At 67.1% G+C, this 114,675-nt stretch carries 100 protein-coding genes (2 of these 100 only partly in view); 60 read left to right on the forward strand and 40 right to left on the reverse strand.

Translation table 11 applies throughout. The features are described from left to right. The 3 genes from C0R46_RS10205 to C0R46_RS10215 all read left to right on the forward strand — a co-directional run. Positions 1–217: the 3' end of a PIN domain-containing protein gene (locus tag C0R46_RS10205; RefSeq protein ID WP_102959512.1), read on the forward strand. It extends 353 nt beyond the left edge of the window; the window shows 217 of its 570 coding nt (coding positions 354–570); its start codon lies beyond the left edge, outside the window; the stop codon is at positions 215–217. Then, positions 214–879: a PAQR family membrane homeostasis protein TrhA gene (gene trhA, locus C0R46_RS10210; RefSeq protein WP_245413515.1), complete on the forward strand. Its 666-nt coding sequence runs from the start codon at positions 214–216 to the stop codon at positions 877–879. Before C0R46_RS10205 ends, trhA begins: the two co-directional genes overlap by 4 nt. A 106-nt stretch (positions 880–985) precedes the next feature. Then, on the forward strand, positions 986–3,160 hold the full coding sequence (locus C0R46_RS10215; protein WP_102959513.1) for a malate synthase G: 2,175 nt from the start codon (positions 986–988) through the stop codon (positions 3,158–3,160). Positions 3,161–3,263: 103 nt separating this feature from the next. Here the strand turns inward: C0R46_RS10215 and C0R46_RS10220 are convergent, their stop codons facing one another. Next, positions 3,264–4,874, reverse strand: a complete 1,611-nt coding sequence (locus C0R46_RS10220; RefSeq protein ID WP_102959514.1) for a TadE/TadG family type IV pilus assembly protein — start codon at positions 4,872–4,874, stop codon at positions 3,264–3,266. Between the two features lie 92 nt (positions 4,875–4,966). On the opposite strand from C0R46_RS10220, the gene C0R46_RS10225 reads away from it, so the two are divergent. Next, complete coding sequence (locus tag C0R46_RS10225) at positions 4,967–5,644, forward strand: ceramidase domain-containing protein (RefSeq protein WP_102959515.1); 678 nt, start codon at positions 4,967–4,969, stop codon at positions 5,642–5,644. A gap of 98 nt (positions 5,645–5,742) precedes the next feature. Here the strand turns inward: C0R46_RS10225 and C0R46_RS10230 are convergent, their stop codons facing one another. Further along, complete coding sequence (locus C0R46_RS10230) at positions 5,743–6,546, reverse strand: L,D-transpeptidase (protein ID WP_102959765.1); 804 nt, start codon at positions 6,544–6,546, stop codon at positions 5,743–5,745. A gap of 247 nt (positions 6,547–6,793) precedes the next feature. Between C0R46_RS10230 and cueR the strand changes: the two genes are divergently transcribed. The 3 genes from cueR to C0R46_RS10245 all read left to right on the forward strand — a co-directional run bounded on the left by cueR (position 6,794) and on the right by C0R46_RS10245 (position 8,301). Beyond that, positions 6,794–7,192 (forward strand): Cu(I)-responsive transcriptional regulator, encoded by a 399-nt coding sequence (gene cueR / locus C0R46_RS10235; RefSeq protein WP_102959766.1) that lies wholly within the window; start codon positions 6,794–6,796, stop codon positions 7,190–7,192. 82 nt (positions 7,193–7,274) lie between these two features. Further along, positions 7,275–7,775: an MmcB family DNA repair protein gene (locus C0R46_RS10240; protein ID WP_102959516.1), complete on the forward strand. Its 501-nt coding sequence runs from the start codon at positions 7,275–7,277 to the stop codon at positions 7,773–7,775. 73 nt (positions 7,776–7,848) lie between these two features. Beyond that, complete coding sequence (locus C0R46_RS10245; RefSeq protein ID WP_157944615.1) at positions 7,849–8,301, forward strand: hypothetical protein; 453 nt, start codon at positions 7,849–7,851, stop codon at positions 8,299–8,301. 58 nt (positions 8,302–8,359) lie between these two features. Here C0R46_RS10245 and C0R46_RS10250 read toward each other — a convergent pair whose 3' ends face one another. From C0R46_RS10250 to C0R46_RS10275, 6 genes are all read right to left on the reverse strand, one after another. Beyond that, positions 8,360–8,938 (reverse strand): ActR/PrrA/RegA family redox response regulator transcription factor, encoded by a 579-nt coding sequence (locus C0R46_RS10250; RefSeq protein ID WP_102959518.1) that lies wholly within the window; start codon positions 8,936–8,938, stop codon positions 8,360–8,362. 185 nt (positions 8,939–9,123) lie between these two features. After that, a complete protein-coding gene (locus tag C0R46_RS10255) occupies positions 9,124–10,476 on the reverse strand; it encodes an ActS/PrrB/RegB family redox-sensitive histidine kinase (RefSeq protein ID WP_102959519.1) in 1,353 nt (450 codons plus the stop codon). A 110-nt stretch (positions 10,477–10,586) separates the two neighbouring features. Beyond that, positions 10,587–13,088 carry an ATP-dependent helicase HrpB gene (gene hrpB / locus C0R46_RS10260; RefSeq protein ID WP_102959520.1) on the reverse strand — a complete coding sequence of 834 codons (2,502 nt, stop codon included), beginning with the start codon at positions 13,086–13,088 and terminating at the stop codon, positions 10,587–10,589. After that, entirely contained in the window at positions 13,085–13,729 is a 645-nt protein-coding gene (locus C0R46_RS10265) for an ATP-binding cassette domain-containing protein (protein ID WP_102959521.1), read from the reverse strand. The genes hrpB and C0R46_RS10265 overlap by 4 nt, the downstream gene beginning before the upstream one ends. Further along, a complete protein-coding gene (locus C0R46_RS10270) occupies positions 13,729–15,480 on the reverse strand; it encodes an ABC transporter permease (RefSeq protein ID WP_342586504.1) in 1,752 nt (583 codons plus the stop codon). The genes C0R46_RS10265 and C0R46_RS10270 overlap by 1 nt, the downstream gene beginning before the upstream one ends. Before the next feature lie 11 nt (positions 15,481–15,491). After that, a complete protein-coding gene (locus C0R46_RS10275) occupies positions 15,492–16,721 on the reverse strand; it encodes an ABC transporter substrate-binding protein (protein WP_102959523.1) in 1,230 nt (409 codons plus the stop codon). A 199-nt stretch (positions 16,722–16,920) separates the two neighbouring features. Between C0R46_RS10275 and C0R46_RS10280 the strand changes: the two genes are divergently transcribed. Next, positions 16,921–17,676, forward strand: coding sequence for an SDR family NAD(P)-dependent oxidoreductase (locus C0R46_RS10280; RefSeq protein WP_102959524.1), 756 nt, complete (start codon positions 16,921–16,923; stop codon positions 17,674–17,676). Positions 17,677–17,789: 113 nt separating this feature from the next. On the opposite strand, the gene C0R46_RS10285 is transcribed toward C0R46_RS10280, so the two are convergent. The 6 genes from C0R46_RS10285 to dnaK form a co-directional block, all read right to left on the reverse strand. Then, positions 17,790–18,392: an HdeD family acid-resistance protein gene (locus tag C0R46_RS10285; protein ID WP_102959525.1), complete on the reverse strand. Its 603-nt coding sequence runs from the start codon at positions 18,390–18,392 to the stop codon at positions 17,790–17,792. 57 nt (positions 18,393–18,449) lie between these two features. Further along, positions 18,450–18,899, reverse strand: coding sequence for a type 1 periplasmic-binding domain-containing protein (locus C0R46_RS10290; protein WP_102959526.1), 450 nt, complete (start codon positions 18,897–18,899; stop codon positions 18,450–18,452). A 275-nt stretch (positions 18,900–19,174) separates the two neighbouring features. Further along, positions 19,175–19,759, reverse strand: a complete 585-nt coding sequence (locus tag C0R46_RS10295) for an NADPH-dependent FMN reductase (protein ID WP_102959527.1) — start codon at positions 19,757–19,759, stop codon at positions 19,175–19,177. Beyond that, positions 19,756–20,382 (reverse strand): class I SAM-dependent methyltransferase, encoded by a 627-nt coding sequence (locus C0R46_RS10300; RefSeq protein WP_245413516.1) that lies wholly within the window; start codon positions 20,380–20,382, stop codon positions 19,756–19,758. Before C0R46_RS10300 ends, C0R46_RS10295 begins: the two co-directional genes overlap by 4 nt. Positions 20,383–20,594: 212 nt before the next feature. Further along, positions 20,595–21,740, reverse strand: a complete 1,146-nt coding sequence (gene dnaJ, locus C0R46_RS10305; protein ID WP_102959767.1) for a molecular chaperone DnaJ — start codon at positions 21,738–21,740, stop codon at positions 20,595–20,597. Between the two features lie 308 nt (positions 21,741–22,048). After that, a complete protein-coding gene (gene dnaK, locus C0R46_RS10310) occupies positions 22,049–23,971 on the reverse strand; it encodes a molecular chaperone DnaK (protein ID WP_102959529.1) in 1,923 nt (640 codons plus the stop codon). 405 nt (positions 23,972–24,376) lie between these two features. On the opposite strand from dnaK, the gene C0R46_RS10315 reads away from it, so the two are divergent. From C0R46_RS10315 to C0R46_RS10325, 3 genes are read left to right on the forward strand one after another with little or no spacing between them, the layout of a single operon-like run. Further along, entirely contained in the window at positions 24,377–25,264 is an 888-nt protein-coding gene (locus C0R46_RS10315) for a hypothetical protein (protein ID WP_102959530.1), read from the forward strand. Next, positions 25,254–25,664, forward strand: a complete 411-nt coding sequence (locus tag C0R46_RS10320) for a phage holin family protein (RefSeq protein WP_102959531.1) — start codon at positions 25,254–25,256, stop codon at positions 25,662–25,664. Before C0R46_RS10315 ends, C0R46_RS10320 begins: the two co-directional genes overlap by 11 nt. Next, positions 25,661–27,223, forward strand: a complete 1,563-nt coding sequence (locus tag C0R46_RS10325) for a DUF3618 domain-containing protein (protein ID WP_102959532.1) — start codon at positions 25,661–25,663, stop codon at positions 27,221–27,223. Before C0R46_RS10320 ends, C0R46_RS10325 begins: the two co-directional genes overlap by 4 nt. A 477-nt stretch (positions 27,224–27,700) precedes the next feature. On the opposite strand, the gene C0R46_RS10330 is transcribed toward C0R46_RS10325, so the two are convergent. The 5 genes from C0R46_RS10330 to C0R46_RS10355 form a co-directional block, all read right to left on the reverse strand. Then, positions 27,701–30,013 carry a transglycosylase domain-containing protein gene (locus C0R46_RS10330; RefSeq protein WP_102959533.1) on the reverse strand — a complete coding sequence of 771 codons (2,313 nt, stop codon included), beginning with the start codon at positions 30,011–30,013 and terminating at the stop codon, positions 27,701–27,703. Positions 30,014–30,324: 311 nt separating this feature from the next. Beyond that, the gene (locus C0R46_RS10340; RefSeq protein WP_102959535.1) at positions 30,325–31,143 is read right to left on the reverse strand and encodes an alpha/beta fold hydrolase; all 819 of its coding nucleotides are present in this window, start codon (positions 31,141–31,143) and stop codon (positions 30,325–30,327) included. A 124-nt stretch (positions 31,144–31,267) separates the two neighbouring features. Further along, positions 31,268–32,077 carry a MipA/OmpV family protein gene (locus C0R46_RS10345; protein ID WP_245413517.1) on the reverse strand — a complete coding sequence of 270 codons (810 nt, stop codon included), beginning with the start codon at positions 32,075–32,077 and terminating at the stop codon, positions 31,268–31,270. Between the two features lie 355 nt (positions 32,078–32,432). Continuing rightward, positions 32,433–33,830: a dipeptidase gene (locus C0R46_RS10350; protein WP_102959536.1), complete on the reverse strand. Its 1,398-nt coding sequence runs from the start codon at positions 33,828–33,830 to the stop codon at positions 32,433–32,435. 212 nt (positions 33,831–34,042) lie between these two features. Then, positions 34,043–34,414, reverse strand: coding sequence for a hypothetical protein (locus C0R46_RS10355; protein ID WP_102959537.1), 372 nt, complete (start codon positions 34,412–34,414; stop codon positions 34,043–34,045). Positions 34,415–35,160: 746 nt separating this feature from the next. Here C0R46_RS10355 and polA point away from each other — a divergent pair. From polA to C0R46_RS10420, 13 genes are all read left to right on the forward strand, one after another. Continuing rightward, positions 35,161–38,106, forward strand: a complete 2,946-nt coding sequence (gene polA / locus C0R46_RS10360; RefSeq protein ID WP_102959538.1) for a DNA polymerase I — start codon at positions 35,161–35,163, stop codon at positions 38,104–38,106. Positions 38,107–38,253: 147 nt separating this feature from the next. Continuing rightward, the gene (locus tag C0R46_RS10365; RefSeq protein ID WP_102959539.1) at positions 38,254–39,381 is read left to right on the forward strand and encodes a PAS domain-containing protein; all 1,128 of its coding nucleotides are present in this window, start codon (positions 38,254–38,256) and stop codon (positions 39,379–39,381) included. A gap of 57 nt (positions 39,382–39,438) precedes the next feature. Next, the gene (pyrF, locus tag C0R46_RS10370) at positions 39,439–40,143 is read left to right on the forward strand and encodes an orotidine-5'-phosphate decarboxylase (RefSeq protein WP_102959769.1); all 705 of its coding nucleotides are present in this window, start codon (positions 39,439–39,441) and stop codon (positions 40,141–40,143) included. A 183-nt stretch (positions 40,144–40,326) separates the two neighbouring features. Next, entirely contained in the window at positions 40,327–42,150 is a 1,824-nt protein-coding gene (locus tag C0R46_RS10375) for a polyhydroxyalkanoate depolymerase (RefSeq protein WP_102959540.1), read from the forward strand. Positions 42,151–42,290: 140 nt separating this feature from the next. Further along, the gene (locus C0R46_RS10380; protein WP_102959541.1) at positions 42,291–42,719 is read left to right on the forward strand and encodes a DUF2852 domain-containing protein; all 429 of its coding nucleotides are present in this window, start codon (positions 42,291–42,293) and stop codon (positions 42,717–42,719) included. A gap of 127 nt (positions 42,720–42,846) precedes the next feature. Further along, positions 42,847–43,602 (forward strand): M48 family metallopeptidase, encoded by a 756-nt coding sequence (locus C0R46_RS10385; protein WP_102959542.1) that lies wholly within the window; start codon positions 42,847–42,849, stop codon positions 43,600–43,602. Positions 43,603–43,648: 46 nt separating this feature from the next. Beyond that, on the forward strand, positions 43,649–44,248 hold the full coding sequence (locus tag C0R46_RS10390; protein ID WP_102959543.1) for a hypothetical protein: 600 nt from the start codon (positions 43,649–43,651) through the stop codon (positions 44,246–44,248). Then, the gene (locus C0R46_RS10395; RefSeq protein ID WP_102959544.1) at positions 44,248–44,952 is read left to right on the forward strand and encodes a phosphoribosylanthranilate isomerase; all 705 of its coding nucleotides are present in this window, start codon (positions 44,248–44,250) and stop codon (positions 44,950–44,952) included. Before C0R46_RS10390 ends, C0R46_RS10395 begins: the two co-directional genes overlap by 1 nt. Further along, positions 44,949–46,172: a tryptophan synthase subunit beta gene (gene trpB / locus C0R46_RS10400; protein WP_102959545.1), complete on the forward strand. Its 1,224-nt coding sequence runs from the start codon at positions 44,949–44,951 to the stop codon at positions 46,170–46,172. Before C0R46_RS10395 ends, trpB begins: the two co-directional genes overlap by 4 nt. Positions 46,173–46,198: 26 nt before the next feature. Further along, positions 46,199–46,564 (forward strand): divalent-cation tolerance protein CutA, encoded by a 366-nt coding sequence (gene cutA, locus C0R46_RS10405; protein WP_102959546.1) that lies wholly within the window; start codon positions 46,199–46,201, stop codon positions 46,562–46,564. Continuing rightward, positions 46,561–47,397: a tryptophan synthase subunit alpha gene (gene trpA / locus C0R46_RS10410; protein WP_102959547.1), complete on the forward strand. Its 837-nt coding sequence runs from the start codon at positions 46,561–46,563 to the stop codon at positions 47,395–47,397. Before cutA ends, trpA begins: the two co-directional genes overlap by 4 nt. Before the next feature lie 122 nt (positions 47,398–47,519). Further along, positions 47,520–48,449 (forward strand): acetyl-CoA carboxylase, carboxyltransferase subunit beta, encoded by a 930-nt coding sequence (gene accD, locus C0R46_RS10415; protein ID WP_102959770.1) that lies wholly within the window; start codon positions 47,520–47,522, stop codon positions 48,447–48,449. A 34-nt stretch (positions 48,450–48,483) separates the two neighbouring features. Beyond that, a complete protein-coding gene (locus C0R46_RS10420) occupies positions 48,484–49,812 on the forward strand; it encodes a bifunctional folylpolyglutamate synthase/dihydrofolate synthase (protein ID WP_102959548.1) in 1,329 nt (442 codons plus the stop codon). Positions 49,813–49,903: 91 nt separating this feature from the next. Here the strand turns inward: C0R46_RS10420 and trxA are convergent, their stop codons facing one another. Continuing rightward, positions 49,904–50,224 carry a thioredoxin gene (trxA, locus tag C0R46_RS10425; protein ID WP_102959549.1) on the reverse strand — a complete coding sequence of 107 codons (321 nt, stop codon included), beginning with the start codon at positions 50,222–50,224 and terminating at the stop codon, positions 49,904–49,906. 170 nt (positions 50,225–50,394) lie between these two features. Here trxA and C0R46_RS10430 point away from each other — a divergent pair, with 170 nt between their 5' ends. Both C0R46_RS10430 and C0R46_RS10435 read left to right on the forward strand, forming a co-directional pair. Further along, positions 50,395–50,781, forward strand: coding sequence for a hypothetical protein (locus C0R46_RS10430; protein WP_102959550.1), 387 nt, complete (start codon positions 50,395–50,397; stop codon positions 50,779–50,781). 42 nt (positions 50,782–50,823) lie between these two features. Then, positions 50,824–51,321, forward strand: a complete 498-nt coding sequence (locus C0R46_RS10435) for a hypothetical protein (RefSeq protein WP_102959551.1) — start codon at positions 50,824–50,826, stop codon at positions 51,319–51,321. A 47-nt stretch (positions 51,322–51,368) separates the two neighbouring features. Here C0R46_RS10435 and addA read toward each other — a convergent pair whose 3' ends face one another. The 12 genes from addA to C0R46_RS10495 all read right to left on the reverse strand — a co-directional run bounded on the left by addA (position 51,369) and on the right by C0R46_RS10495 (position 69,726). After that, positions 51,369–55,037: a double-strand break repair helicase AddA gene (addA, locus tag C0R46_RS10440; RefSeq protein WP_102959552.1), complete on the reverse strand. Its 3,669-nt coding sequence runs from the start codon at positions 55,035–55,037 to the stop codon at positions 51,369–51,371. Next, complete coding sequence (addB, locus tag C0R46_RS10445) at positions 55,034–58,156, reverse strand: double-strand break repair protein AddB (RefSeq protein ID WP_102959553.1); 3,123 nt, start codon at positions 58,154–58,156, stop codon at positions 55,034–55,036. The genes addA and addB overlap by 4 nt, the downstream gene beginning before the upstream one ends. A 112-nt stretch (positions 58,157–58,268) precedes the next feature. Next, entirely contained in the window at positions 58,269–59,018 is a 750-nt protein-coding gene (locus C0R46_RS10450) for a nucleotidyltransferase family protein (RefSeq protein ID WP_102959554.1), read from the reverse strand. Continuing rightward, positions 59,015–60,589 carry a tRNA (adenosine(37)-N6)-threonylcarbamoyltransferase complex ATPase subunit type 1 TsaE gene (gene tsaE / locus C0R46_RS10455; RefSeq protein WP_102959555.1) on the reverse strand — a complete coding sequence of 525 codons (1,575 nt, stop codon included), beginning with the start codon at positions 60,587–60,589 and terminating at the stop codon, positions 59,015–59,017. The genes C0R46_RS10450 and tsaE overlap by 4 nt, the downstream gene beginning before the upstream one ends. Continuing rightward, positions 60,576–63,056 (reverse strand): sensor histidine kinase, encoded by a 2,481-nt coding sequence (locus tag C0R46_RS10460; RefSeq protein ID WP_245413518.1) that lies wholly within the window; start codon positions 63,054–63,056, stop codon positions 60,576–60,578. Before C0R46_RS10460 ends, tsaE begins: the two co-directional genes overlap by 14 nt. Positions 63,057–63,448: 392 nt before the next feature. Then, positions 63,449–64,849 carry an adenosylhomocysteinase gene (ahcY, locus tag C0R46_RS10465; protein ID WP_102959556.1) on the reverse strand — a complete coding sequence of 467 codons (1,401 nt, stop codon included), beginning with the start codon at positions 64,847–64,849 and terminating at the stop codon, positions 63,449–63,451. Positions 64,850–65,003: 154 nt separating this feature from the next. Continuing rightward, positions 65,004–65,291: an HPr family phosphocarrier protein gene (locus C0R46_RS10470; RefSeq protein WP_198598293.1), complete on the reverse strand. Its 288-nt coding sequence runs from the start codon at positions 65,289–65,291 to the stop codon at positions 65,004–65,006. Positions 65,292–65,327: 36 nt separating this feature from the next. After that, on the reverse strand, positions 65,328–65,729 hold the full coding sequence (locus tag C0R46_RS10475) for a PTS sugar transporter subunit IIA (RefSeq protein ID WP_102959558.1): 402 nt from the start codon (positions 65,727–65,729) through the stop codon (positions 65,328–65,330). Positions 65,730–65,883: 154 nt separating this feature from the next. After that, positions 65,884–66,384 (reverse strand): HPr kinase/phosphorylase, encoded by a 501-nt coding sequence (locus tag C0R46_RS10480; protein ID WP_102959559.1) that lies wholly within the window; start codon positions 66,382–66,384, stop codon positions 65,884–65,886. After that, positions 66,381–68,126: a stimulus-sensing domain-containing protein gene (locus C0R46_RS10485; protein WP_245413543.1), complete on the reverse strand. Its 1,746-nt coding sequence runs from the start codon at positions 68,124–68,126 to the stop codon at positions 66,381–66,383. The genes C0R46_RS10480 and C0R46_RS10485 overlap by 4 nt, the downstream gene beginning before the upstream one ends. 140 nt (positions 68,127–68,266) lie before the next feature. Continuing rightward, positions 68,267–68,977: a response regulator transcription factor gene (locus C0R46_RS10490; RefSeq protein ID WP_102959561.1), complete on the reverse strand. Its 711-nt coding sequence runs from the start codon at positions 68,975–68,977 to the stop codon at positions 68,267–68,269. A 269-nt stretch (positions 68,978–69,246) separates the two neighbouring features. After that, positions 69,247–69,726 (reverse strand): pyridoxamine 5'-phosphate oxidase family protein, encoded by a 480-nt coding sequence (locus tag C0R46_RS10495; RefSeq protein WP_102959562.1) that lies wholly within the window; start codon positions 69,724–69,726, stop codon positions 69,247–69,249. A gap of 323 nt (positions 69,727–70,049) precedes the next feature. Between C0R46_RS10495 and C0R46_RS10500 the strand changes: the two genes are divergently transcribed. The 5 genes from C0R46_RS10500 (at position 70,050) to C0R46_RS10520 (ending at position 73,971) form a co-directional block, all read left to right on the forward strand. Further along, positions 70,050–71,660, forward strand: a complete 1,611-nt coding sequence (locus tag C0R46_RS10500; protein ID WP_102959563.1) for a phosphoenolpyruvate carboxykinase — start codon at positions 70,050–70,052, stop codon at positions 71,658–71,660. Between the two features lie 143 nt (positions 71,661–71,803). Next, positions 71,804–72,238, forward strand: coding sequence for an alternative ribosome rescue aminoacyl-tRNA hydrolase ArfB (arfB, locus tag C0R46_RS10505; protein WP_102959564.1), 435 nt, complete (start codon positions 71,804–71,806; stop codon positions 72,236–72,238). Between the two features lie 321 nt (positions 72,239–72,559). Then, positions 72,560–73,060, forward strand: coding sequence for a peptide-methionine (R)-S-oxide reductase MsrB (gene msrB, locus C0R46_RS10510; RefSeq protein WP_102959772.1), 501 nt, complete (start codon positions 72,560–72,562; stop codon positions 73,058–73,060). A 199-nt stretch (positions 73,061–73,259) separates the two neighbouring features. Continuing rightward, positions 73,260–73,685 carry an Hsp20 family protein gene (locus tag C0R46_RS10515; protein WP_102959565.1) on the forward strand — a complete coding sequence of 142 codons (426 nt, stop codon included), beginning with the start codon at positions 73,260–73,262 and terminating at the stop codon, positions 73,683–73,685. 37 nt (positions 73,686–73,722) lie between these two features. Next, a complete protein-coding gene (locus C0R46_RS10520; protein WP_102959566.1) occupies positions 73,723–73,971 on the forward strand; it encodes a BQ00720 family protein in 249 nt (82 codons plus the stop codon). Positions 73,972–74,027: 56 nt separating this feature from the next. On the opposite strand, the gene ptsN is transcribed toward C0R46_RS10520, so the two are convergent. The 6 genes from ptsN to lptC all read right to left on the reverse strand — a co-directional run bounded on the left by ptsN (position 74,028) and on the right by lptC (position 79,318). Beyond that, positions 74,028–74,489, reverse strand: a complete 462-nt coding sequence (gene ptsN / locus C0R46_RS10525; protein WP_102959773.1) for a PTS IIA-like nitrogen regulatory protein PtsN — start codon at positions 74,487–74,489, stop codon at positions 74,028–74,030. A gap of 120 nt (positions 74,490–74,609) precedes the next feature. Further along, a complete protein-coding gene (gene hpf, locus C0R46_RS10530) occupies positions 74,610–75,182 on the reverse strand; it encodes a ribosome hibernation-promoting factor, HPF/YfiA family (protein WP_102959774.1) in 573 nt (190 codons plus the stop codon). 268 nt (positions 75,183–75,450) lie between these two features. Then, positions 75,451–76,929, reverse strand: a complete 1,479-nt coding sequence (rpoN, locus tag C0R46_RS10535; RefSeq protein WP_102959567.1) for an RNA polymerase factor sigma-54 — start codon at positions 76,927–76,929, stop codon at positions 75,451–75,453. A gap of 216 nt (positions 76,930–77,145) precedes the next feature. After that, positions 77,146–77,895, reverse strand: a complete 750-nt coding sequence (gene lptB / locus C0R46_RS10540) for an LPS export ABC transporter ATP-binding protein (protein WP_245413544.1) — start codon at positions 77,893–77,895, stop codon at positions 77,146–77,148. 110 nt (positions 77,896–78,005) lie between these two features. Next, positions 78,006–78,608, reverse strand: a complete 603-nt coding sequence (locus C0R46_RS10545) for an LptA/OstA family protein (protein WP_102959569.1) — start codon at positions 78,606–78,608, stop codon at positions 78,006–78,008. Next, positions 78,605–79,318 carry an LPS export ABC transporter periplasmic protein LptC gene (gene lptC, locus C0R46_RS10550; protein ID WP_245413545.1) on the reverse strand — a complete coding sequence of 238 codons (714 nt, stop codon included), beginning with the start codon at positions 79,316–79,318 and terminating at the stop codon, positions 78,605–78,607. The genes C0R46_RS10545 and lptC overlap by 4 nt, the downstream gene beginning before the upstream one ends. Before the next feature lie 282 nt (positions 79,319–79,600). Here lptC and sppA point away from each other — a divergent pair, with 282 nt between their 5' ends. From sppA to olsB, 7 genes are all read left to right on the forward strand, one after another. Then, the gene (gene sppA, locus C0R46_RS10555) at positions 79,601–80,563 is read left to right on the forward strand and encodes a signal peptide peptidase SppA (RefSeq protein ID WP_102959571.1); all 963 of its coding nucleotides are present in this window, start codon (positions 79,601–79,603) and stop codon (positions 80,561–80,563) included. A 149-nt stretch (positions 80,564–80,712) separates the two neighbouring features. Then, positions 80,713–80,997 carry an integration host factor subunit beta gene (locus C0R46_RS10560; protein ID WP_102959572.1) on the forward strand — a complete coding sequence of 95 codons (285 nt, stop codon included), beginning with the start codon at positions 80,713–80,715 and terminating at the stop codon, positions 80,995–80,997. 126 nt (positions 80,998–81,123) lie between these two features. Further along, complete coding sequence (locus C0R46_RS10565; protein WP_102959573.1) at positions 81,124–81,510, forward strand: lipopolysaccharide assembly protein LapA domain-containing protein; 387 nt, start codon at positions 81,124–81,126, stop codon at positions 81,508–81,510. 245 nt (positions 81,511–81,755) lie between these two features. Further along, complete coding sequence (locus tag C0R46_RS10570) at positions 81,756–82,811, forward strand: class I SAM-dependent rRNA methyltransferase (protein ID WP_102959574.1); 1,056 nt, start codon at positions 81,756–81,758, stop codon at positions 82,809–82,811. Next, positions 82,804–83,667, forward strand: coding sequence for a TrmH family RNA methyltransferase (locus C0R46_RS10575; protein WP_102959575.1), 864 nt, complete (start codon positions 82,804–82,806; stop codon positions 83,665–83,667). Before C0R46_RS10570 ends, C0R46_RS10575 begins: the two co-directional genes overlap by 8 nt. Beyond that, positions 83,664–84,158: a signal peptidase II gene (gene lspA, locus C0R46_RS10580; RefSeq protein WP_102959576.1), complete on the forward strand. Its 495-nt coding sequence runs from the start codon at positions 83,664–83,666 to the stop codon at positions 84,156–84,158. Before C0R46_RS10575 ends, lspA begins: the two co-directional genes overlap by 4 nt. 173 nt (positions 84,159–84,331) lie before the next feature. Next, positions 84,332–85,249, forward strand: coding sequence for a l-ornithine N(alpha)-acyltransferase (olsB, locus tag C0R46_RS10585; RefSeq protein WP_198598295.1), 918 nt, complete (start codon positions 84,332–84,334; stop codon positions 85,247–85,249). A gap of 181 nt (positions 85,250–85,430) precedes the next feature. Here olsB and C0R46_RS10590 read toward each other — a convergent pair whose 3' ends face one another. Beyond that, positions 85,431–85,730 carry a DUF1236 domain-containing protein gene (locus tag C0R46_RS10590; protein WP_102959578.1) on the reverse strand — a complete coding sequence of 100 codons (300 nt, stop codon included), beginning with the start codon at positions 85,728–85,730 and terminating at the stop codon, positions 85,431–85,433. Positions 85,731–86,098: 368 nt separating this feature from the next. Here C0R46_RS10590 and mutS point away from each other — a divergent pair, with 368 nt between their 5' ends. The 3 genes from mutS (at position 86,099) to murJ (ending at position 93,441) form a co-directional block, all read left to right on the forward strand. After that, positions 86,099–88,786, forward strand: a complete 2,688-nt coding sequence (gene mutS, locus C0R46_RS10595; protein ID WP_102959775.1) for a DNA mismatch repair protein MutS — start codon at positions 86,099–86,101, stop codon at positions 88,784–88,786. A 234-nt stretch (positions 88,787–89,020) separates the two neighbouring features. After that, positions 89,021–91,828, forward strand: coding sequence for a [protein-PII] uridylyltransferase (locus C0R46_RS10600; RefSeq protein ID WP_102959776.1), 2,808 nt, complete (start codon positions 89,021–89,023; stop codon positions 91,826–91,828). After that, a complete protein-coding gene (gene murJ, locus C0R46_RS10605) occupies positions 91,825–93,441 on the forward strand; it encodes a murein biosynthesis integral membrane protein MurJ (RefSeq protein ID WP_102959579.1) in 1,617 nt (538 codons plus the stop codon). The genes C0R46_RS10600 and murJ overlap by 4 nt, the downstream gene beginning before the upstream one ends. Positions 93,442–93,497: 56 nt before the next feature. On the opposite strand, the gene C0R46_RS10610 is transcribed toward murJ, so the two are convergent. Further along, the gene (locus C0R46_RS10610) at positions 93,498–94,352 is read right to left on the reverse strand and encodes an alpha/beta fold hydrolase (protein ID WP_157944617.1); all 855 of its coding nucleotides are present in this window, start codon (positions 94,350–94,352) and stop codon (positions 93,498–93,500) included. Positions 94,353–94,548: 196 nt separating this feature from the next. Here C0R46_RS10610 and trpS point away from each other — a divergent pair, with 196 nt between their 5' ends. The 19 genes from trpS to rbfA all read left to right on the forward strand — a co-directional run. Further along, positions 94,549–95,610 (forward strand): tryptophan--tRNA ligase, encoded by a 1,062-nt coding sequence (gene trpS, locus C0R46_RS10615; protein ID WP_102959581.1) that lies wholly within the window; start codon positions 94,549–94,551, stop codon positions 95,608–95,610. 112 nt (positions 95,611–95,722) lie between these two features. After that, the gene (locus C0R46_RS10620; RefSeq protein ID WP_102959777.1) at positions 95,723–96,214 is read left to right on the forward strand and encodes a universal stress protein; all 492 of its coding nucleotides are present in this window, start codon (positions 95,723–95,725) and stop codon (positions 96,212–96,214) included. 132 nt (positions 96,215–96,346) lie between these two features. Continuing rightward, positions 96,347–96,919 carry a NifU family protein gene (locus C0R46_RS10625; protein ID WP_102959582.1) on the forward strand — a complete coding sequence of 191 codons (573 nt, stop codon included), beginning with the start codon at positions 96,347–96,349 and terminating at the stop codon, positions 96,917–96,919. Positions 96,920–96,942: 23 nt separating this feature from the next. Beyond that, a complete protein-coding gene (gene tsaB / locus C0R46_RS10630) occupies positions 96,943–97,656 on the forward strand; it encodes a tRNA (adenosine(37)-N6)-threonylcarbamoyltransferase complex dimerization subunit type 1 TsaB (RefSeq protein WP_102959583.1) in 714 nt (237 codons plus the stop codon). A gap of 100 nt (positions 97,657–97,756) precedes the next feature. Beyond that, positions 97,757–98,284 carry a ribosomal protein S18-alanine N-acetyltransferase gene (gene rimI, locus C0R46_RS10635; protein WP_102959584.1) on the forward strand — a complete coding sequence of 176 codons (528 nt, stop codon included), beginning with the start codon at positions 97,757–97,759 and terminating at the stop codon, positions 98,282–98,284. 22 nt (positions 98,285–98,306) lie between these two features. Beyond that, positions 98,307–99,185: a lyso-ornithine lipid O-acyltransferase gene (gene olsA, locus C0R46_RS10640; RefSeq protein ID WP_102959585.1), complete on the forward strand. Its 879-nt coding sequence runs from the start codon at positions 98,307–98,309 to the stop codon at positions 99,183–99,185. 64 nt (positions 99,186–99,249) lie between these two features. After that, positions 99,250–100,677 carry a tRNA (N6-isopentenyl adenosine(37)-C2)-methylthiotransferase MiaB gene (gene miaB, locus C0R46_RS10645; protein ID WP_102959586.1) on the forward strand — a complete coding sequence of 476 codons (1,428 nt, stop codon included), beginning with the start codon at positions 99,250–99,252 and terminating at the stop codon, positions 100,675–100,677. Beyond that, complete coding sequence (locus C0R46_RS10650; protein ID WP_102959587.1) at positions 100,674–101,717, forward strand: PhoH family protein; 1,044 nt, start codon at positions 100,674–100,676, stop codon at positions 101,715–101,717. Before miaB ends, C0R46_RS10650 begins: the two co-directional genes overlap by 4 nt. After that, entirely contained in the window at positions 101,717–102,244 is a 528-nt protein-coding gene (ybeY, locus tag C0R46_RS10655; RefSeq protein ID WP_102959588.1) for an rRNA maturation RNase YbeY, read from the forward strand. Before C0R46_RS10650 ends, ybeY begins: the two co-directional genes overlap by 1 nt. A 34-nt stretch (positions 102,245–102,278) precedes the next feature. Then, positions 102,279–103,358, forward strand: coding sequence for a hemolysin family protein (locus C0R46_RS10660; RefSeq protein WP_102959778.1), 1,080 nt, complete (start codon positions 102,279–102,281; stop codon positions 103,356–103,358). A 117-nt stretch (positions 103,359–103,475) separates the two neighbouring features. After that, positions 103,476–105,179 carry an apolipoprotein N-acyltransferase gene (gene lnt / locus C0R46_RS10665; RefSeq protein ID WP_245413520.1) on the forward strand — a complete coding sequence of 568 codons (1,704 nt, stop codon included), beginning with the start codon at positions 103,476–103,478 and terminating at the stop codon, positions 105,177–105,179. A 152-nt stretch (positions 105,180–105,331) separates the two neighbouring features. Beyond that, complete coding sequence (locus tag C0R46_RS10670) at positions 105,332–105,760, forward strand: helix-turn-helix domain-containing protein (RefSeq protein WP_102959589.1); 429 nt, start codon at positions 105,332–105,334, stop codon at positions 105,758–105,760. Between the two features lie 229 nt (positions 105,761–105,989). Continuing rightward, entirely contained in the window at positions 105,990–107,198 is a 1,209-nt protein-coding gene (metK, locus tag C0R46_RS10675) for a methionine adenosyltransferase (protein ID WP_102959590.1), read from the forward strand. 43 nt (positions 107,199–107,241) lie between these two features. Then, complete coding sequence (gene trmB, locus C0R46_RS10680; RefSeq protein WP_102959591.1) at positions 107,242–107,943, forward strand: tRNA (guanine(46)-N(7))-methyltransferase TrmB; 702 nt, start codon at positions 107,242–107,244, stop codon at positions 107,941–107,943. A 257-nt stretch (positions 107,944–108,200) separates the two neighbouring features. After that, entirely contained in the window at positions 108,201–108,818 is a 618-nt protein-coding gene (gene rimP, locus C0R46_RS10685; protein WP_102959592.1) for a ribosome maturation factor RimP, read from the forward strand. Positions 108,819–108,923: 105 nt separating this feature from the next. Next, the gene (gene nusA / locus C0R46_RS10690; RefSeq protein WP_102959593.1) at positions 108,924–110,531 is read left to right on the forward strand and encodes a transcription termination factor NusA; all 1,608 of its coding nucleotides are present in this window, start codon (positions 108,924–108,926) and stop codon (positions 110,529–110,531) included. 16 nt (positions 110,532–110,547) lie between these two features. Further along, positions 110,548–111,318 (forward strand): RNA-binding protein, encoded by a 771-nt coding sequence (locus C0R46_RS10695; RefSeq protein ID WP_102959594.1) that lies wholly within the window; start codon positions 110,548–110,550, stop codon positions 111,316–111,318. Beyond that, a complete protein-coding gene (gene infB, locus C0R46_RS10700; RefSeq protein ID WP_102959595.1) occupies positions 111,319–114,567 on the forward strand; it encodes a translation initiation factor IF-2 in 3,249 nt (1,082 codons plus the stop codon). A gap of 90 nt (positions 114,568–114,657) precedes the next feature. Then, positions 114,658–114,675: the 5' portion of a 30S ribosome-binding factor RbfA gene (gene rbfA / locus C0R46_RS10705; RefSeq protein ID WP_102959596.1), read on the forward strand. Its footprint extends 402 nt past the window's final position; only the first 18 of its 420 coding nucleotides appear in the window; its start codon is at positions 114,658–114,660; the stop codon falls past the right edge of the window.

The following is a 114,675-nucleotide window of genomic DNA, read 5'->3' on the forward strand; positions in this document are numbered from 1 at the left end:
CTTCACTGTTCTGACCCGCAATATCAGAGACTTCCGACCCCTCGGCGTTGCCTGTCTCGACCTTACGACGCGCTGCCACCGCTCCCGGCTAACGATCGGCCATCGACCGGCGCATAACTTGAAATTGCGTGCCTCAAGGGCTGGAGGACCTGTCGTAGGCTCTCGGACTGCCGTAGCTTCCGACCTGTTCGTTGATCACTACGGAAAGCCCGCTTGACCGACCTAAGCCGAGGAACCGTCGCCTGGAACTATACGCTCGCCGAGCTGTGGGCCGATGGTGTCGTCCATGTCCTCGGCCTGCTGCTGGTGGTGGCCGGTGCAATCGCCTTTGCCTGGCGCCTGGCGGGCAACGGAACGGCCTCGGAGATCGCGGCCGTGTCGATCTATCTGGCCGCGCTGCTCCTCTCCACGAGCGCCTCGGCCGCCTACAACATGTGGCCCGTCTCGACGTTGAAATGGCTGCTGCGGCGCCTCGACCATGCGGCGATCTACCTTCTGATCGCCGGCACCTACACACCCTTCCTGGTGAAGACCGGCATCTGGTGGCTGCTCGCCGGCGTCTGGTCGGTGGCGATCGCGGGCGTCGCGCTGAAACTCCTGCGGCCGGGCGAGTTCGACCGGCTGTCGATCCTCCTTTATCTCGCGCTCGGCTGGAGCGGCGTGGTGGTCGGCCGTACCATCTGGCTGTCGCTGTCCGGCACGGTGCTCTGGCTGATCGTCGCCGGCGGCGTGGTCTATTCGCTCGGCGTCATCTTCCATCTGGCCGAACGTCTGCGCTTTCAGAACGCCATCTGGCATGGCTTCGTGCTTGTTGCCGGCTGCATCCATTTCGCCGCCGTCTGGTGCGCCAGCACGATGGCCGTCGCGCCCCTCGCCTGACCTCGTCGCCCGATCGGCAGCACCGACCAGTGTGGGGCGAGCCGTCAGGCGATTGACTTCACCGCGCCGATTGTCGATTTCGCTCTCATTCCGCAGGAGAGCCGACATGTCCGATCGCATCGATGTCCATGGCCTGAAGGTCGCCGCCGTTCTGAAGCGCTTCATCGACGAGGAGGCGCTGCCGGGCACCGGCATCGAGCCCGAGCGCTTCTGGTCCGGCCTCGCTGCGATCCTGGCGGATCTGGCGCCGCGCAACCGGCAGCTGCTCGACAAGCGCGAGACGCTGCAGGCCGAGATCGACGATTGGCATCGTCAGCGCCGCGGTCAGGCCGTCGATGCGGAGGCCTATCGCAGCTTCCTCCGGGAGATCGGCTACCTCGTTCCGGAAGGCGCCGACTTTGCCGTCGACACCGCCAATGTCGATCCCGAGATCGCGCTGATCCCCGGTCCGCAGCTGGTCGTGCCGCTGATGAACGCGCGCTACACGCTGAACGCCGCGAACGCCCGCTGGGGCTCGCTCTACGACGCCCTCTACGGCACCGACGCGCTCGGCGACCTGCCGCAGGGCGGCGGCTTCGATGCCGCGCGGGGCGCCCGCGTCGTCGCCTGGGCCAAGAGCTTCCTTGATGAGGTGGCTCCGCTCGACGACGCCTCCCATGCGGACGTCGTCGCCTATGCCGTCGAGAACGGCGTCCTGCGCGCGCGCCTCGCTTCGGGCGGCGAGATCGGGCTTGCCGACCTTGCCGTCTTCGCCGGCCATACCGGCTCCGCCGCGGCCCCGACCTCGGTCCTCTTCCGGCACAATGCCCTGCATGTCGAGGTGCGGATCGACGCCGCCCATCCCATCGGTGCCACCGATCCTGCCCATGTCGCGGACGTCGTTGTGGAAGCGGCGGTGACGGCGATCTGCGACTGCGAAGATTCGATCGCCGCGGTGGATGCCGACGACAAGACGGCGGTCTACCGCAACTGGCTCGGCCTGATGAAGGGCGACCTGACGGAAACGTTCAAGAAGAACGGCCAGCCGATGACGCGCCGGCTGGAGGCCGACCGCCGCTATGTGGCCCCGGACGGCTCGGCGCTGGTGCTGCCGGGCCGCTCGCTGCTGCTGGTGCGCAATGTCGGCCACCTCATGACCAACCCGGCGGTGCTGCTGGCCGATGGATCGGAGGCGCCGGAGGGGCTTCTCGACGCCATGGTGACCTCGGCGATCGCGATCCACGACCTGAAGAAGATGGACGGGATACGCAACTCGCGCTGCGGCTCGATCTACATCGTCAAGCCCAAGATGCATGGGCCGGAGGAGGTCGCCTTCACGAACGACATCTTCGCGCGGGTCGAGGATGCGCTCGGCTTGCCCCGCTTCACGCTGAAGGTCGGCATCATGGACGAGGAGCGGCGCACCACCGTCAACCTCAAGGAGTGCATCCGGGCGGCGCGCTCGCGCGTCTTCTTCATCAATACCGGCTTCCTCGACCGCACCGGCGACGAGATCCACACCTCGATGGAGGCTGGCCCCATGGAGCGCAAGTCGCTGATGAAGGGCCGGCCCTGGATCGCCGCCTATGAAGACTGGAACGTCGATGTGGGCCTGGCCTGCGGTCTGCGCGGCCACGCCCAGATCGGCAAGGGCATGTGGGCGATGCCGGCCCGCATGCACGACATGCTGGAGCAGAAGCTCGCTCATCCGAAGGCCGGCGCCAACTGCGCCTGGGTGCCGAGCCCGACCGCGGCGACGCTGCACGCCACCCACTATCACCGCGTCGACGTGCTGGCGCGGCAGGATGAGCTCGCGCGTGGCGGACGCCGCGCGGGGCTTGCCGACATCCTGACGATCCCGCTCGCCGATGGCGCGAACTGGTCGGAGGCGGAGATCCGCGCCGAGGTGGAGAACAACGCGCAAGGCATCCTGGGCTACGTCGTGCGCTGGATCGACCAGGGCGTCGGCTGCTCCACCGTGCCCGACATCAACGATGTCGGCCTCATGGAGGACCGCGCCACCTGCCGCATCTCGTCCCAGCATCTTGCCAACTGGCTGCATCATGGTGTCGTCAGCCATGACGAGGTGATGGACGCGATGCGCCGCATGGCGGCCAAGGTGGATGCCCAGAATGCCGGCGATCCTCTGTATCGGCCGATGGCGCCGGACTTCGACGGCTCGATCGCCTTCCAGGCAGCCTGCGAGCTCGTCTTCGAGGGCCGCGTGCAGCCGTCCGGCTATACGGAGCCGGTCCTGCATCGCCGCCGGCTGGAGAAGAAGGCGGCAGGCGCCGCCGCCTGACATACGTCCAAAGCAAAGCCGGCCGGCTCCACTAGGAACCGGCCGGCTTTGTGTCTCAACGATCCGGCGAGGAGACCTGGCTTGATGCGTGTTCCTCTGGTCCTTACGAGGTGATCTGCAGCTTGCGGATCCGGCTGGCGATGTCGTCGAAGATTTCCTGCAGCTTGGAGGAATCCGGCGCGTCGTAATAGTGCGACGCGTCGGTGGCGCAGTTGCTGAGGAGGGTCGAGCTCTCCGAACTGTCGACCTCGAGGCGGATCGTATAGACCTCCATCTTGGCGGACTTCTTGGCGTATTCGCAGGCGGCGCTGGTCATCTTGTTCATCGCCGTCAGCACGGTCGATTCGGACGGGGGCGTCGCGGTGCCCGCCGTCGTGATCGTGCAGTTGCCGTCGCTCGTCAGCGTGTTGTTGCGACAGACGGTATAGGCACCTGAATCCGACTTGTACGAGCCGTCGTAGCGACCATCCTTGATGTAACCCATCGACGAGTAGGCGGATTTGTTGGTGTTGCTCAGGCGGGTGATCGAGTTGTCGCCGTCCGTCAGCAGCACCATGATCTTCTGCACGTCCGCGGTCGTGGCCAGCCCTTCCGTGAACGGCTCGCCCGGCGACAACACCCGCATGCCCCAGGAGACGCCCTCGGTGATGTTGGTCGAGCCGGACGCTTCCAGCTTGGCGATCTGCGACTTCACCTTGGCATAGTCGTTGGTGAGCGCGGTGATCGGCTGGATGTCGCAGTCCCAGTCTGGGCCCTGTGGCGTCGAGACGTTGGAGTAGAAGCGGTAGGAGTAGTTCTTGGACACCCGGCTGTAGGTCCAGACCCCGTTCTTCTTGACGACGCCGAGGCCTTTTAGGCTGGAGTCGGCCATGTAGTCGTTAGGATAGATCTTGGATCCCCAGCTCGTAGTCGACGGCTCGTCCGGCGTGAAAACGGGTAGGAACAACGTCCGCGGCGTCGTCGTCGATGGCGTGGTATCGTCGACCGAATAGGTCTCGCTGCCGCTTTCCAGACGGGTCTGGACGCAACCCGGCCAATCGATCCCAAAGCTGTCCTTGAACATCTTGATGCGGCTGACGCCGACGGGGATGATCGAGCCCGGCTCCTGCAGCAGGCCGTCCTTGTCGATCCAGGACGCCGTCGCCTTGTCCTTGCCGACATTGACGTAGTTGGCAAAGGGCACCAGCGCAAAGGAGACGCGCCGGCGCATGATCTCCGTATCCGTCAGCGCGTCCACCATCTTGGATGCGGCGTCGCGCATGTTCTTGATCTTGGTGCCTTCCATCGAGCCGGTGGTGTCGAGCACCAGCACGATCTCGTATTTGGTCGGCGGATACTGCACGGTGCCGCTGACCGTGGCGTTCAGGGACACGAAATCGAAGATGCCGCTCAAAGTGTTCGGCACCACCGTCTTCGCGGTGACTACGGCGCCCCAGGAGGTCAGCTGAACCGTCAGGTCCGAATAGGACGTGCCGTAATTGGCCTTCACCATCTTGGCGGCGATATCGTTCGCCTTGGTCTGGTCGAAGCCGGAATCCTTCACCACCGCAAGAGCTGCGGAATCGATCGCATCCTGAAGCCGGGTCTGCGCATTCTGTGAACGGGCAAGGTCGATCGCCGCGCCCATTCCGAAGACCAGCGGCACGGCGAGCAGCGCCGTGATGACGGCGAAGTTGCCCTTGGCGTCGTGCCGGAAGCGGTCGAAGATCGTCATAGTCGGGCGGTCCTGAGGCTGACGGGATCGCCGATCATCGCTGAAAAAGCTTATCGCGTGGTCAATTCAGCCGGAGCAATGCGAGCGATCCCATGAACTGGACGGCCTCCATCGACAATTATTGCGAGCGTGTCGGCACCGCATTCTGGGCCGAGCCGCTCAATGCCGTCTCGAACGCCGCCTTCATCATTGCAGCCCTTGTCGGGCTTGTCATATGGCTGCGCTCCGGCCGCGGCGACCGTTGGAGCGGCGCCATGGTGGCCGTGGTCTTCGTCGTCGGCGTCGGCTCCTTCCTGTTCCATACCTTCGCCAACCGCTGGTCGAGCCTGGCGGACGTCATCCCGATTGCCGTCTTCATCTATGGCTACTTCGCCCTGGCGTTGCGGCGTTTCGTCGGGCTTTCACCGCTGACGACCGCCTTTGCCACGGGCGCCTTCCTGATCGCCTCCTTTGCGCTCGCACCCTTCCTCGAGCCTCTGGTCGGCTCGTCCTCGGGCTATGTGCCGGCGCTGCTGGCGCTGCTTGGCATCGGCCTGTGGCTGGTGGCGCACAGGCGCCGGCAGGGGATCAAGCTGGTCGCTGCCGGCATCATTTTCGCGGCGTCGCTCGGCTGGCGCATTGTCGACATGCCGCTCTGCGAGGAGTGGCCGGCGGGCACCCATTTCCTGTGGCACATCTTCAATGCCGTGACGCTCGGCCTGCTTCTGATCGCCGCAATCCGCAACGCTGCCGATCGTGCGGACAAGGCCGCCCGCCCCGTGGCGGTCTGAGCGTCAAAACAGAAAGGCCGGGCGCTTCCCCCGAAGCACCCGGCCCATGGCGGTCCCCCGCCTTATCTGCATGTCGCCGGACAGAACCGGCGAAATCGTCAGCTGGAGCGCTTCTTGACGTTGCGCTTGCCGGTCGCTGCGGCCGCCTTCTGCGGCTTTGGCGCGGTCTGCGAGACCATCTGCTCCTTACCCTGCAGCACCACGACCTTGGCGTTCAGCGGCACGCGCTCGTAGAGGTCGATGATGTCCTGGTTCATGAAGCGGATGCAACCGGACGACACGGCCTTGCCGATCGACCACCATTCCGGCGTGCCGTGCAGGCGGTACAGCGTGTCGCGGCCGTTCTGGTAGAGGTAGAGCGCACGCGAGCCGAGCGGGTTCTGCAGGCCGGGATCCATCCCCTTGCCGTCGCGGAACTTCTCGAGATCGGCGCGGCGATCGATCATCTCGACCGGCGGAAACCAGCGCGGCCAGTGCTGCTTGTCCTTGATCTCGGCATTACCGGCCCAGGAGAAGCCGCTCTTGCCGACGCCGATGCCGTAGCGCATCGCGGTGCCGCCGGTCTCGACGACGTAAACGAAGCGGTGCGGCGTATCGACGACGACCGTTCCCGGCTCGTAGTCGCGGCCAGCGTCATAAACGACGCGCTGGCGCAGGAACTGCGGATCGATCTTCTCGACAGGGATGGCGGGAAGCATGAAGCCGTCATCCTCCATGGCCGCGTAGGCCGTCGCCGGAGCGACGCCGAAGGTGCGGTCCTCGATGATCGGCTGCGGCGAGGCGAAGGCCGAGACGCGCGCCATCGCAGCGGAGGCGTCACTCGCCACCTTGCTGGAAGCGCAGCCGGACACGAGAGCAACACCAATCAGGGCGGCGCTGGTCAGGAGGAATTTCGTTTTCATCATGGTCTGCGCCAAACGTTCGGAATGCGACGAGTTCGATATCGCGGGCTGTCTCAAGCGCATAGATGGAAGAACGCCGCCAATTGCGTTCTCCTCGATATTCTCTGCCCTACAGCCTGACAACGATGCAGAGTTAAGCTCAACATGGTTAACGAACTCTTGTTGCCGCATGGTCACAGTTGACGCCGCGGCGGCCGGCCACATCTCCGGGGGTGACGGGATGATCGATGTGGCGACAGGATCCTCCATGAACATCGGGGAAGCGTCGAGGCGGTCCGGATTGCCGCCGAAGACGATCAGATATTACGAGGAGATCGGCCTCGTGAGGCCGGCTCGGGCCGAGAACGGCTATCGCGCCTATCGGGACCGCGACGTCCATATCCTGCGCTTCCTGCAGCGCTCCCGCTCGCTCGGCTTTTCCATCGACGAGGCGCGCAAGCTGATCGCCCTCTACGAGGACGACAACCGGCACAGCGAAGACGTGCGCGCCATGGTGAGGCGGCGAATCGCCGAGATCGACCGCAAGATCGAGGAACTGCGCACGCTGAAGCGCGCACTCGGGGAACTCACCGACCAGTGTCCCGGCGGCGCGAGCCCGGATTGCCCGATTCTGGAGGAGATCGCCGGCGAGAAGCTGCCGGCCTGACGGCCGCACCGGTGGATGCGAGTTCATTCTTTGTTCCAGTTTTCGCTTGCCTCGGATTCGCCGGCTGGCTATCTCATGGGGCATGCCGCTCGTCTCGCCCTTCCGCTCCGATCCGCTGATCGACGGCCGCCAGTCCGAACGCGCCATGCTGGTACGCCGCGGCGTACAGAGGCTCATGATCGAGCGACGTGTGTCGCTGCTGCCTGAGCTGCCGCTCGCCTCCGGCCGTAGAGCCGATCTCGTCTGCCTGTCGGAAAAGGGCGAGTTCTCCATCATCGAGATCAAAACCTCGATCGAGGATTTCCGTGTCGACCGCAAATGGCCGGAATACCGCCTGTTCTGCGACAGGCTCTACTTCGCCACCCATCCAGGCGTCCCGCAGTCGATCTTCCCGGAGGAGTGTGGGCTCATCCTGTCGGACGGCTACGGCGCCGAGGTGCTTCGTGAAGCGCCGGAACATCGTTTGGCCGCGGCAACCCGCAAAGCCCTCATGCTGCGCTTCGCGCGGCTGTCGGCGGATCGTCTGCTGCAGGCCGAATGGGCCGCTAACCCTTTCATGACGGGAATGCCTGAAGAGCTCTGAACGCACTTGCGGATAGTGATATCTCTGCGCATCCTCTGGTGATCGAAACGGTGCGATCATCAGGGGGGATGGCATGACGAGGCAGGTACATTGGTCCGTGGCGGCGGTGCTGGCGAGCGCCGTCGGCTTCAGTGCCGCGGGTGGTGCGGCGGCGGCGGAGCAATGGAGTGCCCTCAGCACGACCGCTATGGGCATCACCGGCGATGTCGGCTTCGACGGCAAGAGCCTGATCTTCGACGAGAAGACGCGGATGAAGCTCGGCAAGGGCACCAAGACGAGCAAGTTCGCCGTCGACGGCAAGCCGCGTCAGGCGACGGTCTACCCCGTCGAGCCGCCGATGAACCCGAAGCTCGAAAGCGGCAACACGCTGTGCGGTGACGATCCCATCAAGTTCGTGGCGATCTTCGGCGACTACAGCGATCCGACGTCCAAGACGGGCCGGACGCTGGAACTCTTCGACGCGGGCAAGCTGCCGACGAGCGACGCCGACAGCTGCGCCATGTTCACCTACGTTCTCGCGAAGTAGCACATGAGCAGGTGCGACGGGCCGGCGGACGAGCGCAGGCCTGTCGCATTACTTCACATCAGCGGGGCGCGCGCTTGGCGAGGATACGCTGCAGCGTGCGCCGGTGCATGGTGAGGCGGCGCGCCGTTTCCGAGACATTGCGGTCGCACAACTCGTAGATGCGCTGGATATGCTCCCAGCGCACGCGGTCTGCCGACATCGGATTGTCCGGTGGCTGCGGCTTGTCGCCGCCTTCGCTTTGCAGCGCGCCGATGATCTCGTCGGCATCGGCCGGCTTGGCGAGATAGTCGATGGCGCCGAGCTTCACAGCCGTGACCGCCGTCGCGATGTTGCCGTAGCCGGTCAGGATCACCGCGCGGGCATCCGAGCGGCTGCGCTGCAGCGCTTCGACGATGTCGAGACCGTTGCCGTCACGCAGGCGCATGTCGACGACGGCAAAGGCCGGCGCACTGGTACGCATCAGCGCCAGACCTTCGCTGACGCTGCCGGCGGTGCGCACGGCAAAGCCGCGCTGTTCCATTGCGCGTGCCAGACGGGTCAGGAAGGGCTGGTCGTCGTCGACGAGCAGCAGGGTACGGTCCTGTGTCCCCGTGGCGCGATACTGTACGGGCGCGTCGCGGGTATGATCGATGAGCATGGCGTTTCTCCAGGATGCCGCAGAAGCGGCACGCGGCGCCTTATTTTCCGGCTGACGAAGAGCGGCGGCCTGGCTGAAAACGCACAGGCTCAAGCTGCCTTCCGGGGGCTGTGGCGCAACGGATTGCCTGACCCCAAAGTGGCCCGGAAAGTGCGTCGATTCAACGCGTTGACCGCGTGGTAACGTCAATTGTGAACGGCAGTTCGTTCGGTGTCGAAGCCGTCTCGGGGCCAGCGCAACTCGACGCGGGCTCCACTGCCTTCGCGGGACGGGCGGTTGCCGAAGCTGATCTGCGCGCCCGAGCGCTCGAGCAGCGTCTTGGCGATGAACAGGCCGAGCCCCAGCCCGCCGCCGCCGCGCCGCTCGCCGCGCTCGCGATAGGCAAGATAAGGATCGCCGATCCGCGCCAGCGCGTCGGCGGAAAAGCCGGGTCCATCGTCGCTGACGGAGATGGTGACGAAGCGGTCCGTCCAGCTGGTCTGGATCACCACCTGATCTTTCGCGAAGTCGGCGGCATTCTCCACAATGGCGCCGAGGCCATAGGCGACGCCCGGCGATCGGCGCATCACCGGCTCCTTGCCGCCGAGCCGGCAGATCTCCGTCCGGATTCGCACGCCAAGATGGCGGTGCGGCTCCGCCGTCTCCTCCACCAGCGAGGTTACCGGCAGCCGCGCCAGATGCTCCTCGCCATCGGCCGACAGCGAGGTGAGTCGGCGCAGGATTTCCCGGCAGCGCTCCGTCTGGCTGATCAGCAGTTGCACGTCCTCGTAGTAGGGGCTGTCCGCCTCGGTGACGCGGCCCATCTCGCGTGCCACCAAGGCGATGGTGGATAGCGGCGTGCCGAGCTCATGAGCCGCCGCCGCGGCAAGGCCGTCGAGAGCGGAGAGATGCTGCTCGCGCTGCAGCACCATTTCCGTCGCGTTGAGGGCGTCCGCCAGCGTGCGCGATTCGGCGGCTACGCGGTAGATATAGATGGCCGCTAAGACCAGCGTCGCGACGATGGCGAACCACAGGCCGCCGACATAGGAGCGCGGCAGGATCAGCGTCCTGTCCGCCGGCCAGGGCACCGGCAGGTGGAAGAACAGGAGAAGCGTCGCGGCGATCACCGAGAGGATGCCGAGGCAGGCCGTCGTCAGCGGCGGCTGCGTCGCGGATGCGACGACGACCGGCAGGACCAGGAAGATCGCAAAGGGGTTCTCGATCCCGCCGGTGAGGAACAGGAGGCCGGAGGGTTGCAGGATGTCGAAGGCCAGCACCAGGGCGGCGGCGCCGGAGGACAGACGACGGCTGGCCGGGTAGGTCAGCGTCAGGAAGACGTTGACCGCAATCGACACGGCGATCAGCAGCAGGCACAGCACTACGGGGAAGGGGTACCAGAGGCCCCAGGCCACGAAGACACAGGCGGCGACCTGGCCGGCGACGGATAGCCATCTGAGGCGCGTCAGCGTCGCAAGACGCAGCCGCTGGCTGTCGCGCATCGTCGTCGCGAAGGCGGGCAGGCTCAATCGGAAGCGTGTCGGCAGCAGCGTGGTGGGCATGCCATCAATCTATTGCACGCGACGTAAGGCGGTAGTGGAGGCCGTGACGTGTCTTCGCACGCAGCCGCGTCAATGCTTAGCCGACTTGCGAACGAACGGGCCGACGAGCCCTATCGGCCGCGCGGCTTTGCGCGCGCCGTCGCCGCGGCCGCGGCAGGATCCTCCGGCCAGACATGCTTGGGATAGCGGCCGCGCAAATCCGCCCGCACGTCGCGCCAGGAACCGGCCCAGAAGCCGGGAAGATCGCGGGTGATCTGGATCGGCCGATGCGCGGGCGACAAGAGCTCCAGCGTCAGTGCAATAGCGCCTCCGGCAATGGCCGGATGGCGTGTCAGCCCGAACAGCTCCTGCACCCGGATGGCGAGCACCGCCTGCTCCGCTTCGTAGCGGATCGGCACATGCGAGCCGGAGGGCGCATCGAAATGCGTCGGCGCGAGCTCGTCGAGCCGGCCGCTGATATCGGCCGGGACGAGCGCCCGCAGCGCCGTCGCGAGCGTGCCCGGCGGGATCGCCCCAATGGCCGTGACGCCCGGCAGGTAGGGCATCAGCCAGTCCTCCACCGTGGCCGTCAGCGCGGCGTCGGAGAGATCCGGCCAATCGTGGCTCCGATCGCCGGAGCTGAGGAAGCGCAGCCGCTGCAGCAGCCGCTCACCCTCCGGTCCGAAGGGCAGCGCGCCGATGCCGATCTGCCTGATGCCATCGGCAAGAGCTGCGGCCGTGCGCTCTCCCTTCGGCACCGGCAGCGGCGTTTCCTCAAGGATCGCGCGACCAAGCCGCTTGATGCGCCGTGCCCGCACTTGCTGGCTTCCGGGATCGAAGGCGATCACCTCTTCGGTGCGGACACGCTCGGCGAGAAGCGCTTCCAGCGATTCACGTGAAACGGCAGCGGCCGAAAGAATGCGGCCGGCGCGCGCCTGCCCGGTGAGCTCGGCTACCACCAGTGCCGGCTCGCGCGCGAGCGCGGACGTTTCATCAAGGACGGCACCGCGGCCATTGGACAGGAGAAAGTGGCCGCGTGCACCGCGGGCGATCGCCACCCGATCCGGATAGGCCTTGGCCAATAGCAGTCCCGGATCGCCTGCGGGCAGATCCGAGGACGGCGAACTCTGGTGAGGCGCCGCGCTACTGCCCTGCGCCTGCCGCGCGATCCGCTGGACCAGCTGGGCCGCTGCCTTGGCCCGTGGCGATCGATCCGTTCGCAGGCGCCGCAGCCGCTCCGCCAGATCGACGTCGGTGCCCCCGAGGCCCCGTTCGGTGAGGAGCACGGCGAGCTCCGCCGCCATGCGCCGATCGGCTTCCTCGGTCGTGCCGACGACCATGCGGGCGAGACGTGGCGGCAGCGGTAGCTCGCGCATGGCAGAGCCGGCCTCCGTCAGGCGCCCATCGGCATCGAGCGCACCGAGGTCGGCGAGCAGCGCCCGCGCTTCCGCCAATGCCGCCACGGGCGGAGGGTCGAGGAAGGCGAGATCGCCGGGGTTTGCGACGCCCCAGGCGGCACAGTCGAGCACGAGGCCGGAGAGGTCGGTGGACAGAATCTCCGGCGGATCGAAGGGCTCCAGCGCCGCCGTCTGCTCCGCCCGCCACAGGCGGATCGCCATACCGGGCGCGGTACGACCTGCACGGCCGGCGCGCTGGTCGGCCGCGGCGCGCGAGACCCGCACCGTTTCCAGCCGCGAGAGGCCGCTGGCCGGTTCGAAGACAGGCGCACGCCGCAGACCGGCGTCGATCACCACCGAGACGCCATCAATGGTCAGCGACGTTTCGGCGATCGAGGTCGCCAGCACCACCTTGCGGCTGCCGGCGGGCGCCGGCCTGACGGCAAGGTCCTGGGCCGCGCCCTCCATGGCGCCATAGAGCGGCGCAATCGTGATGCGTTCGCCGGCGAGCGGCTGCAGCCGCTCCGCGACGCGCTCGATCTCGCGCTGCCCCGGCAGGAAGACGAGAATGCTGCCGCTCTCGTCCGCCACTGCGGCGCGCACGGCCTCCGCGACGGCGTCCTCCACCGTCTGTGTTCCCGGCCGCTCGCGGTAGCGGATGGCGACCGGAAAGGCTCGGCCGCGGCTTTCGATCACAGGGGCGTTGCCGAGAAGCGCGGCAACGCGGGCGCCGTCGAGCGTCGCGGACATCACCAGGAGGCGCAGGTCCTCGCGCAACGCCGACTGCACGTCGAACGCGAGCGCGAGACCGAGATCGGCATCCAGCGAACGCTCGTGGAACTCGTCGAACAGGACTGCCGCAATGCCGGTCAGCTCCGGATCGCCGAGGATCATCCGGGTGAAGACGCCCTCGGTGACGATCTCGATCCGGGTGCGGGCCGAAATGCGCGTGTCGAGCCGCATCCGCCAGCCCACCGTGTCGCCGACATCTTCGCCCAGCATCGCCGCCATGCGCCGGGCGGCTGCGCGGGCGGCGAGGCGCCGCGGCTCGACAAGGATGATGCGCCTTCCATCCGCAAAGGGCTGCTCGACGAGCCGCAGCGGCACCAGTGTCGTCTTGCCGGCGCCGGGCGGCGCGACGAGCACGGCGCTGCGGCCGGTGCCAAGCGCCGCCGTCAGCTCCGGGAGGACATCCGCGACGGGCAAGCCGAAATCGGGAGGGGTGGCCCGGCTCATGCCGCGTCTCCAAGGCTGACGACGTCTCCGCCGGCGGCTTGCGCATCGGCGGGATCGTGCGTGACGAGCAGCGTTGGAATGGCACGGCTTTGGATCAGGCCGAAGACGAAGCGGCGCATCGTCTCCTTCAGCGACATGTCGAAGCGCGAAAAGGGTTCGTCGAGCAGCAGTGCGCGCGGCGCCGACAGGAGCGTACGTCCAAGCGCCACCCGTGCCTGCTGACCGCCGGAGAGCGTTGCGGGATCGCGTGCCTCGAAACCGGTCAGGTCGATTTCCTCCAGCATGGCGGTGACGGCGGCGGCCCGAGCCGCGCGACCGCGGATGGAGGGCGCAAGGCCGAAGGCGAGATTGCCGCCGACGGAGAGATGCGGAAACAGCAGCGCGTCCTGAAAAAGCAGCCCGATCCGCCGCATCTCCGGCGCCAGCGCGGTGACGTCGGTGCCGTCGAGGCACACCCGGCCCTCCACCGCAAAGGACGGATCGAGAAAGCCGCCGACGAAAGCGAGGAGGCTCGATTTGCCGGAGCCGGACGGGCCCATCACCGTCAGCACGTCGCCCGGCGCCACCACGCGGTCGATCGCGACCAGCGCCCGGCCACCCAGCCCGATCCGCACCTGTTCGAGCGCCAGCCCTTTGATCATCAGGCTCTCATGCCGCGCCGCCCGGCATGGCGCAAGGCGGGGAGAGAAGCGGCAAGCGCAAAGGCCAGAAGCGGCAGGGCCGCCTGCAGCACCGCATAAACGCCGATGATGCGCCGGTCGCCGCCGGAGGCGAGCGCCACCGCTTCCGTCGTGATCGTCGGCAGCCGGCCGGCCCCGACGATGAGGCTCGGCAGATACTGACCAACCGATACGGCGAAGCCGACGGCGAGCGCCGTTGCAAGCGGGCCGAGCAGCATCGGCAGGCGCAGGCGCAGGAGCACGGCCAGCGGACGGCGCCCCAGGCTGGCGGCGATCTGTTCGTAGCGCGGATCAAGCGCGAACCACGGATCGGCAAGCGCCAGAGCGACATAGGGGATGACGAAGACGAGGTGGACGCTGATCAGGAGCGGCAGAGAGGGGGAAAGTCCGAGCGCCAGAAACCCGGTCTCGAGGCCGAACAGGAAGGCGATCTGCGGCACGATCAGTGGCAGGGCCAGCGCGACGGTGAGATAGGCGGGGACGTCGCTGCCTTCCAAGCTGGCCAGGTGGCGCCGCCGCAGCGCCTCAAGGTTTGCGATCACCAAGACGAGCGCAACGGTCGACGATGCTGCGCCGACGGCGAGGCTGGTGCCGAGGGGCCGCAGCGCCGCCGGCAGGGTCCGTGTCCAGGTGGCGAGCGTCAGCCGGTCTGGCAGAAGGTCGGGAAAACGCCAGACAGCGGCAAATGACCAGAGCATGACGGCAAACAGTCCGGCGATCAGCGCGGCGGCGGCGATGAGCGCCGGCAGGATGACAAGCCGCCGCAGCGAGCGGTCGTGCGGCAGGCGCGTGCCGGCTGCCGCGAGGTGCAGGCTGAGCCCGCCGGCGAGCACTTCGATGCCACGCCAGACGATGAGGGCAACGGCCGTGACGCCGAGCTGGAGGAGCGCACCGGCGGCTGCAATGAAGCGGCGCGACAGGTCCGGATCGTTCATCCAGCCGGTGATCCGCACCGCCAGCGTTGCGGGCGCGCTCGGGCCGAGGATCGCGGCAACGTCGACCACCGCCGTGCCATAGGCGATGACGGCGAAGACCGGCAGGCGGATCTGGCGGTAGACCGAGGGCCAGACGGCGAGGGTGAAACCGGCGATGCGGCCATAGCCGAGCGATCGGGCGAGCCGCAGCCGCCGCTCCGGCTCTGCCTGCGGCAAAGCGGCAATCGCGACGAGGAGAAGGAACGGCATCTCCTTGGCGATCAGCCCGGCCATCAGCGCCAGCCCGAACGGATCGTGCGGAAACAGGTAGTCCGGCGGGCGGTCGAACCCGAGCGGCAGGGCGGCGAGCCGCATCAGCATGCCGGACGGCGCGAGCAGGACAGCCAGACCGACGGCGGCAGCCGCATGCGGCACGGCGAGCAGCGGCGCCAGCCCTTGCTGCAGGAGCGCGAGTTTCCGCGTGCCGGCCGTGGCGGCCAGCAGCCCGAGCACGCCGAGAAGGGCAACCGCTGCGGTGACGAGGCCGCCCGCGAGGCTGAGTGCAGCCGAGGTGGCAAGCCCTGGCTGATCCAGAAGAACCCGCAGCGGCTGCAGGGAGAGGCCGGTGCCGCCGAGATCCGGCAGGTAGCCGAAGGCCGGAAGAACAACGCCGGCGAGCCCCGCCAGCACCGGCCCGGCGAGGAGCAGCGCCACCAACGGCGGCACGCTCTGCAGCAACCGTCCGGGGAGCCATGGTGCCGTCGTCCGCAGCTGGGCCGGCTGTGCAGCCTTGCTCAACGGCCGCTGGCTCAATGACCGTAGCGCTCCAGCCATTCCTGCTCGATCCGCTCCATCCATGACGGATGCGGCTCGGGCAGCACCGGGCCGAGCGCGTCGGGGGCGAGCGTCGCGACGCCGCGGTCGATCGCGGCGAAGGCCTGCCGCTCCTCAGGCGAGAGCTTCTCCATCGCGAGCACGGTCGGATCGCCCCAATAGCGGGGATCCTCCTTGCGCAACTGCGCCTCCGGCGAAAGGAGGAAGTTTGCGACGACCTGCGCGGCCGCCTTGGCGTCTGAGTTGAAGGGGATGGCGACGAAATGGGTATTGCCGAGCGTGCCGGCCGGAAAGGTGAAGGAGCGCACCGTATCCGGCAGCTCGCCCGTGGCGATCGCCGAGGAGGCCTCGGCCGGATTGAAGGCGAAGATGACGTCGAGCTCGCCGTCGGCGAGAAGCTGCTTCATTGCCGGGTAGTTCTGGGGATAAGCACGGCCCTCGCGCCAGGAGACCGGCCGCAACGCATCGAGATAGGCCCAGAGCGGCGCCGTCACCGCAGCGAAGTCCGCCTCCACCGCCGGCTGCTGCAGCACGGCCCGGTCGCTCGCGAGCTCGCTCAGCACCTGCTTCAGGAAGCTGGTGCCGGTGAAATCCGGCGGCGCGGGATAGGTAATGCGCCCAGGATGCGCCTTGGCATAGGCAAGAAGCTCGGCCGCCGATTTCGGCATTGACGCCAAGGCGCCGGTGCGCGCCGTATCGCTGAAGAAGACGAGCTTGGCGTCGCCCCAAGGCGATTCCTGCCCGTCGGTCGCGACAGTGAAGTCGGTGCTGACGCTGGGATTGGCTGTGTCGACATAGCGCCAATTCGGCAGACTGGTGGCAAAGCCTTGCGACAGCAGACCTTGCGTCTTCATGGCGGCAAAATTCTCGCCATTGATCCAGACGAGATCGACCGAGCCACCACCTGTCTTGCCCGCCGTCTTCTCCGCCAGAACCCGGGCAACGGCTGTCGCGGTGTCATCGAGCTTGACGTGGGTGAGGGTAATGCCGAACCGCTCCTTCACCGTGGCCGCGACCCAGCCGAGATAGGCGTTGATCGCCGGCGAGCCGCCCCAGGCGTTGAAGTAGACGCTCTGGCCGCGCGCCTCCGTCAGCGTCTTTGTCCACTGCACATCGGGCGCCGCGGCGCTGGCGGCCGGCGCTGCGATGGCCGCACAGCCAAACAGGAGAGCGGCCGCGGCAAGAGGGGCAAGAAAGATGCGCATCGGCTTGTCCGTCGCTGGCGTGGCCGTCCTGTCGAAACGGTGCGTCGACGCGGCCCTGCAAATGTGGGAGTTAGATGAGCCGAACCGTGTGCTAAGGCAATCGCGGGGGCCGCAGGACGGCTGACGACATCGTGAGGACGGCTGAGAGCGGGAGGGGAGAACCGCTTGCGCGCCGTCGCTTCCAGAGAAAGACGACGACATGCCGACCGAGGCACAGGATACCCGCAAGACCCTCGTTCTCACAGGGGCTTCGAGAGGCATCGGCCATGCAACCGTGAAGCGCTTCTCGCGTGAGGGCTGGCGGGTCATCACCTGCTCGCGCCAGGATTTTGCCGAAAACTGCCCATGGCCGGCAGGCCCCGAGGATCACATCCGCGTCGACCTCTCCGATCCCGAGGATGTCGGCTTTGCCATTTCAGAGATCCGGCGCCGGCTGGAGGCGAACGGCTCGTGCCTGCACGCCCTCGTCAACAATGCCGCGATCTCGCCGAAGGCCGAGGGTGGATCGCGCCTCGATTCGATCCGCACGCCCATGCATACGTGGCGCGACGTCTTCCAGGTGAATTTCTTCGCGCCGATCATGCTGGCCCGGGGCCTCTTCAAGGAACTGACCAACGCGCAAGGCTCGATCGTCAACGTCACCTCGATTGCGGGCAGCCGCGTGCATCCCTTCGCCGGCACGGCCTATGCAACGTCGAAGGCGGCCTTGAACTCGTTGACCCGCGAGATGGCAGCGGATTTTGGCCCGTCAGGCATCCGCGTCAACGCCATCGCGCCGGGTGAGATCGACACGGCGATCCTGTCGCCGGGCACGGAGAAGATGATCGACGACATTCCGCTACGCCGCCTCGGCAAGACGGCTGAGGTCGCGGATGTGATCTTCTTCCTCTGCTCCCAGCAGGCCTCCTACGTCACCGGCTCCGAGCTTCACATCAACGGCGGCCAGCACGTCTGACGCCAGGCCGTTGGGCGGGCAGTTTCTCTGCGAGCTTGGCAAGAGCCAGGATCGCCGTGGCGCTTCCGGCAAGATGACGGCCGTCCTTCGGTGAAGCGGGCTGCCGTGCCGCATCAGCCTCGCAGGTTGGGCGGGCCCTTGCGCGCGTCGAGTGCCGCCATCAGGAGCGCGATACCGGAGCTGAGCAGCGAAATGCCGATGAAGAGGCCAACGGCCCAGATCGCCGTTCCCGGCAGGCCGAGGATCAGGATACCTGCCAGAACGAGGTCGAGGACCCCTGAGAGGACCAGCAGCCAGAAACGGCGGGTCGAGGTCCGCAGTGCCTGCGCGGCCGTGATGTTGATGAGGCCGGACAAGAGAAAGTAGAGGGCGAGCATCCATGTCAGCGTCACCGAGCCCGCCAGCGGATCGACGATGATGACGAGGCCGAGGACCGCCACGAGCACGGCAAGAAGAAGGTTGCTCCAGAAACCCTGCCGGCCGCGTGCCCGGATGGCACCGATCGTGCCGAGGACGCCGCCGATCAGAAGCAGCCAGCCGAAGAACAGGGTCGAGGCCAACGTGGCGGCAAAGGGAACCAGGATGGCGAGGATGCCCATCACGATCATCAACACACCCTGGAACGTATAGGCTTTCCAGTGGTCGTGGAGCTCGGCGCGGGCGCGGCGCTCGGCATCCTTCAGCGCAGCGGTTCTCGGTGTCGTCGGCAGGATCATGGAAGCCTCCAATGGTTGCAAAGACAACCGCTGCGGAGCGCAAACGTTCCGCTCGTCTCAGTGCGGTTCGATCGCCTGATAAACCGACAGGAGGTCGACGCCGGAGAAGCGCAGAAGGATGACAATCCCGATCAGGATCAGGGTGTAGAGGAACGCCGCGAGGATGGAGTTGATGACAGACGTGAGGAACGTTCCCCGGAGGGCGTCCTCTCGGATGCTGGGTGTGTTCTCATCGATTACGGAGGCTGCAAAGGCGAGGAGCACCGCATCCGCCTCCTTCTGCGTGCCGGAAATACGTGTGGCGGTCCACGTCCGCGTATACTCGTCGAGTTCAACCTCCGTCGGTCTGCGGCCGTTGCGCTGGAAGAACTCGACCGCCCATTCTCGCTTGGCGATCTTGTAGAGGCAGTAGGCGACCATGCCTGAAAGCGTACGTTCGTCAGCCTGTCCTTCGCCAACGAACTGGCCGAACAGCGGATTATAGCGAGGTTCGCCCGCGTTCCCCATCAGTCCTGCTTGTTGCGGCTAACGTTGTGAATGGCCGTCTTGAGGCGGCTCGACGCAGCCCGCTTAGCGGATGAGAATGCCTCGTCGCTGACAAGCCGCACCGGTCCAGTTCCCGGGATGCTGACGGTCTCTGCCAAGCGACCGCTTCTGGTATCCCGATGAATGGTCGTCACCATACCTTTGCCCGACGTATCCTGACGCTTCATCTGTATTTCTCCGGGTGAACTACCAGCATGAGGCAGGATCAACGCCAAGGCAACGATGGTGCCGCAACATCACTCGTGCCGGCCGAGCACGCGGCAGTGGTCGATCAGGCGCTCCACCATCTGCTCCAGCGCCGCACGCGCATGATCGTCCGTAAGGTGCCCGGCCTCGTCGAAACCGTGTGCGGCATCGGCGAGCGAGCATTGCGGCGTGATCACTTCGGCGCCGAGGGACATCAGCACCGGCCGCAGCGCCGCCAGCGCCCGCATGCCGCCGAGACGGCCCGGCGAGGCGGAGGCTAGCGCGACGACCAGGCCGCGAAACGGCTGCACCGGACGCCCCTGCACCTTCCGCACCCGGCTGATCCAGTCGATCGTGTTCTTCACCAAGGGCGGGATGGAGGTGTTGTATTCCGGACTGACCAGGATCAGCCCGTCCTGCGCCGTCAGATGCTGTGCCAGAAGCGTCGCGTTCTCCGGCACGCCGTGTTCGTCCTCGAAGTCGGCGTCATAGAGCGGCAGCGGATAGTCGGTGAGGCTTAAGTGCGTCGCCACGGCATCGGTCGCGGCGACGAGCCGCGCCGCCTCGGCGGCGAGGCGGCGGTTATACGACGCGAGCCGGTTCGAGCCTGGCAGGATGAGGATGCGCGGCGTCACGCAGCGCGTCGCGTTGCCGTCCTGGCCGTGTCAGCGGAATAGATCCACACCCGCGCCGGCGGGATATTGTCCCAGACGATGCGCGAGGAGGTCACGCCGAAGGCACCGGGAACCGGCTTGATCGGCGGCGTCGGGCTGTAGGAGAGCTGGGTAAGGTTGCCACCCGGCAGCAGCCGGCTGATGTAGTCGGCCATGATCGACTGCCGCTTCTCCTGCGGGAAGCTCAAGGTCGGGATGGCGAGTAGAATGGCAGCGAAGCGCGTGTCGCGCTGATCGCCCAGCGTCGTGTCGAGGTCGAAGCCGTCACCCTGGATGACGTTCACGCGCGGGTAGCGGTTCTTCAGCGTGCGCGCGAAATTCTTGTCGTATTCGATCGAGGTGATGCGCTCCGGCGCGACGCCGGCTTCGAGAAGCGCGCGGGTGACGACGCCAAGACCGGGTCCGAGCTCCAGGATCGGACCGTCTAGCTCGGTCGTGGCAGCCGAGACCATCGTCGCGCAATAGCTGCGGCTGGACGGGGCAACAGCGCCGAGCTTCAAGGGATGACGAACCCAGGTGGCGAGAAACCGGGCCCAGTCGTTGCTCGGCTTGTCAGCCGCTTTGAGATTGCCGTCGTGCCTCATCCGCATCCGTCCCTTCACCGTTGCCCTGCTGTCATGACCGACGGACGTGACAGCTGTCTGACGCCGCAGCCGCGACCCCTTGGTGGGAGCCGAGCCTAGACGCCGTAGCGGCAGATATGTGACGGTCGGTTGCACTCTGCAAGCATCCGTGCCGTCCGCCCTGCGTGCTCTTCATCAACACGGACAGCTGCAGGCGGTTGCAGGCAGGCGCTTCAGCCCTCGCCAAGTCCCCCGAAAAATTCCTTCATGCGATCGAAGAAGCCGGTGGACTGCGGAGAATTGTCGGATGACGATATCTGCTCGAACTCCTCCAGGAGCTCGCGCTGGCGCCGCGACAGGTTCTGAGGCGTTTCCACCGTGACCTGGATGAAGAGGTCGCCCGTCTGCTGTGAGCGCAGCACAGGCATGCCCTTGCTGCGGACCCGGAACTGCTTGCCGGTCTGGGTGCCCTCCGGCACCTTCACACGCGTGGCGTTGCCGTCGAGGGTCGTCACTTCGAAGGCCCCACCGAGTGCCGCCGTCGTCATCGACAGCGGGACCTTGCAGAAGAGGTCGGCACCGTCGCGCTGGAAAAACTCGTGCGGCTTCACCGAGAGGAAGATGTAGAGATCGCCTGCCGGCCCGCCGCGCAGACCTGCCTCGCCCTCGCCGGCGAGACGGATGCGGGTGCCGTCCTCGATGCCGGCAGGGATGTTGACGGAGAGATTGCGCTCTTCCGGCAGCCGACCCTCGCCATGGCAGTGCTCACAGGGGTTCGAGATGATCTCGCCGCGGCCGGCACAGGTGGGGCAGGTCCGCTCGATGGAGAAGAAGCCCTGCGCGGCGCGGATGCGGCCGATGCCGCCGCAGGTGGGGCACGCTTTCGGCGCGGAGCCGGCCTTGGCGCCGGTGCCGTTGCATTCCTCGCATTGGATCGTGGTGGGTACGCCGATCTCCGCGGTCTTGCCGGTGAAGGCTTCCTCCAGCGTGATCTCCATGTTGTAGCGCAGGTCGGAGCCACGCTCGCGCCCCGACGAGCCGCCGGCCTGGCGACCGGCCCGACGCTGGCCCATCATCTCGCCGAAGATGTCGTCGAAGATGTCCGCCATGGAGGAGGCGAAGTCGCCGCGGAAGCCGGCTCCGCCGGCACCGCCATTCTGGAAGGCGGCATGGCCGAAGCGGTCGTAGGCGGCCCGCTTCTGCGGGTCCTTCAGCACCTCATAGGCTTCGCCAAGTTCCTTGAACTTGACCTCGGCCTCGGCATTCCCGGGATTCTTGTCCGGGTGGTACTGCATCGCCAGCTTGCGGAAAGCGCTCTTCAGGGTCTTCTCGTCGCAGGTCTTGGAGACACCGAGGAGTTCGTAATAGTCGACCTTCACGGACACAGGATCACCGTTCGTTCGGGATTTTCATTTGCGCCGTCCGGCGTGCCGGCGGGTCGATCTCAAGAAGCGCAGAGGCTGCGCCCGTGACCGCCGTCCCACCGGATGTAAGAAGGGCTCAACGCCGTTACCATAGCGGGAAGGGGGTGGCAAAGCGCCGGCCGCGTACCGTCGATCCAGGGTCGCTCGGCGCTACGCCGGATGCCTCGGAACGCCGGGTCAGGCGGCTGCCGCCACGCGCAGGGTGGCAGCAAAAGACCCGGCGGTCGCCCGCCGGGCCGTGTCACTCAGGCGCAGTCGGCCGATCAGGCCGACTTCTTGCGCTGGTCCTCGTCGACTTCCTCGAAATCGGCGTCGACCACATCGTCGTCGCGGGAGGCCTGCGTACCGCCGGTCTCGCCCTCGGCGCTCTCGGCCTGGGCGGCCTCGTACATGGCCTGGCCAAGCTTCATCGACACGGTCGCGAGCGTCTCGCTCTTGGCCTTGATCGTTTCGGCGTCGGCTTCCGGCTTGTCGAGCTCCGCGCGCAGATCGGCAATGGCATCCTCGATCGCCTTGCGGTCGCTCTCGGAAACCTTCTCGCCATAGTCCTTCAGCGACTTCTCGGCCGAATGAACGAGGCTCTCTGCCTGGTTCTTGGCCTCGACGCCGGCGCGGCGCGCCTTGTCGGACTCGGCATTCTGCTCGGCCTCGCGGACCATCTTCTCGATGTCGGCATCCGACAGGCCACCGGAGGCCTGGATGGTGATCCGCTGCTCCTTGTTGGTGCCCTTGTCCTTGGCCGAGACGTTGACGATGCCGTTGGCGTCGATGTCGAAGGTCACTTCGATCTGCGGCACGCCGCGCGGTGCCGGCGGCAGGCCTTCGAGGTTGAAGCGACCGAGCATCTTGTTGTCGGCGGCCATCTCGCGCTCGCCCTGGAAGACCTGGATCGTCACCGCGTTCTGGTTGTCCTCGGCGGTGGAGAAGACCTGGCTCTTCTTGGTCGGGATCGTCGTGTTGCGGTCGATCAGGCGGGTGAACACGCCGCCGAGCGTCTCGATGCCGAGCGACAGCGGGGTCACGTCGAGAAGGAGGACGTCCTTGACGTCACCCTGCAGCACGCCGGCCTGGATCGCGGCGCCCATGGCGACGACCTCGTCCGGGTTGACGCCCTTGTGCGGCTCCTTGCCGAAGAAGGCCTTCACGACCTCCTGGACCTTCGGCATGCGGGTCATGCCGCCGACCAGAACCACCTCGTCGATGTCGTTTGCCGACAGCGCAGCATCCTTCAGCGCAGCCTTCATCGGACCAACCGTGCGCTGCACGAGATCGTCGACGAGCGCCTCGAACTTGGAGCGCGTCAGCTTCATCGTCAGGTGCTTCGGGCCGGACTGGTCCGCCGTGATGAAGGGCAGGTTGATCTCGGTCTGCGAGGCGGAGGACAGCTCGATCTTGGCCTTCTCGGCCGCTTCCTTCAGGCGCTGAAGGGCGAGCTTGTCGTTCTTCAGGTCGATGCCCTGGTCCTTCTTGAACTCGGAAGCCAGGTAGTCGACGAGGCGCATATCAAAGTCCTCGCCGCCGAGGAACGTGTCGCCATTGGTCGACTTCACCTCGAAGACGCCGTCGCCGATCTCGAGTACCGAGACGTCGAAGGTGCCGCCGCCGAGATCGTAGACAGCAATCGTCTTGCCGTCGTTCTTCTCGAGACCATAGGCGAGGGCGGCGGCCGTCGGCTCGTTGATGATGCGCAGCACGTCGAGGCCGGCGATCTTGCCGGCATCCTTGGTCGCCTGGCGCTGGGCGTCGTTGAAGTAGGCGGGAACGGTGATGACGGCCTTCTCGACCTTCTCGCCGAGATAGGCTTCCGCCGTTTCCTTCATCTTCTGCAGGATCATCGCCGAGATCTGCGACGGCGAGTACTTGTCGCCATGCGCCTCGACCCAGGCATCGCCATTGGGGGCGTTGACGATCTTATAGGGCACGAGGCCCTTGTCCTTGGCAACCGTCGGGTCGTCGTAGCGACGGCCGATCAGGCGCTTCACCGCAAAGAGGGTGTTCTCGGGATTGGTGACCGCCTGGCGCTTGGCCGGCTGGCCGACGAGGCGCTCGCCATCTTCGGTGAAGGCGACCATCGAGGGGGTCGTACGCGCGCCTTCGGCATTCTCGATAACCTTGGCGGTCTTGCCGTCCATGACGGCGACGCAGGAATTGGTGGTGCCGAGGTCGATCCCGATAACCTTAGCCATAAGCGTCTCTCCTTGCTGAGCGAACCGCCCTGGACCCTCGGTGAGGCGTTCCGGCGAGCGGCCCCTGAAATCTTGGAAAAGGACCGGCGCTGGAGGAGCTTCGTGGGGCCCGCGGCGCCGGGGCTGGCGCGTATATATGAAGGGGTTTTTAGCCGCGCAAGTCGGTCACCCGCGCTTTCTCTCGCCACCTTCGACACTGCCTGGACGGCGATCCGGTCCTTACCGCGAACGATCGCCGAAGCCGGGGAACCGTTCGCTCGCTCCGGCGCTTATCAGACACACGGGCACGTGATGCCGGACCGACGTTGCAGCACGCTGCCGCAGCGACGGCGGATGCATGCCGAAGTTCAAGCGATACGCACGTCACGCCGGTTCGAACGGCTGCGATGATCAAGGGAGACGCCGATGACCCCCGACACCAACGGACCAGCCAGCGGCCAGGGCGGCAGCCCCGGCGGCAGCACGAGCGGTTCCGCATCCGCTGCCGCCAAGCCGGTGCTGGACACCGCGAAAGAGAATTTGTCTGAGATCCGTAACACGGCTGCCAGGCAAGCCGAATCGGCTAAGGCCGAGGCGCAATCCGTTGCGGGTACCGTCCGTGAGGAAGCCGTCAATCTCGTCAGCGAGGCGAAGAACCGCGCGGCAGCCACCGTCGAGAGCGGCAAGGATGTCGCGGCCAGCAGCATCGAGGACTTCGCAGCCGCTATCCGCAAGGCCTCCGAAGAGCTCGGCCAGCGCGACCAGTCGATGGCTTCCAGCCTCGTACGCGAGGCGGCGAGCGGCCTGGAGCAGGCCTCCCGTTCGCTGAAGGGCAAGAGCATCCAGGATATCACTCACTCCGTCGCCAATTTCGCGCGGCGTCAGCCGGGTGCCTTCCTGATCGGAGCGGCGCTGGCGGGCGTTGCTCTCGGCCGCTTCGCCCGCTCGTCCAGCGAGCATGGCTATTCGGACGAGCCGCAGGGCAGCCGCTATGGCGGTCAGGCCGGCCGAACCGGCGAATCCTACGGCTATCGCGGTCGTGAGGACCATGACGAGCCGCTTCGCTCCGAGCGGCCGCAGCCCTACCGCCCGGGCAGCACGTCGTCCTCCGCACCCACCTATGGCGGCTCCACCGGATCCTCCGCGCCGCTGAAGACCGGCGCGACCTCCGGCGGCGGCTCTCCGGCAAGCTCCAGCTCCGGCGGCGGCTCTTCGGCAGGCTCCAGTTCGGCGTCGTCAACGTCATCGACCGGCACGCCGCGCACGTCGACCACCTACTCCTCCAGCACGGGAGGCACCGGCAATGAGCGTTGATCCGCGCGACTCCCGCGAGGTCCGTAGCGTCCCCGAGCTGATCGCCGACCTCTTCCGCGAGACCGGTGAGCTGTTCCGCACCGAAGGCCAGCTCATCCGCTCCGAAATCGGCGACAAGATCCGCCAGATCGAGGTTGGCGGCGGTTCCATTGCGGCCGGTGCCATCTGCCTGCTGGTGTCCCTGATCGTCCTTGCCGGCGCGCTCGTCGTTGCCGTCTCCAAGATCGGTGACATGGGTGGCGGCTGGGCAGCCCTCATCGTCGGCGTCGCGATCGCTGTCGTTGGCGTCCTCCTCCTGATGAAGGGCAAGCGCGACCTCGAACCCTCCAATCTTACGCCGGAGCGTACTGCGCAGCAGCTGCGCAAGGACGGCCAGCTCGTGAAGGAGCAGACCCGATGAGCAACGATACGGACCGCCTCGCCCGCGAGGCCGAACAGCATCGCTCCAGCGTGGACGCGACGATTGATGAGCTGAAGCAGCGTTTCTCCGTCGGCCAGATCGTCGATGAGCTCTCCGGCTATGTCCGTGAAGGGCAGGGCGCCGATCTCGTCAAGAATATCGGCCGGCAGGCGCGCGACAATCCCCTGGCGCTGGGCCTTGTCGGAGCAGGTATCGCCTGGCTGATGCTGGGTGACGGCGTTCGCAACGAGAGCCGGCGTCTGCGCGACCGCTACGACGAGTGGCGCGGCGAGGATGACACGGATTTCGAACGGGCCTTCCCGGCCGGCCGCTACGAGGGCGGGCGCGGTCAAGGCTATCCTGGCGACGGCACCCTCAACGAGCGCGAGGCGCGTGGCTATGGCTCTGCCTATGGCTCGGGTCGCTCCGACTACGGGGAGGACATGGCGCATGACGTGCGCCAGCGTCGCGACGCCTCCCGTTACGTCACGCCCGGCAGCTCGGCCGGCGAGGCTGGCAGTGTCGGCTATGTCGGCCCGTCGAGCGGCTCGTCCGGTGGTCAGGGCAGCAACCTTGGCGGCTCGGCGTCCTCGGCCTTCAGCAGCGCGGCGGACCGGGCGCGTGACGCCGCGGCCGGTGTCAGGGATGCTGCGGGTTCGGCAGGTAGCCGCCTGTCCGGCGCGGCCTCCTCGGCAGGCTCGGCCGTATCGGGCGCCTATGGCTCGGCTTCCGATGCCGTCTCCAGCGCGGCCTCGTCCGCAGGATCGGCGCTCGGCCACGCGGCCGGCAGCGCCTCCGATGCGATGAACCGGGCCAGCCAGGCGACGATGGATGCAGCCGGCAACCTCCGCGATACCGCATCGCGCTATGGGCACGATGCTCGCGATGCTGCGATGCAGGGCGCCCGTTATGTCGGCAACCAGGCCTATCGCGGCGGCCGCCAGATCCGCAGGAGCGTCCTCGACACCTTTACCGAGGAGCCGCTGGTGATCGGTGCCATCGCCGTTGCGATCGGTGCTGCCATCGGTGCCGCTCTCCCCTCCACGCGCCGCGAGGACGAGTGGATGGGCGAGACGCGCGACCGGCTGCGCGACCAGGCCTATGACTACGGCCGCGAGGCCGTCGACACGGCGCAGGACGTCGCGAAGAAGACCTATGAAGCGGCCTCCGAGGAGGCTAGCAACAAGGGTCTCGTTCCCGAGCGCGGCGAAACCATCGCAGAGAAGGTCTCGGCCGTGGCCCAGGCTGCGCTCGACACGGCCAAGTCGGAGGCAAAGAGCCGTGGGCTCGTTTCGGAGAACGGCGAAACCGTCGCTGAAAAGGTCTCTGCCGTAGCTCAGACGGCGATCGACACGGCGAAGTCGGAGGCCAAGAGCGCCCTCGACAAGGCCGGCGACGCGGGAGAGGGCGATAACAAGAAGGATGGAAGCTCGAGTGCCAGCACGAGCGGAGCATCGGCAGCCGGCTCGTCGTCCACAAGCGGCACGACGTCCCCGTCGGGTTCCGCGACGTCCGGTTCTTCCTCCTCCGATGGCAACAAGACGGGCGGCGGCATCTAACGCCTGACGCCGAACCTCGACGGCGGCGTCCGCGGAAACCAGCTTCGCGGGCGCTTTCCTCCAAGCTGATGCCTATGCAGATGGAGGGAGCGAGATTCCGGAAGGCTCGGGGAACTTCGCCCCCTCTTCACGGCTTATCCCTACAACAACACGGTTGCACCCAGGAACCGTTGGTAAAATCCACGATGAGCCGCGAGACCGGCCAAGGAGACGGACATGAACGGAATTATCTACCTGATCGGCCTGATCGTCGTCATTCTCGCCATTCTCTCCTTCTTCGGTCTGCGCTGAGATCATCAGGCCGGCGCCAGTCGTGAACGGGCGCTGAGACGACCGATGGGCTCAAGGCGGGCCTCCTGCTCGCCCGCCTGGCAGCGTATCCAAAGCCTCTCATGAAAAGCCCGGACGCGCGAGCATCCGGGCTTTCATCATATCACAGATAGGGTCGGACGAGACCCGTCCGCCGCACGTGCGGCTCTACTGCCCGAATAGGCGACGGAAGAGCGAGCGGTCGCCATCGCGTCCGCCCACGGGACCCTCCAGAACCGCATCAGGCGGAAGCTGTTCGCGCCGCACGACAGGGGCTTCCTCGATGGCGCGGCGCGGCAGCGCCTGTGCCGTTGGCATGGAATAAGAGTCGCCGTCGGAGCCGGGTTCAGGTGGCAGCTCCTCTGAGGCGTAGTCGCCGGCCCCATAGGGATCGACAGCACCACCCTCGGCGGTGAGCGGCTCCTGCGGCGCGCCGATCTGGTAATGACCCGGCAGCGGCATGGCCGGCAGGCCCTGATGCGCCGCATTCATGAACTCGGCCCAGGCCTCGGCCGGCAGTGTGCCGCCGGTGACCTTCTTCATCGGCTTGCCGCTGTCATTGCCGAGCCAGACGCCGGTGGTCAGGTTGGCGGTGTAGCCGACGAACCAGGCGTCCTTGAAGTCCTGCGTGGTGCCGGTCTTGCCGGCCACCTGCCAGCCCTTGATCGCCGCCTTGCGCCCGGTGCCGGAGGTGACGACACCGCTCAGCATGGCGTTCATCATCCCCACGATGTCCTCGGTGACGATCACCGGCGGCACCTCGGCGCCGCGCTCGTAGAGCACCTTGCCGGCCTCGGTGGTGACGCGGTTCACGAGGTGCGGCGTCGCGAGATAGCCGCCATTGGCGAAGGGCGCGAAGGCGCTGGTCAGCTCCATCAGCGATACTTCCGACGTGCCAAGCGCAATCGAGGCGTTGTCGACCATCGGCGACTTGATGCCCATGCGCTGAGCCGTCTGGATCACCGCGGCCGGTCCGATGTCGCTGGCGAGCTTCGCCGCCACCGTGTTGAGCGAATGCGCGACGGCATAAGCGAGGGTCACCTCGCCGCGATAGCGCTGATCATAGTTGGAGGGGGTCCAGTTACCGATTTTCACGGGACCATCGACTACGGCACTCTCCGGCCGCCAGCCGAACTCCAGTGCCGTCTCGTAGACAAAGGGCTTGAAGGTCGAGCCGGGCTGGCGCTTGGCGTCGACGGCGCGGTTGAACTGGCTCTCGCCATAATCGCGCCCGCCGACCATGGCGCGGATGGCGCCAGTGCCGTCGATCGCGACCAGCGCGCCCTGCGTGACGTTCTGCTTGGCGCCGTCGATCGTATGGCGGATCGCCTTCTCGGCATCCCGCTCCAGGCCGAGATCGATCGTGGTCTCGACGACGACGTCCTGCTTCACTTCGCCGACGAGGCTCTTGATGTCCTTCATCACGAGATCGGCGGCATAGTGCTCGGCGCCGTTCCAGTAGCTCTTGGCCCGCGTCGGCTTCTGCGCCTTAGCGTCCTCGTATTCGCTCTGGTTGATGAAGCCCTCGTCGCGCATGGCGGCGAGCACCACCTCGGCACGCGCCTTGGCAGCCTGCGGATCGCGCGCCGGGGACAGGCGCGAGGGCGCCTTCAGAAGCCCTGCGAGCAGCGCCGCCTCGCTGAGATCCACCTCGCTCGCCGACTTGTTGAAGTAGCGCCGCGCCGCCGCCTCGACCCCGGTCGCGCCGGAGCCGAAATAGACGCGGTTGAGATACATCTCCAGGATCTGGTCCTTGGTGAACTTGTGCTCCAGCCACAGCGACAGGATCGCCTCCTGCGCCTTGCGCTGGAGGGTCTGCTCCGGGTTCAGGAAGATGTTCTTGGCGAGCTGCTGGGTCAGCGTGGACCCGCCCTGCACCGTCTGTCCGGCCGCGAGGTTCTCGGCGAGCGCTCGGATGATGCCGATCGGGTCGACGCCGTAATGGGCATAGAAGCGCCGGTCCTCGATGGCGATCACAGCCTGCGGGATGTAGGGGCTCATCTCGTCCAGCGAGACCGCCTTGCCGCCGGTCAGGCCGCGATTGGCCAGAAGCTCGCCCGTGACCGACACGATCTTGACGTTGGGCGGACGGTCCGGAACGGCCCAGGCCTCCTGCGGCAGCTTCACCGCGACATAGGCCGTACCCGCTGCAACCGCGACGCCGCCCCAGAAGCCGATCAGCAGGAACAGGCGGATGATGTGGCCGAGGAGGCTGCGCCGCCGCCGAGGGCGTGCGCCGCGTCCGTCGTCGCCGCCACCGCCTTTGCCGCCGCGGGAGCGCCGTGGCGCTTCGCCTGAAAACCAGCCCGATGCTGCCGGTGCCGCCGTCTCCTTGACGTTGTCCTTACGGCGCCGGGGCTTGGCGGCTGAACCGCCTGAGACAGCGCGATCGTCGGCAGACACGCGGAACTCGTCCTCGGCATTGCCGCCGGGCACGTTGAACGTCGGTTCGATGCGTTCCTGCCTGCGCCTCGCCGCCATGCCGCCCTTCGCTCCGCATCCACACGCTGTTGTCGGCCGTCACGCCCGGGATGGCACGGCGTTTCCCGCTGCCATGGTCGCCAAGATCGCCCATTCGGCGAAGGCGGCATCGGCCGCCAGCAAGAAGCCGCTTGTCGACGGTGCGGTGCAGGGTAAATGCGGCGAATTGACGGGTCGTTAAGGAAGCGAGGGCTGTCTCTCTGAAGGGCGTCGTGCAGATGACGCAGAATGGTCACACCGATGCTGCTGCCGGGGGGGGGGCATGGCGGTGGCCGGACCTGCCTGTGCAGCAGGCCCGGCGAACCGGTCCGTCAGCCGGCGAAGGCCGCGATGTCGTCGGTCAGCCGTGCCTTCTCGGTGAAGAACAGGCCATGCGGCGCGCCTTCATAGACCTTCAGCGTCGCATTCGGGATCATCGCCGCCGCACGCTGACCGGCGGACTCGAACGGCACGGTTGCATCCGAAGTGCCGTGGATCACCAGCGTCGGCACGTCGAACGCCTTCATGTCGGCCCGGAAGTCCGTGCGGGCAAAAGCATGCACGCAGTCGAGCGTCGCCTTCGGCGAGGCCTGCAGAGCGAGATCGCCGGACCATTCCAGGAGTTCATTGGAGATCTGGAAGTTGAGGAGACCGGCGCCATAGAACTGCTTGCCGAAGGTGGCAAGGAAGTTCGGCCGGTCGCTCGTCAGCCCGTCCAGCATCTCTTGGAAGACCGACCAGTCGACGCCTTCCGGATTATCATCGGCCTTCACGAGGTAGGGCGTCACGGCGGCGACCAGCACCGCCTTCTTCACCCGGCCGCTGCCATAGCGCGACATGTAGCGGGCGACCTCGCCGCCGCCCATGGAGAAGCCGACCAGCGTCGCCGCCTCGAGGTCGAGCGTCTCGAGCACCGTTGCGAGATCATCGGTCAGCGTATCGTAGTCATAGCCGGAGAAAGGCTGGGAGGAGCGGCCGAAGCCGCGTCGATCATAGGCGATGACGCGGAAGCCGCGCTCGGCCAGCGGCACCGCCTGATACTCCCACATGTCGGCATTGACCGGCCAGCCGTGGATCAGGACGATCGGCGGGCCGCTGCCCCAGTCCTTGTAGAAGATCTCGGTTCCGTCGCGAGTCGTGATGAAGGGCATGCCCGTCTCCATCGAATGGATGTGAGACAGGGAAATGCCCGGGCCGAGGCGTTGTTGCCCCGCATCGCGCCGACGTGATGCCTGCGGCAGGCGCCGTGCTGGCAGCGACGCCTGCTGGGCCTGATCAGAACAGGTCGACGGAGAAGCGGCGCGACAGGCCGAGGCCGACGAAGAACTGGTCCTTGCTGCCGACTTCAACGATCGGGGAATCGGCGGCATCGCCGATCAGCCGCTCATAGGCGGCGTTGGCGTTGACGAACCAGTCCGTATAGACCTCGTAGCGGGCCGAGGCGGCAACGCCGACGGTCTTGAAGCCCCCTTCAGCCTCGTACTCGTCGAAGTTCGACACCGCCGCTTCCGCTGCGCTGACGCTGAAATAGGTGTCCATGTAGTCGCTGGAGGCGAAGGTGGCGCGCGGGCCGGCCTTCAGCTCGAGCGCTTCGGTTGGACGGGCGATAATGTTGGCGCCGAGGCCGCCGACAAAGCCATCCGCACCGCCGAAGGCATAGCGGGCCTCGCCATAGACCTCGGCATAGTCCCACTCATAGGACGCCTTCAGGCCGACTTCATAGGTCGCGTCGATCGAGTCGAGGCCTTCCAGCTCGTCATATTCGTCCTCGTTGCGCTCGTCGATGAAGCGGAAGGACGGTCCGATCGAGAAGCCCCCGCGCGGCCCGCCGCCGAAGGAGAAGAGGCCGGGAATGTTCAGATAGTCGACGCTGATGATCGGGAAGGGCGAAACGATGTACTCGTCCGAGCCCTCGTAGGCAGGCGCGACCTCCGCGCCGGCGCCGATCTCGAAGACGAGGTCGATGCGCTCGTCCGGCGTCATCGCCGGAGCCTCGTCGACGACGTCTGCCGCCTGCGCCGAGCCGAGACCGAGAGATGCGAGGAGGAGGACCGATGCGGCCAGACGGTGCAGACTGATGATCACGGCGGCGGTCCTTATCGCGGCATTTGAATGCCTGCTTTTTGCCGCGAAAGGTTCACGCTTCAATAACAAAGCGACCTGAGGCGGCCACAAGGTGCCGCCGCGGCACGTCTTCTCAGCGCGGCGTTGCAGTTGAGCAACGAGAGTTGTGGCGGGTGAGGCACGATCGAGTGGTCCCAGCGCGGATGTCGGGATGGCGAAGGGGCGCCTCCGAATCCCCGCGGACGCGCCCCATCGACAGTGGTGCAGGAGCCAAGCTCCGCACCTGAAGAAGTCCCCCGACTTCCCCTCGGCCGCAACAATGCCGCGGGCGGCTTGCCCGAAGCTGGCCGGCCCCGACGGCCCGGCCAGCCGTGCGTCAGCGGGCGTTGCGCGTGCCCAGTGCGTGCAGGATGCGCGCCCAGGAGCGCTGGCCGTAGCGGAACGAGCTCAGCTCGTATTTCTCGTTGGGTGAATGGATGCGGTCATCGCCGAGGCCAAAGCCGATCAGGAGCGAATCCATGCCGAGCCGGCGCTTGAACTCGCCGACCACGGGGATCGAGCCGCCCATTCCGATCATCACGGCTGGCTTCGGCCACTCGTCCGACAGCGCCTGTCGCGCCGTGTCGAGCAGCGGCGAATCGAAGGGGAGCTGGATCGCGGGCGAGCCGCCATGCTCGTGGAACTCGGCGGTGCAGTCCGCCGGCAGGCGCTCACGCACGAACTGGCGGAAGGCCTCGCGGATCTTGGCGGGATCCTGGCGGAAAACGAGGCGGAAGGACACCTTCGCCTTCGCCTCGGACGCGATGACCGTCTTGAAGCCCTTGCCGGTATAGCCGCCCTCGATGCCGTTGATCTCGGCCGTCGGCCGGGCCCAGACCTGCTCCAGCACCGAGCGACCCTGTTCGCCGGCCGGCACGGAGAGGCCGACCGAGCCGAGGAACGCGGCGGCGTCGAAACCGAGATTGTTCCAGATCGTCTTCACCTCGTCCGGCAACTCGTCGACGCCGTCGTAGAAGCCCGGCAGCGTGACGCGGCCGGTCTCGTCGTGGAGATCGGCGAGGACCTTCGAAAGCACGCGGATCGGATTGGCCGCCGCGCCGCCGAAATAGCCGGAGTGGAGATCCTGGTTGGCGGCGTGGATCACCACCTCCTCGCCGACGAGGCCCCGCAGGCCCGTCGAGATGGCCGGTGTGTCCTTGTCCCACATGTTGGTGTCGCAGATCAGCGCGACGTCCGCCGTCAGCTCCTCGCGGTTGGCGTCGAGGAAGGGCAGGAGCGAGGGCGAGCCGGATTCCTCCTCGCCTTCCAGGAAGATCGTCACGCGGCAGGGCAGGCTGCCGGTCTCGGCGATGAAGGCGCGGCAGGCCTCCACGAAGGTCATCAGCTGGCCCTTGTCGTCCGCTGACCCTCGGCCGGTGATGCGCTGCGAGCCGTCCGGCATGGTCTTCAGCTCGGGCGCGAAGGGATCGGCCTCCCAGAGCTCCAGCGGGTCCACCGGCTGCACGTCGTAATGGCCGTAGAAGAGGACATGCGGCGCGCCCTCCGGCCCGTCGTGATGCGCAACGACCATCGGCCGCCCGGCCGTGTCGCGGACTTCGGCCGCAAAGCCGATTGCCGAGAGATCGCCCGCCAGCCACTCGGCCGCGCGCCGGCAGTCCGCGGCATAGGCCGGATCGGTGGAGATGGAGGGGATGCGCAGGAGATCCTTCAGCCGATCGACGGACCGGTCGAGATTGAGATCGAGGCAGGCGAGGACGCTGTCGAGCGAGGCCATGGCTGGGGTACTTTCAAGGGAATCGGCCGCGTTGCGGCGAGGTGCCTATACCGACCACGGGTGCTCTCCCCGATCAAGCCGCGATGCGGCATGCGCAAAACGGCCAATCGCCATGTTCCCGCAGAGGCGGTCGCTCCGCCGAAGTCCGCCCGAACGGCCGCCTGCCGTCGCTACTGCCAGCGGTTGCCGAGCAACCGGCAAGCGCCGGTGCTTCAGCGGATCGGCGTCAGCGTCTCCGTGCCGACGCCGTCGGTGTCCGCAATGGTCCACAGCCCGTCGAGCGTTCCGTCCGGCTTCATCTCGTAGACGACGAGACCGGCGGCTCCGGAGCCGAACACATAGGCGGCGGAGAAGGCATTGTCGTTGCGCATGCAGATGCCGTTCGACGTGCTGCCCGTTTCCCAGCGGATACGGCACGTCGTCTTACTCGTGACCTCGATCGTGGCAGTACCCTTGTAGGCGCTGCCGTCGAGATTGGTCCCGCGAACCTCGTAGGTGCCGCCGACCGATTGAGCCCGGGCTGCGCTCGGCGCAAGCGCCAGCAAGGCGGCAGCTGTGGTGATGACGGCTATCAAAGCGTGCATGGCGTCGTTCCCCCGCGCGGCAGCCGGACATCGGCGTCAATCCGCGGGGCGATGGTGCAGACAGGATCGGCGCGGCGTCAATGCTCAGTGAGTGTCCGCGTGAGACTTCGCCGGTTCGCGCGGGCTCAGCCCGACTGCTCAGCCAGGCGATGGCCGCGTTGGGTTCAATGCGAAAGAGTCGGGAAAAGAGCAGGGTCGCCCCAGAGGCCGAAACAGCTGGCAAGAGCGAACCGGCCTGTCGAACGGCACGATCACGCTGATGACGAAGGCCTGTCCACCGCAAGCCACGAGGCCTGCAGCCGGCGTCATCACCGCTTCAGCCGCTCAAGTCACGATGATCGGAAACGGTCGAGCCCATAAAAAGAGAGCCGCCACGGCCTGGAGGGGGATACGCCGCGACGGCTCTTCTTTCTGCAGAAGCGGCCATCCCGGAGAGGGGGAAGGGGACGGGCCGCCTGTTCATCGGCACAAAGAGCGGGGGACGTGCTGTCTGGCCGACGACGATGCCATGCAGCATCGTTGAGGCCAATGTGCGCTCACCATCCCACGAAATCAAGAGAACACGCCCGCGCGCGCGTCACATATCCGTGAGACGCACTGTTAACATTTTGTAATTTAGTCAGAACTTTTTGCACCTGGCAAGCGTCGCTGCGAGCTTTTTTCGGTCAGCTGTTGCCAATTTGCCGATGGGTGCCGTTCGACAGCGCAATGGACACCTCCCGGCTCGACGCGATACGAGCAATAGCATGCAAAAGGGCGATCACCTCTTCCTCGTCGACGGCTCGGCCTACATCTTCCGCGCCTACCATGCGCTGCCGCCGCTCACCCGCAAGTCGGATGGGTTGCCGGTCGGCGCCGTCTCGGGTTTCTGCAACATGCTGTGGAAGCTGGTCGAGGAGGCGCGGGAGACCTCCGTCGGCGTCGCCCCGACGCATTTTGCGGTGATCTTCGACCATTCCTCGACGACCTTCCGCAACGAACTCTATGCCAACTACAAGGCCAACCGCACGGCCCCGCCAGAGGATCTGGTGCCGCAATTCGCATTGATCCGCGAGGCGGTACGCGCCTTCGACCTGCCCTGCGTCGAAAAGCAGGGCTACGAGGCCGACGACCTCATTGCGACCTATACGGCGCATGCGCTCAAAGCCGGCGGCGACGTCACCATCGTCTCCTCCGACAAGGACCTGATGCAGCTCGTCGGTCCCTGTGTGACCCTCTACGACCAGATGAAGGACAAGCGTCTCGGTCCTGAGGACGTGCGCGAGAAGTTCGGCGTCTATCCCGAGAAGATGATCGACTTGCAGGCGCTCTGCGGCGATACGTCCGACAACGTCCCGGGCGTTCCCGGCATCGGCGCCAAGACCGCCGCGCAGCTCCTCGACGAATATGGCGATCTCGAAACGCTGCTGGCTCGGGCCGGCGAGATCAAGCAGGCCAAGCGCCGCGAAAACCTCATCGCCTTTGCCGACCAGGCGCGCCTGTCGAAGCGGCTGGTGACGCTCGACTGCGACATGCCGCTCGACGTTCCGCTCGACGACCTCTTCGTCCATGAGCCGGACGGCGAGAAGCTGATCGCCTTCTTGAAGGCGATGGAGTTCACCACGCTGACGCGGCGCGTGGCGGCCAAGCTCGGCACCGAAGCCTCTGGCGTCGAGGCGGCGGCGATCACCACGGAGGGGCCGGCGCGTGGCCCCGATCTCGATCCGGCCGCAAACGGTGTCGGCAGGGCCGCCTCGACACCTGTTCCCGTAGAAGGGCGGCGGCTGCCGCATGCACCGGCCGATCTCGCCGGCGAGCGCCGGGCCGCAGCCTCGGCGGAGGCCTTCGATCACGCCGCCTATGTCACCATCCGCGATGCCGAGACGCTCCAGGCCTGGATGGACGAGGCCCGCGACACCGGCCTCCTCGCCTTCGACACCGAAACCGACTCGCTCCTTGCCATGTCTGCCGGCCTCGTCGGCGTGTCCTTCGCGACAAAGCCCGGCCGCGCGGCCTATGTGCCGATCGCCCATCGATCCGAGGCGGCGCAGGAGGATCTCTGGTCTGAGAAGGTGGTCGATACCGGCATCGGCCCGCAGATCCCGCTGGAAGACGTCATCCGGATCATGAAGCCGGTGCTTGAGGATGCCGCCGTCCTCAAGATCGGCCAGAACTTCAAGTTCGACTATCTCCTGATGCTGCGCCACGGCGTTACCGTCGAGCCCTTCGACGACACGATGCTGATCTCCTACGCCCTCGACGCGTCCTCCTCGCTGGAAGGCCACGGCATGGACGAGCTGTCGGAGCGCTTCCTTGGCCACAAGCCGGTGACCTACAAGGCGCTCTGCGGCTCGGGCAAGGCGGCCAAGGCCCTGGCACTCTGCCCGATCGACAAGGTGACGGAATACGCCGCCGAGGATGCGGACGTCACCTTGCGGCTTTGGCGCGTCCTGAAGCCGCGGCTTGCCGCCGAGGGGCTTGCCGGCGTCTATGAGCGGCTGGAGCGGCCGCTGATGCCGGTGCTGGCCCGCATGGAAGAGCGCGGCATCCGCGCCGACCGGGATATCCTGTCCGGCCTCTCAGCCCGCTTCTCCCAGCGTATTGCTGGTCTCGAGTCCGAGATCACCGAGATGGCCGGCGAGGCTTTCAATCCGGGATCGCCCAAGCAGCTCGGCGACATCCTGTTCGGCAAGCTGGGCCTGCCCGGCGGTAAGAAGACGAAGACCGGCCAGTGGTCGACCGACGTCAAGGTGCTGGAGGAGCTTGCGGCCGAAGGGCATCCGCTACCGCGACGCATCGTCGATTGGCGCCAGCTCACCAAGCTCAAGGGCACCTACACAGATGCTTTGCCGGCTTACATGGACGGTGACAGCCGCATCCACACGTCCTACTCCATGGCGTCCACGACCACCGGCCGCCTGTCCTCCTCCGAGCCGAACCTGCAGAACATCCCGGTGCGCACGGAAGAGGGGCGCTGGATCCGCACCGCCTTCGTGGCACCGGAGGGCAAGAAGCTCGTCTCAGCCGATTACAGCCAGATCGAGCTGCGGATCCTCGCGCATGTCGCGGATATTCCGCAACTGAAGAAGGCATTCGCCGATGGCGTCGACATTCACGCCACCACGGCGTCGGAGATGTTCGGCGTGCCGGTCGAGGGTATGCCGGCTGAGGTCCGGCGCCGTGCCAAGGCGATCAACTTCGGCATCGTCTACGGAATCTCGGCCTTCGGCCTGTCGAACCAGCTCTCCATTCCGCGCGAGGAGGCGGGACAGTACATCAAGCGCTATTTCGAGCGCTTCCCCGGCATCCGCGACTACATGGACGCGACCAAGGCCTTCTGCCGCGAGCACGGCTATGTCGAGACGCTGTTCGGCCGGCGGGCGCACTACCCCGACATCCGGCATTCCAATCCGTCGGTGCGAGCCGCCGTGGAGCGTGCTGCGATCAACGCCCCCATACAGGGGACAGCGGCCGACATCATCCGCAGGGCGATGATCCGGATGGAGCCGGCACTGGCCGCTGCCGGACTGTCGGCCCGCATGCTGCTCCAGGTCCATGACGAGCTTGTCTTCGAGGTGGACGAGGCCGAGATCGAAGCAACGATCCCGGTGATCAAGGCCGTGATGGAGAGCGCCGCCGTACCGGCAACACATTTGTCGGTTCCCTTGGATGTCGATGCCCGCGCGGCCGCCAATTGGGACGAGGCGCACTGATCCTCAGAAATTCAAACTGAAGCTTCCCCTGCGACAAAAGACCGTAGTCGAGCAGCCATTATCGGGCTGCACCGGCTAATTTTTGCTGGTCCCTTGCGCCTCGTCTGCGGTTAAGCATGAGGAGTAGCGCTCCGAATCGGGGGATCGATGAGCGAGGGGATCGGCGGCAATCGAGCCGTTACCGCGATTTCGGACGAGCTGGCCACCTCCGCGTTGGCGAAGCTGCCGATTTCGATCGTCCTGACGAACCCGCATCTGCCCGACAATCCAATCATCTACGTCAATCCGGCCTTCGAACGGATGACCGGTTATTCCGCGGCGGACGCTCTAGGGCGCAACTGCCGCTTTCTGCAGGGTCCGGAGACCGATCCGGCTTCTGCGGCCGAGATCCGCGCAGCCATCGCGGACGAATGCGACGTGACCGTCGACATCCTGAACTACCGCGCCAACGGCACGCCGTTCCTCAACCGGCTGGCGGTCACGCCGATCCGCGACAGCAGCACCCGGCTCCAGTGCTTTCTTGCCGTTCAGCGCGACGTCAGCGGCGAACTTCTATCCCAAGGCCAGAACGCCGTATCACCGCCGGCGGCCGAAACGGCCATCGGCGAGATGCAGCACCGGGTGAAGAACCATCTCGCCATGATCGTCGGGATGATCCGCATGCAGGCGCGCTCTTCGACCGGCGCCGCTGCCTTCGACGCGCTGGCACGTCGTATCGAGAGCCTGCAGCTCTTGTATCAGGAGATGACCGACCGGCAGAGCAGCGGGCGGCGATCGGAACGCATGCCGGTCTGCGCCTATATCGATCGCATCGCATCGACGGTCAGTCATCTCGACGGCCGCGGCTCTATCCGTGTCGATGTCGAGTGCGATCCCATCGAGGTCGGCATCGACCGGGCCGCGCGAATCGGCCTGCTCTTCTCGGAACTGCTGACGAACGCTCTCAAGCACGCCTTCTGCGGCCGCGAGGAGGGTCTGGTTCGCGTGCGGCTGGTTGCGCGCCCCTCCGGGGCGATGCGCCTCATCGTGACCGATGACGGGATCGGCCTGCCGGAGGGAAGCCGCTGGCCGCATGCAAATGGGCAGAAGGCGCCTCAAGCGTCCGTCGTCAGCGAGGGCGAGGCGCAGAGCACCTCGATGACCTCATCCGGCGGCAAGGGCGGGCTCGGCGGCCGCATCGTCGTTTCGCTGATCCGTGCCCTTGACGCCAAGCTCGACATCAGTTCCCAAACAGGTGGGACGACGGTCATCGTCGAGATTCCTCCCGAGGGTTGATCCGAGAGCCCTCCCAAGCGCGAAGGGCTTGCGATGTCAGATGCAGCGACGCGGCCGATGCCGACCACAGATGCCGCAAGCCGCCTGATCGTCGGGCTCGACGTCGAGAGCGTCGCCGCGGCGGAGACGGTGGTCGAGGAGCTCGGCGACACCGTTCGCTTCTACAAGATCGGCTACCAGCTCGCTTATGCCGGCGGCCTGCCGCTGGTGCGTCGTCTCAGCGACGCCGGCAAGCAGGTTTTCCTCGACCTGAAGCTCCACGACATCGGCAATACGGTGGAGAAGGGGATCGAGAGCATCCTGTCGCTCGGTGCCTCAATGACGACAATCCATGCCTATCCGCATGTGATGCGCGCGGCCATGCGCGCGGCAGCAGGCACCGATCTGACCGTGCTCGGCGTCACCGTCCTCACCTCGCTCGACGATGCGGATCTGGCTGAATCCGGCTTCAAGCTCGGCTTGGCCGACCTCGTGGCGCTACGCGCCCGGCAGGCGGTCGACTGCGGCATGGGCGGGCTTGTCGCCTCCGCGGCGGAGGCGTCCGCGATCCGTCGCCTCGTCGGTCCTGATCTTGCCGTGGTGACGCCCGGCATCCGCCCGGCAGGCGCGGCCGCCGGCGACCAGAAGCGCGTCGCAACGCCGGCCGATGCGCTGCGGGACGGTGCCTCCCATCTTGTCGTGGCCCGCCCGATCATTGCGGCGCCAGATCGCAAGGCGGCAGCGCAGGCGATCGTCGCGGAGATGCAGGCAGCGCTCGCCTGAGGAGGCGTCGCGCCGGGGACCGGAGTGATGTTCAGGTAAGGCCGTCCTGCTAGCCTCGGCTCACGGCGCTCCGTGATCCGGACGGGCCTGTCGCCGCGCGCATTTGCCCCGGCGGCCGGGACGATCTATTTTGCAGTGCAGCAAGTCGTGCATCCCACCCTCTCCTCCTAGGGCGCCGCCTCGATGTTGTACGAACTCTACGAGTGGAATCACGCTCTTCTGGCACCGCTGCGGGCGGCGGCGGATGCGACGCGCCTGTTCTACCAGAACCCCTTGAATCCGTTCTCCAGCACCGAGGCGGGGCGCACCATCGCAGCGATGGCCGAGCTGTTCGAGCGAACGACGCGCGTCTACGGCAAGCCCGAATTTGGCATCTACGAGACGGTGGTCGGGGGTCTGCGCGTGCCGGTGCAGGACCATGTGGTCTGGGAGAAGCCATTCGGACGGCTCCTCCATTTCCAGCGCGAGCTGCCGAAGGGGCGCGGGGCGGATCCGCGCTTCCTCATCGTCGCGCCGATGTCGGGGCACTACGCGACCTTGTTGCGCGGCACCGTCGAGGCGCTGCTGCCCTACGGGGACGTCCACATCACCGACTGGGAGGATGCCCGCAAGGTGCCGCTGGCGGCGGGCCGCTTCGATCTCGACGACTATGTCGACTACGTCATGGAGATGCTGGAGTTCATTGGTCCCGACACGCATGTGATCGCGGTCTGCCAGCCGGCCGTGCCGGTGATCATGGCGGTCGCCCGCATGGAGGCGGAGGAGAATCCCTGTTCGCCCTCCACCATGACGCTGATGGGTGGTCCGATCGATACGCGCGTCAATCCGACCGCGGTCAATCGCCTCGCCATGGAGAAGGGGCTCGACTGGTTTCGCGACAATGTCGTGATGAAGGTGCCGTTTCCGCAGCCGGGCTTCATGCGCGACGTTTATCCAGGCTTCCTGCAGCTCTCCGGCTTCATGTCGATGAATCTCGACCGCCACGTCATCGCGCATAAGGACTTCTTCTTCCATCTGGTGCGCGACGACGGCGACAGCGCCGACAAGCACCGGGAATTCTACGACGAATATCTGGCCGTCATGGACATGACGGCGGAGTTCTATCTCCAGACCGTCGACAGCGTCTTCATCCACCACCGCCTGCCGAAGGGCGAGATGACCCATCGCGGCGCCCCGGTGGACCTGACGAAGATCCGCAAGGCGGCGCTGTTGACCGTCGAGGGCGAGAACGACGACATCTCCGGCGTCGGCCAGACGGAAGCTGCGCAGCATCTCTGCACGTCGATCCCGGACGACCGGCGTGTCCACTACGTGCAGCCGAAAGTCGGCCATTACGGCGTCTTCAACGGCTCGCGTTTCCGCGCTGAGATCGCGCCGCGCATCGTCGACTTCGCGCTGACGCACGGCACCACGCACGCCGCGGCGGCGTTGCCGCGCAAGAGCCCGAAGCTGGCGGAGGGACCGGTTCGTCAGGGCGCGGTGGAGGAGCGCGAAGCGAAGGCCGATGCGCTGAAGGGCGGTACCGCTGCGGCGGGGGAGACGGGCCTCGGCGTGGTGGCTGCCGGTCCGGCAGCGGCCGACGAAGCGGCGTCCGCAGCGCCCAACGCTGCCGCCGAGGCGTTCGAGACCATGACGGCTGCCGCGCCCGCGGAGCCGCAACCGGGCGGTGCTTCGGTGCCCCAGACCGGATCGCCGCCGCAGCCCGCAATCGGCAGCGCCGCTGCATCGCCGTCCGCGCACGCCTTCGAGAGCGAGGCTGCGGCCGGTCAGACGACCGCAGAAACCCTGCTGAGCAGCACGGCGACGGTGCCGCCGGTTCTGCCGTCGGCCGCGGTCAAGCCGAAGCGCGTCAGGTCCGCGGCTAAGTCCGAGGACGCAGTCCCCGGCCCTATGGCGGGCGGCGCGCCGCAGGGGCTCGCCGCAGCACTCGAAGCTCTGGCGACGGCGCCGGGTAGCGAACCGGCCGCTCCGCCCTTGCCGAAGCGGCCGCGTGGCCGGCGCGGCTAAGCCGAACCCGCTCGTTCAAAAAATCCTCGCCGCATCGTTGAACGCAAATTTCGGCGATCCCATCTGCGATTCGTCGCGGTTCATCCACGCCGCCACGCGCTGCAGCCGCAGCGCCGAGACGATGGAAAGGGATACGCTCGATGACTTCGCATGCACTCATCCGTCCGGCCTGGACCCCCGCGACGATCGCCCTGATGGTGGGCGGCTTCATGATCTATTGGCCGCTTGGTTTCGCGGTCCTCGCCTACATCCTGTGGGGTGAGCGGCTCGAGGCGTTCCGCCACGACGTCAACCGCTCCACCGACCGGTTCATGTGCGGCGTCCGGCGCGCCCGCAGCGGTGCGCCTTTCGCCCAGGCGCGCACCGGCAACGTCGCCTTCGACGACTGGCGCGATGCCGAGCTGAAGCGCCTCGACGAGGAGCGCCGCAAGCTGAACGAGGCCTCCGCCGAGTTCGAGGCCTATGCGCGCGAACTGCGTCGGGCCAAGGACCAGGAGGAGTTCGATCGCTTCATGCGCGAGCGCAACCGGCGCACGCCGGACATGGGCTCCGAGGTGATCGACGGCTGAGGCTTCGCCTGACCGGAGATCTAGTTGAGGGCGGCGGCTCGGAAGGGCTCGCCGCCTTCTTCGCGTCTGCTATCAAGTGAAGCGGTTGCACCAGTGGCGATTCGCCTGATCTCTTGTCCGAGCGTGCATGAAAAGGCTCCTGCCGAAGCTCCTGCGTCCCTCGCGCCCCGCTGTGCCGTTGCCGGACAGCGTGCCGGTTGGTGCGGCGCTGGTGCCGCTCAGCGTTCGGCACAATCCGCGGGCCCGAAGGCTGGTGCTGCGGATCGCGCCCGGCGGCGATCGCCTCGTCGTCACCGCCCCGCCGCGCACCACCACGGCGACGATCCTCGCCTTCCTCGAACGCCATCAGGACTGGGCCGCCGAGCGCCTTGGTCGCATCGGCAGCCGCACGGTCGTGGAGCCCGGCGCGACCATCCCGTTTCGAGGCCGGTCGCTCCTCATCCTGCATGAGCCCGGGCAGCGCGCGGCCCGGTTCGAGGAGGCCGGCGAGACCCTGCGTCTTGTGGTCGGCGGCGAGGCTGCGCATCTGAAGCGCCGCGTTGCCGACGTTCTGAAGCGGGAGGCGCGGCGCGACCTCCAGGCCGCGGTGGATCGTCACGCCGAGGCTGTCGGCCTCAAGCCGGCGGCAATGACGCTGAAGGATACACGCAGCCGCTGGGGCTCCTGCACCCACGACCGGCGGCTCGCCTTCTCCTGGCGCATCATCATGGCGCCGCCGGAGGTTCTCGACTATCTCGCCGCGCACGAGGTGGCCCACTTCCGCCACATGGATCACGGCGCCGGCTTCTGGGCGCTGTGCCGGACGCTGTGCCCTGCCATGGACGAGGGCCGCGCCTGGCTGAAGACCCATGGAGCCTCGCTGCATGCAGTCGCTTTTGACTGAGAAGCCGTGAGGCGCATAATGACGGCTCGACCGACCGGGCGGCGCGATGCTGGGCTTCGTCACCTTCGTACTCGGGCTTTATGCCGCACTGCTGACTGCCGGCTGGTATCATCGGTCGGGCGGCTCGCTGCGGCTGGAGAAGGTGAAGACGCCTTTCGCCGAATTCGACGTCGCGCAATTCGATCGTCTGACGAAGGTGCAGATGTTCAACGCCGTCACCGTCGTCCTCAATGCCGACCGCATGCAGGCCATCGCGCAGCATCCGGCGATCGAGCAGGGTGAGGTCGATCCGCGCGCGCTGGTCTATATCGGCTGGAACATGGTGGCCGACGCCTTCATTGCACGGTTCAAGAAGGCGCCGTCCGAGGAGGCCATCGCCGAGGCGGCCGTCACGATCGGCAGCCAGAATGTGGAGCTCGTGAAGATCTATCTCGGCATTTACGATGCGATCTTCCGCTATGATAGGGAGGTGACGCGCGACCTCGCGGTGCGCTACATCACCCGTGCGCCGTCGCTCTGCGACCGCATCGATCCCGCCCGCCACGCGGACTGGCGGCGCCGCTTCGATCGCTTCGACGGCATCCTGGACATTTCGGGCTTTGCGGACCGGGTCGAGACCGGATCGCTGACGGTGAAGAACGGCTGATGGAACCTGTTGACGTGAAGATCTGCGGCCTGAGCGGTCTCGATGCGATCGAGGCGGCGCTGGCGCGTGGCGCGACGCAGATCGGCTTCGTGCATTTTCCGGCGAGCCCGCGTCACCTCTCGCTGGAAGCAATGGCAGCGCTGCGCCAGGCGGTCGGTGCACGCGCCGAGACGGTGGTCGTCACCGTCGACCCCGACGATGCGCTCGTCGATGCCATCGCCACCACCGTGCAGCCGGATTGGCTGCAGCTGCATGGCAGCGAGACGCCTGAGCGCGTGGCCGAGGTGGCGCGTCGCTCGGGGCTCAAGATCATGAAGGCGCTGCCAGTCGCGGTCGCGGCCGATCTCTCACGCGTGCCGGACTATGCCGCCGTCGCCGACCGCGTGCTCCTCGATGCCAAGCGGCCAAAGGGCGCTGTCCTGCCCGGCGGCAACGGGGTCGCCTTCGACTGGAGCCTGCTCGGTGGACTGGATCCCAGTCTCGCCTATGTTCTTTCCGGCGGGCTGGACGCTGCCAATGTCGGCGTTGCGCTGTCCCGCATCCGCCCCTTCGGGATCGACGTGTCGTCGGGCGTGGAAAGCGCGCCCGGCGTCAAGTCCGTCGACCTCATCCACCGCTTCTTCGACGTCATCGACGCGGCGCGCAGCCTCGGACCGGCCCAAGCCGGCGTGGCGCAGAGCCCCGCGGCAGGAGTGCAGCCATGAACCAGCCTCTGACCCCGAATTCCTTCCGCACCGGACCGGATGAGGAAGGCCGCTTCGGCCTTTATGGCGGCCGCTTCGTCGCCGAGACGCTGATGCCGCTGATCCTCGACCTCGAGCGCGCCTGGAAAGAGGCGCGGGTCGACCCCGACTACAAGGGCGAACTCACCAGTCTTGCGACGCATTATGTCGGCCGTCCGTCGGCGCTCTACCACGCCGAGCGGCTCAGCCAGCATTTCGGCGGCGCTCAAGTCTACTTCAAGCGCGAGGAGCTGAACCACACCGGCTCCCATAAGATCAACAACTGCATCGGCCAGATCCTGCTCGCCAAGAAGATGGGCAAAACGCGGATCATCGCCGAGACCGGTGCCGGCCAGCACGGGGTCGCGACGGCGACGGTCTGCGCACGATTCGGCCTGCCCTGCGTCATCTTCATGGGCGCGACCGACGTCGAGCGCCAGAAGCCCAACGTCTTCCGCATGAAGCTGCTCGGTGCCGAGGTGCGCGCCGTCACGGCCGGCGCGGGCACGCTGAAGGACGCCATGAACGAGGCGCTGCGCGACTGGGTGACCAATGTCGCGGACACCTACTATCTCATCGGCACGGCCGCCGGCCCGCATCCCTATCCGGAAATGGTCCGCGAGCTGCAGTCGGTGATCGGCACCGAGACGCGCCAGCAGATGCTGGAGGATACCGGCAAGCTACCGGATGCGGTGGTCGCCTGCGTTGGCGGCGGCTCCAATGCCATCGGCATGTTCCACGCCTTCCTCGACGATCCGGATGTGGCGATCTATGGCGCCGAGGCGGCTGGCCACGGGCTCGATGTGCCGAACGGCCACGCCGCCTCGATGAGCGGCGGGCGCCCCGGCGTTCTCCATGGCAACCGCACCTATCTCCTGCAGGACGAGAACGGTCAGATCCTGGAAGGCCATTCGATCTCCGCCGGCCTCGACTATCCCGGCGTCGGGCCGGAGCATTCCTGGCTGAAGGATTCGGGCCGGGTGAACTACGTGCCGGTAACAGACGCCGAGGCGATGGAAGCCTTCCATCTCTGCACGCGCTTCGAGGGCATCATCCCGGCGCTGGAATCGGCACATGGCCTCGCCCATGTCGCCAAGCTCGCGCCGACGATGCGGCCCGACCAGTCGATCGTGCTCTGCCTGTCCGGCCGCGGCGACAAGGACGTCCACACCGTGGCCGCGTCAATGGGGCTGGAGCTCTGAGCACGCTGCTTGACGGCCTATACTGAATGGCGGCCCTCGACATCACGGTCACCTGTCCGGATGCCGCGAGCGCTCGTCTCATTGCGCGAGCCCTGATCGAGCGGCGCCTTGCCGCCTGCTGCCAGATCGGAGCGCCGGTGGACAGCGTCTTTCGCTGGCAGGGCACGGTCGAGGAAGCCCGCGAGGTGCCGCTGACGATCAAGACGCGCGAGGCTCTCTTCGACCACGTGGCTGCGGCAATCCGGGAGCTGCACCCCTACGAGACGCCGGCGATCACCGGACATCCAGCCGTGGCGGACGCCCCGACCTTGAGCTGGATCGAAGAGGCCTGTATCGCCTCGACTGACAGTTCCGCCCCGCTGACCGCCGACCTTTCGAAAGCGCCCTCATGACCAAACGCATCGAGAACCGTTTCAGCGCGCTGAAGGGTGAAGGGCGGCCAGCGCTGGTGACGTTTTTGATGGCGGGCGACCCGGACGGCGAGACGGCGTTCGAGATCATGCGCGCGCTGCCGGGCGCCGGCGCCGATCTGATCGAGCTCGGCATGCCCTTCTCCGATCCGATGGCCGACGGCCCGGCGATCCAGAAGGCGGGCCTGCGGGCGCTTGCCGGCGGCGAGACGCTGAAGAAGACGCTTGCGACCGTCGCCCGCTTCCGCGAGAGCGACACTGACACGCCAGTCATCCTGATGGGCTACTTCAACCCGATCTATGTCTACGGCGTCGACGCCTTCCTTGACGATGCGCTGGCTGCGGGCGTCGATGGGCTGATCGTCGTCGACCTGCCGCCGGAGATGGACTCCGAACTCTGCAAGCCGGCGCTCGACGCGGGGCTGAGCTTCATCCGCCTGGCGACGCCGACGACCGACGAGAAGCGCCTGCCGGCGGTGCTGCAGAACACTTCGGGCTTCGTCTACTATGTCTCGATCACCGGCATAACCGGCTCAGCCGCACCGGACGCGGGCAAGGTCGGCGGCGCCGTCCAGCGCATCAAGGCGCAGACGGATCTGCCGGTCTGCGTCGGCTTCGGCGTGCGCACCGGCGAGCAGGCTCGCGCCATCGCGGCCGTTGCCGACGGTGTCGTCGTCGGCTCGGCGCTCGTCTCGGCCCTGGAGGCATCCCTCGATGCGAAGGGCGCGGCAGGTACCGGCTCGGCCGAAGCGGTGCTCTCCATCGTGCGCGATCTTGCCGCCGGCGTGAGAGCCGCCCGCCTTGCCACGGCCTGACGGAAAGGCCATGTGAAGCCGAACGGCCGGAGGGGCGGCATCAGCCGCCGGCACTCCGGCCCGGCATGATGCCGTGGCGCTTAATCCTGCCGCGGCCCGATCAACGCAACGGGAAGACCGTCGTGAACTGGATCACCAACTACGTCCGCCCGAAGCTATCGAGCCTTCTGGCGCCGCGCGAGGTTCCCGAGAACCTCTGGATCAAGTGCCCTGAAACCGGCGAGATGGTCTTCCACAAGGACCTCGAGGCCAATCAGTGGGTCATCCCGGCGTCCGGCTTCCACATGCGCATCGGCGCGAAGGACCGGCTGGCCTCCTTCTTCGATGGTGGCGAGTACGAGACGATCGAGCTGCCGAAGGTGCCGGTGGATCCGCTGAAGTTCCGCGACGAGCGGCGCTACGTCGATCGCCTGAAGGATTCGCGCAGCAAGACCAACCTCGAGGACGCCGTGCTCGTCGGCACCGGGTCGATCGAGTCGCTGCCGATCGTCGCGGCGGTGCAGGACTTCTCCTTCATGGGCGGTTCGCTCGGCATGGCGGCCGGCGAGGCGATCGTGACGGCGGCCGAGACGGCGGTCGCGCGCCATCGCCCGCTTGTGCTGTTCGCCGGCTCCGGGGGCGCGCGCATGCAGGAGGGCATCCTGTCGCTGATGCAGATGCCGCGCACCACCATCGCCGTGCAGATGGTGAAGGAGGCGGGGCTTCCCTACATCGTCGTCCTCACCAACCCGACCACCGGCGGTGTCACGGCGTCCTACGCCATGCTGGGCGACGTGCATATCGCCGAGCCGGGCGCGCTGATCGGCTTTGCCGGCCCGCGCGTCATCGAGCAGACGATCCGCGAGAAGCTTCCCGAGGGCTTTCAGCGTTCCGAGTACCTGATGGAGCACGGCATGGTGGACATGGTCGTCCACCGGCACGAGTTGAAGAAGAAGATCGCGACGCTTCTGAAGATTCTCACCCGCTCGGACGTCGGCGCGGCCGTGCTTCCGCTCGGCGAGCCGCCGGTTGGCGAGGTGGTTACGCCGGTCACTACGGGCGAGGCGGCCTGAGCCGCCGACCTTCACTCGGGCAGCGCGATCCACGATGACAGAGCTCGCCACGGCCGAGATCGAAAGCCTGATGCTGCGCCACCCGAAGGGCTTCGATCTGGAGCTCGGCCGCATCCGCGCCCTCCTGGCCGCCCTGGGCGAGCCACAGACGCGGCTGCCGCCGGCGATCCATGTCGCCGGCACCAATGGCAAAGGCTCGGTGGTCGCCTTCTGCCGTGCCATCCTGGAGGCGGACGGGCGGTCCGTCCACGTCCACACCTCGCCGCATCTCGTCCACTGGCACGAGCGCTACCGCCTCGGCCGCTTGAACGGCCGTGGCTCGCTCGTCGAGGACGCGGTGCTGGCGGATGCGGTCGCGCGCGCGGCAAAGGCCAATGGCGACCGTCCGATCACCGTCTTCGAGATTCTCACCGCCGTCACCTTCCTTCTGTTCAGCGAGCATCCTGCCGATGCGGCGCTGGTCGAGGTGGGGCTTGGCGGGCGGTTCGATGCGACCAATGTGATGGAGCGACCCGCCGCGAGCGTCGTGACCTCCGTGTCGCTCGACCATCAGTCCTATCTCGGCGACCGCGTCGAGCTGATCGCGGCGGAAAAGGCCGGCATCCTGAAGCGCGGCGTTCCCGCCATCATCGGCCAGCAGGGGGAAGCGGCGGCGATGGACGTCCTGAAGTCGACCGCCGATCGCATCGGTGCGCCGCTCACCGTCTACGGCGAGGACTTCTTCGCCTTCGAGGAGCACCGGCGGCTGGTCTATCAGGACGATCAGGGCCTGCTCGATCTGCCGCTGCCGCGCCTGCCGGGGCGCCACCAGCTCGTCAATGCCGCCACCGCTATCGCGACGCTGCGCCACGCCGGCTTCGGCCCGACTGACGCGGCGATCGAAGCGGGGATCCTGCAGGCGGAGTGGCCGGGGCGGCTGCAGCGCATCACCGTCGGTCCATTGGTCGAGATGGCGCCGCCCGGCACGGAGATCTGGCTCGATGGCGGCCACAATCCAGGCGCCGCCGCGGTGATCGCGGAAACGATCGCGGATATGGAGGACAAGGTCCAGCGGCCCCTCTATCTCGTCGTCGGGATGATCAACACCAAGGATCCCGTCGGCTTCTTCAAGGCCTTTGCCGGGATGGCCCGGCACGTGTTCACGGTGCCGATCCGCTCGTCGGAGGCCGGCCTTCATCCGGAGGGGCTCGTCGAGGCCGCTGCCGAAGCCGGGCTCGACGCCGATGCCTGCGACAGCGTCGAGGCTGCGGTGAGAGCGATCGCATCGATGGGCGATGGCGATCCGGCGCCGCGCATCCTGATCTGCGGGTCGCTCTACCTCGTCGGCGACGTCCTTGCTCTCAGCGGCCTTGCGCCTCGCTGAGGGTGCGACCGACCCGAACGGGTAATCCCGATACGAAAAAGCCCGGCATGAGAGCCGGGCTTTGCGATTCACGTGAAACGACAGAGCACGCTCAGGCGGCAGCGCCCTTGATCCAGTCGACAAGCTTCGACTTCGGCGCGGCACCCACCTGCACGGCAGCCGGCTCGCCATTCTTGAACAACATCAGCGTGGGGATCGAGCGGACGCCGAACTGCGCGGCGATGTCCGGGTTCTCGTCGATGTTGAGCTTGACGATCTCGACCGCGCTCATCTCGTTGGAGATCTCCTCCAGGCTGGGTGCGATCATCTTGCACGGACCGCACCACTCGGCCCAGAAGTCGACGACGACCGGCTTGGCGTTGTCGAGGACGTCCGACTTGAAACTGTTGCTGTCGATCTTCTTCGTGGCCATGGGAGGCTCCTTGGGAGGCGTTCAGGTTCTTAGGTAGAAGGCCAACTGAGCCAAATCAAGCTGAGGGGCGTGAACGCAGCGGTCGGCGGATCGGCTTCCTTGACACGCACCATGCTCAGTGATCCTGTAGGTGATGCAGCTGCTGGTTGTTGCCGAGCTCGGGTGCTGTCATGCTTCGGGATGGTCGCTTCTTTCGTGCGATGCCGCCTCAGCGGCGCTTGCGGGTCTTTGTGGCTGCAGTCCTCTGGCTCGCCGCGCTTCTGAGCCTTGGCTTTCTCTCTTCGGCGGCGTTCGCGCAGGCTGGCTATGAGCGGCCCGTCAATCCGGGAGGGGGCGAAGCGTCGTCGTCACCACCGCCGGGCGATGCCGCCAGTGCAGAAAAGAAGGCCGTCGACGACTGCCTTAGGCAGTGGGAACTCAGACCGGACGCCGCAGCGATGGAACGCTTCATCCGAGCCTACTGTGGCCAAGAGAAGGTCCTTGACCCCGGGAACCCGACGGCATCCACCGATCCGCTGCTCGAACGTGGCGACCTCGTCCTCGCTCCGCCGGTGTGAGCCTGTGCAAACTCGCTTCGTCGAACCCTCCGGGATAGCGCGATGCCGCTCCTGATGGACTGGCTCCTGATCGTTGCCGCCTCGGCGCTGGTCTTCTGGCTGCCGCTCACCTTCCTCACACCGGCGGAGCAGCGATGGCCGGCCTTGCTCGTCTTCGTCGGTCTTGCGGCGCTCGCCACGACGGCAGGTATGACCGGAGGCCTGAGCCGCGTCGGCGTCGTCGGCAACATCATCTCCGCCACGCTGGGGCTGATGGGTGGTCTAGCGGCCTATCTCTTCGCCAGTGACCGTTCCAAGGGCAGCATCGTCTCGATCTGCGCCGCGGTATTTTCGCTCGCCCTCTTCGCGTCCTATTTCGACGCCGCGGGACGACGGGCCAAGCCGGAGCGCTACGCCTACTGGCGAGGCGAGTGCATGCGCATCTACACCGACGAGAAGCTGCTGACGCAGCCTCTCACCTCTATGGTGGCCGACCGGTCCTTCGGCGATATCTGCGCAAGGGTATTCGCCACCGAGCGAGACCTTCTGATCGGTCGCTAAGACCCCTGCTTCGGGGCAACCGCGAGGGCTGTCCTGCCGAGGCTGGATCAGGCCGCCTTCTCGAGCTTCCGCGCCCGCGCCGCCAGGGCCGCTTCCATCACTTCTCCCGGCACCGGGATGGGCGTCGGCCCTTCGGTGAAGAGCAGCAGCGCCTCGATCGTACGGCCGGGATAGAGCGGCTGCAGGAGCGCCCGGTAGAGGGCGAGCTGCAGGATGTGAGGCTGCGGCACTGTTTCGAGCGTCGTTGGCGCCGGGCGATTGGTCTTGTAGTCGACGATCGTCACGACCTCCTCGGTGACCGCCATCCGGTCGACTGTGCCGGAAACCGGATAGAACCGCTCGCCGAGAACGACTTGGCCTGCAACGGAGACCTCGGCGCGGCTGCCCGGCGCAAAGAGAGCCGCGAAATGCGGAGCGTCGAGGACCGCCAGGACCTGGTCCAGCATCGCCTCCCGCGCCTCCGCCGCAAACCCGCCGGCGGACGCTGCAAGGTAATGTTCGCCGGCCGTTCGACGCTCCTGCGGCGTAAGCTCCGGCAAAACCTGCAGCAGGCGGTGGACGAGCCGGCCGCGCTGAATGGCCTGAGACGGCTCCATCGCGGCGGGATCGCCGAGCACGGGCGAGACATAGCCGGCAGCGGCTGCGGCAAGCACGTCCTCTTCCCTGTCCAGCAGCGCCGCGCCGCCGGCCGAGGACGGCGTCAGCGGCCGCGGCGGCAGCACTTCGGGCGGCAGCGGGGCGAGTTCGATCCGGCGCCCGCCGCGGTACGTCGCGTCCTCGCGGCCATCGACAGCCGTCCTGGCGCCACTGCCACCAGTGTTCGCCGCGCCATCGATTGCGGCTGCTGAATCCGGCTCGGCCGAGCCGAACCGCCAGGCGACCCGCTTTCCCTCGGGATCAAGGATTTCGCGGCAGGTGCCGCCGACGGCCGCCTCGACGCGCTGCAGCCAGCTGTCGGCATGCGGCCCCCTGACGCCGGCCGTGCCGCAGACGACGAGCCGGTCAGCCGCGCGCGTCATGCCGACATAGAGAAGCCGCCGGTATTCGTCCTCGGCGCGGTTCTTCTCCCGCTCGCGCAGCGCAGCCACCGCCCCGTTCTCCAGCGGCTTGGCCGCCCGCCAGAGGAAGCCCGGCTGCTGCCCGGGATAGAGGCCGGGCATGTCCTCCCACTCCATCAGCCGCGCACCATGGGTGTGCGAAGAGGGGGCCGAGCCGGGATCGACCAGGAAGACCACCGGTGCCTCCAGTCCCTTGGAGGCGTGTATGGTCATGATCCGCACCTCGTCCTTGCCGTGCTCCATCTCGCGCTTGATCTCGGGCGGCGAGGCTGCGAGCGTTTCGAGGAACGCGTCGAGCCCGGTGCGTCCGGCGCGCTCCTCCGCGAGCGCCAGATCGAGAAAGGCGTCCAGTACCTCGCCGGCGTCATGGCCGAGCCGCTCGATCAGCTTGCGGCGGCCCCCGTCCGGCCCGAGTACACGGGCGTAGAAGTCGAAAACCGGCTCGAAACCGGCGCGGTCGCGTAAGCTCTCCAGGCGAGTGAAGGCGTTCGCGGCCTTGGCGAGCAGCGCCGCCTCCGCCGTCGTCGCCACGGCCGCCGACTGGATGCGCGCAGGCCCTTCTGCGCCGGCCAGCCGGCGGAGCCCAAGATAAAGCCCTTCGTCGCGGTGGCGGGAGAGCGCCAGCGCCATCAGCTCGTCGTCGCTGAAGCCGAAGAGCGGACTTTTCAGCACCGCCGCGAGCGAAAGATCGTCCTCGGCATTGGCGACCGTGCGCCCGAGCGCGATCAGGTCCTGCACCGCGATGTGGTCGGTGATCACCAGCCGATCGGCACCGGCAACAGCGATGCGGACGTCGCGCAGCGCCCGGTTCATCGCCTCGACGAAGCCGCTGCGCTTGCGCACGAGGATCAGCACGTCGCCGGGTGTGATCGCGCGCACCACGCCCTTGTGGCGGACGGGCTGGCCGATCCAGTCGCGGATCGTCGCGGCAATGCGCTGGGCGAGGCGATTGGCCGGCGCGTTCTCCGGCTGGACGTCCAGCGGCGTCAGCCAGTCCCGCGGCTCGGCCACGCTTTCCGCCTGGACCACCGGCCAGATCTCGACGAGGCCGGGCTCGGCGCCGCGGGCACTCTCATGCACCGGCGCTTCACCGTCCGATGACAGGCCGCGGCGGTTCGACGGATCGGCGAAGACGGCGTCGACCGCCTGCAGCACGTCCGCGGCAGAGCGGAAGGACTGATGCAGCGCCACTTGGCGGAACGTCAGTGCGGCCTCGGCCGCGCGCCGTTCGAGGTCGCGCCGCTCGCCGGCGAACATGGCTGGCGAAGCGCCCTGAAAGGAGTAGATCGACTGCTTCTCGTCGCCGACGGCAAAGACGGTCCGCACGCCCGGGCGGGCCGAGGCGCCGGCGAAGAACTCCTCCACCAGCTGGCGCATCACCTGCCACTGTCGTGGGCTGGTATCCTGCGCCTCATCGATCAGCACGTGGTCGATGCCCTGGTCGAGCTTGTAGTGCACCCATGACGAGGCTTCCGAGCGCGACAGGAGGTCGGCGGTGCGCACGATCAGGTCCTCAAAGTCGAGCCGGCCGCGGCGCCGCTTCAGAGCCGCATAATCCGTCTCCAGCCGATCGGCGATGACGAGAGCGGCGCGGCTCGCCCGGAACAGGCGGAGTGAAGCAAGCCGCTCCTGCAGCTCAAGGCAACGTTCGCCGGCGCGGGCGAGCCGCTCCTCGATATCGGGCACGGCCGCCGCCACAGCCTTGGTGGCAAAGCCGCGGATCGAGGCTCGGACCAAGCCCTTGGAGTCCAGCACCAGCGCGACATAGGCCTCAAACCGTGAGCCGCCCGTGCCACCTTCGGCGAAGGAAGCAAGGCGTGTGGCGAGCTTGCCGTCGCTGGCCGAGGAACTCGCCGCAGCTGAAGTCGCAAGCGCCCGGCAGCTTTCGGGATCAAGATGTGGGCACGGCCAGACGGTTGACAGCAGCGCCGCCTCGTCCTCGTCCTCGCCGACGTCGAGCGCGGTTCGCATGAGCGCGATCGCTTCGTCCAGCCCGCCGGCCTCCTCGACATGCCGGCGGATGGCGTCGCGCTTGCGCACGATCTCGCTGATCAGTCCATCAAGACCGAACTCGCCGCCGAGCGACAAGGCCTCGGCAAAGCTGTCGGCAAGAAGCGCCGCGTCGGGCCCAAGCGCCGAGGCGTCACTGGCGCGGGTGATCAAGAGGCGCCGCGCTTCGGCCAAAAGGAGGGCGCTCTCGGCATCGTCCAGCACCTCGAAATAACCCGGCACGTTGGCTTCGAGCGGAAACTGGTGGAGGATCGCCTCGCAGAAGGCATGGATGGTCTGAATCTTCAGCCCGCCGGGCGTGTCCAGCGCCTTGGCGAAAAGGCGACGGGCATCGGCCAGCGCTTCGCGCGATGGTGCGGTACTCGTGAGCCGGCTAAGTTCAGACTTCAGCGCTGCTTCATCGGCCGTCGCCCAGGCGGCGAGACGGGCGAAGACCCGGTTCGACATCTCGGCGGCGGCGGCCTTGGTATAGGTCAGGCACAGCACCTTGGAGGGCTCGGCGCCGGCCAGCAACAGTCGCACCACCCGCTCGGTCAGCACATGCGTCTTGCCAGAGCCGGCATTGGCCGAAACGAAAACGGAGAGGGCGGGATCGGAGGCGGTCGCCTGCGCGGCGCGTGTCGCTTCGCTGACGACAAAGCCGGTCATGCCTCGCCCTCCGCCAGCGCCGTGTCGCCATCGGCGCCGATCGACCACTCCCGTGCTCGTGCGAGGTGGTCGTAGGGGCCGGAGAAGTCGCCGGCGAGGAACGGCCGGGTGCGGGACGTGAAGGGATGCGCCGGATTGCGGAAAGCGGCCGCAAGCGTACGGAACCGCTCCAGCGCGCTGTCCGACAGGTCCTCGGCCGTGACCGGCTCGCCCGTCGCCTTGTCGATATGGGATAGCCGCTCGTCGTAGAACTCGCGTTCGCGCAGGCGGACATAGAGGAGGTCGGCGACCCTGGTACCCTCGGCAAAGCCCGGGAAGGCGCCGAGCCGCGTCATTGCTCCTTCCAGCGGCAGCTGCGGCGCCAGCAGCGTGCGCGCCTGCGAGAGGGATGGTGAGGTGCCCGTCTTGAAGTCGATGATCTCCACCGAACCATCCGCCATCAGGTCGATGCGGTCGGCGCGCCCGGCGAGAACCGTCTCGATGTCGTCGAAGACGGCGCGGCCGGAGAGCTCCGCGTCGCGCCGGGCGACCGCCCCGGCCCGTCCGCGCTCCCAGGCAACGACGTTGGTGGCGAGCGTCTGCATGCGCGGCCACCAGATGGCGGCGACGTCGGCGGGCAAGGCGGCTTCGGCGAAGCGCCTGGCTGCGATCGCGAGCAGCCGTTCCTCCGCATCGGAAGCTGTCGGATCGATCCCCTCCATGACGAAGTCGGCAAGGATGTCGTGAAAGAGCGTGCCGCGCTCGGCGGCATGCGGCGCGCGGATCAGCTCCGGGAGTGGATCGAGCTTCAGGATGCGCCTGGCGTGCACCGCATAGGGATCGCGGATCAGCGTCTCCACCTCGGTGATTGAGTAATTGCGCGGTCGCGCTGCCAGCGGCGGGCGCGGCTCGGGACGGCCGATCCGCGGCGCGTCCTCGGCCGTGTCGAGCCCGCGTGCGGCGTCGAGGTACACGGTCCCCTCCCGGCGCATCCGCTCGGCCGCCTCTGGTCCGGCGACCGCGAGCAGCCGCTGCAGCCAGCGCGAGGGAACCGCGGGCGCGCCGCCCGTCCGTGCGGCTCGCGCGAGCACCACGCGTTTTGTGCCGAGCGCCATCCAGATGTCGTGGGCGGCAAGGCCGATGCGCCGCTCCGGCGGATCGAGGGCCAGTTCGGCACGCATCAGCCGCGACAGGAAGGCGTCGCTGCGGGCACCCGCTGGCCAGGTCCCCTCGTTGAGGCCGCCGAGGATCATCGTGTCGACGCTCTGCAGCCGCGCCTCCAGCGCGCCCCAGACGAAGGCCCGGGCGGATAGGCCGCCGCGCGGGCGCACCGTCTGGTCCGCCATCAGCGCGGCGCAGACATCGCCAAGCTCGGCCGGCTCGAAGGCAAAGCCGCAGGCCGGTGCCTGCACCAGTTCAGACAGGAAGGCGGCGAGCGCCGCGCCAGTCTCGGTCGCATAGAGGTGCGCGGCATCCCCATCCGGATCGGCGGCAAGGGCTTCGAGGCTCTGCGTTACAGCCTGGGCGAAAGCTGCAATCTCCGCCGGCGCGCCGTCACGCAGGCGGGTGAGCGGCGACAGCGCCGTCTCCAGGCGCTCCGCCATTGTCGCAGCCAGATCGCGCTCCTCGGGTAAGATCAGCGTCACCGGGCGCGCCAGCCGGGCGCCCTCCGCCTCGGAGGCGGCTCGCGCCGTGGCGTAGAGCTGCGAAAGGCTGGCAGCGTCGGCGATGCCGACCTGGCCGCGCAGCGCGATCATCTCCAGCGTGCGCGCGGCGCGGCGTGCATCCGCCGCCGTGAGGCCAAGCCGGGTCAGCGGGTGCTTCAGGAGCGAGATCAGCGCCACGGGATCGCCGGGCGACAGCGCCACGTCGATGCAAAGCGCCAGGAGCGCGCCGGGTGCGGTGGCGGAGAGCGGCCGGCCGGCGGAATCATTGGCCTCGATGCCGAAGCGCTTTAGCTCCACCACGACGCGGCGGGCAAGGTTGCGGTCGGGCGTCGTCAGCGCCACGGTGGCACTCGGATCGGTCAGGGCGTCGCGCATCGCGCAGGCAACAGCCAGCGCCTCCGCTGCCTCGTCGGCCGCCTCGATCAGCGCTAGGCCGGTGGTCGCCTCGGAACCGTGCCGCCGGACGGCGGCCCAGGCATCGGATGTCTCGGCCGGCCGCAGCGCATCGGAGACAAGCGCTTCGCGTGCCCGGAGTGCGCCGTTCTCCCCCGTGTCGGCAACGAGCGGCGTCACGGCTTCGCGCGGCAAGAGCAGGCCGGCCAGGATACGTTTCAGGCCGAATTGCGAATGACCGGCGGAGGCAAGCGAGCGCGCCGCATCGACCGCTCCGAAGTCGGGCTCCGACAGATCGCGATCAAGCCCCGGCATCACCACGGCGCCGAGCGGCAGATTGGCCACGGCCCGCATCAGCGTGAGCGTCGCGGGCGCCGTCGCTGTTGAGCCGGCAATCACTACCGGGCCAGTGCTGCCGATCTGGCGGTAACGCTCCGCTTCCGCGACCAGCCAGGCGTTCCGCGCGCCGACTTCGCTGGCAAGACCACGTGCGGCGAGTGCCTGCGGCCAGTGTTCGGTCACGATGGACAGGAAGGTCAGCGTCAGCTGCCACCAGCTGGCGAGCCGCTCGGGTGCGAGCTGCGCCAGGGCGCGGAAGTCGGTGCCTTCTGTCTCCGCCTCGTCGAGCAGCACGGCGAGGTCGCGGGCGAGCCACAGCGCATCGGCGGACGAGGCGGGCAGCACGATCTCGCCGCCGACGAGTGCGGCAATCTCGGCCTCCCTGGTGCGCGAGCGCCATTCCCGCACCAGCCGCGCCAGCGACAGGCGCCGCTCCAGATCGTCCATGACAGGCAGAAGCGCGGCGCCGGCGCCAGCCGCGGCAAAGAGGCCCACCTCGTCGTTCTCGCCGAGCGGCAGGATGCGCGGCAGAATGGCGGCCTTGCCGCCGAGGAGCGCCGTGAAGGCGGCGCCGAGCTCGCGTGCGGCACGCCGTGTCGGCACGTAGATCGTGGCGCCGGCAAGGGCCAGCGGATCGCCCGTGGCGGTGAAGCCTGGCACGACCCGGCCGTCGATCAGGCCGGCGGCGAGCGTCGGCAGGAAAGGCTGGCCGGGCGGGATCGACAGGACATTGGCGCGCATGCCGCCAAGCTAAGCATCAAGGCCGCGATTCGCATCCCCGCAGCGCATGCGAGAGGGTCGGGCTGTGCAAGGTCAGCCTTCTCCAAACCCCTAACGCGGCACCAAGGGCGGCTCAGGCCGCGCTGGCGGCGCTCGCGACGAAAGCGGCCTCGGCAGCCGGGATCGACTGCGGCGTGCCGACGGTCAGCCACAGCCCGTCGAGCCTGACGCCGAAGAGCCGGTCGGCCTCGATGGCTTGATCGAAGATGCGGTTCAGCGAGAACTTCTCGGCAACCATGCCGGCAAAGACCTCCGGCTTGATGATGGCGGCTCCGGCATAGATGAAGGGCGACATGTCGCGCTCGGCGACCCGCCGCAGCCGCCCCTCCGGATCCATCACGAAGTCGCCGTTGCCGTCATAGCCGGTCGCCTGCGCCATGTCGGCGATCAGCAGACACACATCCATACGCGCCGGGTCCCAAAGCTCGGCGAGGAGATCGAGATTGTCGCGGTAGCCATCGATCCAGAAGGTGTCGGCATTGATGACGAAGAAGGGCTCGGAGCCCAGCTGGGGCAGCGCCTTGACGATGCCGCCGCCCGATTCCAGCAGCGCCTCGCGCTCGTCCGAAATGACGATCTCGACACCCTTGATACGGCGCAGATGCGCCTGCAGCAGGTCGGCAAGGTAGTGGACGTTGACGACGACACGCGTCACGCCGTTGCGCGCCAGCGCCTCGATCCCATAGTCGATCAGCGCCTTGCCGCGAATTTCCACCAGCGGCTTCGGAATGGTCGAGGTGATCGGGCGCATGCGCTTTCCGAGGCCTGCGGCGAGCACCATCGCTGTGGTCGGGCGCGGCGCGCCGCTGCGGTTCTCTGTCATGGCTGGACTTCCAACGAGGCGGCGTCCTCGTCAAAGACGCCGAATTGATCGTAGAGCGCGGCCAGCTCCCCGAGGTCTGGATGGGTCAGCGTACGCTTCAGATAGCCTTTGATCCTCGGAATGTGACGCAGGTATTGCGGTTTGCCGTCGCGCTCGAGAAGACGGACGAAGATGCCGAGAATCTTGGAGTTGCGCTGCGCCGCCATGATCGCATAGGCGCGCCGGAATCCGGTCTCATCAAAGTCTGGCGAAGCCTTTCGCCGCGCCGCCAGATAGGCGGAAACGAGCCGTGCCTCCAGCTCAGCCGAGACGTCGACGCGGGCATCCTGCGCCAGCGATGCCAGGTCATAGGCGGACGGACCGATCAGCGCGTCCTGGAAGTCGATGATGCCGATCCGCCGGTGCCCCTCCGCCTCGTCCCGCCAAATGACGTTGGGCGAGTGAAAGTCGCGCAGGACGATGCTCGTCTCGGCCGCATCCAGCTGGTCGAATAGCCGGTTCCAGACGCCGTGGTAGCGGGCGCGATCATCGTCGGAGAGCGGCGCGCCGCGCATCCGTGGCACGTACCAGTCGGTCAGGAGCTCCGTCTCGATGTGGAGCGCGCGCCTGTCATAGGCGGGGACCTCGTAGGTGACGTCCGGTGCAACCGGAATGGTATGCGGCCAGGCCACCTGGTTGAAAGCGGCGAGGCAGAGCGCCGCCGCCTCGTAGCGGTCCGGCACCGGCCGTCCCTCGGCGTCGAGCAAGGTTTCGCCGCCGAGATGCTCGATCAGCAGGAGGCCGGCGTCGAGGTCGGCGGAAAGGACCTCGGGCGCCGCAAAGCCTTGCTCCGTCAGTGCCGACGCAATGGCGACGAACGGCACCACGTCCTCGGCGAGATGGGCGATGCGGCTGTAGGGCAGGCCGTCCCGGATCGGTGGCCCGTCCGGCCGGCGCGGGGAGTCCATGAGGACAACCGTCTCGGTGCCCGTCGTCACCGTCTCATAGCGGCGCGACGAGGCGTCGCCCGTGAAGGCACGGCGCGTGCCGTGGCCGCGTCGGGCGGCCGCCAGGAAATCGCGGATCGCCAGCGTCCGGTTGACGGCGACGACCGCCGCCTCGCTGCCGCCGAAGACGGCGATACGCCCGCCGGCGGCCTGCGGCTCGAGACGGATCGACAGGTCCGCACGCGTCAGGAGATCCGGCGCGCGCTCCGGCCATTCTGCCAGGACGACGCCGGCCTCCAGCGCCTCGTCGAGGCCGAGTTCGTCGATCTCGTCGGGCGCTCCGATGCGGTAGAGGTCGGCATGGGTAACCGGCAGGCGCGTCTCGTAGGGCTGCACCAGCGTGTAGGTGGGCGAGGGCACCTCCAGTGCCGGATCGCCAGCGAGCGTGCGGATCAGCGCGCGCGCCAGGGTTGACTTGCCGGCGCCGAGATCGCCGGAGAGCGCGACGAGCATGCCCGGCTTCAGCGCGAAGGCGAGATCCTCACCCAACCGCAGCGTCGCGGCTTCATCGCGAAGCGTCAGGCGAATCTGCGGCGCGCTACGTGTGTCGATATCGGCGGAGATGGCGGGATCACTCGGCGGCATTGTCGTAGCGGTCCTTGTCGGTGGCGCTCGTCTCGCCGCCACCGGGCGCATCCGGCTGCAGCGGGAAGCGGCAGATCACCGTCGTGCCAGTTTCGGGGCCGGACTGCACCGCAACGGTGCCGCCATGCAGTTCGACAAAGCTTTTGACGATCGACAGGCCGAGCCCGGCGCCGGACTGGCGGCCGCCGACCGGATCGGATTCGAAGCGCTCGAAGATGCGCGCCACCTGATCCGGCGCAATGCCGGGACCATGGTCGGTGACGGCGAAGGACACAGCTTCGGCGTCGCGCCGCGCCGTCAGCTCGACGGTCGAGCCGGACGGGGCGAAGTTCGCCGCATTGGACAGGAGGTTGAAGAGGATCTGGGTGACGCGGTGGGCGTCCGCCCTGAAGCTCGGCCCGGCCGCCGCGACGTCGATGGCAATGGCGATGTCGTTCTCGCGCAGGCGGTCGCGGATCGCCTCAGCGGCGTGCTGGGCGGTTCCCGCGATGTCGACGTCGCTCAGCTCCAGCTCCATGATTCCCGCATCGATGGTGGCGAGATCCAGAATGTCGTTGACGATGGTCAGCAGCGCCGAGGTCGAGGTCGAGATATAGTCGAGATACTCGCTCTGCCGCTCGTTCAGCGGTCCTGTCTCATGCGAGCGCAGCAGCGCGGAGAAGCCGATGATGTTGGTAAGCGGTGAGCGCAGCTCGTAGTTCACGTGCTGGACGAAATCGGTCTTGATGCTGTTGGCCTGCTCCAGCGCCTCGTTGCGCTCGCGCAGCATGCGCTCGGCCTCGCGCGCATCGGAGATGTCGCTGAAGGTCAGCATGGTCTGGCCGCCCGGCAGCGGGACGATGCCATAGGCGAGAATGCGGCCGTCGGCGAGTTCGACTTCGCCCGCCTCGGTGTCGCGCGGGCCCTCGTCGAAGGCGGTGATGGCGTGGGTGAAGTGCGACCAGTCCACGGCCGGAGCAGCGCCCGCCGACGCCGGTCGAAACGCGACCGTCGTCGTCTGGCCGATCGCCGGCATGCGCGGCTTGGCGGCAAGAAAGTCGGTGGTCAGGCCCCACATTTCGCCGAAGGCGGGGTTGGACAGGCGCAGCCGGCCATCCGGGCCGAACACCGCGACCGCTTCCTTCAGATAGTCCAGCGTCTCGCCCTGCAGGCGCACCAGCGAGCGCAGCCGGCTTTCGAGCTCCAGCTTCTCGGTCAGGTCCTCGAACACCCAGGTGGCCCCGCCCTGCGGCTGCGGGCTGGCGAAGACGCGCAAGGTCCGCCGGTCTGCCAGGTGCCAGACCGTATCGGTCGGCTCGGTCGAGCGATAGGCGGCCAGGATCTCGTTCTTCAGCTCGCGCAGCGGCCGGTCTTCCGGTAGCGTCCCGCGCGAGCGCAGAAGGTCCAGCATCGACATCTGGTCGGGCGCCGTGTCGAGATAGGCTGCCGATAGGTCGAACAGCTTCTGGAACGCGGCATTGTGGTAGATGAGGTGGGTGCGCTCGTCGAAGCGCGCGACCGCTGTGGTGAGCTGGTCCAGCGTCTCAGCATGACTGGCAATCGTCTGGCGCAGCTCCATGCGCACCGTTTCCGCTTCGGACACGTCCGTCGCGAGGCCCGCCGAGCCGATCGGCCCGGCCGTCTCGATGACCCCAAAATTGCGCCGGTCGGCGGCAACGACGGTGGAGAGCCTGTCGTCGAAGCGGCCGCTCGCCTTGACGCGTGCGGCGATCAGCTCGCGATCGGCGCCATTGAAGAACTCGGTCTGCTGCGACAGCACATCCGCCACCGATCGCTTGTCGACGGCAGCGGCATAGGCCTGGTTGACCCAAAGGAGCTGCCCGTCGGCATCGCGCAGCCAGAGCGGCATCGGCGCGGCGTCGAACAGCGCCTGCATCGTCTCGATGGTGGCGATCGCCCGATCATGCTCGAAGCGAAGGTCGGTGAAGGCCTCCCGCATGCCGGCCATAGTGGTGAAGCGGACCAGCGCCGCCGCGCCGACCGTCGAGCCGCAGGCTTCCAGCAAGCGCCCCTTCGGCAGGTCGAGTTCGATGCGGAAGTGTTCGCCGCTTGCCGTCAGGCGCTCGATGGCGCCCTGAAGGCGCAGCGCGGCCGCCGGCTCCAGCCACTCCGAGAAGGCGAGAAAGCGCCGCGGCTCCACCGGCGCGCCGGACGCACCCGGCAGGCTGCCGATCACCTCGGGCTCGCGGCCGCCGCGATAAAGCAGCAGCCGCTGATCGTCGCCCGCGAGCAGCGAGGCACGCAGCTCGACTTCGCTGCGGCTTTCGGAGAGCTCGCTGCGTAGTGCCTCGTTCTCCTGGACGATCGCGGCGCGCTGGCGGATGAGCCAGAAGGCCGTGAGCATCGCCGTCCCGATGGAGAGGGCGATGAGAGCGAGAAACAGCGTCTCCACCGGCGTGACGCTGACGCCCATGGCATCGGGCATCGCCTGCGCCGAGGCCGGGGAGGAGGGCAGTGCGGCCAGCACGGCCGGCGCGAAACAGATGGACAGCCGGGCCGCACGCCAACGCGGAACGACGTTCGATCGCAGCTTTCTGCTGCTTCTGCAGCCGGAATCCGGCCGCGGCCGGTCGCCGCCGCGGCGCCCGACTCCGCTCATCCAGTCCATTCTTGCCCCCGTAATTGCCGCCGCAGCAAAGTGTGGACGCAATACACAATCATGGCCGCATCCCCGTCGCCGCCATGATTCGGCCAATCTAGTCCCTGGGGGAATCAGCGAAAAGCGCCGATCGGCCACGCCATGACAAAAAGAAAGCCGCGGATCTGCAATCCGCGGCTTTCCCAATCATCAAAAGGAGCCTGAATGGCCCGCGCCGGACGATAGCGCGGCTCGAATGCCGCCGCTTGCCGCGACGCCCGTCAGTAGCGGTAGTGCTCGGCCTTGTAGGGACCCTGCGGCGTGACGCCGATATAGGCAGCCTGTTCGTCCGACAGTTCGGTCAGCTTCGCGCCGAGCTTGCCGAGATGCAGGCGGGCCACCTTCTCGTCGAGGTGCTTGGGCAGCACATAGACCTCGTTCTGGTACTTCTCGCTCTTGGTGAAGAGCTCGATCTGCGCCAGCGTCTGGTTGGTGAAGGAGGCCGACATCACGAAGCTCGGATGGCCGGTGGCGTTGCCGAGGTTCAAAAGCCGGCCCTCGGAGAGGAGCAGAATGCGCTTGCCGTCGGCGAACTCGACGAGATCGACCTGCGGCTTGACGTTCGTCCACTTCAGGTTGCGCAGCGACGCCACCTGAATCTCGTTGTCGAAATGGCCGATATTGCCGACGATGCACATGTCCTTGAGCAGGCGCATGTGGTCGAGGGTGACGACGTCCTTGTTGCCCGTCGTGGTGATGACGATGTCGGCCGTCGGAGCCGCGTCCTCGAGCGTGACGACCTCATAGCCGTCCATCGCCGCCTGCAGCGCGCAGATCGGGTCGACCTCGGTGACCTTCACGCGGGCGCCGGCGCCGGCGAGCGACGCCGCCGAACCCTTGCCGACGTCGCCATAGCCGCAGACGACCGCGACCTTGCCGGCCATCATCACGTCGGTGCCGCGGCGGATGCCGTCGACCAGCGACTCCTTGCAGCCGTACTTGTTGTCGAACTTCGACTTGGTGACGCTGTCATTGACGTTGATCGCGGGGAAGGGCAGCAGGCCCTTCTTCTGCAGCTGGTAGAGACGGTTGACGCCGGTCGTCGTCTCCTCGGTGACGCCCTTGATGGCGTCGCGCTGCTTGGCAAAGAAGCCGGGGGTCAGCGCCATGCGCGTCTTGATCTGGGCGAAGAGGATCTCCTCCTCCTCGCTGCCCGGGTTGGACAGGACGTCCTCGCCGGCCTCGGCGCGCGCACCGAGCAGGATGTACATCGTGGCGTCGCCGCCATCGTCCAGGATCATGTTGGACGGCTGCCCGTCCGGCCACTGGAAGATGCGGTCCGTATAGGTCCAGTAGTCCTCCAGGCTCTCGCCCTTGATGGCGAAGACCGGCGTGCCGGTCGCCGCGATCGCGGCAGCCGCGTGATCCTGCGTGGAGAAGATGTTGCAGGAGGCCCAGCGCACCTCGGCGCCGAGCGCCTGCAGCGTCTCGATCAGCACCGCCGTCTGGATGGTCATGTGGAGGGAGCCGGTGATGCGGGCGCCCTTCAGCGGCTGCTCGGCGCCGAACTCCTCGCGGCAGGCCATCAGGCCGGGCATCTCCGTCTCGGCGATGACGATTTCCTTGCGGCCCCAGTCGGCGAGACCGAGATCCTTGACGACATGATCCTGAGATGCGGCCATTGCTGATCCGTCCATGATGTGCGGGATGAAAAGGGAAATGCCGAGCCTGTCGGTATGGGACAGACCTCTAACAGGTCGCCGCGGCCGACACAAGCGGATATAAACATCTCTTTATATGAGGAGCCTGACGCCAGCGATGAGGGCTGCTGCTACCTCAGCACTCCTCGCCGAAGCGGTCGGCGATCAGCGCTGTGATGGCACCGAGCGCGGCCTCGGCCTCTCGGCCGGTGGCGACGATCTCGATGTCAGTGCCCTGGCTCGCAGCCAGCATCATAAGGCCCATGATGGACTGGCCACCGACGGTGACGCCGTCACGGGTGATCGTCAGTTCGGCATCGAACCGTTCCGCCACCTGGACGAACTTGGCGGAAGCGCGGGCGTGCAGGCCCTTCTTGTTGACGATCGTCAGGCTGCGCCGCAGCATCGGCATGTCGGAAGGCATCGTTCCCCGTCGTTCCATTGCCCTGACAATCGAGCGTTATTTCCCGGCGAGAATACGGCTGGCGACAGCGATGTATTTGCGTCCCGCTTCCTGCGCGATGACCAGCGCCTCCGCGATCGGCAGGTCGGCGCGGATCTTAGCCAGTTTGATCAGCATGGGAAGGTTGACACCGGCCAGGACGTCGACGCGGCTTCCGTCCATTACAGAGATGGCGAGGTTGGACGGCGTGCCGCCGAACATGTCGGTGAGGATGATGACGCCATCACCCTGCTCGGCGCGCGCCACGGCTTCGACGATGTCGGCGCGCCGCCGCTCCACGTCGTCCTCGGGGCCGATGGAGATCGTCTCGAAAGCACTTTGGGGACCGACCACGTGCTCGACGGCGTGGCGAAATTCGGTTGCGAGCTGCCCATGGGTGACGAGCACCAGTCCGATCATGCGTTCAATGTTCCTGGCGACGCCTTCTGGTCTCCCGCCCCTGCGCCATCGGACGTCCTTTGCGGACGAAGCATCGAAGGTTGGCGCTGCTACACGCGCCGGAGCATGGCGGCCTCAGGTTGCCGGACCTGACGTTGACCGCCCCTCAATCTTGTCATTCTTGCTGCATTGCGCAAGCCCCCTCGGACCAACCTCGATCAAGTTGCTGGCGACCGTTGCGGCACAGGCTCACCAGCACGTCGGCCCCGAACGCAGCTTCGCGTTGGGGTAGTGCGATGCGTCGGATGGACACGCCCAGGAGTGTTTCTGAGGACTTCTCGGGCAGCCGCTCGACAGCGTCCGGTGGCGAGAGATCGACGATCAGGCGGAGTTCCGCCGTCTCGATCGTGGCCGGCTCGCGCCAGATCCCGGCGCCGGAGATCTCGATCAGCCCGGCGATGCTCGGCGGTGCCGAAAGCCGGACTGCGCCATCGTCAAGCGCTGCGATGACCCGGTCGTCCGCCACAAGCCCGGCGTGCAAGCCGGCAGCCTCCGCCCGCCGCAGCGCGGAAAGGGTCAGCGCCGACTTCCCGGCACGCGCGGCGCCGCGGATGAGGATGCCGAGTCCGGCAATGGCGATGGCGCTGGCGTGGAGATTGACGCTGTTCGGCGTCATCCGAGCGGCAGCGTGACGGTGAAGCGCGCACCGGCGATGCCGTTCGGCGCCTTCGGGTCGAGAATGTTCTCGGCGTCGAGCGTGCCGCCATGGGCCTCGACGATCTGCCGGCTGATCGACAGGCCGAGGCCGGAGTTCTGGCCGAAGGCTTCGGCACCCGGTCGATCCGTATAGAAGCGCTCGAAGATGCGCTCGATCTTCTCCGCCTGGATGCCCGGCCCGTTGTCCTCGACGGTGATGATCGCCCGCTGATTGCGGCGGCGCAGCGACACGGTGATGCGTCCGCCCGTCTCCGGCACGAAGGAGCGCGCATTGTCGATGAGGTTGGTGAAGACCTGGCTGAGCCGCAGGTCGTGGCCGGAGACCGGATAACCCTTCTGGTTCGGTCCGGGCGGCGCGACGGTAAGGAGGACGGCGGTGTCGCGCCCCGCCTTGGTGTGGCTACGCGCCGCGTCCACAACCGAGCCGAGGAGGCCGGATAGCTCGACGGTCTGTGCCACCTCCCGCGCCAGTTCGGCGTCGAGGCGCGAGGCGTCGGCAATATCGGTGATCAGCCGGTCGAGGCGGCGCACGTCATGCTCGATGATCTCCAGGAGCCGGGCCTTGGAGGTCTCGCTGCGCGCCAGCGGCAGCGTCTCGACGGCGCTTCGCAGCGAGGTCAGCGGGTTCTTCAATTCGTGGCTGACGTCGGCGGCAAAGCTCTCGATCGCGTCCATGCGGGCATAAAGCGCGTTCGTCATGTCCTTCAGCGCCGTGCCGAGATTGCCGACCTCGTCCGCGCGGTCGCCGAAGTCGGGGATCTCCTCGCGCTCCTTGACGCCCCGCCGCACGCGGATCGCTGCGGCCGAGAGGCGGCGGAGCGGTGTGGCAATGGTGGAGGCAAGGAGGATCGACAGGACGATGGTGACGAGCGAGGCGACCGCAAAGACGCGCATGATCGCCATGCGCTCGGCCTGCACGATCTTGTCGATATCGCCCCCTTGAGTCGACAGGAGGAGGACGCCGAGCACGGCGCGGAAGCGCTGGATCGGCACGGCGACGGAGACGATCAACTCGCCTTTTTCCGTCACCCGCACCACCGTCGCCGGGCCCCCGGTGAGGGCGTTCATCACTTCCGGATAAGTGGTGCCGGAGCCGCCGGGCGTTTCCTTGTAAAGCGGCAGGTCGCTCCTCTGGAACAGGTGGCGGAACCAGTTGCCGACGCTGTCCAGGATCGCCGGCTCCTCGTCCTCGGCGATCGGCGGCAGGTCGTAGCGCAGGATCTGCCCGCGCGAATAAAGATGCCGGGAATCGAGGATCAGGTTGGCGTCACGGTCGTAGAGGCGCGCTCGGGTCCGGGTCGGCGAGATCAGCCGGCGCAGCAGCGGGGCGACGCGCTCCGGATTGATCGGGAAGTCGAGGCTGTCAGAGGCCTCGGCGTCCGGCTGCAGCGTGTCGCCCGCCTGCAGCTCCAGGAGCTTCTCCGGATCGAGCGTGATGGAGTTGGTCTCGACCGTCGCCGAGGAGGCGATGGCACTCGCGATGATCTCGCCCTGCGTCAGCAGGCTTTCGACGCGGGCGTCGATCAGCCCGGCGCGGAACTGGTTGAGATAAAGGATGCCGGAGACCTGGACGATCAGCGCGACCAGGTTGAGGAAGACGATGCGCCGCGTCAGCGACGAGAAGATCGAATGGCCGAGCAGCCAGCGGCCACGGATCAGCAGGCGGCGGATCAGCGGCAAGCGGCGCAGCCGCCCTCGCATCAACAGGTCGCGTCTGCGCGGGCGGGCGGGCCGCCGCCCGGTCTCTGCCTCGCTGTCCGTCTGGGCCACCATGGTTCAGCCTTGGTGCTGACCGCGGGGATCGTGTCGGACCGGGGTGCACGTCATCGCGACCGTCCGGCTCACATCTCGCGGAAGCGGTAGCCGACGCCATACAGCGTCTCGATCATGTCGAAGTCGTCGTCGATCGCCTTGAACTTCTTGCGCAGCCGCTTGATGTGGCTGTCGATCGTGCGGTCGTCGACATAGACCTGCTCGTCATAGGCCGCGTCCATCAGCGCGTCGCGGCTCTTCACCACGCCCGGCCGCTGCGCCAGCGCATGCAGGATCAGGAACTCCGTGACGGTGAGGGTGACCGGCTGGCCCTTCCAGGTGCAGGTGTGGCGCTCCTGGTCCATCACCAGCTGGCCGCGCTCCAGCGACGTCTCCGGCATCGGCGCGCCCGGCTTGCCGGTGACGCCGGCCTCGCGCGCCGCGCCGCGCCGCAGGATCGCACGCACCCGCTCGACCAGAAGTCGTTGGGAGAACGGCTTCCGGATATAGTCATCGGCGCCCATCTTGAGGCCGAACAGCTCGTCGATCTCCTCGTCCTTGGAGGTCAGGAAGATCACCGGCAGATCGGATTTCTGGCGGAGCCGGCGCAACAGCTCCATGCCGTCCATACGGGGCATCTTGATATCGAAGATGGCGAGATGCGGTGGCCGGGCCGACAGGCCCTCCAGCGCCGAGGCGCCGTCCGTATAGGTCTCGACCCGGTAGCCCTCGTTCTCAAGCGCGATCGACACCGACGTCAGGATGTTCCTGTCGTCGTCGACGAGAGCAATGGTGGGCATGAAGTCGTCTCCAGTGTTCCACGATCACGCCGTGCTCCGCGGTCGTGCACCGGCCAAGGGCGGCAGCACCCGAACCTGGTTCGGCGGATCGCATGCATGCTGTAAGGGCCCCTTCCGCGATCGACTCGACGGACCCGCTGGCATCACTCTGCGTTAAATGTGGCAAAACTGGCAAAGGAAAAGCCTCGACGCCCCCGCGGCGGGTCCACGGAGGCGTCAGAGGTCAAGATTGATGGAGGAACGGCGGCTCGCGCGGCCGCAGAACGGGGCTAGAGGCTGACCTTCTTGTGCTCGGTTGAGTCCGGGCGGTCCTTGTCGCCGACATAGGCTTTGGCGAATTCCCAAGCCTGCTTCACCTTGTTCGTGGTGACGTCCCAGATCTCCGCCTGATCGGGATCGACCACCAGCACCACGACGTTCGGATCGTCCTTGCCTTCCGGCAGCCAAGCCTCGGCCTCGCTGTCCCAGATCCGCGACACGAGCTGGCGGTCGGACGAGATGCGGGCCCGGCCGGAAACCGAGACATATTCTCCATGCTTGGAGAAGGTGCAGGCGACCTGCGGATCGCTTTCGATCTCGTCGACCTTGTGGGACGAGCGCTCGGTCAGGAACAGGAGCTCGCTGCGATCATCGAGCACCCGGGGTGCCATCGGCCGCGCGCGCAGCTTGCCGCCGTCGCGGGTTACGACCATGCAGGTCTCGAAGTCCTTCACCATCGTCCAGAATGTTTCCGTCGCGCTGTCTGCCATGAACCTGTCCTTTCGCATCGATGTCGTGGCGTTCGGATCGCCGTATGAAAGGCGAAATGCAGCAGCGGCCGAAAAGTGCCCGCCGGACGAGATGCCAGAGCTGACGTATCGCCTCCTGGCCGGCGCAGGATCGTCACAAAGCAACGCGCCATGATTGCGAGAATGAACCGATTGAATCGTGAGATCATCTTTCCAAATCGATTAAATGCATGATCTATATAGAGAATTTTCTAAACACTACTTGCTGCGGCGCGGCATTCGCAGTATCTGGTGACCTCAACCTTGCACCACGTAATACCTGACGACACTGAGGAGGCGGATCGATGAACGAGATCGGCATCAGGAATCCGAACCGGGGCATCGAGACGACGGGCCTGCGGGACCTGTCATCGCTGCGCTGGAACCTCGGCGAGGCCGAACTCGTGGAAACCGCCATCCGGCGCGGCGAAGGCCGACTGACCGCTGCCGGGGCGCTCGCCGTCACGACCGGCCAGCACACCGGCCGCTCGGCCCGTGACAAGTTCGTCGTCCGCGACGCCGAAACCGATCCGGTGGTGTGGTGGGACAACAACCGCCCGATGTCGCCGGAGCATTTCGAGCGCCTCTATGCCGATATCCAGGACGCCGCCGTCGGCCGCGACCTGTTCGTGCAGGACCTCATCGGCGGGGCGGACGCGGGCAATGCCATCCGCGTGCGCGTCGTCACGGAATTCGCCTGGCATGCCCTATTCATCCGCAACCTGCTGATCCGTCCGAGCCGCGAGGAGCTGGAAAGCTTCGAGCCGGACATGACGATCATCGATCTGGCCTCCTTCAAGGCCGATCCCGAGCGCCACGGCTGCCGTACCGAGACGGTGATCGGTTGCGACCTGGCCCGCCGGATCGTGCTGATCGGCGGCACCTCCTATGGCGGCGAGATGAAGAAGTCCGTCTTCACCGCGCTGAACTACATCCTGCCCGCCCGCGGCGTCATGCCGATGCACTGTTCGGCCAATGTCGGCGAGGGCGGCGACTCCGCCGTGTTCTTCGGACTGTCCGGCACGGGCAAGACCACGCTTTCGGCCGAGCCGTCGCGCTTGCTGATCGGCGATGACGAGCATGGCTGGGGCCCGGACGGCATCTTCAACTTCGAGGGCGGCTGCTACGCCAAGACGATCCGCCTCTCGGCCGAGGCCGAGCCGCAGATCTACGCCGCGGCACAGCATTTCGGCACCGTCCTCGAGAACGTCGTGCTCGACGCTTCCCAGGCGCCGTTGTTCGACGACGATTCGCTGACCGAGAACACCCGTGCCGCCTATCCGCTGACCGTTATCTCGAATGCCAGCAAGACGGGCCGTGCTGGCCACCCCAAGAACATCATCATGCTGACAGCCGATGCTTTCGGCGTGCTGCCGCCGATCGCCAGGCTGACGCCGGCCGAGGCGATGTACCACTTCCTCTCCGGCTACACCGCCAAGGTGGCGGGGACGGAAAAGGGCGTCACAGAGCCCGAGGCGACCTTTTCGACCTGCTTCGGAGCGCCATTCATGCCGCGCCATCCGAGCGAATACGGCAACCTCCTGCGGGATCTCATCGCCGCGCACGGCGTCGACTGCTGGCTGGTCAATACCGGCTGGACGGGCGGCGCCTACGGCACGGGCCGGCGTATGCCGATCAAGGTGACGCGCGCGCTCCTCGCCGCCGCACTCGATGGTTCGCTGAAGGACGCCGAGTTCCGCACCGACCGCAATTTCGGCTTCGAGGTGCCGGTGGCGGTCGAGGGCATTGACGCCGCGATCCTCGACCCGCGCTCCACCTGGGCCGATCCGGCCGCCTATGACGCGCAGGCCGAGAAGCTGGTCGGCATGTTCCGCCGCAACTTCGAGAAGTTCGAGGCCCATGTCGACGAGGACGTACGCGCGGCCCTGCCGACCTTCGCGATCGCCGCCGAATAGGAGCTGCCGAGGCGACCCATCGGGGTCATGCCGGTAGCGAAGATGAAGGGCCTGTGCCACGCGGCGCGGGCCCTTTTCCTTTGGCGGGCCTGCTGATGCTACGATATGTCAAGCAGCGAGCGGGCGAGGGGGAGGAATGACGGATGGCGGAACGGGACGCGCTCCTGGTCACCAGCCGCGTCAGCGTGCCCGACACGGAGCTGGAGGAGAACTTCATCCGCGCCAGCGGTCCGGGCGGCCAGAACGTCAACAAGGTCGCGACGGCGGTGCAACTCCGCTTCCGGGCGGCTGCATCGAGCGTGCTGACGGACCCGGTCAAGGAGCGGCTGCTGCGCCTCGCCGGCAGTCGCGCCACCAAGGACGGCGATATTCTCATCGAGGCCTCGCGCTATCGCACGCAGGAGCGCAACCGGGAGGATGCCCGCCAGCGCCTCGTCGATCTGATCCGCGAAGCGCTGATCCCGCCGCCGCCCCCACGCAAGAAGACGCGCCCGAGCCGCGGCGCGGTGGAGCGCCGGCTGAAAGAGAAGAAGGGCCGTGCCGACGTCAAGAAGATGCGCGGGCGCATCGGCGACTGAGCGGCGCTCGGCGGAGAGGGCGAGATCTCGATATCGTGGCGGCCTGGGCCGCTTCGATGTGATCGCTTGCTGCCGGTGGTCGCGGTGCCGGTGCGAGCGATGGCCGGCCGGAGAGATGCGGTTCGGCTGCGGCCCCAGGACATCTCGCTTGATCCCTGCATCCGCGGCGACGCCGGCGCCGTATCTCCGAAACGCCGCCCGGATCTGCTATCACATTCCAGCGAGAGGGGCCTGGCGGCGGCCGGCGAGGATGCGGCAGCATGTGCTGCATACTATCTGGAGTATTCCACCCCGAGCTGTGAAGTCATGAGGGAGATCGTCATGCAGCGTCGCAACGTCCTGATGTCCGGAGCAGCTCTCCTGGCTGCAGCTGTCGGCACCAACTTCTTCGGGCCGCGGCGCGCCGCCAGCGCCGAGGACGATTATCCGATCTCGATGACGCCGGACGAGTGGCGCCGCAAGCTGAACGCCGAGCAGTTCGCCGTCCTACGCCAGGAAGCGACGGAGCGGCCGTTCTCCAGCGCTCTGAATTCGAACAAGAAGGCCGGCGTCTATCACTGTGCCGGCTGCGACAATGCCGTCTACTCCTCCGACGCCAAGTTCGATTCCGGCACCGGCTGGCCGAGCTTCTGGCAGCCGGTCAACAGCGAAGCCGTCGGCAGCCGCACGGATTACAAGCTGATCTATCCACGGACCGAGGTGCACTGCGCCGACTGCGGTGGCCACCTGGGGCATGTCTTCGACGACGGTCCGGAGCCGACCGGCAAGCGCCACTGCATCAACGGCGTCGCCCTCGTGTTCCGCCGCGCGGACGGTGCCTGACCGCCCGCGCCGCCTCGGAAATCCTTTGTAAGCTTTTGCGGCACAGCATGGGAATCACGATCCGTATTCCCATGCTCCACGCGGGTCCGACGGCACATTGAATCGGCTTCCGCCAGACGCCATATGGGGTCTGGACGATGACGAAGGTGCCGAACCGGATCTTCGTGAAAAAGTCGCTTGCTACAAGGACTTGCCCGACATGAGCCGCATGACTCCGTTTTCCAGTCCGTTGCTTCTCGGCTTCGACAGCGTCGAAAAGACGCTGGAGCGGATCGGCAAGGCGGGAGACGGTTATCCGCCCTACAACATCGAGCGCATCAGGCGCTCGGGTCAGGGGCCGGACCTGATCCGTATCACGCTCGCTGTTGCCGGCTTCCGGCCGGAAGACCTCGAGGTTGTGACGGAGGAAAGCCAACTGATCATCCGAGGCCGCCAGAGCGACGATACGGAGCGCGAGTTCCTGTATCGCGGCATCGCGGCCCGGCAGTTCCAGAAGTGCTTCCTCCTCGCCGACGGTATGCGGATCGACGGAGCCCAGCTCAAGAACGGCCTCCTGTTCATTGACCTCGCCAAGCCGGAACCGGAACGCGTGGTTCGAAAAATCGAGATCGCCGTCGTCGATTGACGAGTGATCCGCGTTTGCCTCTCAAAGGAGACGGAAAATGAGTGTCGAGTCCCCCATCAGCACCAGCGACCTCGCTTCTCTCGGCGAAGGCCATCTGGCCTATCTCAGGCGCATGTCGTCGGACGATATCCGCGCCCGCTTCCCGTCGGCTCAGTCGATCAAGCCGGGGCTGAACCTGTGGGCGCTGTTCGGCGCCGACGGAACGCCATTGGCCGTCTCAGACGATCGCGGCAGCATTCTTGCCAGCGCGTCGGAGAACGAGCTTCTGACGGTAAGCATCCACTAAGACGCAATAGTAAGGTGTCGGTCCGTCTCCTGAAGGGGCGGACCTGCCTGGAACGATCAGGCTGCGTGCGGCGGCGCCGCGCGGATCAGCTCGTGGATCGTATCGACGTCGTGGGAGCTGCGCAGCTTCGCCACGACGTCGGCATTGCGCAGGAAGCGGGCCACCTTCGACAGCGCCTTCAGGTGATCGGCGCCCGCGCCCTCCGGCGCGAGCAGCAGGAAGACGAGATCGACCGGCTGATCGTCCAGCGCATCGAAGTCAACCGGCTTTGCCAGCTTGGCAAAAACCCCGGTCATCCGGTCCAGCCCGGCGAGCTTGCCATGCGGAATGGCGATACCGTTGCCGACGCCCGTCGACCCGAGGCGCTCGCGCTGCGCCACCGTCTCGAAGATCTGGCGCTCGCCGATCCCGGTCAGAGTCGCCGCTGCCTCGGACAGTTCCTGTAGCACCTGCTTCTTTGAATTGGCCCGCAGCGAGGGGATGATCGCATCCCCGCCGATCAGTGCGTCGAGCTCCACCGTCATGCTGCTTTCGCCTTCCAACGCCATTGCCGCGTTTGGCTGCCATCCTGGCTGCGTTACCCGGGCGACGGAAAGCCGCCCGGATAACGGGATGGAGAACCCGATACTACCTGTGGTTCAGGCGCCTTTGTAGGTGGCGGGGTCAACCCAGCCAAAATTGCCGTCGGGACGGCGGTAGACGATGTTCACCTCGCCACTGCCGGCGTTGCGGAACACCACCACCGGGCTGTCGCGCCGGTCGAGTTCCATCACTGCGCCAGCGACGGTCATGGTGCCGATCCGCAGCGAGGTCTCCGCGATGATGGCGGGCGCGAAGTTCTCGGGAACGTCCTCGTCCTCGTCCGGGATCGCGGCCATGACCGTGTAGGCCACTTCGCGTTGGCTGTTGGCGCCCGCGTGATGGTCCTTGAGGCGACGCTTGTAGCGCCGCAAGCGCTTCTCGATGCGCTCAGCGGCATCGGCAAAGGAGAGTTCCGGATCATGCGCTTCGCCGGCAGCCTGGAAGATGACGCCGCTGTCGAGATGCAGCGTGCAGTCCGACGAGTAGCGGTTGCCTTCGCGGGACACGACGACGGTGCCGGAATAGTTGCCGTCGAAATACTTCCCGACCGACTCGGTCACGCGGTCCTCGATCCGCGAGCGGAACGCGTCGCCCACATCCATATGCTTGCCGGAAACACGCAGATTCATCAGAAGCTCCTTCGGAGATTTCGTCGCGCCGTGCCCGGCCTGCAAGCGGCTACAGGTCGGCGTGACCTGCCTTGGAAAGCCGTTCGTTCCGCCGCCCGGCGCGCCGTGATGCCCCTCGTCGCTGAGCTGCATCCTGCCGCTTTCGGGTGGCGCCTTCTAAAAACGAACATGCCACCTGTCAACGCGACGGACCCGACCTGGGTCCCTCTCATCGGCGATTAATCCGGTTCGTCGGCAGGCCCAATGGCTGTTTCTTGCCGGTCCAGGATCAGGAGGCGAGGCGTCGGGCGTTCATCTCACGGCGCCGCTGAATAGAGGAGGCGATGCCGAGGGCTTCGCGATACTTCGCCACCGTACGACGGGCGAGATCGATCCCCTCACGGCGCAGGCGGGCCGCGATGTCGTCGTCGGAGAGGACAGCTCCGACCGTTTCCGTGTCGATCAGGACGCGGATGCGATGCTTCACGCTCTCGGCGGAATGCGGATCGCCGCCGGCCGTGGACGCGATGGCGACGCTGAAGAAGAACTTCATCTCATAGAGGCCGCGCGGCGTCGCGATGGTCTTGTTGGCCGTGACGCGGCTGATCGTCGATTCGTGCATGCCGATGGCGTCGGCAATCGTCATCAGGGTCAGCGGTTTCAGGCCGGCGATGCCGCTGGCCAGAAAGGCATCCTGCCGCCGGACGATCTCGGAGGCGACTTTCAGGATCGTCTTGGCCCGCTGGTCGAGCGAGCGCATCAGCCAGCCCGCCGACTGCTGGCATTCGGCGAGATAGCTGCGCTCCTCGGCCGGCATCGGCTGTGCCGCGACCATGGCGACATAGTCGTTGCACAGGAGAACCCGCGGCAAAGCCTCGGGATTGAGCTCGACTTGCCAGCTGCCGTCCGGCGCCTCCGTAACGATGACGTCCGGGGCCGCCATCTCGGCCGGCCCATCCTCGAAGGCATGGCCGGGTTTCGGGTCGAGAAGGCGGATCTCGGACAGGATGTCCAGGAGCCCGGCCTCGTCCTCGCCGGTGAGGCGGCGGAGCGTGGCGAAATCCCGCCGTGCGAGGAGATCGAGATTGGCGAGGACGGTCGCCATCACCGGATCGAAGCGGCCGCGGCGGCGCAACTGAATGGCGAGGCACTCGGCAAGATCGCGGGCAAACAGGCCGGCGGGCTCGGCTTCCGCCTGCAGCTTGGCGAGCACCGTTTCGAGACGAGGCGTCGGAACACCAAGAACAGCCGCCGTCTCAGTCAGATCGAGCCGGACATAGCCGGCCTCATCGAGATGCTCGGCGAGGGCTTCGGCAAGCCGCCGCTCCACCGGATCAGGCAATGCGTCGGCGATCTCGCGCGCCGCATGCAGCGCCAGCGACGGCTTGCCCTCGCGAAGATCGTCGATGAAGTTGTCGCCGGCCGTACCGCCCTGAACCGTCAGGCCCTGTGGTGGGCGCTCGCGGAGCGAGGCCGATGGCAGCTCCGGTGCGCGCTCGCCGGTCGCCGCCCGCAGATCGCTCGATGGCGCTTCGATCGCTTCGCCCGGCTGCACGCTGTCCGGACCGTCGTAGCCGTTCCCTGCCGGCGCTGCGCCGTCGCCGCCCAGTCCTTCGGGGCGCTCCAGCAGCGGATTGCGCTCGATCTCCGCGTCGATGAAGCTCTGCAGTTCGACCTGGCTGTACTGCAGGAGGCGGATCGACTGCAGCAGCTGCGGTGTCATCACCAGCGACTGCGTCTGACGCATCTGCAGTTTGGCAGCCAGCATGAAGACGCCCCCGGACGCGGTTACCGATAGGGGTCCGGCTGATCTCGCCGCGGCCGCTGAGGCTCCGATCCGCAAGGGTGCAGAGCCTGGCGGCCCGCCGGAGACACCCGTCGGAGCCGCCTTCATCAAAGCTGGTCCGGAACTTGCTTGTCAATCGCCGCGCAAGCTTTGGCTCCGCCGTCGCTAATGCGCCTGTGTGTTCCGGTGGATGACGGTTCAGAAGGTGAACTGGTCCCCGAGATAGAAGCGCCGGACGTCGACATTGTCGACGATCTCCTGCGGCGTTCCATGCGTCAGCACGGCGCCCGCATGCATGATATAGGCGCGGTCGATCAGCCCCAGCGTTTCACGGACATTGTGATCGGTGATGAGGACGCCGATGCCGCGCTTGGTGAGATGTCGCACTAGGCCCTGGATGTCGGCGACAGCGATCGGGTCGACACCGGCGAAGGGCTCGTCGAGCAGCATGAAGGTCGGCCGCGAGGCGAGCGCGCGGGCAATCTCGCAGCGCCGCCGTTCGCCGCCGGACAGGGAGGTCGACGGCTGCTTGCGCAGATGGTCGATGTGGAACTCCTCGAGCAGCGCCGTCAGCTGCCGCTCCCGCTCGCCCCGGTTCGGCTCCACCACCTCGAGCACGGCTCGTATGTTGTCCTCCACGGACAGGCCACGGAAGATCGAAGCCTCCTGCGGCAGATAGCCAATGCCGAGCCGGGCGCGGCGATACATCGGCACGCCGGTGATGTCGTGCCCATCGAGCATGATCCGCCCGCTGTCGACCGGCACGAGGCCGGTGATCATGTAGAAGCAGGTGGTCTTGCCGGCGCCGTTCGGCCCCAGCAGGCCGACGGCCTCGCCGCGGCGCAGCGACAGGCCGACATCGGCGACGACGCGACGGCCGCGGTAGGTCTTGGTGAGGCCGGTCGCCATCAGCGTGCCCGCCGCATCCGCGCTGGCGTCGAGCCCCATCGCGGCCGGAGCCGCGGTTGCGCCCGTCTCGGCGTCACGCAGGAGCGGAGCGGCGGTGAAGGCCATGCATGATTCCTTGTCGCTGATGTCTGAATGCGCCGGCAGACGGGTCAGTTGGTCTGTGGCTGGTCCTGCGGCGTCAGCATCATCTTCACGCGGCCGCTGGAGCGGCTGGCGCCGCCGCAGGAGTCGCTGTTGAGCTGGGCAAGACCGGTATCCATGTGGATGGTCAGCTTGCAGCCGCTGGCGACGTTCTTGCCCTGCGACAGGACGACATCGCCGGTCATCACCACGATCTGGGTCTTCATGTCGAAATTCGCCTTGTCGGCGGTCGCGACCTGATCCTGCGACTTGATGTAGACCTTGTCGCTCGCCTCCAGGCGCTCGATCTGGTCCGAGCCGCCCGGCATCGCGCTGGCGGTGCGCTTCTCGCCCTCCTTGGGTGCCGTCTTGACGTAGTAGACGAGCAGCTTGCCGGTCTTCAGCATCGTCTGGCCCTGCGACACCGAGACATTGCCCTGGAAGGTCGCGACCGCATTGTTGTCGTCGACGTCGAGCTTGTTCGACTCGATCGAGATCGGCTGGTCGCCGGAGACCTGCAGGCCGCTGAACGACTTGCCGAAGCCCTGCGCCATGGCGGGCGCGGCAGCGGCGAGGGTGCCGGCGGCGAGGATGGCGAGACCGCAGGTGCGGAGGCGGAGCTGAAGCGTCATAGGTCGTCGGCCTTCGGAAGAGTTTGTGCCACGGTGTCGGCGCCGTTCGGCATCAGCGTCATCTTGACACGGTCGCCGAAGGAAATCGTCTTGCCGCTGTCGGCCACCTGCATGGAGCCGGAGCGGATGGTCTGCGTCTGCGTATCGATGGCGACCGGACCGACGCCTGTCATGGTGCCGGTCTTCATGTCGATGTCGGCCTCCGAGAGCTTCATCGTCATGCCGCTGGAGGTCTTGACGCTGATGTTACCGAACAGCCGCAGCGTCTCGGCCTTCTGATCATAGGTGCCCTTGGCCGCCTCGATATCAGCCGTGGTGTCGTCGGCCACCGTGAGATTGGCCCGGATCCCTTCCAGATCAACGACGCCGGCGCCGTTGAGCGACGGGAAGGCCCGGCGTGCGACCATGGAGTAGGGGCGGCCCTGCTTGTCGTAGCCCGACATGTTGGGGTCTTCCATGACCATGCGGCCATTTTCGACGAAGGTCGAGGCGACTGACACATTCTCGGGCAGGCTGCGAGCCAGCCAGGTCACGGCGATGCCTCCGGCGACGATGGCCACCGCGACCAGCGGCAGGCCGATCTTCAGGAAGGAAACGAAACGCGAATGCCGGCGTGCCCGCGCGAATTCCCGCGCCGTCCGCTGATGGACGAAAGGCGCGTCGGCGGCGGTCGCGGTCCTGATGCCCGCATGCGTCTGTATCGGCGTCACATCCGTCAAGGCGAGCCCATCTCGTGTTTCGATCCGGTTCGAACCGCAGCTTCCTCCGGCCCACCCGGTGGTGATGCCGCATGCCTGCCTTGCCGCACAAGGATCGCATCGCGACCGGCGGCGCACAAGCTGTGCGGCCAATATGGGAATTTTGCGTCCGCGCCCAAGCCTACAGTCAATCCGGTGCATAGCCGGCTTTGGTGAATTCTTCGTAAGTCTTGCCGCATCGTCAGGCTGCCGCTATCGCAGCGTCCATCCGATAGACGCGTTGGAGGCGCTGCCATGGTCCCGACGGCTGCAGACATGATCGACCGCCGCCGCCTACGCCGCAAGCTTGGCTTCTGGCGTATCGCGGCCGTGCTGGCGCTCGCACTTGCCTTGGTCGCCGCGCTGATGCCGTTTCGCGCCGGCGGCGGGCGCCTGGGGACCGACCAGATCGCCCGTGTGGCTATCGAGGGGATGATCCTCGAGGACGAGAAGTTGGTCGAGCTTCTGGACGACCTGCGCGAGGATCCCGCGGTGCGCGGCGTCATCCTGAAGATCGACTCGCCCGGCGGCACGACGGTCGGCGGCGAGACGCTGTACCACGCGGTGCGCAAGCTGGCTGCGGCCAAGCCGGTCGCCGCGGAGGTCGGGACGCTCGCCGCCTCTGCCGCCTATCTCGTCGCCGTCGCCACCGACCAGATCGTCGCCAAGCATACGTCGATCGTCGGCTCCATCGGCGTCATCTTCCAGTATGTCGATGCCTCCAAGCTGCTCGGCACCGTCGGCGTCGACGTCAAGTCCATCAAGTCGTCGCCGCTGAAGGCGGAGCCCTCGCCCTTCGCTCCGGCGCCGGAAGAGGCCAAGGCCATGGTTTTACGGGTGGTGATGAACACCTACGAGTGGTTCGTCCGTCTCGTCTCGGAGCGGCGGCCGCTGAAGCCGGAGGAGGTCCGCACCCTCGCCGACGGTTCGGTCTTCAGCGGCGAGCAGGGACTGGCGAACAAGCTCGTCGACCGCCTCGGCGGCGAAGACGAGGTCCGGGCCTGGCTGGAGGGAAGCCGCAACGTGCCCAAGGGTCTTGAGATCGTCGATCGTGAGCCCGAGGACGAGGATGAATTCTCGCTCTTCGCCGGCAGCCGCGCAGCCCTTTTCGGTCTTTTCGGCCTCGATCCGGAAGCGAAATCCTTGCCCGACGCGCTGAGAAGAGAGGCGGGCAACCTTGACGGTCTCGTCTCTCTCTGGCAGCCTGCGGCCAATTAAGCATCGCGGCGAAGCTGCGGAAATCGCTGAAATAAGCTAGACAAGCTTACGATGAGGCAAGGAGTGGCGAGGCGTTCCGGCACATGGGCGGGACAGGCGCTGCCGATAGGTGCCGTTAAACTCGCAGTCCGGCCGAAGGAGCACCCGCGTTGATCAAATCAGAACTCGTGCAGGCAATCGCCAGCCGAAATCCGCATCTCTATCAGCGCGACGTGGAAACGATCGTCAACGCGATCTTCGACGAGATCACCGAAGCGTTATCCGACGGCAACCGGGTCGAGCTGCGCGGTTTTGGCGCCTTCTCCGTCAAGAACCGGCCGCCACGCGCCGGCCGCAACCCGCGCACCGGCGACGCCGTCGATGTGGATGAGAAGTGGGTGCCCTTCTTCAAGGCGGGCAAGGAACTGCGCGAGCGGTTGAACAGCGACGGCTGACGGTCTGCCAGGGCGCCGGCGCGATCCCGTGATCCGGCACAATTGACGACGGGCGCGGCGGCTCCATAGTAGAGGCTCGGAGCGGGGCGAAGGGTGCCCTGCATCGCTGCCGCAGGATGACCGCGCATGATCTCCAAGTTCATCACCTTCGTGATCCTGGTGCCGCTCGCCATCATCATGGTGGTGTTCTGCGTCGCCAACCGCGAGATGGTGAGCGTGTCATTCGATCCGATCGGCACGATGCCGCAATTCTCCTTCGCGGCGCCGCTGTTCATCCTCTTGATGGGCGCCGTCATCGTCGGACTCGTCCTCGGCGGCCTCGGCACCTGGCTGACCCAGTCGCACTATCGCCGCAAGTCCTGGCAGCGCAAATACGAGGTCGAGCGCCTGAAGCGCGAGGCGGAGGAAAGCCGCGAACGGCTGCGCCGCATGCATGAGGAGCGCGAACATGCGGCCCTCTCCGCGGCAACGGCATTGCCTGCTCCGTCGACGGCTCTGACGTCGGCGCACTGAGGATCAGTCCGCGGCCGATATTGGCGCGCAAGGGAGGGCCGCGGCCGGTCGCCGCCAGGTTTGCGCTTCTCTGCCCGGCAACGACAGGTCACCGTTCCCGTCGCATCGCCTCTTTGCATCATGCCCATGCCTGCGATGGGGCGGAGCGAGCCGTGCCAGCTGGCCGCAACGGGCGAAGGGTTTCGCATCGGCCGGAAACACTCTAAGAGCCGGCCGAACATCTCTCAGCAGCGACGGAGACAGCGGTGGCTCGACCGCACCGGCCGGACCCGCGGCCTTCACAGCCCGCGACGCGGGACCGCGACCGCCGCGAGGAGCGGCCGGCAGCCGGCGCTGCCGGAATCCAGCCGCGCGCGAACCATCTGGATCTGCCGCACCGCACCGGACCGCGTCCCGACGAGCGCCTGCCGGTGATCCTCGTCGGCGAGGCGGGTGAGGACTATGCGCTGATCGACTCTGGCGACGGCGAGAAGCTGGAGCGCTACGGGCCGCTTCTCGTCCGCCGCCCCGAGAACCAGGCCATCTGGACGCGTCGGCTGGCGCCGGTCGACTGGGATGCCGCCGATGCGGTCTTCACCGGCGATCTCGACGAGGAGGGTGTCGGGCGCTGGCGTTTTCCGCGCCAGCCGCTCGGCGAGACCTGGCCGCTCGTCCATGACGGCCTGTCCTATCTCGGCCGCTTCACCTCCTATCGCCATGTCGGCGTCTTCCCCGAGCAGGCGGCGCACTGGTCTTTTGCCGAAGGCATCATCGCCCGGCATGCCGGCAAGCGGCCGGTCCGCCTCCTCAACCTCTTCGGCTATACCGGTCTCGCCTCGCTGCTCGCCGCGCGCGCCGGCGCCGAGGTGACCCATGTCGATGCCTCCAAGAAGGCGATCGGCTGGGCCCGCGAGAACGGCGAACTGGCCGGCCTCGGTGGCCGCCCGATCCGCTGGATCTGCGAGGACGCCGTCCGCTATGTCGAGCGCGAGGTCAAGCGCGGCAGCCGCTACGAGGCGATCGTGCTCGATCCGCCGCGTTTCGGGCGCGGACCGAAGGGCGAGGTCTGGCAGATCTTCGAGGACCTGCCCTACCTCCTCGCCCTGACGCGCGAACTCCTGTCGGACCGGCCGCTCTTCGTCATTCTCACCGCCTATTCGATCCGCGCCTCCTTCTACTCGCTCTCGGCCGTGATGGGCGAAGCGATGCGGGGCCTCGGCGGCACGACGGAATCGGGCGAACTGGTGCTGCGCGAAGCCGGGGAGGAGCCGCGGCTGCTCTCGACCTCACTCTTCTCCCGCTGGATCGCGCCCGATGCCTGACAATCACTCCAAATCCGCGCCGAAGAAGCCGGAGACGCGGGCGCCGGGCCGGGTCAAGGCTGTCACGAGCCCAGCCAATCCGATCGTCAAGGACATCCGGGCGCTGGCCCAGAAGCGGCATCGCGAGGAGACCGGCCTATTTCTCGCCGAAGGGCTGAAGCTCGTCATCGACGCGCTCGACGCCGGCTGGGAGATCGAGACGCTGGTGATTTCCAAAGCCGAAGCCGGCGGGGAGCTTCTCGGCAAGGTGGCGGCGCGCACCGTGGCGCTCGGCGCCGACGTCTTGGAGGGCAACAACAAGGTGCTCCAGGCGATCACCCGCAAGGACAACCCGCAGAACGCCGTCGGCATCTTCCGCCAGAAGACGGTGCCGATCGAGCGCATCGCCTTCGGCTCCGGCGACGTCGTCGTGGCGCTCGACCGCGTTCGCGACCCCGGCAATCTCGGCACCATCCTGCGCACGGCGGATGCCGCAGGCGCCAAGGGTGTGGTGCTGATCGGCGATACGGTCGACCCGTTCTCGCTGGAGGCTGTGCGGGCGACGATGGGATCGGTCTTTTCGATGCCGCTCGCGCGGATCTCGGAAGCGGACTTCCTTGCCTGGCGGAAAGGCTTCCGCGGCCTTCTCGCCGGCACCCATATGAGCGGCGCCGTGGATTACCGCGAGCCAGCCTATGGCGACAAACCGACGATGCTTTTGATGGGCAACGAGCAGGCCGGGCTTGGCGACGCGCTGGCCGGGACCTGCGACGTCTTGGTGCGCATCCCGCAGGCTGGGCGCGCCGACAGCCTCAACCTCGCCATCGCCACCGGCGTGATGCTGTTCGAGGCGCGGCGCAAGGCGTTGAAGCTGTGAACCGGCTCACCCTCCTGCGCGACGCGTCGATCGTGGCGCTCGCCGTCGCGTCCGACCAGCTGATCAAGGCCATCGTGGTGCGCACCATGGCGCTCGGCGAGGCGATCGAGCTCCTGCCTTTCCTGGCGCTCTACCATGCCCGCAACGAGGGCATTGCCTTCTCCATGTTCGCGGGACTCGGCGATGTCGGCTTGTCGCTTGTCGCTCTGGTGGTGCTCGCGCTGGTCGGCTGGCTGTGGTGGAAGACACCGCGCGAGCGGACGCTGACCCATATCGGCTTTGCGGTGATCGTCGGCGGCGCTATCGGCAATCTCATCGATCGCACGCGCCTCGGCTACGTCGTCGACTACGTGTATTTCCACACGCCGGTCTGGTCCTTCGCCGTCGTCAATCTCGCCGACGCCTTCATCACCGTCGGCGCCGCGCTGATCCTTCTTGACGAGTTCATTCTGGCTCGCCGGGACGGAAGAGCGGCGGCCGGGTCTTCCTAGAGCACTTCCGCAAAAGTGCTGGCCGATCAATATGATCGCGATCAGCGACGTGGAATGTCGCATTGTCACAAATTGAGCTATGATGCACGCGTTGGATGCTCGTCGGACGCGTCATCGTGCCGTCGCCATCGGCTGATATCCGGCTTCGAGCAGGGTCCGACGGAGGAGACCGCATGAGCCTGAACGTCCTTTCCGGTGAGGCGCGTGGCCTGACCCGCCGTTCGTTCGGTGGCGTCGTCGAGCAGTTCGTGCCGGCCCGCATGCGCCGCGGCGGGCTCCGCCTGGATCGCCAGGCGCCCGTGCTCGGCCGCATCGGTTCGCTGGAAGTGCGGCTGGCGCGCTCCCCCGCCGAGGTGAAGGCCGCCCAGCAGCTGCGCTACCACGTCTTCTACGAGGAGATGAACGCCCAGCCCTCGCAGCTCCAGCGCATGACGCGTCGCGACAAGGACGTGTTTGATCGCTTCTGCGATCATCTGCTCGTCATCGACACCGATCGTGCCGGTCGCTTCGGAGACGATATTGTCGGCACTTATCGCCTGCTCCGCGACACGGAGGCCGCGCGGGCAGGCGGCTTCTATACCGCCGGCGAATTCGACATCGCGCCGATGCTGGCCCGCCATCCCGGTCAGCGCTTCCTGGAGCTGGGACGCTCCTGCGTCCTGAAGGATTATCGCGGCAAGCGAACCGTCGAGCTGCTGTGGCAGGGCATCTGGTCCTACGTTCTAGCTCACCGCATCGACGTCCTCTTCGGCTGCGCATCGCTCGCCGGTACCGATCTGAAGGAGCTCGCATTGCCGCTCTCCTTCCTCGGCACCCACGCGGAAGCGCCGGCGGAATGGGCGGTGACGGCGCAGCCGGGACGTGGCGTCAGCCTCGCCGAGCAGCCGGCCTGTGCTGACCAGAAGCGTGCGCTGGCCAGTCTGCCGCCGCTGATCAAGGGCTATCTGCGGCTCGGAGGCTATATCGGCAGCGATGCCGTGATCGACCGCCAGTTCGGCACGACGGATGTGCTGGTTGTGCTGCCGCGTTCGCGCATCAGCCCGCGCTATATCGGCCATTACGGCGCAGACGCGGGTCGGTTTGCAGCCTGAAGCAGCCCGCTTTGAGGGCAAGGCTCGCTCAAACAGGGTGCCGGCAACGGGCACCCCGGAGATCGGTCGGCTGCCTTCGCGCCGCTGTTATGCCGGCAAAGCTTCGCTGGCTATGAGGCACTCTGCAGGGCGGTGATCCTCGCCGCGGCGCACGGACGTCCGTCGGCGCCGATCCGGCCTGTTACTTGCCGATCTTCACGACGCTGCGCGTCGTCCGGTCGACGATCACGGGACGGCCTGCATAGTAGAAGTAGGCGAAGCTACCGTCCTCGGTGACCGAGTTCAGGGAAATCGTCTTCGGCACCGACTCGCCGAGCGCTGGCGGATAGTTCAGGTGCGAGTCCTCGACCGGATGGTCGATTGCATACTGATAGGCGTTGACGGTTTCGCCGGACTTGGCCTGCACCGGCACGGCGAGTGCCGAGCCTGCGACGATCAGGAGCGATGCGATCCACGACGATGTCGATCTGCGGTTACTCATGAGGTCCTCTTAGGAGTTGGCCCTAAACCAATCCATCGAATAGTCGCGACAATGCATCCAGAGCTGCATTGTGCCCAATCTGAGATGGGTTCGCAATTGCGTGAACGCAACAGCGGGAGAGCTGCAGCCCTGATCGTTGCCGCATGCTCATCTAATCCGCCCCGCCCAAACGCGGTTCCGTAGGGATGTCGTCCCTCGCTGCGAGCATCGCGTGACCGTGGATTATCCGCAACAGCTCTTTAACAGCGGCGGCTGGGCCGCTAGAGCCTTTCAGGGCCAGGTGCCCCTCGACGAGCCGTCGCCTCGACGGCCGCCGCTGCCCGGCCGAGTATCGGCTCCATATGCTGAAGGACGCGTCGATCGCTGCAATGACGGGAGCTGCCGACGCCCAGCCGACGCCGATGATGGCGCAGTATATCGAGATCAAGGCGGCCAATCCCGACTGCCTGCTCTTCTACCGCATGGGCGACTTCTACGAGCTGTTCTTCGACGATGCGGCCGAAGCCTCGCGCGCACTCGGCATCACGCTGACGAAGCGAGGCAAGCATCTGGGCGAAGACATCCCGATGGCGGGGGTGCCCGTCGTCTCCGCCGACGACTATCTGCAGAAGCTGATCGCACTTGGCCACCGCGTCGCGGTCTGTGAGCAGACGGAGGACCCGGCCGAGGCAAAGAAGCGCGGCGGCAAATCGGTGGTGCGGCGCGACGTCGTGCGTCTCGTCACGCCCGGAACGATCACCGAGGAGGCGCTGCTCGAGCCCGGGCGCCCGAACTATCTGATGACGCTGGCCCGCACCGGCGGAGCGGGCTCGGCCGCCGCCTTCGCACTCGCCTGGACGGATCTCTCCACCGGCGAGTTCAAGATCCTCCCCAGCACGGCTGAGCGCCTTGCCGCCGATCTCGCGGCAATCGAGCCGAGCGAAGTCGTCGTAGCCGATACCCTCTTCCACGATGAGGCGCTGCGGCCGATCTTCGCCCGTCTTGGCCGCGCGGTGCGGCCGGAGCCGGCGGTGCTGTTCGACGGGGCGACCGCCGAGGAACGGCTCTGCCGTTTCTTCGGCGTCGCGACGCTGGCGGGCTTTGGCGCCTTCACCCGCGCCGAACTCTCCGCGGCTGCGGCACTGACGGCCTATCTCGGCAAGACGCAGCTCGCCGCCCGCCCGGCGCTGCGCCGGCCTGAACGGCTCGATGCCGGCGCCGTCATGCTGATCGATCCGGCGACGCGTGCTTCCCTGGAACTGACCCGTACGACGGCGGGCCGCCGCGCCGGCAGCCTGCTTGCGACGATCGACCGGACGCTGACCGGCGCCGGTGCGCGCCTTCTCGCGGCCCGGCTGTCGGCGCCGCTGACTGATCCCGCCGCCATTCGCCGCCGGCAGGCCTCGGTGGCGCTGTTCTGCGGGGATGGCGAGTTGCGGCGGCGCCTGCGTCAGGCGCTGAAGGGCTTCCCCGATACGGAGCGGGCTCTGTCGCGCCTCTCGCTCGGCCGTGGGGGCCCTCGTGATCTCGGCGCGATCGCAGCCGGGCTCGAACGCGCGGATGCCGTTGCGCGGATGCTGGCGGCGGCGGAGCTGCCCGATGAGCTTGCCGGTGCGTTGGCCGCCTTGCGTGCCTTGCCTGCCGATCTTGGCGCGCGCCTGACGGACACGCTCGCCGACGAGTTACCGCTTCTCAGGCGCGACGGCGGCTTTGTGCGGGCCGGCGCCATCGCGGCGCTGGACGAGGCCCGGCTCCTCAAGGAGGACGCCCGCCGCGTCATCGCCGAGCTGCAGGGCCGCTACGCCGAGGACACCGGCGTGCGCTCCCTGAAGATCAAGCACAACAACGTGCTGGGTTATTTCGTCGAGGTGGGGGAGACGCAGGCCGGCGCGTTGACGGGCGGGGACTCGGCGCAACGCTTCATCCACCGCCAGACCATGGCCTCCGCCATGCGCTTCACCACCACCGAGCTTTCGGAGCTGGAAGGACGCATCAACAATGCCGCCGCCGAGGCGCTGCGCCTCGAACTCGAAGCCTTCGAGGCCATGGCGGCCGCCGTGGTTGCGGCGTCGGACCGCCTCCAGGATGGTGCCGGCGCGCTGGCGCTGCTGGACGTATCGGCCGCTCTTGCCGAACTGGCGCTGGATGGCGACTGGGTGCGGCCAGAGGTCGACGACAGCCTCGCCTTCGCCATCGAGTGCGGCCGTCATCCCGTGGTGGAGGCGGCCCTGAAGGCGGCGGGCGGCGATCCGTTCGTCGCCAATGATTGCGATCTGTCGCCGCCGAAGTCCGGACAGGCGGGGGCGATCTGGCTGCTGACCGGTCCGAACATGGGCGGCAAGTCCACCTTCCTACGCCAGAACGCGCTGATCGCCGTGCTCGCCCAGATCGGCGCCTTCGTGCCGGCGACATCGGCCCATATCGGCGTCGTCGACCGGCTGTTTTCGCGGGTTGGTGCCTCCGACGACCTCGCCGAAGGCCGCTCCACCTTCATGGTCGAGATGGTCGAGACGTCCGCGATCCTCAATCAGGCTGGCCGGCGCGCCCTGGTGATCCTCGACGAGATCGGCCGCGGCACGGCGACCTATGACGGTCTGTCCATCGCCTTCGCGGCGGTCGAGCACCTGCACGAGGAGAATCGCTGCCGGGCGCTCTTTGCCACCCATTTCCATGAGATGACGGCGCTCGCCGCGCGACTGAAGCGGATGCGCAATGCCACGATGCGGGTGAAGGAATGGGAAGGCGAGGTCGTCTTCCTGCACGAGGTGAAGCCCGGCGTCGCCGACCGCTCCTACGGCATCCAGGTGGCGCGGCTCGCCGGCCTGCCGATCAGCGTCATCGAGCGGGCGCGCCATGTCCTCGCCGAGCTGGAGCGCGGCGAGCAGGGCGAAAAGCGCACTGCCTTCATTGACGACCTGCCGCTCTTCTCGGCCGCCGACCGGCGCGAAGCCGCCGCGCCGAAGCCGCAGATCTCTCCCCTCGAAACGGCGCTCGCTGCGATCGATCCGGACGCGCTGACCCCTCGCGAGGCGCTGGACGCGCTTTATCGACTGAAGGGGCTCGGCAGCGCCGGCTGAGACGGCGATGGCGCGAGCCGCCACGGGCGGCGGGCGACGCGCTGCCGGCGATGACACGGCGCCGCACAAGCTCGGCAAATGGTTCTTACTTTAACGCAAATACTCTATACGGCGGCGAACCGGCGCCATGCAGCGCCGGCTTGAGGCACCCGCAAGGACGCGAAAAAGATCATGCCCGACGACAGGGCCGCCGCACACGGCATCGCATCGCATGGCGCGGACCTACCTCCCGGCATGACGGATCTGTCCGGTATCCTCGACGTCGCGGCCCTGCGCCGCGACATGGACGTGATCGCCTCGACCTTGCGCGGCGGCGGGGCGTCTGCGGAGGTGCGCAACGCCATCCTCAAGCTCCTGAAGGAGCGGATCGACACGGCGCGCAAGGCGGTCGAGCAGATGCTGTTCGACGATGGCGGCGGTCTTCTGTGCGCCCGCCGGCTGGCAGCTCTGCAGGATGCCGTCATCGCCGCGATCCACGACTTCGCGCATGAGCGCGTCTTCGAGGCCGCCAACCTGTCGGCCGGCGAGCGCATGGCGGTGGTGGCCGTCGGCGGCTACGGGCGCGGCACACTGGCCCCGGGCTCCGACATCGATCTCCTGTTCCTTCTGCCCTACAAGCAGACGGCGCTCGGCGAGCAGGTCGCCGAATACCTCCTCTACCTCCTCTGGGATCTCGGCTTCAAAGTCGGCCACGCGACGCGGACGGTGGAGGAGTGCATCCGCCTGTCGCGCAGCGACGTCACAATCCGCACCGCCATCCTCGAGCGGTGGCTCCTGGCCGGCGATGTCGTGCTGTTCGACGAGCTCGGCCGCCGCTTCGACGCCGAAGTGGTGGAAGGAACCAGCCGTGAGTTCATCGCCGCCAAGCTCGCCGAACGTGATGCCCGGCACGCGAAGTCGGGCGATACGCGCTACCTCGTCGAGCCGAACGTCAAGGAAGGCAAGGGCGGGCTGCGCGATCTCCACACGCTGTTCTGGATCGCCAAATATCATTACCGCGTCGACACCACGGCGGAGCTCGTCGATGCCGGCGTGTTCTCCCGTCGCGAGGCCCGGCTCTTCCGCAAGGCGGAAGACTTCCTCTGGGCGGTGCGCTGCCACATGCACTTCTCGACCGGCAAGGCCGAAGAGCGCCTGATCTTCGACCTGCAGCCCGAGATCGCGCGGCGCCTCGGCTACAACGCCCATCCGGGCCTGCAGGACGTCGAGCGTTTCATGAAGCACTACTTCCTGATCGCCAAGGACGTCGGCGACCTGACCCGCATCTTCTGCGCCGCCCTGGAGGAAGAGCATGCCAAGGAGGCCCCGGGCTTGAAGGGTTTCGTCCGTAGCCTCACGCGCCGCACCCGCAAGATACCGGGCACGCTCGACTTCCATATCGACAACAACCGGATCACCGTCGCCGAGCGCGACGTCTTCACAAAGGATCCGGTCAACCTCATCCGCATCTTCAAGCTCGCTGCCGCGCTGCAGCTGGAATACCACCCAGATGCGCTGAAGCTGATCCGCCGCTCGCTGCGGCTGGTGAATGCCGATCTCAGGGACAATGCCGAGGCCAACAGCCTCTTCCTCGACGTCCTGACCGACCGCAACGACCCGGCGCTGCATCTGCGGCGGATGAACGAGGCGGGCGTGCTCGGGCGCTTCATCCCGGACTTCGGTCGTATCGTCGCGATGATGCAGTTCAACATGTACCACCACTACACGGTGGACGAGCATCTGATCCGTTCGATCGCTATCCTGTCGCAGATCGAGCGAGGCGAACTGGCCGAAGAGCATCCGCTCTGCGTCGAGCTGATGCCGACGCTGAAGGACCGGGTGCCGCTCTATGTGGCGCTGCTCCTGCATGACATCGCCAAGGGCCGCCCGGTCGACCATTCGATTGCCGGCGCGCGGATTGCCCGCGAGGTCTGCCCGCGGCTCGGCCTCGACGAACGCGAGACCGATCTCGTCGCTTGGCTGGTCGAGGACCATCTGGTGATGTCGATGACGGCGCAGCAGCGCGACCTCAACGACCGCAAGACCATCCTCGACTTCGCCGAGCGGGTCCGGACGCTGGAACGGCTGAAGCTCCTGACCGTCCTCACCGTCTGCGACATCCGCGCCGTCGGACCCGGCGTCTGGAACGGCTGGAAGGGCCAGCTCATCCGCACGCTCTACATGGAGACCGAGCCGGTACTGACCGGCGGCTTCTCGCATGTGCCGCGCCAGGCGCGTCTCGACCGGGCGAAGGGGCGCCTTGCCGCTCGGCTGGCGGATTGGCCGGAAGCCGAGCGTGAGGCCTATATCGACCTGCACTACCAGAACTACTTCCTCACCGTGCCGATCGACGAGCAGCGCCGCCACGCCGACTTCGTGCGCGCCGCCTCGCAATCCGACGATCCGCTGGCGACGACGGCGACCACCGACCGGTTCCGCGCGGTGACGGAGCTGACGGTCCTGGCCACCGACCATCCGCGGCTCCTGTCGATCCTGGCCGGCGGCTGTGCCGCGGCCGGCGCGAACATCGCGGACGCTCAGATCTTCACCATGAACGACGGCCGGGCCCTCGACGTCATCACCATCAACCGCGCCTTCGATAACGACGAGGATGAGCTCAGGCGCGCCGAGAACATCCGCCGCCACATCGTCAGCCTCCTGCATGGGCGCGAGGCGATGCCGAACCTCCTGGCACGGCGACGGCCGGCCCGCTCGACGCACCTCTTCAACGTCAAGCCGCGGATCACCGTCGACAACGAGTTATCCAACCAGTTCACCGTCGTCGAGGTGGAAGGCCTCGATCGTGCCGGGCTCCTGTCCGATCTCACCGGCGCGCTGTCGGACCTCAATCTCGACATTCGCTCGGCGCACATCTCCACCTATGGCGAGAAGGTCGTCGACGTCTTCTACGTCACCGATCTGACCGGCATGAAGGTCGTCAGCGACACCCGCACCGACCGGATCGTCCGGCGTCTCACCTCCGTCTTCGAGGAGCCGGAGGGAGAGATTTCCTCGCCGAGCGTCATGCCCTCGACCAAGGCCTTCGGCATCACGGCATCATGAGCCTCCTCACCAAGTTTGCGACCGTCGGCAGTGCGACGCTGGTGTCGCGCATCTTCGGCTTCGCGCGCGAGATGATGATGGCGTCCGCGCTCGGCATCGGGCCAGTGGCGGACGCCTTCAACCTTGCCTTCCGCTTCCCGAACCTGTTCCGCCGCCTGTTCGCCGAGGGCGCCTTCAACGCCGCCTTCATCCCGCTCTTTGCGAGATCCCTGGAGGAAGAGGGCGAGGACGGCGCGCGGCGCTTCGCGACCGAAGTTTTCTCGACCCTCTTCATCGTCCTGACGTCGCTGACGGTGGTTGCGCTCGTCTTCATGCCGTTTCTGGTGAGCACGATCATCGCGCCGGGCCTGTCGGCCTGCATCGATCAGCCGGTCTCCGCGACGCATGCGATCTCCTGCGAGGAGCGGTTCGACATAACCGTCGCCTTCTCCAGGATCATGTTCCCCTATCTGGCCTGCATGTCGCTGATGGCGATGGTGTCGGGCATTCTCAACGCCTTCCGCCGCTTCTTCGCCGCGGCGGTGGCGCCGACGATCCTCAATTTTGCGTTGATTGGCGCGCTCGCCTGGTGCTGGTGGACCGGTGCCGACAAGGCGACGATCGGCTTCTACATGAGCTGGGGCGTCCTCTTTGCCGGCGTTTCGCAGCTGGCCGTGGTCACATTTGCCATGCGCTGGGCCGGCTTCGGCATCGCCCTGCAGCGTCCGCGCTGGACGGCCGGGCTGAAGCGCCTCCTGATCCTCGCCGCGCCCGCGGCCCTCATCGGCGGCATCACCCAGATCAACCTCTTCGTCGGCCAGGCGATCGCCTCCTACAAGCCGGGCGCCGTCTCGATCCTGCAATATGCCGACCGGCCCTATCAGCTGCCGCTCGGCATGGTGGGCGTTGCCATCGGCGTCGTGCTCCTGCCGGAGCTGGCGCGGGCGCTAAAGGCGGGCCGCATGGAAGAGGCGCAGCACACCCAGAACCGCAGCCTGGAATTCGCGCTCTTCCTCACCGTTCCGGCCGCGGTCGCGCTCTATCTGATCCCCGAGCCGATCATCCGGCTGATCTACGAGCGCGGTGCCTTCGAGGCCTCGACCACCTATGCGGTCGCCGACGTTCTCGGCTACTACGCGCTCGGCCTGCCGGCCTTCGTGCTGATCAAGGTGTTCTCGCCCGGCTACTTCGCCCGGGAGGATACGCGCACCCCAATGATCGTCACGCTGATCTCGGCCGGCGCCAACATCGTCCTCTCGGTGGCGCTGTTCTTTGTCCTTGCCGAGCGCGGCATCGCGATCGCGACGACGCTTGCCGGCTGGCTCAACGCTATGCTGCTTTTCCTCGGCCTGTGGCGGAAGGGCCTGTGGGAGGTCGACGGACGGCTGATGAAGCGCGCCGTGCTGGTGCTGCTGTCATCGGTGCTGATGGGAGCCCTGCTCCTGTTCCTGCAGGACAGATTCGCCGCCTGGCTCGGCAGCGGCGCCTCCGTCCACTACCAGATCGCGGGGCTTGGTGTGCTCGTCGCCGCGGCGATGGTTGCCTATTTCGGCCTCGTGCTACTGACCGGCGCGGTGGACCGGAGCATGATCGCGACGCTGGTGCGGCGGCGGCGCAAGCGGCCCGCGGCGTAAGCCAGCTTTGCTGAGCCGAACGAAGCGTCCGGGCCGCAACCGGCGGGCGTCATGTCTCAGCGCGCCAGGAAGGCCAGAACGGCGGACGCGACGGCATCGGGGAACTCCTCGTGCACCGACAGGCGGCCGTGCGGCAGGCGGACCGTTTCGACGCCCGGCAGCGCCGCCAGCGCCTCCATCTCCGCGCGGGACTTCGGCGGCGTGGCAGCGCCGATGACGACGAGGATCGGAATGTCGGCCCGCTCGGCCAGCGCAAGGAAAGCCTCGCGGCTTTCCACGGGATCGAGCCCACCCGTGACGAAGCGCACGGAGGCATGCCGCGCCCCTTTCGCTCGCATCACCGCGGCCTTCTCTGCCAGCGCCTCGTCGTTCAGAAACGCGGAATCCTCGTAGACATGTGCGCGCGTCATCCGCGCAACGACGGGCCGGCTGACATTCAGGCGGTAGAGGAGGGAGCCGAGAACCGGCAGGTCGACCGCGCGTCGCACCCGCTCCAGCCAGGGCGGCCGGCGGCCCTTGAGCATGGTTGGGAAGGGTCCGCGCCAGGTCGGTGCGATGAGGACGAGCCGGCGGGCAGCGCCGGAATGCGCGGCGCAGTGCCTTAGGGCATAGGCGCAAGCGTGGCCGGCCGCGACGATGGCGGCAGGCGGCTCGGGCAGGGCGGCGAGTGTCGTGGCAAGCGCTGCGGACAGATCGTCCGGTGTCCAGGCGTGCCGCGTCTTGGCCGCCGTGCCGAAGGCGGGCCAGTCCAGGGCGATCGCCTCGAAGCGCTGCGCGAGCCGGCGCATCAGCGGGCGCATCTCACCGCGGGTGGAGATGGTCGATAGCGCCGGCAGCAGGATCACCGGCTCGCCGCGGCCATCCCGCTCGGAGTGCATCGCAAGACTAATATCTTCGGCTGGTGCTGCCATGGCTTCCATCGCTCCGCTCATGCTGTCGAGAGCTATGGGAGCCGGGGGTCCGTGCAAGACGTGCCGCCTCTTATCGCCTGTCTCGCGGGCCGATTGTCGATCGCGTCTGCGGCCGCTTGATCGTGAACCGCCGCTCCGTCATAACCCGCCGACTTTTTGCCCGCGCCCTTCCAACCGGCGCCACGGAGCCGTCTTCATGAGCGAATTCGCCCCCCGCGTCTTTTCCGGCGTGCAGCCAACCGGAAACCTTCATCTCGGCAACTATCTCGGGGCGATCCGCAAGTTCGTGGCCCTGCAGGAGAGCCACGACTGCCTCTATTGCGTGGTCGATCTCCACTCGATCACGGCGCAGCTCGTCCACGAGGATCTGGCGGGGCAGACGCGCTCGATCACAGCAGCCTTCCTGGCCGCCGGCATCGACGCCGACAAGCACATCGTCTTCAACCAGAGCCGCGTGCCCGAGCACGCCGAGCTCGCCTGGATCTTCAACTGCGTCGCGCGCATCGGCTGGATGAACCGCATGACGCAGTTCAAGGACAAGGCCGGCAAGGACCGCGAGAACGCTTCCCTCGGCCTCCTCGCCTATCCGAGCCTGATGGCCGCCGACATCCTGCTCTACCGCGCCACCCACGTGCCGGTCGGCGACGACCAGAAGCAGCATCTGGAGCTGACGCGCGACATCGCGCAGAAGTTCAACAACGACTTCTCGGCCAAGATCGCAGCACTCGGCCTCGGCGTTCCCATGCAGGTCGGTGAGGAGCGGGTCGACGGCTTCTTCCCGCTCACCGAGCCGCTGATCGAAGGGCCGGCGACGCGAGTGATGAGCCTGAAGGACGGCACCAAGAAGATGTCGAAGTCGGACCCGTCCGATCTCTCGCGCATCAACCTCACCGACGACGCCGACCAGATCGCGCGCAAGATCCGCAAGGCCAAGACGGACCCGAACCCGCTCCCCGAAACCGTCGAGGGCCTGAAAGGCCGTCCGGAGGCGGAGAACCTCGTCGGCATCTTTGCCGCGCTGGCGGATCGACCACGCGCCGATGTCATCGCCGAGTATGGCGGCAAGCCCTTCTCGGAGTTCAAGCCGGCGCTGGCCGACCTCGCCGTGTCGGCGCTGGCGCCGGTCTCGACCGAGATGCGGCGCATCGAGAGCGATCCGGCCGAAATCGACCGTGTTCTGGCGAAGGGCGGCGAGCGGGCGCGCGAGATCGCTCTTGCCACCATGAAGGACGTCAAGGCGATCGTCGGACTGCTCTGACCGCTAAGCACAACAGGGCGACAGGCTGGGCGTTGCCGCTGCCTGAAGTGCCTTGCCTGCGCTTCCGCGGCGGCAGCTTGCCGCCGAGTTTGCGACCTGCCATGACTCCGCCATGGTTTCACGACGCATCGGCCGGGACGCCGGCGGCAAGCGCAAGTTCCTTGCCATCATTGACGAGACGCCGGAATGCGGGCGCGCGGCCTCCTACGCCGCACGCCGAGCCAAGGCGAGCGGCGGCGGGGTCGTGCTCCTCTATGTGATCCAGCCGGGCGATTTCCAGCACTGGCTTGGTGTCGAGAAGATCATGCGCGCCGAGGCCGCCGAGGAGGCTGAAAGCCGGCTGGCCAAGGTCGCCGACGAGCTGCGCGAGGCCATCGGCATCGAACCCGAGGTGGTGGTGCGCGAGGGCGTCACGGCCGAAGAGATCCATGCCGTCATCGAGGCCGACCGCGAGATCGCCATCCTCGTGCTGGCGGCCGGTGAATCCACCGAAGGCCCGGGACCTCTGGTCTCCTCCGTCGCCGGCAAGGGTGCGGCCTTCCCGATTCCCGTCACCATCGTGCCGGCGACGCTGACGGACGAGGAGATCCAGAGCCTCGTCTGAGGCACGGCCTCAGCTGCAACCGACAGACCGTTTGACCGCTGCGGCTTGCACCCGGCGGCGCCAGGGACTACCTCTGCGGCAATGGTTTTCGGGGCGCCTGACTGCCCCATCCGCGTCCGGAAGGCGGCTCCCATGTTCATCCAGACCGAAGTCACACCCAATCCCGCGACCCTGAAGTTTCTGCCCGGCCGCGTTGTTCTGGAATCCGGCACCGCCGAATTCCTCAGCGAGGAGGACGCCGCTGTCCGCTCGCCTTTGGCCGCCCGGCTGATGGGTATCGACGGCGTCACCGGCGTCTTCTTCGGCTACGACTTCGTCACCGTTTCCAAGAGCGGCCCCGACTGGCAGCACCTGAAGCCCGCGATCCTCGCCGGGATCATGGAGCATTTCATGGCTGGCAAGCCGGTCATGGCGCCGGCGGCCGGTCCGGCTGTTGCCGAGAGCGGCGAGGAGTTCTTCGATGCCGGCGATGCCGAGCTCGTCGACACCATCAAGGAATTGCTTGAGACGCGCGTGCGTCCGGCCGTGGCCCAGGATGGCGGCGACATCACCTTCCGCGGCTTCCGCGATGGCGTCGTCTATCTCAACATGCGCGGCTCCTGTGCCGGCTGCCCGTCCTCGACGGCGACGCTGAAGCACGGCATCCAGAACCTCCTGCGCCATTTCGTGCCGGAGGTGGAGGCGGTCGAATCGGTTGCCGCCTGAGCGGCGCCACGCGCTTTCGAACCGTGCCGTCTCTTCTTCTGGCCGTCGACACGGCGGCTGAGCGCTGTGCCGCGTGCCTCCTCGATCGTGAGATAGGACGCATCCTCGCGCGTGCCGATCCGGCGATCGGCCGCGGCCATGCCGAGCAGCTGATGGGCGTCATCGATACGGTGCTGGGGCAAGCCGGCGCGGCCTATGCCGATCTCGCAAAGCTTGCCGTTACCGTCGGGCCCGGCTCCTTTACCGGCGTCAGGGTCGGCGTTGCCGCGGTGCGCGGTCTGGCGCTGGCGCTCGCCATTCCGGCGGTCGGCATATCGACCCTGGAAGCGCTGGCCGAGCCGCATCGGAAAAGCGGCAGGGTGCTTGCGGCGATCGATGCCAAGCGGGGCGAGCTCTATGCCGCCCTCTATGCGCCGGACGGCGCTCTCATGGCCGGCCCGACGGCACTCGAGCCGCAGTCGCTTGGCGCCTTCCTCCAGACAGGCGGCGCCAAGGCGACAGACGAGCCGCTCCGGATCGTCGGGAGCGGCGCGGTGATCGCTGAGGATGCGCTCGGCGCCTTTTGCGTCCAGGTCGCCGACACGAATTCGCACGACATCGCGGCCGTCGCCCGGCTGGCGGCTTCACGCGACCCGGCTGAGGCTCCGGCGAGCCCACTCTATCTGCGCGGTGCCGATGCCAAGCCGCAGGCGCCATCCGGCCTGCTCGCTCCCAGGAGCTTTCCGGAAAGCGCGTAACCCTCGCCAGACGACCCTGGGCTATGGTTAGGATGCGAGGGTCGGGCAAGCCTGCGGTCGCATGCTGGCACGCATACGCCGGGAGGAGTGGAGGGCGACAATGTACTGGTATCTGCCCTGGGTCTGGACCTTGTCCTTCTGGGACGGTCTGCTGAACAGTGAAACGAGCATCGTCACGGCCGATCTCGAGATGGAGGATCTCGATGCCGCGGCCGCGCTCCACAGCGACGCTTTCGCGCGGCCCTGGTCCGGCGACGAATTTGCCTCGCTCCTGTCGCAGGAGGGCTGCTTCGGCTTCGTGGCGCGGCGGGTTGGGCAGCCTTTGCTCCCGCCGCTCGGCTTCGTGCTCGCACGCGTGACTGCGGGAGAAGGCGAGATCCTGACGATTGCCGTCGACAAGCGGGCGCGCGGGCAGGGCATCGGCCGGCTCCTGATGGACCAGGTGCTGCAGCGCCTGCACGCCGACCGCGCCGAGTCGCTGTTCCTCGAGGTGGACGAGGAGAACGCCGCGGCGCTGCGCCTGTATCAGCGCCTGCGTTTCGAGGAGGTCGGCCGGCGGCCGGCCTATTACAGCCATCCTAATGGCCGCAGGACGAGCGCCCTGATCCTGAAGCGGGTCCTGCGCTGAACGCTTCCGCAGGCCTTTTCCGATGATTGCCTGGATGCGCATCGCCGTCACCGCGGCGGTGCTGGTGACAATGACGCTGCTTGTCCTGCCGCTGCAGGCCTTGGCGATCCGCTCTGGCTGGCCTCTCGCCCGCCGCCTGCCGCTCATCTGGCATCGTGTCGCCTGCCGTATCGTCGGCATCCGCGTCATCGTGACGGGCGAGCCGTCGCGCCGGCACCCGCTGCTCATGGTGTCCAATCACCTCTCGTGGTCCGATATCCTGGTGCTTGGCAGCGTGATGGAGCTCTCCTTCATCGCCAAGGCGGAGGTGCGGGGCTGGCCGGTCTTCGGGCTTCTGGCGCGTCTGCAGCGTACCGTCTTCGTTGAACGGTCCGACCGCAGGGCCACTGGCCGCCAGGCGGACGCCATCGCCGAGCGTTTGGCGGCCGGCGACGTCATGGTTCTCTTTGCCGAAGGGACGACGTCGGATGGCAACAGCGTGCTGCCCTTCAAGACGGCGCTGTTCGGCGCCGCGCAATCAGCTTTGCGCAACGCCGGCACGGCCTCCGTTGCGGTGCAGCCGGTGGCGCTCGCCTATCTCAGGGCCAACGGCCTGCCGCTCGGTCGCTTTGGCCGGCCGCTGGTCGCCTGGCCGGGCGACGTGGAACTGCTGCCGCACCTCGTCGGTGTGCTGCGCGAGGGCGCGGTCGACGTCGAGGTGTGCTTCGGCGATCCGATCGAGTTCACACCCAGCAGCGATCGCAAGGCGGTGGCGCGCCTGTCCGAGGAGCGGGTGGGCCGTATGCTGGCCGAGGCGCTGGCCGGTCGTCCCTGGGCCGCAGGCACAGGTGGTGAACCGGCTCGGCAAGAGACGCTTGCGCGACGTACCGTCGAAGATGATATACAGGACCGACGGCAATGACGCGCCAGAGCCTGCGGCCGAGGCAGGTGCGCCATGAGGATCGCCGGTCTCTTCAGAAGGGCGCATGACCGAACCACGCGACGAACGCGACCTTCAGGGGAGCGGCTCCAACACCCGCAAGGTCTTCATCAAGACCTATGGCTGCCAGATGAACGTCTACGACTCGCAACGCATGGGCGATGCGCTGTCGAAGGACGGCTATGAGCCGACGGCGTCCATGGAAGACGCCGATCTGGTTCTCCTCAACACCTGCCATATCCGCGAAAAGGCGGCGGAGAAGATCTATTCCGAGCTGGGCCGTATCCGCCTCCTGAAGGCGGAGCGGGCGCAGCGCGGCAAGGATCTGCGCGTCGGTATCGCCGGCTGCGTCGCCCAGGCCGAAGGCGCCGAGATTATCGAGCGCGCGCCGGTGGTGGACCTCGTCATCGGTCCGCAAACCTATCATCGTCTTCCGGATGCGCTGGCACGCGTCGCCCGTGGCGAGCGCGTCGTCGATACCGACTACGCCGTCGAGGACAAATTCGAGCATCTGCCGGAAACGGAAGCGCGCCAGATCCGGGCCCGCGGCGTCACCGCCTTCCTCACGGTCCAGGAAGGCTGCGACAAGTTCTGCACCTTCTGCGTCGTGCCCTATACGCGCGGCTCGGAGGTCTCGCGTCCGATGGCGCAGATTGTCGCCGAGGCGCGCCAGCTGGCGGCGGCCGGTGTGCGAGAGATCACGCTGCTCGGCCAGAACGTCAATGCCTGGAGCGGCGAGACGCCGGGCGGCGTGACGGTCGGGCTTGGCGGTCTCCTGCGCACCCTCGCCGGGATCGAGGGCATCGCCCGGCTGCGCTATACGACCTCGCACCCGCGCGACATGGACGACGACCTGATCGCCGCACATGCCGAGTTGCGGGCGCTGATGCCCTATCTGCATCTGCCGGTTCAGTCCGGCTCCGACCGCATCCTCAAGGCGATGAACCGGCGCCATAAGGCGGCGGACTATCTGCGCCTGCTCGACCGCATCCGGCACGCACGCCCCGACATCGCGCTCTCCGGCGACTTCATCGTCGGCTTCCCCGGCGAGACCGAGGCCGACTTCATGGATACGATGCGGCTGATCGAGGCGGTCTCCTACGCCTCGGCCTATTCGTTCAAATACTCGCCGCGGCCGGGCACGCCCGGCGCCGAGATGGACGGCCATGTGGACGAGGCGGTGAAGACGGAGCGACTGGAGCGCCTGCAGGGGCTGCTGCGCCACCAGCAGGGCGCCTTTGCCGACAGTCTCGTCGGTCGCAGCATCGAGGTTCTGGTCGAGAAGCCTGGGCGTCACCCCGGCCAGATCGTCGGCCGCTCGCCCTTCCTGCAGCCGGTGGTGCTGCCGGCCTCCGCCGGTGCCGTCGGCGACATCGTGGAAGCGCGCATCGCGTCCGCCAATCCGAACTCGCTGATGGCCGAAGGCGCGCCGCCCGCTCTGGCCGAGGCGATGCCGCTGAGGGCGATCGCATGAAGGCTGTGCGCGGGCCGATCCCCGCTTCCGGCGCCTCGGACATGGCGCATGTGGTCCTCGCCTTCGAGGACAACCGCCTCGCGAGCCGGCTGTTCGGCCAGTTCGACGAGAACCTGGCGCTGATCGAGCAGCGCCTGAGCATCGACGCGCGGGCACGCGGCAACAAGGTGGAGATCCGCGGCGACCAGATCGCCTGCGAGCAGGCGCGCCGCACGCTTGATTACCTCTACGGCCGTCTCCAGGCCGGCAACGAGATCCAGCCGTCCGATGTTGAGGGCGCCATCCGCATGGCGATCGCCGAGGGCGACCAGCTGATGCTGCCGACGCTGGAAAAGAAGGGCCGCATGTCGCTGGCACAGATCTCCACCCGGCGGCGCACCATTCATGCGCGCACGCCGACTCAGGACGCCTATATGCGGGCGATGGAGCGCTCCGAGCTCGTCTTCGGCGTCGGCCCGGCCGGCACCGGCAAGACCTATCTCGCCGTCGCCCATGCCGCGCAGCTGCTGGAGCGCGGGCAGGTCGACCGCATCATCCTGTCGCGTCCGGCCGTGGAGGCCGGCGAGCGCCTCGGCTTCCTGCCGGGCGACATGAAGGAAAAGGTCGATCCCTATCTGCGCCCGCTCTACGACGCGCTCTACGACATGATCCCGGCCGAGAAGGTGGAGCGCAACCTGGCTGCCGGGGCGATCGAGGTCGCGCCGCTCGCCTTCATGCGCGGACGCACGCTGGCCAATGCTGCCGTGATCCTCGACGAGGCGCAGAACACCACGACCATGCAGATGAAGATGTTCCTGACCCGTCTCGGCGAGAATGCCCGGATGGTGGTAACGGGCGATCCTTCGCAGGTTGATCTGCCGCCGGGCCAGAAGTCGGGTCTCGTCGAGGCGCTGCGCGTTCTGGACGGCGTCTCTAACGTCGTCACCGTCCGCTTCGAGGCCAAGGACGTCGTGCGCCATCCGCTCGTCCAGGCGATCGTCGAGGCTTATGAGGAGGATGCGACGCGTCAGCGCACGGCCGCCATCCCACCGCAGCTCTGATGGATCTGGCGGCGCGAAGTCCCGCCTATGAAGGCCTTGCGATCGAGCTTGCTGTCGAGGACGAGGGCTGGCACGACGCAGGTCTGGGCGACCTTGAAGCCTTTGCGCGCCGCTTTGTCGAGGCCGCGGCCCGCCGTGCCGGCGTGCCGGACGACGTCGAGACGGAGCTCTCCGTCACGCTGACGGGCGATGCGGCCGTGCAGGCTCTGAATGCCGAATGGCGCAACAAGGACCGGCCGACCAACGTCCTGTCCTTTCCGATCCGCCAGCTGCAGCCGGGCGAGCGCCCCGGCCCTCTGCTCGGCGATCTCGTGCTCGCCCGCGAGACGGTGGAGCGCGAGGCTGCGGCGGAAGACAAGCGCTTTGCCGACCATGCCGGTCATCTTCTTGTGCACGGCATGCTGCATCTTCTGGGCCACGACCATATCGATGACGAAACGGCCGATGCGATGGAAGCGTTGGAGATCGAAGCTCTTGCCGATCTCGGCATCGCCGATCCTTACGCCGACGCGCCGGAACACCTTTAAGCTCTTGAACGAACCATCAACGGTGAACGAGACGATGACCGACCTTTCCAATCCCGGCCGATCCAGCGCGGACACGGCTGCGCTGAGCCGGCCGGAGGCCGCCGGCGGCGACGAGCCGCCGTCCGTCGAGGACCGAAGTCGATCGACCGGGGAAGCGCGCGCCGAGCGCGGCTTCCTCGGGCAGCTCTTCCAGCGGCTGCGGCCGCGCGTGCCTCGGGCCGTGCGTGAGGAGCTTGCCGACGCACTGCTGCAGCCGGGCGTCGGCGAAGACGCGTTCTCCACCGAAGAACGCTCCATGCTGAACAATATCCTGCGCCTGCGCGAGATCAGGGTGGAGGACGTGATGGTGCCGCGCGCCGACGTCCATGCGCTCGACCTCGGCACCACGCTCGGCGAACTGATGGTGCAGTTCGAGTTTTACGGTCATTCGCGCATGCCGGTGTATGGCGACACGCTCGACGACGCGCGCGGCATGGTTCACATCCGGGACGTGCTGGCCCATCTGACCCGCACGGCCCGCACCGATGGCGGCGGCGGTTCCACCGACGAGATCGGCGACGTCACGCTCGATCTTCACCGCATCGACCTGACAGCCACCATCGAAGCAGCCGGACTGGTCCGCCCGGTGCTCTTCGTGCCGCCGTCAATGCCGGCCACCGAACTGATGGCGCGCATGCAGGCGACGCGCACCCAGATGGCCCTGGTCGTCGACGAGTATGGCGGCACCGATGGGCTCGTCTCGCTGGAAGACATCATCGAAATGGTCGTCGGCGACATTGAGGACGAGCACGACGACGAGGAAGCGATGATCGTACAGCGCGGCGAGGGCATCTTCTTTGCCGACGCGCGCGCCGAACTTGACGACCTGCGCGCCGCCATCGGCGACGATTTCGACATCGCGGACTACCTGGAGGAGTCCGACACGGTCGGCGGCCTGCTCTTCTCCGAGCTCGGACGCGTGCCGGCACGCGGCGAGGTGATCGAGGTCGTGCCGGGCTTTGCCTTCAAGGTGCTCGATGCAAGCCCCCGACGCGTGCGGCGCGTGAAGATCAGCCGCGTGCGACCGGGCGAGACGCGGCAGCGGCTTGCCGGAGGGCTTGCCGGCACGCCATGATGCCGGGCAGCCTCGCGAAAGCCTGATTGCTCAAGCAGCGACGATGATCTGCGCGAAGGGGACGCGCAGGCACGGTCGCGGGTGATGAGGCGCATCGTCTCGCCAGAGGGGATTTCGATGGATCGTATCGCTGCACGCATCTTGCTGCTCGAAGGCTGGCGCCGCGCGGCGCTGGCGTTTCTGGCGGGTGCTGTAGCGACCTTGGCGCTGCCGCCGGTGAACTTTCCGGCGGCGGGCTTCGTCAGCTTCCCGATCCTCGTTTGGCTCCTGGACGGCGCGGCCGGGCGCCCGGGGGCCGGCCCGCTGCGCCGGCTGATGCCGGCCTTCCGCATCGGCTGGATGTTCGGCTTCGGCTATTTCATCGCGGGCTTGTGGTGGCTCGGCGCGGCCATGCTGGTCGACGCCGCTGACTTTCTCTGGGCGATCCCCTTCGCCGTCCTGATCCTGCCGGCGATCCTCGCCATCTATTATGGCCTGGCCGCCGCACTGGCACGGTCGGTGTGGAGCGAGAATGCCGGGCGGCTGTTCTCGCTGGCTGCGGCCTTTGCCTTCTTCGAATGGGCGCGCGGGGTGCTCTTCACGGGCTTTCCTTGGAACGAGATCGGCATGATGGCGGCACCAGTGCCGCTTCTGATGCAGTCGGTCTCGGTGATCGGGCTGCACGGGCTCACCCTTGCCGCGATCTATGTCTATGCCAGCCCGGCCGTGATCATCGGCCGGCAGGGCCGCGCACCGGCGCTGCTGCTGGCGATGGCGCTCGTCGTCGCTCACGTCGGCTATGGTGTCATCCGTCTATCGACCGCGGAGACGGGCAGCGTCGATGGCGTGACCCTGCGCATCGTTCAGCCCAACATCGAGCAGACGCTGAAGTGGGACGAGGCCGAGGAGGAGCGCATCTTCGCGCGCCTTCTATCGCTGAGCGCCAGGCCGGCGGCTGCGGATGCCGCAGATGGCTCCCCGCCAGCGGCAAGAACGGGCAATGAGGCTGCGGCGGTGGCGCCCGGCGATGATGATGATGCAATGGCCGACACCACTGAAGCTGAAGGCGCGGCCGCGGCGCGCCGGCTGATCATCTGGCCGGAGACCGCCTTCCCCTTCCTCCTCACCCAGCGCCCCGACGCCATCACGCGCATCGCCGACATGCTGCAGCCGGGCGAGACGCTGATCGCCGGCGGCGTGCGGCTTGAGGCCCGCGACGACGGCGCGCGGCCGCTGGCCTACAACGCCGTCTATGTCATCGACGAGCGCGGGGAGATCATTGACGCGCGGGACAAGACCCATCTCGTTCCCTTTGGCGAGTATCTGCCGCTACAAGCCATCCTTCAGCGCTTCGGAATCAGTCAGATCGTCAAGATGCCGGGCGGCTTTTCGCCTGGCGCCGTCCGTTCGCCGGTGCCGCTCGATGATGCTCCGTCCTTTCTGCCGTTGATCTGCTACGAGATCATCTTCCCCGGCGAGATGGCGCTTCCGGCCGCGGGGGAACGCCCCGGCTTCATCGTCAACGTCACCAACGACGCCTGGTATGGACGCACGCCAGGCCCTTACCAGCATTTGCGGCAGGCGGAGCTCACCGCCGCCGCCTTTGGCCTGCCGCTGGTGCGTAGCGCCAACACTGGTATTTCAGTGGTTACGGACGGATATGGTCGCGTGATGGACGGGATGGCGCTCGGCTCCGGCGGTGCCTTCGAGACGGCTCTGCCGCACGCGCTTCCGGCAACCTTCTATGCCCATTTCGGCGATCGAATCTTCTGGGTGGCCGAGGCCGTTGCAGCCGTGCTCGCCGCGGCGTCTTTGTTGCGGTGGCGGCACCGGCGCGATTGACTCCTGCGATGAAGCAGGTACGCAGAGTCTGGCGAAAGCGGCGGCCTGGAGCGGCCTGGGGTGTTCCGTCGATGGAGGCCGCGTTCGTTCGTCAGCCAAGGGTCGGCTGCCCCGCCTCTCGTGACCCTGAATGAGCCGTTTGGGGACGCGCTGTGCCTGAGAACAAGAAGAAGCCCAATCCGGTTGATATGCATGTCGGCTCTCGGGTCCGGCTTCGCCGCACCATGCTTGGCATGAGCCAGGAGAAGCTGGGCGAAAGCCTCGGCATCACCTTCCAGCAGATCCAGAAATATGAGAAGGGCGCCAACCGGGTCGGCGCCAGTCGGCTGCAGCGGATTGCCGAAGTGCTGAGCGTGCCCGTCGCCTATTTCTTCGATGGTCTGTCGGGCACGGGCGAGGCGCAGTCCGGCCTCAGCGAAGCCGGAGGCGGTGAATATGTCGCGGACTTCATGTCTTCCAACGAAGGGCTGCAACTCAGCCGGGCCTTCGCGCGCATCGCTGACCCGCGCGTGAGGCGGCGGCTGATCGAGCTGGTCCGAGCGCTCGGCGACCGCGACGATCCGGAGCCGCCGACGCGGTAGAGGTGCGGGATTTAAGCCATTTCGAGGGCTATATGGCCGCCATGAGTCGCAAATTTTTGCTTGACGGACCCGCGCGCGGACTTCAAACGGACTTTCTGGCGCGGGGGCGCCGGTAGAGGGACTGTCCCGGATCTTCGTCTTCGGCAGTAGGCCGCGGCACCGTCGCGGTGATGCAACGGTATGGTCGTGCCGCTCCGCCGATGGAGCGGCGTGAAACAAGAGAGCACCCATGGCGCGCAGCAATTACCTCTTTACCAGCGAGAGCGTTTCCGAAGGTCATCCGGATAAGGTCTGCGACCGGATCTCGGACGAGATCCTCGACCTCTTCTACAAAGAGGCCAAGAAGGCCGGCATGGACGCTTCCCAGGTCCGTCTCGGTTGCGAGACGCTGGCGACGACCAACTATGTCTGCATCGCCGGTGAGGTCCGCGGGCCGCTCGACGAGAAGAAGATGAAGTCGAAGGTCAAGTCGATCGCGCGCCGCGCGATCCGCGACATCGGCTATGAGCAGGACGGCTTCCACTGGAAGACCGCCAAGATCGACGTGCGTCTGCATGCGCAGTCGGTCGACATCGCGCAGGGCGTCGACGAGGCCGGCAACAAGGATGTCGGTGCGGGCGATCAGGGCATCATGTTCGGCTATGCCTGCCGTGAGACGCCGGAGCTGATGCCGGCGCCGATTTACTACGCGCACAAGATCCTCGAGCTCCTGACGAAGTACCGCAAGTCCGGCGAGCGCGGCTGCGAGAAGCTCGGTCCCGATGCCAAGAGCCAGGTCACCGTCCGCTACGAGGACGGCAAGCCGGCCGGCGTCACCCAGATCGTCCTGTCGACGCAGCATCTCGACGAGTCCATGACCTCGGACGACGTGCGCAAGATCGTCGAGCCGATCATCCGCGAGGCGCTGGGCGATCTGTCCGTCGACGAGGACTGCCAGTGGCACATCAACCCGACCGGCAAGTTCCTGATCGGCGGGCCTGACGGCGACACCGGCCTGACCGGCCGCAAGATCATCGTCGACACCTATGGCGGCGCGGCTGCCCATGGCGGCGGTGCCTTTTCCGGCAAGGATCCGACCAAGGTCGACCGTTCGGCCGCCTATGCCGCGCGCTACCTCGCCAAGAACGTCGTTGCGGCCAAGCTCGCCGACCGCTGCACCATTCAGCTCGCCTATGCCATCGGCGTTGCCGAGCCGCTGTCGATCTATGTCGACTTCCACGGCACCGGCAAGGTCGAGGAGGCCAAGCTCGAGGAGGCTCTGCGCGGGATCATGGATCTGACGCCGCGCGGCATCCGCGAGCATCTGCAGCTCAACCGCCCGATCTACGCCCGCACCTCCGCCTATGGCCATTTTGGCCGCAAGGCCGGCCGCGACGGCTCCTTCTCCTGGGAGAAGACCGATCTCGTCGCCAAGCTGAAGGCGGCCGTCGCCGCCTGAGCTGCTTCAAGCACGCGAGACCGCCCGGATGCGGAGTCGATCGATGACGGCGGCGGCTGTGCATCCCACCCGCTCGCGCGAGGCCTTTTTCGGGCGGGTCAAGGGACCCGCTCTCAGGCCGCGGCAGGCAGCGCTGTTCGAAACGCACCTGCCGCAACTCGCGGTCGACCTGTCGCAGCCGGCGGGCGATCTCGCCGCATGGTTTCCCGTTCCGGTCAGGGAAGTCCGGCTTGAGATCGGCTTTGGCGGCGGCGAGCATCTTCACCGCGAGGCCGGCCGCTTTCCCGATATCGGCTTCATCGGCGTCGAGCCTTTCGTCAACGGCATGGCCAAGATGCTGGTGGCATTGGAGGAGACGCCGCGTCCGAACCTGCGCCTGTTCCCCGACGACGCCACCATGCTGCTGGACTGGCTGCCGCAGGCGAGCATCGCCGCGATCGACCTCTTCTATCCCGATCCCTGGCCGAAGCGCCGCCACTGGAAGCGCCGCTTCGTCAATCCGACCAATCTCGATCGCTTCGCCCGCGTGCTGAAGCCGGGCGGCCGATTCCGCTTCGCCTCCGACATCGACACCTATGTGAACTGGACGCTGCTGCACTGCCGCGACCATGAGGCGTTTACCTGGATCGCAGGCGCGGCGGCGGACTGGCACACACCCTATGAGGCATGGCCGGGCACACGCTACGAAGCCAAGGCGATTCGCGAAGGTCGCCGCCCGGCCTATCTGACCTTCAGGCGCAGCTGAAGCATTCCGGCAGCGGCGTTGCTGTGACGACCGTCGCATACTCCGGCGGGTTGAAAGCTGCCCCGTTCCGGCGTATATGCGGATGAAATTCTCTGCGATGCGATCGTGAGAGTGGGTCCTGCCGGTCCCGCTCTTTTTTGTTAACAGGGGTAGGGTGTCGACCGCGCCCCTCCCACGAGCTGCCCCTTCCATGGCAGCGGCATCGGCAGAATCATTCGCTGAACCGGCTACGTCCGGACGTGGAGAGCTGAGCCATCGTGACTGCCGCCGACAAGCGTATCGTGACCGAGGAAGGGCTTGAAGCCCGCGTTGCCGCCATCATCGAGCCGGTGATCGAGCAGCTCGGCTACCGGCTGGTGCGTGTGCGCGTCTCGGGGCTGAACGGCATGACGCTGCAGATCATGGCCGAGCGGCCGGACGGCACGATGACAGTCGAGGACTGCGAGGCTGTCTCGCGTGGCATTTCGCCGGTGCTCGATGTCGACGACCCGATCGACAAGGCGTATCATCTGGAAGTGTCCTCGCCCGGGATCGACCGGCCGCTGGTGCGGCGTGGCGATTTCGAGGCCTGGACCGGCCATCTCATGAAGCTCGAGACGAACCGTCTGGTGGAGGGCCGCAAGCGCTATCGCGGCAAGGTCGTCGGCGTCTCGGATGACGGTATTCGCATCGACCGTGATCAGCCCGGCTATGGCGAAGCGGCGAGCGTCGATATCCCGTTCGAGGCGATCGGCGAGGCGCGGCTGATCCTCACCGACGATCTCATCGATGCGGCGCTGAAGGCCGACAAGGCGGCGCGCCGCGCCAGGGCTGCGGCTGATGGCGGCGAGACCGTCGATCCCGATGAGGCGCCCGAGCAGGACGCATCGACGTAACGGGTCCGCTCGAGCGGACGCGAAAGACATGTGGAGCCGCCGGTGGCGGCAGGAGCCGACAAGCCGCAACGAGGGCGGCGCCGGCCCGCATCAGGAGAGAAACAGATGGCAGTCAGTGCGAACCGGCTCGAGCTTCTGCAGATCGCGGATGCCGTCGCGCGGGAGAAGTCGATCGACCGCGAGATCGTCATCGAAGCCATGGCCGACGCCATCCAGAAGGCGGCTCGCTCGCGCTACGGCCAGGAAACCAACATCCGCGTCGACATCAACACCAAGACCGGCGAGATGAAGCTGCAGCGGCTCCTCGAAGTGGTCGAGGACGTCGAGGATCCCGCGACGCAGATCTACCTCGATCTCGCCCGGGACAAGAACCCCGATGCCGAGCCGGGTGACTTCATCGCCGAGCAGCTGCCGCCGATGGACTTCGGTCGCATCGCCGCGCAGTCGGCCAAGCAGGTCATCGTGCAGAAGGTGCGCGAGGCCGAGCGCGACCGGCAGTACGAGGAGTTTCACGACCGCGTCGGCGAGATCGTGAACGGTACGGTCAAGCGCGTCGAATACGGCAATGTGATCGTCGATCTCGGCCGCGGCGAGGGCATCATCCGGCGCGACGAGCAGATCCCGCGCGAACTGTTCCGCTATGGTGACCGCGTGCGCGCCTATGTCTACGACGTGCGCCGTGAGCAGCGGGGGCCGCAGATCTTCCTGTCGCGCACCCATCCGCAGTTCATGGCCAAGCTCTTCACCATGGAAGTGCCGGAGATCTACGACGGCATCATCGAGATCAAGTCGGTCGCCCGCGATCCCGGCTCCAGAGCCAAGATCGCCGTCGTCTCGCGCGACTCCTCGGTCGATCCCGTCGGCGCCTGCGTCGGTATGCGCGGCTCGCGCGTCCAGGCGGTCGTCGGCGAGCTGCAGGGCGAGAAGATCGACATCATCCCCTGGTCGCCCGATGCGGCTAGCTTCCTAGTCAACGCTCTTCAGCCGGCGGAAGTCGCCAAGGTTGTGCTCGATGAAGATGCCGAGCGCATTGAAGTCGTGGTTCCCGATGACCAGCTATCTCTTGCGATCGGACGCCGCGGCCAGAACGTGCGCCTCGCCTCGCAGCTGACCGGCTGGGATATCGACATCCTGACGGAGCAGGAGGAATCCGAGCGCCGCCAGAAGGAGTTCCAGGAGCGCTCCGAGCTCTTCATGGAAGCGCTGAACGTCGACGAGATGGTGGGCCAGCTGCTCGCCTCCGAGGGCTTCACCAGCGTCGAGGAAGTGGCCTACGTCGAAGCCGACGAGGTCGCCGCCATCGAGGGCTTCGACGAGGATACGGCTGTCGAGATCCAGTCCCGCGCCAAGGAGTTCCTGGATCGCCGCGAAGCGGAGCTCGATGCGCAGCGCAAGGAGCTTGGCGTCGAGGACGACCTGCGCGAGATCGACGGGCTGACCACCGCGATGCTGGTCGCCCTCGGCAAGGACGGCGTGAAGAATGTCGAGGATTTCGCCGGCTGCGCGGCCGATGACCTCATCGGCTGGAGCGAACGCAAGGACGGCGAGACCAAGCGCTATCCGGGCTCGCTGTCGGAGTTCGAGGTGTCGCGCGCCGATGCCGAGGCGATGATCATCCAGGCCCGCCTGAAGGCCGGCTGGATCACGCAAGAGGATTTGGCCAATCAGGCCGAGGGTGACGAGGATGGCGAGGGCGCCGGCGAGGCGGCCTGACCGGAGCATAGAGGATATGGCGGAGGCGGAGCACGAGACGGACGGGGAGGACGGCGTGAACGGGCGTATGTGTATCGTGTCGCGCCGCAGCCTGCCCGCCGAAGCGCTGATCCGCTTCGTTGCCGCGCCTGACGGTGCGGTGGTACCGGACCTGAAGCGGCGTCTGCCGGGGCGAGGTGCCCATGTGGAGCTGAAGCGGGACGCGGTCGATCTGGCGGTGAAGCGTCGGCTGTTCGGCCGGGCGCTGAAGCGCGAGGTGACGGCGGCCGAGACGCTGGGAGCCGATCTCGATGCTCTGCTGGCCCGGTCGGCGCTTGGCGCGCTCGGCCTTGCCCGCAAGGCGCGGCAGCTCGTGACCGGCGCCTCGAAGGTGGATGCGGCGATCCGCTCCGGCAAGGCGATCGCCGTCCTCCATGCGGTGGACGGAGCCGCTGACGGGGTGCGCAAGATGGACGCGGCGAGGCGGGCCGCCGTGGCTTCGGGAGCCGGAGCCACACCCGCCTACCGGTCGTTTACCGCTGCCGAAATGGGTTTGGCATTGGGCGGCGAGAATGTGATACATGCAGCCGTCCTTGCCGGTGACGCGGGTTCGGCCTGCCTGAAGCGCCTTGAGGCGCTGGAGAGTTACCGGGGCGAAAGCTCCGACGCGACGACATTGGACGGCGGCGCCGGCGACGCCGACCGTAATCACGTCGCATCAGACATGATGGCGGAGCCGACCTCGCATGAGGCTCCTGGCACGGATGAAAGGTGCGGGATCGACCCCGCACAGGAAGCGGAAGCGTAAATGAGCGATACGAAGTCCGGCGACGACAAGACGTTGAGCGTCAATACGAAGAAGACCCTGACCCTGAAGCGTGGCGGCATCGAGCAGTCGACGGTTCGGCAGAACTTCTCGCATGGGCGCACGAAGAACGTCGTCGTGGAGACCAAGAAGCGCCGCATCGCAAAGCCCGAGGACGCCAAGGAGGTCGCAAGCCCCTCGGTGGCTGCGGGTCTGCGTCCGCAGACGCCTGCGCCTGCAGCGCCTGCACCGCGTCCGGCTGCGCCGCAGCCGGCACCGGCCGCTTCAGCGCCCGCCGCTCCCGCGGCCGTGGCACCAGAGCCTGCTCCGCGCGCCGCCGCTCCTGCGCCGCAGCCGGCTCCTGCCCCTGCTGCCCCGGCCGCGCCGCAGCCGGCTCCCGTGGCCGCCGCACCGTCTGCCCCCGCGCCAGCCGCTCCAAGCGTGACGCCGCCGGCCGCACCGGCCCCGTCGGCACCGTCCGCCGCTGCGCCGACGCCGGCTCCGGCAACGCCTGCTTCGGCAGCGCCGGTCCCGGCACCGGCGCCGGCACCTCAGGCCGCCGCACCGCAGGCCGCTGCACCGGTCGAGGCTTCCCGTCCGGTCGAGACGCCGTCGGCCCCGGCCGCCGCCCCGGCAGTGCCGGCGCAGCGCGCCACACCGGCGGCATCAGCCGGCGTCCGCCCGGCTGCCCCGGCAGCCGGTGCCTCCTCCGGCCAGCCGAGCCGCGTCGATGGTCCGCGTCCGTCCGCTGGCGCAGGTCAGCCGCAGCGTCCGGGCGCACCGCGTCCCGGTCAGCCGCCGGTCCAGGGTCGCGGCGCGCCGCAGGGCGGCCGTCCCGGCCAGGCCCCGAGTGGCGGCCAGGGTCGCCCGGGCGGGCGTGACGATCGTCGTCCGGCACAGCCGGGCGCCCGCCAGCCGCGTGGCGCCGTCCTCAGCGACCTGTCGTCGCGCGAGATGGATGCCCGCCGCCGTGCTCTTGAGCTCGCCCGCCAGCGCGAGGTCGAGGATCGTCGTCTGTTCCTGGAGGCCGAAGCCCGTCGGACCGCCGAGGACGAGCGTCGCCGCCGCGAGCGCGAGGAAAGCGAGCGCCGTCAGGCCGAGGAGAACGCCCGCCTCGAGGCTGAAACCGCCGCGCGCCGCAAGGCCGAGGCGGAGGCTGAGCGCCGTCAGCAGACGGCGGCCGCCGAAGCCGAGAGCGATCCTGCCCGTGCCGCCCGTGGTGCCGAAGTGCGCCGCCGTCCGGGTGCCGATGAGGAAGAGGGCGCGCGCCGCGGCCCGCTCGGCGCCCTGTCGCGCCGTCCTGGTGCGGCCAAGGTGGAAGCGCCCAAGCCCGCCCGCCCCGACAAGGGCGCCGATGAACGCCGCCGCGGCAAGCTGACGCTCGACCGCGCGCTGACCTCGGAAGAGGGCGCTCGTGGACGCTCGCTGTCGTCGATCCGTCGGCGTCAGGAGAAGTTCAAGCGCTCGCAGCAGAACCAGCAACGCGAGAAGATTGCCCGCGAAGTGATCATTCCAGAAACCATCAGCATCCAGGAACTCGCCAACCGCATGTCGGAGCGAGCCGTCGACGTCATCAAGTTCCTGATGAGCCAGGGCCAGATGATGAAGCCGGGCGACATCATCGACACCGATCTCGCCGAGCTGATCGCCAGCGAATTCGGCCATACGGTGAAGCGTGTCGCGGCCTCGGACGTCGAGGAAGGCATCTTCAACGTCGCCGACGATCCGGAAAAGCTGGTCTCGCGGCCGCCGGTGGTCACCATCATGGGTCACGTCGACCACGGAAAGACGTCGCTTCTCGACGCCATCCGCAAGACCAACGTCGTGTCCGGGGAGGCCGGCGGCATCACGCAGCACATCGGCGCCTATCAGGTCGAGCACGACGGCAGCAAGATCTCCTTCATCGACACTCCGGGCCACGCCGCCTTCACGGCGATGCGTGCCCGCGGCGCCCAGGTGACGGATATCGCGGTGCTGGTGGTGGCTGCGGATGACAGCGTCATGCCGCAGACGATCGAGTCGATCAGCCACGCCAAGGCGGCGGGCGTTCCGATCATTGTTGCCATCAACAAGATCGACAAGCCGTCGGCCGATGCGACCAAGGTCCGCACGCAGCTGCTGCAGCACGAGGTCTTCGTGGAATCGATGGGCGGCGACGTCCTCGACGTCGAGGTCTCCGCGCTGAAGGGCACCAACCTCGACAAGCTGCTGGAGACGATCCTGCTGCAGGCCGAGGTGCTGGAGCTGAAGGCCGATCCCGACCGCACTGCCGAGGGCGCCGTCATCGAGGCGCAGCTTGACCGCGGCCGCGGTCCGGTGGCGACCGTGCTCGTTCAGTCCGGCACGCTGAAGCAGGGCGATATCATCGTCGCCGGCGACGTCTGGGGCAAGGTGCGCGCACTGGTCGACGACCAGGGCAAGCAGCTGAAGCAGGCCGGCCCGTCCATGCCGGTCGAGGTTCTCGGCCTGTCGGGCACCCCGCAGGCGGGCGACCGCTTTGCCGTGGTGACCAGCGAGGCGCAGGCCCGCGAGATCGCGGACTACCGTCAGCGTCTGACCCGCGAGAAGCAGGTGGCCAAGAATGCCGGCCAGCGCGGCTCGCTCGAGCAGATGATGTCGCAGCTGCAGGACACCGGCCTCAAGGAGTTCCCGCTCGTCATCAAGGGCGACGTGCAGGGCTCGATCGAGGCGATCCAGGGTGCGCTCGACAAGCTTGGGACGGACGAGGTGCGGGCGCGCATCGTTCATTCGGGCGCCGGCGCCATCACTGAATCGGACATCGCGCTGGCGGCGGCCTCGAATGCCGCGATCATCGGCTTCAACGTCCGGGCGAACACCCAGGCGCGACAGGCCGCCGAGCGCGACGGCATCGAGATCCGCTACTACAACATCATCTACGACCTCGTGGATGACGTGAAGCAGGCGATGTCGGGTCTGCTGTCGCCGGAGCGTCGCGAGACCTTCCTCGGCAATGCGGAGATCCTCGAGGTCTTCCACATCACCAAGGTCGGCAAGGTCGCGGGCTGCCGTGTCACGGAAGGGCGCGTCGAGCGCGGGGCGGGCGTCCGCCTCATCCGCGACAACGTCGTCATTCACGAGGGCACGCTCAAGACGCTCAAGCGCTTCAAGGACGAAGTGTCGGAGGTCGTCGGCGGTCAGGAATGCGGTATGGCCTTCCAGAACTACGAGGACATCCGCGAAGGCGACGTCATCGAGTGCTTCCGCGTCGAGCACGTCGCGCGCACGCTCTGATCGACGCCGCAAAAGCCTAAGACAGGACTTGGAAGCCCGGCGGCGACGCCGGGCTTCGTCCTTGCGGGCGCTTCGCAAGGAAAGGCGACCATGGCCAAACATCGTGGG

The sequence above is a fragment of the Mangrovicella endophytica genome (assembly GCF_002893625.1).
GTDB classification, from domain to species: Bacteria; Pseudomonadota; Alphaproteobacteria; order Rhizobiales; family Rhizobiaceae; genus Mangrovicella; species Mangrovicella endophytica.

What these genes read in the sequence shown, in the direction of transcription:
- C0R46_RS10215 (WP_102959513.1), top strand. Translation starts at nt 986, where the DNA reads ATGTCCGATCGCATCGATGTCCATGGCCTGAAGGTCGCCGCCGTTCTG.
- C0R46_RS10220 (WP_102959514.1), bottom strand. Translation starts at nt 4,874, where the DNA reads ATGACGATCTTCGACCGCTTCCGGCACGACGCCAAGGGCAACTTCGCC.
- C0R46_RS10225 (WP_102959515.1), top strand. Translation starts at nt 4,967, where the DNA reads ATGAACTGGACGGCCTCCATCGACAATTATTGCGAGCGTGTCGGCACC.
- C0R46_RS10230 (WP_102959765.1), bottom strand. Translation starts at nt 6,546, where the DNA reads ATGAAAACGAAATTCCTCCTGACCAGCGCCGCCCTGATTGGTGTTGCT.
- cueR (WP_102959766.1), top strand. Translation starts at nt 6,794, where the DNA reads ATGAACATCGGGGAAGCGTCGAGGCGGTCCGGATTGCCGCCGAAGACG.
- C0R46_RS10240 (WP_102959516.1), top strand. Translation starts at nt 7,275, where the DNA reads ATGCCGCTCGTCTCGCCCTTCCGCTCCGATCCGCTGATCGACGGCCGC.
- C0R46_RS10245 (WP_157944615.1), top strand. Translation starts at nt 7,849, where the DNA reads ATGACGAGGCAGGTACATTGGTCCGTGGCGGCGGTGCTGGCGAGCGCC.
- C0R46_RS10250 (WP_102959518.1), bottom strand. Translation starts at nt 8,938, where the DNA reads ATGCTCATCGATCATACCCGCGACGCGCCCGTACAGTATCGCGCCACG.
- C0R46_RS10255 (WP_102959519.1), bottom strand. Translation starts at nt 10,476, where the DNA reads ATGCCCACCACGCTGCTGCCGACACGCTTCCGATTGAGCCTGCCCGCC.
- hrpB (WP_102959520.1), bottom strand. Translation starts at nt 13,088, where the DNA reads ATGAGCCGGGCCACCCCTCCCGATTTCGGCTTGCCCGTCGCGGATGTC.
- C0R46_RS10265 (WP_102959521.1), bottom strand. Translation starts at nt 13,729, where the DNA reads ATGATCAAAGGGCTGGCGCTCGAACAGGTGCGGATCGGGCTGGGTGGC.
- C0R46_RS10275 (WP_102959523.1), bottom strand. Translation starts at nt 16,721, where the DNA reads ATGCGCATCTTTCTTGCCCCTCTTGCCGCGGCCGCTCTCCTGTTTGGC.
- C0R46_RS10280 (WP_102959524.1), top strand. Translation starts at nt 16,921, where the DNA reads ATGCCGACCGAGGCACAGGATACCCGCAAGACCCTCGTTCTCACAGGG.
- C0R46_RS10285 (WP_102959525.1), bottom strand. Translation starts at nt 18,392, where the DNA reads ATGATCCTGCCGACGACACCGAGAACCGCTGCGCTGAAGGATGCCGAG.
- C0R46_RS10290 (WP_102959526.1), bottom strand. Translation starts at nt 18,899, where the DNA reads ATGGGGAACGCGGGCGAACCTCGCTATAATCCGCTGTTCGGCCAGTTC.
- C0R46_RS10300 (WP_245413516.1), bottom strand. Translation starts at nt 20,382, where the DNA reads ATGAGGCACGACGGCAATCTCAAAGCGGCTGACAAGCCGAGCAACGAC.
- dnaK (WP_102959529.1), bottom strand. Translation starts at nt 23,971, where the DNA reads ATGGCTAAGGTTATCGGGATCGACCTCGGCACCACCAATTCCTGCGTC.
- C0R46_RS10315 (WP_102959530.1), top strand. Translation starts at nt 24,377, where the DNA reads ATGACCCCCGACACCAACGGACCAGCCAGCGGCCAGGGCGGCAGCCCC.
- C0R46_RS10320 (WP_102959531.1), top strand. Translation starts at nt 25,254, where the DNA reads ATGAGCGTTGATCCGCGCGACTCCCGCGAGGTCCGTAGCGTCCCCGAG.
- C0R46_RS10325 (WP_102959532.1), top strand. Translation starts at nt 25,661, where the DNA reads ATGAGCAACGATACGGACCGCCTCGCCCGCGAGGCCGAACAGCATCGC.
- C0R46_RS10330 (WP_102959533.1), bottom strand. Translation starts at nt 30,013, where the DNA reads ATGGCGGCGAGGCGCAGGCAGGAACGCATCGAACCGACGTTCAACGTG.
- C0R46_RS10340 (WP_102959535.1), bottom strand. Translation starts at nt 31,143, where the DNA reads ATGCCCTTCATCACGACTCGCGACGGAACCGAGATCTTCTACAAGGAC.
- C0R46_RS10350 (WP_102959536.1), bottom strand. Translation starts at nt 33,830, where the DNA reads ATGGCCTCGCTCGACAGCGTCCTCGCCTGCCTCGATCTCAATCTCGAC.
- C0R46_RS10355 (WP_102959537.1), bottom strand. Translation starts at nt 34,414, where the DNA reads ATGCACGCTTTGATAGCCGTCATCACCACAGCTGCCGCCTTGCTGGCG.
- polA (WP_102959538.1), top strand. Translation starts at nt 35,161, where the DNA reads ATGCAAAAGGGCGATCACCTCTTCCTCGTCGACGGCTCGGCCTACATC.
- C0R46_RS10365 (WP_102959539.1), top strand. Translation starts at nt 38,254, where the DNA reads ATGAGCGAGGGGATCGGCGGCAATCGAGCCGTTACCGCGATTTCGGAC.
- pyrF (WP_102959769.1), top strand. Translation starts at nt 39,439, where the DNA reads ATGCCGACCACAGATGCCGCAAGCCGCCTGATCGTCGGGCTCGACGTC.
- C0R46_RS10375 (WP_102959540.1), top strand. Translation starts at nt 40,327, where the DNA reads ATGTTGTACGAACTCTACGAGTGGAATCACGCTCTTCTGGCACCGCTG.
- C0R46_RS10380 (WP_102959541.1), top strand. Translation starts at nt 42,291, where the DNA reads ATGACTTCGCATGCACTCATCCGTCCGGCCTGGACCCCCGCGACGATC.
- C0R46_RS10385 (WP_102959542.1), top strand. Translation starts at nt 42,847, where the DNA reads ATGAAAAGGCTCCTGCCGAAGCTCCTGCGTCCCTCGCGCCCCGCTGTG.
- C0R46_RS10390 (WP_102959543.1), top strand. Translation starts at nt 43,649, where the DNA reads ATGCTGGGCTTCGTCACCTTCGTACTCGGGCTTTATGCCGCACTGCTG.
- C0R46_RS10395 (WP_102959544.1), top strand. Translation starts at nt 44,248, where the DNA reads ATGGAACCTGTTGACGTGAAGATCTGCGGCCTGAGCGGTCTCGATGCG.
- trpB (WP_102959545.1), top strand. Translation starts at nt 44,949, where the DNA reads ATGAACCAGCCTCTGACCCCGAATTCCTTCCGCACCGGACCGGATGAG.
- cutA (WP_102959546.1), top strand. Translation starts at nt 46,199, where the DNA reads ATGGCGGCCCTCGACATCACGGTCACCTGTCCGGATGCCGCGAGCGCT.
- trpA (WP_102959547.1), top strand. Translation starts at nt 46,561, where the DNA reads ATGACCAAACGCATCGAGAACCGTTTCAGCGCGCTGAAGGGTGAAGGG.
- C0R46_RS10420 (WP_102959548.1), top strand. Translation starts at nt 48,484, where the DNA reads ATGACAGAGCTCGCCACGGCCGAGATCGAAAGCCTGATGCTGCGCCAC.
- trxA (WP_102959549.1), bottom strand. Translation starts at nt 50,224, where the DNA reads ATGGCCACGAAGAAGATCGACAGCAACAGTTTCAAGTCGGACGTCCTC.
- C0R46_RS10430 (WP_102959550.1), top strand. Translation starts at nt 50,395, where the DNA reads ATGCTTCGGGATGGTCGCTTCTTTCGTGCGATGCCGCCTCAGCGGCGC.
- C0R46_RS10435 (WP_102959551.1), top strand. Translation starts at nt 50,824, where the DNA reads ATGCCGCTCCTGATGGACTGGCTCCTGATCGTTGCCGCCTCGGCGCTG.
- addA (WP_102959552.1), bottom strand. Translation starts at nt 55,037, where the DNA reads ATGACCGGCTTTGTCGTCAGCGAAGCGACACGCGCCGCGCAGGCGACC.
- addB (WP_102959553.1), bottom strand. Translation starts at nt 58,156, where the DNA reads ATGCGCGCCAATGTCCTGTCGATCCCGCCCGGCCAGCCTTTCCTGCCG.
- C0R46_RS10450 (WP_102959554.1), bottom strand. Translation starts at nt 59,018, where the DNA reads ATGACAGAGAACCGCAGCGGCGCGCCGCGCCCGACCACAGCGATGGTG.
- tsaE (WP_102959555.1), bottom strand. Translation starts at nt 60,589, where the DNA reads ATGCCGCCGAGTGATCCCGCCATCTCCGCCGATATCGACACACGTAGC.
- ahcY (WP_102959556.1), bottom strand. Translation starts at nt 64,849, where the DNA reads ATGGCCGCATCTCAGGATCATGTCGTCAAGGATCTCGGTCTCGCCGAC.
- C0R46_RS10470 (WP_198598293.1), bottom strand. Translation starts at nt 65,291, where the DNA reads ATGCCTTCCGACATGCCGATGCTGCGGCGCAGCCTGACGATCGTCAAC.
- C0R46_RS10475 (WP_102959558.1), bottom strand. Translation starts at nt 65,729, where the DNA reads ATGATCGGACTGGTGCTCGTCACCCATGGGCAGCTCGCAACCGAATTT.
- C0R46_RS10480 (WP_102959559.1), bottom strand. Translation starts at nt 66,384, where the DNA reads ATGACGCCGAACAGCGTCAATCTCCACGCCAGCGCCATCGCCATTGCC.
- C0R46_RS10485 (WP_245413543.1), bottom strand. Translation starts at nt 68,126, where the DNA reads ATGCGAGGGCGGCTGCGCCGCTTGCCGCTGATCCGCCGCCTGCTGATC.
- C0R46_RS10490 (WP_102959561.1), bottom strand. Translation starts at nt 68,977, where the DNA reads ATGCCCACCATTGCTCTCGTCGACGACGACAGGAACATCCTGACGTCG.
- C0R46_RS10495 (WP_102959562.1), bottom strand. Translation starts at nt 69,726, where the DNA reads ATGGCAGACAGCGCGACGGAAACATTCTGGACGATGGTGAAGGACTTC.
- C0R46_RS10500 (WP_102959563.1), top strand. Translation starts at nt 70,050, where the DNA reads ATGAACGAGATCGGCATCAGGAATCCGAACCGGGGCATCGAGACGACG.
- arfB (WP_102959564.1), top strand. Translation starts at nt 71,804, where the DNA reads ATGGCGGAACGGGACGCGCTCCTGGTCACCAGCCGCGTCAGCGTGCCC.
- msrB (WP_102959772.1), top strand. Translation starts at nt 72,560, where the DNA reads ATGCAGCGTCGCAACGTCCTGATGTCCGGAGCAGCTCTCCTGGCTGCA.
- C0R46_RS10515 (WP_102959565.1), top strand. Translation starts at nt 73,260, where the DNA reads ATGAGCCGCATGACTCCGTTTTCCAGTCCGTTGCTTCTCGGCTTCGAC.
- C0R46_RS10520 (WP_102959566.1), top strand. Translation starts at nt 73,723, where the DNA reads ATGAGTGTCGAGTCCCCCATCAGCACCAGCGACCTCGCTTCTCTCGGC.
- hpf (WP_102959774.1), bottom strand. Translation starts at nt 75,182, where the DNA reads ATGAATCTGCGTGTTTCCGGCAAGCATATGGATGTGGGCGACGCGTTC.
- rpoN (WP_102959567.1), bottom strand. Translation starts at nt 76,929, where the DNA reads ATGCTGGCTGCCAAACTGCAGATGCGTCAGACGCAGTCGCTGGTGATG.
- lptB (WP_245413544.1), bottom strand. Translation starts at nt 77,895, where the DNA reads ATGGGGCTCGACGCCAGCGCGGATGCGGCGGGCACGCTGATGGCGACC.
- C0R46_RS10545 (WP_102959569.1), bottom strand. Translation starts at nt 78,608, where the DNA reads ATGACGCTTCAGCTCCGCCTCCGCACCTGCGGTCTCGCCATCCTCGCC.
- sppA (WP_102959571.1), top strand. Translation starts at nt 79,601, where the DNA reads ATGGTCCCGACGGCTGCAGACATGATCGACCGCCGCCGCCTACGCCGC.
- C0R46_RS10565 (WP_102959573.1), top strand. Translation starts at nt 81,124, where the DNA reads ATGATCTCCAAGTTCATCACCTTCGTGATCCTGGTGCCGCTCGCCATC.
- C0R46_RS10575 (WP_102959575.1), top strand. Translation starts at nt 82,804, where the DNA reads ATGCCTGACAATCACTCCAAATCCGCGCCGAAGAAGCCGGAGACGCGG.
- olsB (WP_198598295.1), top strand. Translation starts at nt 84,332, where the DNA reads ATGAGCCTGAACGTCCTTTCCGGTGAGGCGCGTGGCCTGACCCGCCGT.
- C0R46_RS10590 (WP_102959578.1), bottom strand. Translation starts at nt 85,730, where the DNA reads ATGAGTAACCGCAGATCGACATCGTCGTGGATCGCATCGCTCCTGATC.
- mutS (WP_102959775.1), top strand. Translation starts at nt 86,099, where the DNA reads ATGACGGGAGCTGCCGACGCCCAGCCGACGCCGATGATGGCGCAGTAT.
- C0R46_RS10600 (WP_102959776.1), top strand. Translation starts at nt 89,021, where the DNA reads ATGACGGATCTGTCCGGTATCCTCGACGTCGCGGCCCTGCGCCGCGAC.
- murJ (WP_102959579.1), top strand. Translation starts at nt 91,825, where the DNA reads ATGAGCCTCCTCACCAAGTTTGCGACCGTCGGCAGTGCGACGCTGGTG.
- C0R46_RS10610 (WP_157944617.1), bottom strand. Translation starts at nt 94,352, where the DNA reads ATGGCAGCACCAGCCGAAGATATTAGTCTTGCGATGCACTCCGAGCGG.
- trpS (WP_102959581.1), top strand. Translation starts at nt 94,549, where the DNA reads ATGAGCGAATTCGCCCCCCGCGTCTTTTCCGGCGTGCAGCCAACCGGA.
- C0R46_RS10620 (WP_102959777.1), top strand. Translation starts at nt 95,723, where the DNA reads ATGGTTTCACGACGCATCGGCCGGGACGCCGGCGGCAAGCGCAAGTTC.
- C0R46_RS10625 (WP_102959582.1), top strand. Translation starts at nt 96,347, where the DNA reads ATGTTCATCCAGACCGAAGTCACACCCAATCCCGCGACCCTGAAGTTT.
- rimI (WP_102959584.1), top strand. Translation starts at nt 97,757, where the DNA reads ATGTACTGGTATCTGCCCTGGGTCTGGACCTTGTCCTTCTGGGACGGT.
- olsA (WP_102959585.1), top strand. Translation starts at nt 98,307, where the DNA reads ATGATTGCCTGGATGCGCATCGCCGTCACCGCGGCGGTGCTGGTGACA.
- miaB (WP_102959586.1), top strand. Translation starts at nt 99,250, where the DNA reads ATGACCGAACCACGCGACGAACGCGACCTTCAGGGGAGCGGCTCCAAC.
- C0R46_RS10650 (WP_102959587.1), top strand. Translation starts at nt 100,674, where the DNA reads ATGAAGGCTGTGCGCGGGCCGATCCCCGCTTCCGGCGCCTCGGACATG.
- ybeY (WP_102959588.1), top strand. Translation starts at nt 101,717, where the DNA reads ATGGATCTGGCGGCGCGAAGTCCCGCCTATGAAGGCCTTGCGATCGAG.
- C0R46_RS10660 (WP_102959778.1), top strand. Translation starts at nt 102,279, where the DNA reads ATGACCGACCTTTCCAATCCCGGCCGATCCAGCGCGGACACGGCTGCG.
- lnt (WP_245413520.1), top strand. Translation starts at nt 103,476, where the DNA reads ATGGATCGTATCGCTGCACGCATCTTGCTGCTCGAAGGCTGGCGCCGC.
- metK (WP_102959590.1), top strand. Translation starts at nt 105,990, where the DNA reads ATGGCGCGCAGCAATTACCTCTTTACCAGCGAGAGCGTTTCCGAAGGT.
- trmB (WP_102959591.1), top strand. Translation starts at nt 107,242, where the DNA reads ATGACGGCGGCGGCTGTGCATCCCACCCGCTCGCGCGAGGCCTTTTTC.
- nusA (WP_102959593.1), top strand. Translation starts at nt 108,924, where the DNA reads ATGGCAGTCAGTGCGAACCGGCTCGAGCTTCTGCAGATCGCGGATGCC.
- C0R46_RS10695 (WP_102959594.1), top strand. Translation starts at nt 110,548, where the DNA reads ATGGCGGAGGCGGAGCACGAGACGGACGGGGAGGACGGCGTGAACGGG.
- infB (WP_102959595.1), top strand. Translation starts at nt 111,319, where the DNA reads ATGAGCGATACGAAGTCCGGCGACGACAAGACGTTGAGCGTCAATACG.